The sequence below is a fragment of the Novosphingobium sp. fls2-241-R2A-195 genome (assembly GCF_030209485.1).
In the GTDB taxonomy this organism is placed as follows: Bacteria; Pseudomonadota; Alphaproteobacteria; order Sphingomonadales; family Sphingomonadaceae; genus Novosphingobium; species Novosphingobium resinovorum.
In genome coordinates, this window is sequence record NZ_JARVRY010000021.1 from 57672 (window position 1) to 165574 (window position 107903).

103 protein-coding genes, 3 tRNA genes and 1 riboswitch (1 of these 107 only partly in view) are annotated in these 107903 nt (G+C 66.3%); of the genes, 43 read left to right on the forward strand and 63 right to left on the reverse strand.

What is annotated here, in order from left to right; genetic code table 11:
* The 7 genes from QRN25_RS15455 to arsH form a co-directional block, all read left to right on the forward strand.
* A protein-coding gene (locus QRN25_RS15455) for an acyltransferase family protein (RefSeq protein ID WP_271181381.1) crosses the window boundary here: on the forward strand, positions 1-651 show its 3' portion. Its footprint begins 1401 nt before the window's first position; the window shows 651 of its 2052 coding nt (coding positions 1402-2052); its start codon lies off the left edge, out of view; it ends in the stop codon at positions 649-651.
* Positions 651-2261, forward strand: coding sequence for a GMC oxidoreductase (locus QRN25_RS15460; protein ID WP_271181382.1), 1611 nt, complete (start codon positions 651-653; stop codon positions 2259-2261). The genes QRN25_RS15455 and QRN25_RS15460 overlap by 1 nt, the downstream gene beginning before the upstream one ends.
* On the forward strand, positions 2258-3028 hold the full coding sequence (locus QRN25_RS15465; RefSeq protein ID WP_271181383.1) for an SDR family oxidoreductase: 771 nt from the start codon (positions 2258-2260) through the stop codon (positions 3026-3028). Before QRN25_RS15460 ends, QRN25_RS15465 begins: the two co-directional genes overlap by 4 nt.
* 263 nt (positions 3029-3291) lie before the next feature.
* The gene (locus QRN25_RS15470; RefSeq protein ID WP_271181384.1) at positions 3292-3621 is read left to right on the forward strand and encodes an ArsR/SmtB family transcription factor; all 330 of its coding nucleotides are present in this window, start codon (positions 3292-3294) and stop codon (positions 3619-3621) included.
* Positions 3622-3632: 11 nt separating this feature from the next.
* Positions 3633-4064, forward strand: a complete 432-nt coding sequence (arsC, locus tag QRN25_RS15475; protein ID WP_271181385.1) for an arsenate reductase (glutaredoxin) — start codon at positions 3633-3635, stop codon at positions 4062-4064.
* The gene (locus tag QRN25_RS15480; protein ID WP_271181386.1) at positions 4061-4663 is read left to right on the forward strand and encodes an aquaporin; all 603 of its coding nucleotides are present in this window, start codon (positions 4061-4063) and stop codon (positions 4661-4663) included. Before arsC ends, QRN25_RS15480 begins: the two co-directional genes overlap by 4 nt.
* A complete protein-coding gene (arsH, locus tag QRN25_RS15485) occupies positions 4660-5409 on the forward strand; it encodes an arsenical resistance protein ArsH (RefSeq protein WP_271181387.1) in 750 nt (249 codons plus the stop codon). Before QRN25_RS15480 ends, arsH begins: the two co-directional genes overlap by 4 nt.
* Before the next feature lie 14 nt (positions 5410-5423).
* Here the strand turns inward: arsH and QRN25_RS15490 are convergent, their stop codons facing one another.
* Positions 5424-5828, reverse strand: coding sequence for a MerR family transcriptional regulator (locus QRN25_RS15490; RefSeq protein ID WP_271181388.1), 405 nt, complete (start codon positions 5826-5828; stop codon positions 5424-5426).
* Between the two features lie 64 nt (positions 5829-5892).
* Here QRN25_RS15490 and QRN25_RS15495 point away from each other — a divergent pair, with 64 nt between their 5' ends.
* Complete coding sequence (locus QRN25_RS15495; RefSeq protein ID WP_271181389.1) at positions 5893-6549, forward strand: cation efflux transmembrane domain-containing protein; 657 nt, start codon at positions 5893-5895, stop codon at positions 6547-6549.
* Here the strand turns inward: QRN25_RS15495 and QRN25_RS15500 are convergent.
* Positions 6512-8482, reverse strand: a complete 1971-nt coding sequence (locus QRN25_RS15500; protein WP_271181390.1) for a TonB-dependent receptor plug domain-containing protein — start codon at positions 8480-8482, stop codon at positions 6512-6514. The two genes, QRN25_RS15495 and QRN25_RS15500, sit on opposite strands and share 38 nt — an antisense overlap.
* 335 nt (positions 8483-8817) lie before the next feature.
* Between QRN25_RS15500 and QRN25_RS15505 the strand changes: the two genes are divergently transcribed.
* From QRN25_RS15505 to QRN25_RS15525, 5 genes are all read left to right on the forward strand, one after another.
* Positions 8818-9354 carry an RNA polymerase sigma factor gene (locus QRN25_RS15505; protein ID WP_285020190.1) on the forward strand — a complete coding sequence of 179 codons (537 nt, stop codon included), beginning with the start codon at positions 8818-8820 and terminating at the stop codon, positions 9352-9354.
* Positions 9355-9365: 11 nt separating this feature from the next.
* Positions 9366-10340, forward strand: coding sequence for a FecR family protein (locus tag QRN25_RS15510; protein ID WP_271181392.1), 975 nt, complete (start codon positions 9366-9368; stop codon positions 10338-10340).
* A 133-nt stretch (positions 10341-10473) separates the two neighbouring features.
* Positions 10474-13680: a TonB-dependent receptor gene (locus QRN25_RS15515; protein ID WP_271181393.1), complete on the forward strand. Its 3207-nt coding sequence runs from the start codon at positions 10474-10476 to the stop codon at positions 13678-13680.
* A gap of 11 nt (positions 13681-13691) precedes the next feature.
* Positions 13692-14981, forward strand: coding sequence for a purple acid phosphatase family protein (locus tag QRN25_RS15520; RefSeq protein WP_271181394.1), 1290 nt, complete (start codon positions 13692-13694; stop codon positions 14979-14981).
* Positions 14982-15453: 472 nt separating this feature from the next.
* Positions 15454-15701, forward strand: a riboswitch (cobalamin riboswitch).
* A gap of 172 nt (positions 15702-15873) precedes the next feature.
* A complete protein-coding gene (locus QRN25_RS15525) occupies positions 15874-17928 on the forward strand; it encodes a TonB-dependent receptor (RefSeq protein WP_271181395.1) in 2055 nt (684 codons plus the stop codon).
* A 222-nt stretch (positions 17929-18150) separates the two neighbouring features.
* On the opposite strand, the gene QRN25_RS15530 is transcribed toward QRN25_RS15525, so the two are convergent.
* The 3 genes from QRN25_RS15530 to QRN25_RS15540 all read right to left on the reverse strand — a co-directional run bounded on the left by QRN25_RS15530 (position 18151) and on the right by QRN25_RS15540 (position 21458).
* Positions 18151-18471: a hypothetical protein gene (locus tag QRN25_RS15530; protein WP_271181396.1), complete on the reverse strand. Its 321-nt coding sequence runs from the start codon at positions 18469-18471 to the stop codon at positions 18151-18153.
* Between the two features lie 173 nt (positions 18472-18644).
* A complete protein-coding gene (locus tag QRN25_RS15535; protein ID WP_271181397.1) occupies positions 18645-19475 on the reverse strand; it encodes a 23S rRNA (adenine(2030)-N(6))-methyltransferase RlmJ in 831 nt (276 codons plus the stop codon).
* A 762-nt stretch (positions 19476-20237) separates the two neighbouring features.
* On the reverse strand, positions 20238-21458 hold the full coding sequence (locus tag QRN25_RS15540; protein ID WP_271181399.1) for a phospholipase A: 1221 nt from the start codon (positions 21456-21458) through the stop codon (positions 20238-20240).
* Between the two features lie 326 nt (positions 21459-21784).
* Here QRN25_RS15540 and proP point away from each other — a divergent pair, with 326 nt between their 5' ends.
* Together proP and QRN25_RS15550 are read left to right on the forward strand one after the other, a co-directional pair.
* Positions 21785-23311, forward strand: a complete 1527-nt coding sequence (proP, locus tag QRN25_RS15545) for a glycine betaine/L-proline transporter ProP (RefSeq protein ID WP_271181400.1) — start codon at positions 21785-21787, stop codon at positions 23309-23311.
* Positions 23312-23378: 67 nt separating this feature from the next.
* Positions 23379-23513, forward strand: a complete 135-nt coding sequence (locus QRN25_RS15550; RefSeq protein ID WP_285020191.1) for a hypothetical protein — start codon at positions 23379-23381, stop codon at positions 23511-23513.
* 119 nt (positions 23514-23632) lie between these two features.
* Here the strand turns inward: QRN25_RS15550 and QRN25_RS15555 are convergent, their stop codons facing one another.
* Together QRN25_RS15555 and QRN25_RS15565 are read right to left on the reverse strand one after the other, a co-directional pair.
* The gene (locus QRN25_RS15555; protein WP_271181402.1) at positions 23633-23848 is read right to left on the reverse strand and encodes a hypothetical protein; all 216 of its coding nucleotides are present in this window, start codon (positions 23846-23848) and stop codon (positions 23633-23635) included.
* A gap of 425 nt (positions 23849-24273) precedes the next feature.
* Positions 24274-24347 (reverse strand) — tRNA-Gly (locus QRN25_RS15565).
* Between the two features lie 285 nt (positions 24348-24632).
* Here QRN25_RS15565 and QRN25_RS15570 point away from each other — a divergent pair.
* On the forward strand, positions 24633-25979 hold the full coding sequence (locus QRN25_RS15570; RefSeq protein WP_271181403.1) for a malonyl-CoA decarboxylase domain-containing protein: 1347 nt from the start codon (positions 24633-24635) through the stop codon (positions 25977-25979).
* A gap of 148 nt (positions 25980-26127) precedes the next feature.
* On the opposite strand, the gene QRN25_RS15575 is transcribed toward QRN25_RS15570, so the two are convergent.
* The 6 genes from QRN25_RS15575 to pepN form a co-directional block, all read right to left on the reverse strand.
* Positions 26128-26664: an adenine phosphoribosyltransferase gene (locus tag QRN25_RS15575; protein ID WP_271181404.1), complete on the reverse strand. Its 537-nt coding sequence runs from the start codon at positions 26662-26664 to the stop codon at positions 26128-26130.
* Positions 26665-26860: 196 nt separating this feature from the next.
* A complete protein-coding gene (locus QRN25_RS15580) occupies positions 26861-27700 on the reverse strand; it encodes a cytochrome c1 (protein ID WP_271181405.1) in 840 nt (279 codons plus the stop codon).
* A gap of 26 nt (positions 27701-27726) precedes the next feature.
* Positions 27727-29028, reverse strand: a complete 1302-nt coding sequence (locus QRN25_RS15585) for a cytochrome b (protein ID WP_008830912.1) — start codon at positions 29026-29028, stop codon at positions 27727-27729.
* Positions 29029-29051: 23 nt separating this feature from the next.
* Positions 29052-29585 carry a ubiquinol-cytochrome c reductase iron-sulfur subunit gene (gene petA, locus QRN25_RS15590; RefSeq protein ID WP_008830913.1) on the reverse strand — a complete coding sequence of 178 codons (534 nt, stop codon included), beginning with the start codon at positions 29583-29585 and terminating at the stop codon, positions 29052-29054.
* Between the two features lie 1121 nt (positions 29586-30706).
* Positions 30707-31477, reverse strand: coding sequence for a peptidoglycan editing factor PgeF (gene pgeF / locus QRN25_RS15595; RefSeq protein ID WP_271181408.1), 771 nt, complete (start codon positions 31475-31477; stop codon positions 30707-30709).
* Complete coding sequence (gene pepN / locus QRN25_RS15600) at positions 31470-34124, reverse strand: aminopeptidase N (protein ID WP_271181409.1); 2655 nt, start codon at positions 34122-34124, stop codon at positions 31470-31472. The genes pgeF and pepN overlap by 8 nt, the downstream gene beginning before the upstream one ends.
* Before the next feature lie 171 nt (positions 34125-34295).
* Here pepN and QRN25_RS15605 point away from each other — a divergent pair, with 171 nt between their 5' ends.
* Entirely contained in the window at positions 34296-35099 is an 804-nt protein-coding gene (locus tag QRN25_RS15605; protein ID WP_271181410.1) for a Rossmann-fold NAD(P)-binding domain-containing protein, read from the forward strand.
* Here QRN25_RS15605 and QRN25_RS15610 read toward each other — a convergent pair.
* Together QRN25_RS15610 and QRN25_RS15615 are read right to left on the reverse strand one after the other, a co-directional pair.
* Positions 35064-35972, reverse strand: a complete 909-nt coding sequence (locus QRN25_RS15610) for a DMT family transporter (protein WP_271181411.1) — start codon at positions 35970-35972, stop codon at positions 35064-35066. The two genes, QRN25_RS15605 and QRN25_RS15610, sit on opposite strands and share 36 nt — an antisense overlap.
* The gene (locus QRN25_RS15615) at positions 35969-36964 is read right to left on the reverse strand and encodes a threonine aldolase family protein (RefSeq protein ID WP_271181412.1); all 996 of its coding nucleotides are present in this window, start codon (positions 36962-36964) and stop codon (positions 35969-35971) included. The genes QRN25_RS15610 and QRN25_RS15615 overlap by 4 nt, the downstream gene beginning before the upstream one ends.
* 61 nt (positions 36965-37025) lie before the next feature.
* Here QRN25_RS15615 and QRN25_RS15620 point away from each other — a divergent pair, with 61 nt between their 5' ends.
* Complete coding sequence (locus QRN25_RS15620; protein ID WP_008829718.1) at positions 37026-37316, forward strand: GNAT family N-acetyltransferase; 291 nt, start codon at positions 37026-37028, stop codon at positions 37314-37316.
* A 151-nt stretch (positions 37317-37467) separates the two neighbouring features.
* Here QRN25_RS15620 and QRN25_RS15625 read toward each other — a convergent pair whose 3' ends face one another.
* Both QRN25_RS15625 and QRN25_RS15630 read right to left on the reverse strand, forming a co-directional pair.
* The gene (locus QRN25_RS15625) at positions 37468-38688 is read right to left on the reverse strand and encodes a M20 metallopeptidase family protein (protein ID WP_271181413.1); all 1221 of its coding nucleotides are present in this window, start codon (positions 38686-38688) and stop codon (positions 37468-37470) included.
* Between the two features lie 33 nt (positions 38689-38721).
* Positions 38722-40089, reverse strand: coding sequence for a lipopolysaccharide biosynthesis protein (locus QRN25_RS15630; protein WP_211149465.1), 1368 nt, complete (start codon positions 40087-40089; stop codon positions 38722-38724).
* 149 nt (positions 40090-40238) lie between these two features.
* Here QRN25_RS15630 and QRN25_RS15635 point away from each other — a divergent pair, with 149 nt between their 5' ends.
* Complete coding sequence (locus tag QRN25_RS15635) at positions 40239-40994, forward strand: phosphocholine cytidylyltransferase family protein (RefSeq protein WP_271181414.1); 756 nt, start codon at positions 40239-40241, stop codon at positions 40992-40994.
* 130 nt (positions 40995-41124) lie between these two features.
* On the opposite strand, the gene QRN25_RS15640 is transcribed toward QRN25_RS15635, so the two are convergent.
* Entirely contained in the window at positions 41125-41556 is a 432-nt protein-coding gene (locus tag QRN25_RS15640; protein WP_271181434.1) for an HIT family protein, read from the reverse strand.
* 20 nt (positions 41557-41576) lie between these two features.
* Positions 41577-42713 carry a CDP-alcohol phosphatidyltransferase family protein gene (locus tag QRN25_RS15645; protein WP_271181415.1) on the reverse strand — a complete coding sequence of 379 codons (1137 nt, stop codon included), beginning with the start codon at positions 42711-42713 and terminating at the stop codon, positions 41577-41579.
* A gap of 162 nt (positions 42714-42875) precedes the next feature.
* On the opposite strand from QRN25_RS15645, the gene QRN25_RS15650 reads away from it, so the two are divergent.
* The 3 genes from QRN25_RS15650 (at position 42876) to QRN25_RS15660 (ending at position 45651) form a co-directional block, all read left to right on the forward strand.
* Positions 42876-43919, forward strand: coding sequence for a diacylglycerol kinase family protein (locus QRN25_RS15650; RefSeq protein ID WP_271181416.1), 1044 nt, complete (start codon positions 42876-42878; stop codon positions 43917-43919).
* Between the two features lie 65 nt (positions 43920-43984).
* Positions 43985-44890, forward strand: coding sequence for a hypothetical protein (locus tag QRN25_RS15655; protein WP_271181417.1), 906 nt, complete (start codon positions 43985-43987; stop codon positions 44888-44890).
* Positions 44887-45651, forward strand: a complete 765-nt coding sequence (locus tag QRN25_RS15660) for a nucleotidyltransferase family protein (RefSeq protein WP_271181418.1) — start codon at positions 44887-44889, stop codon at positions 45649-45651. Before QRN25_RS15655 ends, QRN25_RS15660 begins: the two co-directional genes overlap by 4 nt.
* Before the next feature lie 28 nt (positions 45652-45679).
* Here QRN25_RS15660 and QRN25_RS15665 read toward each other — a convergent pair whose 3' ends face one another.
* Complete coding sequence (locus QRN25_RS15665) at positions 45680-46201, reverse strand: DUF2141 domain-containing protein (RefSeq protein WP_271181419.1); 522 nt, start codon at positions 46199-46201, stop codon at positions 45680-45682.
* A 245-nt stretch (positions 46202-46446) separates the two neighbouring features.
* Between QRN25_RS15665 and rpe the strand changes: the two genes are divergently transcribed.
* The 6 genes from rpe to QRN25_RS15695 all read left to right on the forward strand — a co-directional run bounded on the left by rpe (position 46447) and on the right by QRN25_RS15695 (position 52108).
* Positions 46447-47109, forward strand: coding sequence for a ribulose-phosphate 3-epimerase (rpe, locus tag QRN25_RS15670; protein WP_036525820.1), 663 nt, complete (start codon positions 46447-46449; stop codon positions 47107-47109).
* 3 nt (positions 47110-47112) lie between these two features.
* Entirely contained in the window at positions 47113-48987 is a 1875-nt protein-coding gene (locus QRN25_RS15675; protein WP_271181420.1) for a heparinase II/III family protein, read from the forward strand.
* A 453-nt stretch (positions 48988-49440) separates the two neighbouring features.
* Positions 49441-51033, forward strand: a complete 1593-nt coding sequence (gene purH, locus QRN25_RS15680) for a bifunctional phosphoribosylaminoimidazolecarboxamide formyltransferase/IMP cyclohydrolase (protein WP_271181422.1) — start codon at positions 49441-49443, stop codon at positions 51031-51033.
* Positions 51034-51069: 36 nt separating this feature from the next.
* Complete coding sequence (locus QRN25_RS15685; RefSeq protein WP_271181423.1) at positions 51070-51267, forward strand: hypothetical protein; 198 nt, start codon at positions 51070-51072, stop codon at positions 51265-51267.
* 170 nt (positions 51268-51437) lie between these two features.
* Complete coding sequence (locus QRN25_RS15690) at positions 51438-51587, forward strand: hypothetical protein (RefSeq protein ID WP_271181424.1); 150 nt, start codon at positions 51438-51440, stop codon at positions 51585-51587.
* 50 nt (positions 51588-51637) lie between these two features.
* Positions 51638-52108 carry a Fur family transcriptional regulator gene (locus tag QRN25_RS15695; RefSeq protein WP_081799008.1) on the forward strand — a complete coding sequence of 157 codons (471 nt, stop codon included), beginning with the start codon at positions 51638-51640 and terminating at the stop codon, positions 52106-52108.
* Between the two features lie 103 nt (positions 52109-52211).
* Here the strand turns inward: QRN25_RS15695 and QRN25_RS15700 are convergent, their stop codons facing one another.
* Complete coding sequence (locus tag QRN25_RS15700; protein ID WP_271181425.1) at positions 52212-52598, reverse strand: VOC family protein; 387 nt, start codon at positions 52596-52598, stop codon at positions 52212-52214.
* A 94-nt stretch (positions 52599-52692) separates the two neighbouring features.
* On the opposite strand from QRN25_RS15700, the gene dxs reads away from it, so the two are divergent.
* The gene (gene dxs / locus QRN25_RS15705; RefSeq protein WP_271181426.1) at positions 52693-54615 is read left to right on the forward strand and encodes a 1-deoxy-D-xylulose-5-phosphate synthase; all 1923 of its coding nucleotides are present in this window, start codon (positions 52693-52695) and stop codon (positions 54613-54615) included.
* Positions 54616-54866: 251 nt separating this feature from the next.
* On the opposite strand, the gene QRN25_RS15710 is transcribed toward dxs, so the two are convergent.
* The 5 genes from QRN25_RS15710 to QRN25_RS15730 form a co-directional block, all read right to left on the reverse strand.
* Positions 54867-55022 carry a hypothetical protein gene (locus QRN25_RS15710; protein WP_172705113.1) on the reverse strand — a complete coding sequence of 52 codons (156 nt, stop codon included), beginning with the start codon at positions 55020-55022 and terminating at the stop codon, positions 54867-54869.
* Positions 55015-56073, reverse strand: a complete 1059-nt coding sequence (gene rsgA / locus QRN25_RS15715) for a ribosome small subunit-dependent GTPase A (RefSeq protein ID WP_285020193.1) — start codon at positions 56071-56073, stop codon at positions 55015-55017. Before rsgA ends, QRN25_RS15710 begins: the two co-directional genes overlap by 8 nt.
* A gap of 237 nt (positions 56074-56310) precedes the next feature.
* Positions 56311-57603: an amidohydrolase family protein gene (locus QRN25_RS15720; RefSeq protein WP_285020194.1), complete on the reverse strand. Its 1293-nt coding sequence runs from the start codon at positions 57601-57603 to the stop codon at positions 56311-56313.
* Complete coding sequence (locus QRN25_RS15725) at positions 57600-58982, reverse strand: amidohydrolase (RefSeq protein WP_285020195.1); 1383 nt, start codon at positions 58980-58982, stop codon at positions 57600-57602. The genes QRN25_RS15720 and QRN25_RS15725 overlap by 4 nt, the downstream gene beginning before the upstream one ends.
* 63 nt (positions 58983-59045) lie before the next feature.
* Positions 59046-60698 carry a peptide MFS transporter gene (locus QRN25_RS15730; RefSeq protein ID WP_271181429.1) on the reverse strand — a complete coding sequence of 551 codons (1653 nt, stop codon included), beginning with the start codon at positions 60696-60698 and terminating at the stop codon, positions 59046-59048.
* Between the two features lie 321 nt (positions 60699-61019).
* Here QRN25_RS15730 and QRN25_RS15735 point away from each other — a divergent pair, with 321 nt between their 5' ends.
* The 3 genes from QRN25_RS15735 (at position 61020) to QRN25_RS15745 (ending at position 62238) form a co-directional block, all read left to right on the forward strand.
* Positions 61020-61304: an integration host factor subunit beta gene (locus tag QRN25_RS15735; protein ID WP_036525893.1), complete on the forward strand. Its 285-nt coding sequence runs from the start codon at positions 61020-61022 to the stop codon at positions 61302-61304.
* A gap of 69 nt (positions 61305-61373) precedes the next feature.
* Positions 61374-61457, forward strand: a tRNA-Leu gene (locus QRN25_RS15740).
* A 166-nt stretch (positions 61458-61623) separates the two neighbouring features.
* Positions 61624-62238, forward strand: coding sequence for a PilZ domain-containing protein (locus QRN25_RS15745; RefSeq protein WP_271181430.1), 615 nt, complete (start codon positions 61624-61626; stop codon positions 62236-62238).
* On the opposite strand, the gene QRN25_RS15750 is transcribed toward QRN25_RS15745, so the two are convergent.
* Entirely contained in the window at positions 62235-63479 is a 1245-nt protein-coding gene (locus QRN25_RS15750; RefSeq protein ID WP_271181431.1) for an ABC transporter permease, read from the reverse strand. The two genes, QRN25_RS15745 and QRN25_RS15750, sit on opposite strands and share 4 nt — an antisense overlap.
* Positions 63476-64468, reverse strand: a complete 993-nt coding sequence (locus tag QRN25_RS15755; RefSeq protein WP_051586835.1) for an ABC transporter ATP-binding protein — start codon at positions 64466-64468, stop codon at positions 63476-63478. The genes QRN25_RS15750 and QRN25_RS15755 overlap by 4 nt, the downstream gene beginning before the upstream one ends.
* 79 nt (positions 64469-64547) lie before the next feature.
* On the opposite strand from QRN25_RS15755, the gene queG reads away from it, so the two are divergent.
* A complete protein-coding gene (gene queG / locus QRN25_RS15760) occupies positions 64548-65615 on the forward strand; it encodes a tRNA epoxyqueuosine(34) reductase QueG (protein WP_271181432.1) in 1068 nt (355 codons plus the stop codon).
* 89 nt (positions 65616-65704) lie between these two features.
* Here queG and QRN25_RS15765 read toward each other — a convergent pair whose 3' ends face one another.
* From QRN25_RS15765 to QRN25_RS15780, 4 genes are all read right to left on the reverse strand, one after another.
* Positions 65705-66931 (reverse strand): NAD(P)/FAD-dependent oxidoreductase, encoded by a 1227-nt coding sequence (locus tag QRN25_RS15765; protein WP_285020196.1) that lies wholly within the window; start codon positions 66929-66931, stop codon positions 65705-65707.
* 93 nt (positions 66932-67024) lie between these two features.
* The gene (locus tag QRN25_RS15770; RefSeq protein ID WP_036525801.1) at positions 67025-68017 is read right to left on the reverse strand and encodes an LLM class flavin-dependent oxidoreductase; all 993 of its coding nucleotides are present in this window, start codon (positions 68015-68017) and stop codon (positions 67025-67027) included.
* 10 nt (positions 68018-68027) lie between these two features.
* Positions 68028-68909, reverse strand: coding sequence for a tetratricopeptide repeat protein (locus QRN25_RS15775; RefSeq protein WP_211150663.1), 882 nt, complete (start codon positions 68907-68909; stop codon positions 68028-68030).
* 5 nt (positions 68910-68914) lie between these two features.
* A complete protein-coding gene (locus QRN25_RS15780; protein WP_271183617.1) occupies positions 68915-69691 on the reverse strand; it encodes an alpha/beta hydrolase in 777 nt (258 codons plus the stop codon).
* 250 nt (positions 69692-69941) lie between these two features.
* Here QRN25_RS15780 and QRN25_RS15785 point away from each other — a divergent pair, with 250 nt between their 5' ends.
* A complete protein-coding gene (locus tag QRN25_RS15785) occupies positions 69942-71279 on the forward strand; it encodes a glycosyltransferase family 39 protein (protein WP_271183618.1) in 1338 nt (445 codons plus the stop codon).
* Positions 71280-71430: 151 nt separating this feature from the next.
* Here QRN25_RS15785 and QRN25_RS15790 read toward each other — a convergent pair whose 3' ends face one another.
* The 3 genes from QRN25_RS15790 to QRN25_RS15800 are packed head-to-tail and all read right to left on the reverse strand — an operon-like array spanning position 71431 to position 72403.
* Positions 71431-71583: a hypothetical protein gene (locus QRN25_RS15790; protein ID WP_155986255.1), complete on the reverse strand. Its 153-nt coding sequence runs from the start codon at positions 71581-71583 to the stop codon at positions 71431-71433.
* Positions 71584-71627: 44 nt separating this feature from the next.
* Entirely contained in the window at positions 71628-71822 is a 195-nt protein-coding gene (locus QRN25_RS15795; protein ID WP_036525793.1) for a helix-turn-helix transcriptional regulator, read from the reverse strand.
* The gene (locus QRN25_RS15800) at positions 71819-72403 is read right to left on the reverse strand and encodes a hypothetical protein (RefSeq protein WP_069708527.1); all 585 of its coding nucleotides are present in this window, start codon (positions 72401-72403) and stop codon (positions 71819-71821) included. The genes QRN25_RS15795 and QRN25_RS15800 overlap by 4 nt, the downstream gene beginning before the upstream one ends.
* Before the next feature lie 404 nt (positions 72404-72807).
* On the opposite strand from QRN25_RS15800, the gene thrS reads away from it, so the two are divergent.
* Together thrS and QRN25_RS15810 are read left to right on the forward strand one after the other, a co-directional pair.
* Positions 72808-74802 (forward strand): threonine--tRNA ligase, encoded by a 1995-nt coding sequence (gene thrS, locus QRN25_RS15805; protein ID WP_271183619.1) that lies wholly within the window; start codon positions 72808-72810, stop codon positions 74800-74802.
* Complete coding sequence (locus QRN25_RS15810) at positions 74799-75476, forward strand: spermidine synthase (RefSeq protein WP_271183620.1); 678 nt, start codon at positions 74799-74801, stop codon at positions 75474-75476. The genes thrS and QRN25_RS15810 overlap by 4 nt, the downstream gene beginning before the upstream one ends.
* Positions 75477-75709: 233 nt before the next feature.
* Here the strand turns inward: QRN25_RS15810 and QRN25_RS15815 are convergent, their stop codons facing one another.
* The 6 genes from QRN25_RS15815 to QRN25_RS15840 form a co-directional block, all read right to left on the reverse strand.
* Positions 75710-75934 carry a hypothetical protein gene (locus QRN25_RS15815; RefSeq protein WP_271183621.1) on the reverse strand — a complete coding sequence of 75 codons (225 nt, stop codon included), beginning with the start codon at positions 75932-75934 and terminating at the stop codon, positions 75710-75712.
* A 10-nt stretch (positions 75935-75944) separates the two neighbouring features.
* Positions 75945-76832: a bestrophin family protein gene (locus QRN25_RS15820; RefSeq protein WP_036525784.1), complete on the reverse strand. Its 888-nt coding sequence runs from the start codon at positions 76830-76832 to the stop codon at positions 75945-75947.
* A 22-nt stretch (positions 76833-76854) separates the two neighbouring features.
* Positions 76855-77085 carry a hypothetical protein gene (locus QRN25_RS15825; protein WP_051586844.1) on the reverse strand — a complete coding sequence of 77 codons (231 nt, stop codon included), beginning with the start codon at positions 77083-77085 and terminating at the stop codon, positions 76855-76857.
* Between the two features lie 195 nt (positions 77086-77280).
* Positions 77281-77406, reverse strand: a complete 126-nt coding sequence (locus tag QRN25_RS15830) for a hypothetical protein (protein ID WP_256434585.1) — start codon at positions 77404-77406, stop codon at positions 77281-77283.
* 49 nt (positions 77407-77455) lie between these two features.
* Complete coding sequence (locus tag QRN25_RS15835; RefSeq protein ID WP_271183622.1) at positions 77456-78448, reverse strand: agmatine deiminase family protein; 993 nt, start codon at positions 78446-78448, stop codon at positions 77456-77458.
* Entirely contained in the window at positions 78433-80160 is a 1728-nt protein-coding gene (locus QRN25_RS15840) for a M28 family metallopeptidase (protein ID WP_271183623.1), read from the reverse strand. The genes QRN25_RS15835 and QRN25_RS15840 overlap by 16 nt, the downstream gene beginning before the upstream one ends.
* A gap of 218 nt (positions 80161-80378) precedes the next feature.
* On the opposite strand from QRN25_RS15840, the gene QRN25_RS15845 reads away from it, so the two are divergent.
* The 5 genes from QRN25_RS15845 (at position 80379) to QRN25_RS15865 (ending at position 85848) form a co-directional block, all read left to right on the forward strand.
* Positions 80379-83093, forward strand: coding sequence for a bifunctional [glutamine synthetase] adenylyltransferase/[glutamine synthetase]-adenylyl-L-tyrosine phosphorylase (locus tag QRN25_RS15845; RefSeq protein WP_271183624.1), 2715 nt, complete (start codon positions 80379-80381; stop codon positions 83091-83093).
* Positions 83090-83560, forward strand: a complete 471-nt coding sequence (locus QRN25_RS15850; RefSeq protein ID WP_211150671.1) for a peroxiredoxin — start codon at positions 83090-83092, stop codon at positions 83558-83560. Before QRN25_RS15845 ends, QRN25_RS15850 begins: the two co-directional genes overlap by 4 nt.
* A 104-nt stretch (positions 83561-83664) precedes the next feature.
* Positions 83665-84453 (forward strand): ferritin-like domain-containing protein, encoded by a 789-nt coding sequence (locus QRN25_RS15855; RefSeq protein ID WP_271183625.1) that lies wholly within the window; start codon positions 83665-83667, stop codon positions 84451-84453.
* A 229-nt stretch (positions 84454-84682) separates the two neighbouring features.
* The gene (locus tag QRN25_RS15860; protein ID WP_271183626.1) at positions 84683-85285 is read left to right on the forward strand and encodes a M23 family metallopeptidase; all 603 of its coding nucleotides are present in this window, start codon (positions 84683-84685) and stop codon (positions 85283-85285) included.
* Positions 85286-85575: 290 nt separating this feature from the next.
* A complete protein-coding gene (locus QRN25_RS15865) occupies positions 85576-85848 on the forward strand; it encodes a PilZ domain-containing protein (protein ID WP_211150673.1) in 273 nt (90 codons plus the stop codon).
* A 3-nt stretch (positions 85849-85851) separates the two neighbouring features.
* Here QRN25_RS15865 and hemN read toward each other — a convergent pair whose 3' ends face one another.
* From hemN to ccoN, 10 genes are all read right to left on the reverse strand, one after another.
* Positions 85852-87165, reverse strand: a complete 1314-nt coding sequence (gene hemN, locus QRN25_RS15870; protein ID WP_271183627.1) for an oxygen-independent coproporphyrinogen III oxidase — start codon at positions 87163-87165, stop codon at positions 85852-85854.
* 31 nt (positions 87166-87196) lie between these two features.
* A complete protein-coding gene (locus tag QRN25_RS15875; RefSeq protein WP_271183628.1) occupies positions 87197-87415 on the reverse strand; it encodes a hypothetical protein in 219 nt (72 codons plus the stop codon).
* Positions 87412-87558 carry a cbb3-type cytochrome oxidase assembly protein CcoS gene (gene ccoS / locus QRN25_RS15880; protein ID WP_008832429.1) on the reverse strand — a complete coding sequence of 49 codons (147 nt, stop codon included), beginning with the start codon at positions 87556-87558 and terminating at the stop codon, positions 87412-87414. The genes QRN25_RS15875 and ccoS overlap by 4 nt, the downstream gene beginning before the upstream one ends.
* Positions 87555-89711, reverse strand: coding sequence for a heavy metal translocating P-type ATPase (locus QRN25_RS15885; RefSeq protein WP_271183629.1), 2157 nt, complete (start codon positions 89709-89711; stop codon positions 87555-87557). The genes ccoS and QRN25_RS15885 overlap by 4 nt, the downstream gene beginning before the upstream one ends.
* Positions 89708-90256: a FixH family protein gene (locus tag QRN25_RS15890; protein WP_271183630.1), complete on the reverse strand. Its 549-nt coding sequence runs from the start codon at positions 90254-90256 to the stop codon at positions 89708-89710. Before QRN25_RS15890 ends, QRN25_RS15885 begins: the two co-directional genes overlap by 4 nt.
* Positions 90253-91716: a cytochrome c oxidase accessory protein CcoG gene (gene ccoG, locus QRN25_RS15895; protein ID WP_271183631.1), complete on the reverse strand. Its 1464-nt coding sequence runs from the start codon at positions 91714-91716 to the stop codon at positions 90253-90255. The genes QRN25_RS15890 and ccoG overlap by 4 nt, the downstream gene beginning before the upstream one ends.
* 125 nt (positions 91717-91841) lie before the next feature.
* Entirely contained in the window at positions 91842-92753 is a 912-nt protein-coding gene (gene ccoP, locus QRN25_RS15900; RefSeq protein ID WP_271183632.1) for a cytochrome-c oxidase, cbb3-type subunit III, read from the reverse strand.
* Positions 92746-92928, reverse strand: coding sequence for a cbb3-type cytochrome c oxidase subunit 3 (locus QRN25_RS15905; RefSeq protein ID WP_008828422.1), 183 nt, complete (start codon positions 92926-92928; stop codon positions 92746-92748). Before QRN25_RS15905 ends, ccoP begins: the two co-directional genes overlap by 8 nt.
* Positions 92925-93674 carry a cytochrome-c oxidase, cbb3-type subunit II gene (gene ccoO / locus QRN25_RS15910; protein ID WP_271183633.1) on the reverse strand — a complete coding sequence of 250 codons (750 nt, stop codon included), beginning with the start codon at positions 93672-93674 and terminating at the stop codon, positions 92925-92927. Before ccoO ends, QRN25_RS15905 begins: the two co-directional genes overlap by 4 nt.
* A gap of 21 nt (positions 93675-93695) precedes the next feature.
* A complete protein-coding gene (gene ccoN / locus QRN25_RS15915) occupies positions 93696-95339 on the reverse strand; it encodes a cytochrome-c oxidase, cbb3-type subunit I (protein ID WP_271183634.1) in 1644 nt (547 codons plus the stop codon).
* A gap of 423 nt (positions 95340-95762) precedes the next feature.
* Between ccoN and QRN25_RS15920 the strand changes: the two genes are divergently transcribed.
* The gene (locus tag QRN25_RS15920) at positions 95763-96461 is read left to right on the forward strand and encodes an OmpW/AlkL family protein (protein ID WP_271183635.1); all 699 of its coding nucleotides are present in this window, start codon (positions 95763-95765) and stop codon (positions 96459-96461) included.
* Between the two features lie 639 nt (positions 96462-97100).
* Here QRN25_RS15920 and QRN25_RS15925 read toward each other — a convergent pair.
* The 9 genes from QRN25_RS15925 to cyoA all read right to left on the reverse strand — a co-directional run bounded on the left by QRN25_RS15925 (position 97101) and on the right by cyoA (position 105454).
* On the reverse strand, positions 97101-97547 hold the full coding sequence (locus QRN25_RS15925) for a GtrA family protein (RefSeq protein WP_271183636.1): 447 nt from the start codon (positions 97545-97547) through the stop codon (positions 97101-97103).
* 61 nt (positions 97548-97608) lie between these two features.
* The gene (locus QRN25_RS15930) at positions 97609-98310 is read right to left on the reverse strand and encodes a Crp/Fnr family transcriptional regulator (RefSeq protein WP_008831369.1); all 702 of its coding nucleotides are present in this window, start codon (positions 98308-98310) and stop codon (positions 97609-97611) included.
* Positions 98311-98451: 141 nt separating this feature from the next.
* Entirely contained in the window at positions 98452-99006 is a 555-nt protein-coding gene (locus tag QRN25_RS15935) for a response regulator transcription factor (RefSeq protein WP_069708543.1), read from the reverse strand.
* Positions 99003-100364, reverse strand: a complete 1362-nt coding sequence (locus tag QRN25_RS15940; RefSeq protein WP_370425348.1) for an ATP-binding protein — start codon at positions 100362-100364, stop codon at positions 99003-99005. The genes QRN25_RS15935 and QRN25_RS15940 overlap by 4 nt, the downstream gene beginning before the upstream one ends.
* A complete protein-coding gene (locus QRN25_RS15945) occupies positions 100349-100990 on the reverse strand; it encodes an SURF1 family protein (RefSeq protein ID WP_285020202.1) in 642 nt (213 codons plus the stop codon). The genes QRN25_RS15940 and QRN25_RS15945 overlap by 16 nt, the downstream gene beginning before the upstream one ends.
* Before the next feature lie 77 nt (positions 100991-101067).
* Entirely contained in the window at positions 101068-101460 is a 393-nt protein-coding gene (gene cyoD / locus QRN25_RS15950; protein ID WP_008831373.1) for a cytochrome o ubiquinol oxidase subunit IV, read from the reverse strand.
* Positions 101460-102101: a cytochrome o ubiquinol oxidase subunit III gene (gene cyoC / locus QRN25_RS15955; RefSeq protein ID WP_271183639.1), complete on the reverse strand. Its 642-nt coding sequence runs from the start codon at positions 102099-102101 to the stop codon at positions 101460-101462. Before cyoC ends, cyoD begins: the two co-directional genes overlap by 1 nt.
* A 3-nt stretch (positions 102102-102104) precedes the next feature.
* Positions 102105-104117: a cytochrome o ubiquinol oxidase subunit I gene (gene cyoB / locus QRN25_RS15960; RefSeq protein WP_271183640.1), complete on the reverse strand. Its 2013-nt coding sequence runs from the start codon at positions 104115-104117 to the stop codon at positions 102105-102107.
* Between the two features lie 5 nt (positions 104118-104122).
* The gene (cyoA, locus tag QRN25_RS15965; RefSeq protein ID WP_271183641.1) at positions 104123-105454 is read right to left on the reverse strand and encodes a ubiquinol oxidase subunit II; all 1332 of its coding nucleotides are present in this window, start codon (positions 105452-105454) and stop codon (positions 104123-104125) included.
* Between the two features lie 188 nt (positions 105455-105642).
* On the opposite strand from cyoA, the gene QRN25_RS15970 reads away from it, so the two are divergent.
* Complete coding sequence (locus tag QRN25_RS15970; RefSeq protein ID WP_069708547.1) at positions 105643-106956, forward strand: MFS transporter; 1314 nt, start codon at positions 105643-105645, stop codon at positions 106954-106956.
* A 246-nt stretch (positions 106957-107202) separates the two neighbouring features.
* Here the strand turns inward: QRN25_RS15970 and QRN25_RS15975 are convergent, their stop codons facing one another.
* The 3 genes from QRN25_RS15975 to QRN25_RS15985 form a co-directional block, all read right to left on the reverse strand.
* On the reverse strand, positions 107203-107388 hold the full coding sequence (locus tag QRN25_RS15975; RefSeq protein ID WP_285020204.1) for a hypothetical protein: 186 nt from the start codon (positions 107386-107388) through the stop codon (positions 107203-107205).
* A 14-nt stretch (positions 107389-107402) separates the two neighbouring features.
* Positions 107403-107717, reverse strand: a complete 315-nt coding sequence (locus tag QRN25_RS15980) for a hypothetical protein (protein ID WP_285020205.1) — start codon at positions 107715-107717, stop codon at positions 107403-107405.
* A 104-nt stretch (positions 107718-107821) separates the two neighbouring features.
* Positions 107822-107898 (reverse strand) — tRNA-Met (locus QRN25_RS15985).
* Positions 107899-107903: the final 5 nt, after the last annotated feature.

Consider the following 107903-nt stretch of genomic DNA (forward strand, 5'->3'; position numbering starts at 1 on the left):
AAGCACGAAAGCGCCGCGACGCCCGACCAGGACCGTACCTGCGCCGACGACAACCGGCGTATCCGCGCGGCGATCCGGCAATATCCGAGCATTCGCCGCCTGCTGCTGGTCGGACGATGGGCCTACTACGCCGACGGCAAGGGGGTCGGCCGCGACGCCCACAACCTCATCACCCTCTCCCCCGAGACGGGCTCGGGCTTGCCGCGCGGCGTCTCGCAATCGGCTCTGTTCGGCGCCGCGCTGAAGCTCACGGTCGCGGAACTTAAGGGCGAAGGCCATGAGGTCTACCTGCTGCGCCAGGTGCCGGAAATGCCGCAGTTCGACAGCGTCCGCGTCGCCCGCGACCTCGCTTACGGGCGGCTGACCCCAGACCAGGCCCGGGTGCTCGCCAGCGTGCGGATGCCCGCCTTGCGCGACCGCAACCGGCTGGCGGAGGTGTCGATCGGCCAGCTCGTCGCCGATCGGCAGGTCCGTCTGATCGACCCGTGGCCAAGGCTCTGCCGCGACAGCTGCAGCGGCATGGTGCAAGGCGCCTCGCTCTACTTCGATAACAACCACATGACCTACGAGGGCTCGGTTCGCCTGCGCGACCTGTTCATCCCCTTCATGTCGGGCTCCGGCGCCACGAACATAGCCGCGGCACGGCCATGATGACCGGCGACCTTGCCTCCCGCCGCTGGGACGTCATCGTCATCGGCACCGGCATCGGCGGCGGCACCATCGGCCGCCGCCTAGCAGAACGCGGCCTCTCGGTCCTGTTCATCGAAAAGGGTCGCTCCGGCTACCGCACCGAGCAGAACCACATGGCGGGCGACGACGTCCACGACCCCGAAGCGCGGCTCATACGCGGATCATGGCCCGATACCGCGCGTGCGCGCATCGAAGGGCAGGAACGTCGCTTCCATCCCGCGATCGGCGCCGCCGTCGGCGGATCCTCGGTGTTCTACGCCGCGACGCTGGAACGGCCCGAGGCACACGACCTCGACGACAGCGCCGAGCGTCCGCACCCGACAGACGGATGGCCGGTCGGCTTCGACACGATGCTTCCCTGGTTCGACCAGGCACAGGCCCTGTTCGAGGTCCGGGGCCAGCCCGATCCGCTTGCCAACCACCCGACGCCCAACCTCTCCGCTGGCCCGGCGATGTGCGAGGGCGACGCCCGGCTCATGGAGGGCATGCGGCGCTCCGGCCTCCACCCCTACCAGTTGCACAGCGCCATGCGCGGGGTAGAGGGCTGCGGGTCGTGCCTGGGCCGCAAGTGCCCGCGCCCATGCAAGCTCGACGGACGATCGGCGGGTGTCGAGCCCGCCCTCGCGACCGGCCGCGCCGCGGTTGCCGAGCGCTGCGAAGTCACGGAGCTGCGGGGTGACGGCCCCCGTATCACCAATGTCGTCGTCCGCCGGGACGGAGAAACGCTCGAATTCACCGCCGACCATGTCGTGCTTGCGGCCGGCGCCCTTTCCTCGCCGCGTATCCTCCTGGCCTCGCGCTGCGCCGAGTGGCCCGAAGGGTGCGGCAACGCCCACGGGCAGGTCGGACGATACCTGATGTTCCACCTCAACGAGATGTTCGCACTCTGGCCCCGGCGCGGCGAAGGCTATGCCGAAGCGGCCAAGTCCATCGGCTTTCGCGACCTCTATCACGCCGAAGGGCACCGCTTCGGCATGGTGCAGGCGATGGGCCTCGACGCGGGCGAGGGCGAGATCCTCAATTACCTGCGGGGCAAGATCCAGCGCAGCCCACTGCGTCGCCTGCCCGGCGCCAGCCAGATGGCGCGCATACCGGCCAAGGTCGCCGCGCGGGCGCTGGGCCAGGCCAAGGTCTTCGTCGGCCTGCTGGAAGACATGCCCTACGCCGAGAACCGCGTCATGCCAGACCCGGAGCGTCCCGGCGGCATCCTGATCGACTACCGGTTCAGCCCCGAACTCCACCAGCGCCGCAAGCGGTTCCGCAAGCTGATCCGCACTTCGCTGGGATTGCGGCGCACGCTGTTCCTGACCTACCAGCCGGAACTGAACTTCGGCCATCCCTGTGGGAGCCTGCGCATGGGGACAGACCCCGCCAGATCCGTCGTCGATGCCGACTGCCGCGTCCACGGCATCCGCAACCTGTGGGTAGCCGATGCCTCGTTCATGCCCACCTCGATGGGCGTCAATCCCAGCCTGACGATCGCCGCCAACGCGCTGAGGGTCGGCGACGCAATCTTGGCGGCTCCGAAGGCATCGCGCCATGAGCCTCTAGCCGTGAGCGTCCTGTCATGAGCGGGGCCGCAAAGCTGGCGATGGTCACCGGCGCGGGCAAGGGTTTGGGCCGCGCGCTGGCGCTGGAACTCGTCGCGCGCGGCTGCACCGTCGCCGGTCTCGGCCGCGACGAGACCGACCTGTCGGCCACCTCGAAGCTGTGCCCGGTCGCCGGGGCATTCCACCCCATCGCCTGCGACGTGTCGGACTACGAAGCCCTGCGCGCGGCCTTCGCCACGATCCGCCGCCTCGGCCCGGTCGCGATCCTCATCAACAACGCCGCCGCCTACCCGCGCCGCGACTTCCTCGACGAGACGCCCGAAAGCTTCATGCAGACCATGGCGATAAACCTGGGCGGCATGGTCGCCTGCAGCCGCCTGGCGCTGGAGGACATGGTGAACCGGGGCAGCGGCCGCATCGTCAACGTCACCAGCTTCGCCGACCTCGCCCCGATCGCCGCAAGCAGCGCCTATTCCGTATCCAAAGGTGCGGCACGAATCTTCACCCGCGCGCTGGTCGCGGATCTGGAGGGCCGCTTCCCGGAGATCGTCATCAGCGACTGGATCCCCGGCGCCCTGCGGACCGCGATGGGCCTGCCCGACGGCATCCACCCCGCCGACGCCGCCCGCTGGGGCGCGCAACTCGCACTGTCGAGCGATCCTTCGCTGAACGGCACGCTATGGGAGCGCAACAACGAGGTTCTCGAACAGCAATCGCTCAAGCGCCGAGTTTTCAACCGCCTGATGATGCGCGCGGCGCCCACGCCGAGGGTACTCAGCGCCGCCTGACCTGAACTCGATCCCGTCGTGGATCGACGGTTTCTAAACAAACCGGGGGATATACGCGGCTTCACGGGAGAGGGAGCCAGAGCCAGTCATTCAACAGCCATTTCTTTGTGCGCGGAAACGCCCGGGTCGGCTATTCCACTTTAGATGTCCATGATTGACCAACAGCGGCTTAGCGACCTGCAAACGCAGATAGCTGCCATAAAATCATCGGATTTGTCCGATGGGTTGTTGACCGCCCGAATTGCATCGGATAAATCCGATAGATGCAAACGGACGCAGCCCTTTCGATCCTCACCGCCCTCGCGCACCCGACCCGCTTGTCGACCTTCAGGTTGCTAGTCCAGCATGAGCCCGACGGCCTTTCAACTGGGCAACTCGTCGAAGCAAGCGGTTTAAGCCAGAGCACATTCTCCACCCATTTGGCGGTCCTGGTGAAGGCCGGGTTGGTCGTTCCCGAAAAGCGCGGACGCCAGCAGATCCAGCGTGTCAGCATCGACGCGTTGCGCGGTCTTATACTGTTTCTCGCAAAGGACTGCTGCGGTGGTCGCGCCGATCTGTGCGAGCCGCTGCTAGCCGAACTCACGTGCTGCTGAAGGATCACCCCGTGACCGACATAATCATCTACCACAACCCCACTTGCGGGACGTCACGCAACACGCTCGCCCTCATCCGGAACTCCGGTGTCGAGCCTCACATCGTCGAGTATTTGAAGACGCCTCCGGTCCGCGCATTACTTGTCGATATGATCGACCGCGCCGGCATGACCCCCCGCGACCTGCTGCGCGAGAAGGGCACCCCCTTTGCCGACCTCGGACTCGCCGATCCGGCACTGTCCGACACGGCACTTATCGACGCGATGATGGAGCACCCTATCCTCATCAACCGGCCGCTGGTGGTGACGCCGCTGGGTGTGAAAATGTGTCGCCCGTCCGAAGCCGTGCTGGACATCCTGCCCGATGCGCAGCGCGGCGCCTTTGCCAAGGAGGGCGGCGAGCAGGTCGTAGACGCGGCCGGCAATCGCATCCACCCTCAGTGAACTACCGCGCCATCCTTGCCGAGGCGTTGGGCAGCCTACTATTGTTCGCGAACGTCGTCGGTTCGGGGATCATGGCGGAGCGTCTCGCTGACGGGAACGAGGCCATCGCGCTGTTGGGCAACACGCTGGCGACCGGCGCGATCCTGTTCGTGCTGATCACGATGCTCGGGCCGGTGTCGGGCGCCCACATGAACCCGGTCGTCACACTGGTCATGCGTCTTCGCGGTCAGATCCGTACCGATGCGGCGCTGGCCTATGGCGCGGCCCAGCTAGCGGGCGGCATCATGGGCGTGTGGCTGGCGCACCTTATGTTCGATGTGCCGGTGCTCCAGCTTTCCGATAAAGTGCGCTACGGTCTTGGCCAATGGGCAGGCGAGGCAGTAGCCACCTTCGGTTTAATCCTGACGATCGCAGGGACGGTACGGCTGCGCCCGGACAGCGTGCCCGTCAGCGTCGCCCGATCGCTGAGCGATAGCTTCGCAGGGATCGCCCCGTCCTGCGTGCCAGCCTTCATCGCCGCGCAGATCATCGGCGGGCTCGCTGCCCATATTGCCAGCGGGATCATCTTCCCGGCATCACTACAGAAGGAACCTGCATGAGCCGCGTCCGCGCCCTGCCTGACCCGGACAATCTTCCGGCTCTCGATCCCGCCTATGCCATCGCGCGTCCGGCGCTCGGTCTTGGTAACGACCGGCCCCCGCCACGTATCCTGCTGCTCTACGGCTCGCTGCGGGAACGATCCTTCTCGCGGTTAGCGGTCGAGGAGGCAGCGCGGCTGCTCCGGTTCTTCGGTGCAGAGACGCGCATCTTCGATCCATCCGACCTGCCGCTACCTGACCAGGTGGCGGGAGACGACCACCCTGCCGTCCATGAACTGCGCGAACTGTCGATGTGGTCAGAGGGACAGGTGTGGTGCAGCCCCGAGCGGCACGGCCAGATCAGCGGCATCATGAAGACGCAGATCGACCATCTGCCACTGGAGATGAAGGGCATGCGCCCCACGCAGGGGCGCACCCTCGCCGTGATGCAGGTGTCCGGTGGTTCGCAGTCGTTCAATGCCGTCAACACGCTGCGCCTTCTCGGGCGATGGATGCGCATGTTCACGATCCCCAACCAGTCGTCGGTCGCCATGGCCTACAAGGAGTTCGACGAGACGGGGCGCATGAAGCCATCCAGCTATTATGACAGGATCGTCGACGTGATGGAGGAACTGGTGCGGATCACCGTGCTGACGCGCCCGCACGCGATCCAGCTGGTCGACCGTTATTCGGAGCGGAAGTCTATGAGGACAAAGGTTGATCCTTCAGCCACCCGTGCCAATGCAGCGCTGGGCGACAGCGACTGAACGCTTCGGGCACCTCAGGCTGGAGGAACAGGACCAAGTGCTTCGATGATGCGGCAGTCAGCAACGATGCCGCCATCGCAGGAATCGATCACCGCCTTAAGCTCTTTGCGAAGGGCGGTAAGGTCGGCCAGTTTGCGATCCACTTCCAGCAGGTGCTCCCTGGCGATCCGATCGATACCGGCGCAATCGCCGCTGCGATCGCCCGAAATGCCCAGCAGCGCGCGAACCTGATCGAGCGAAAACCCAAGGTCGCGGGCACGGCGGATGAAGGAAAGGCGGCCAAGTTCGGCCTGCCCATAGTCCCGGTAGTTGCTCGTCGTCCGCGCTGGCTTGGGTAGCAGGCCGATCTTCTCATAATATCGGATCGTCTCGATCTTGGTGGCCGTCGCCTTGCCCATATCGCCAATCGTGAATGCCATGCCCTTGACCCTGTAGTCGCTACAGGGCCTATATAGCCCGTCATCACCGAAACAGGAGATGCATATGGCCGGCGGATGCTGCGGCGGATCACAGAACGATACGGAAAAGCTGAGAGACGCTGCGTGGCGGCGCGTGCTGTGGATTGCGCTTGCCGTCAACGCGCTCATGTTCGGCGTGGAGATCGTCGCCGGGGTCACTGCCGGGTCCGCATCGCTCAAGGCCGATGCGCTCGACTTCCTGGGTGACGCAGCCAATTATGCGATCAGCCTCGGCGTCGCGGGCATGGCGCTGGCGTGGCGAGCGCGGGCCGCGATGACCAAAGGTGTGTCGATCCTGCTGTTTGGCCTCTGGGTCCTTGGCAACAGCATCTGGATGGCGGCGCAGGGCGTCGTTCCTGCCGCAGAGACCATGGGTATCGTGGGCGTGATCGCGCTCGTCGCCAACCTTGCCTGTGCCACGATGCTATGGCGCCACCGGGAGGGTGACGCCAACAGGCGCTCCGTATGGATCTGCTCGCGCAACGACGCGATCGGCAATATCGCCGTGGTCGCTGCCGGCCTCGGCGTGTTCGGCACCGGCACGGGCTGGCCGGACATCGCGGTCGCGGCGATCATGGCCATACTGGCGCTGTCAGGCGGATGGCAGATCATCCGCCAGGCTCGGGATGAACTAAGGGGAGCACCTATTCTCCGCCGAAGCGAATCCGCACCCCTCCGTTAAGGACGAAACCATCGGTCGGTGCCCAGGCATCGACCGTCCACGCACCCGTGGCCGCCCGGCGCGGCAGAAGCAGCGGATCGTATTTCGTCTGCCGCACATCGAGCAGGTTTTCGGCATTGAGGAACAGGCTCATCTTGCCCAGTATCAGTTCGCCCATGGCGCCCAGTTGGACATAGGGCCTGCTGCGCGTCCGATACGGATTGTCGTCCAGCGACTGACGCCCGGTATAGTAGGCCTCGATCCCGAAGCGGCCGCGCCCTTCCTGCTCCCACATGCCGACGAAGCCCGCGCTGTCTCGCGGCGTCAATGGCAGCAAACGGCGGCCGGGTCCGTTGGGATCCGGTTCGCGCGCGGCGACATGGACGTAGCTGCCGGTCAGCGACAATGCCCGCCAGCGATAGCGCAGCAGCACTTCGGCGCCGCGCGTCCGCGTGACGCTATCGGCGTTGACCAGCGTGACATGCTCGGCATCCACCGCCTGCAATTGCTGGGCATGGTCGATGTTGGAAGCGAACAGGCTGAGGTTCGCTTCCAACGGCCCGTTGGCGTAGCCGAAATCGACCGAGCCACTGTCGGCGATCTCCGCCTTGAGCTTTCCATAGGGCTGCAGCCGCGCGAGGCCATTGGCCTCCGTTTCTTCGACAAACGGTGTCGGCGCATAGAAGCCGCGGCCCAATGAAGCGCGGATAGTCCAGGGACCGGGCCGATAGAGCGCGGACACACGCGGACTGATATGCGAACCATAGTCACTGTGCGCATCCCAGCGCAGGCTGCCTGCCAGCGTCAACCTGTCGGCCAATTCCTGCTCACCCTGCACGAAAAGTGCGGGCACGGTGTAGCTATAGTCGAAGGCTGAGAATGCTTTGGACCGGAAGTCGTCCAGCTGCACCGCAGCGCCTGCCAGCCATGTCGTCGTGCCCGCCTTGCTGCCGATCGACGCCTCCGCAAATGCCGTGTGGTGGCGATCATCTTCCACCGTGTCGCCGAAGACATGACGATGGGACTGGGTGACGCCGGAGGCCCGCAGATGCAGCGTACCGATGCCTTCCAGCGGCGTCTCGGCCGTGAGACCTAGATCATACCGTCGGCTGCGCAGCGTCTGAGCAAATGGCGATCCGTCCGGAGCCTTCGCGCTTGAAATGGTTCCGCCGTCGCGTTGCTCTGCCATCGCGCCGAAGGTGAGCAAGGCCTTGGTCCCATCGGCAGCGTCGATAAACAGCCGGGGCCGGAATGTGAAGCGCTCGTAACCGGGCATGTCGGCCCAGCCGTCGTCGTTCAAATCCTGACGACTTTGTCGATCGTAGCCTGCCGTGATCGAGGCGCTGAGCACGCTGCTGAGCGGTGCGGCGACATACCCCGTCACATCCTGCCCGTCCCGGCTGGTCGCGTTGAGCAGGAGTTCGCCCTGTGGTTCGCTGGTTGGACGGCGTGAAACCAGATTGATGACGCCGCCAAGCGCCGAGGGTCCGTAGAGCGCCGATGCCGCGCCTTTGATGATCTCGACCTGGCCAAGATCGGTCGGCGGAATTTGCAGCAGGCCGATGGAAGGCGTCTGCCCGCCGTAGAGCGGCAATCCGTCGGCCAGTATCTGCGTGTAGCGGCCCTTGAGGCCCTGGATGCGGACATTGGCTGCGCCCAGCGCAGGCGATGTGGTCTGGACGCGAACGCCTGGCGTCTCGCTAACGAGCATGGCGATGTTGCCGGGCCGCATGAGGAGTTTCTCCTCAATCTCCTCGCGATTGATCACATCGACGCGGATGGGCTCATCCTGAACACGGCGGCCCGTGCGCGTTGCCTGGACCACAATCTCGGTCTCGGCGTCTTCGGCATGATCGGCGTCGGCCTGCGCGTAGGCTGGGCTGGCAATCACGATCGCAATGACCAGCACGCTGCCAGTTGGATATGCCCCGCCGCCACGAAACATCAGACTCATATCGCCCCGTTCCTTTCCGGCATGAACCGCCGGTTACGGAAGGCTTCATAAGCCCTGTAGCAACTACAGGGTCAAGGGCGACTTTCTGGATCAAAATCGGATGTCGGAACGACAAAGATGGGCGCGTTGTTGCCGTCCCGCTGTCGACCCTTCTCGGTCGCTCAAAAGCAAGATTTTCATCTCTGGCGGGCGACCGTCCGCTAATCTCAAGGCTTTGCTCGCAACTGCCCCTGTTAGGCCTCATCGTGTTCGATGGTCCTGGATTTCGCGGACGACGTGCCTCTGAGTTGTCATATCGAGGCATTACGGGGCGGCCGATTTGGTTGGAGGTGCGCGTGCTTTCGTCGACCAGGGGCGCGCCTTACGATATCGCGCAGCAAGACTTTGACTGGTGTGCTGTCCAAGTGGCCGTGCAGCGCTACATCCGTGGACGAGGTGCGCGGCATGACATTGCAGACGACATTGCCCAAGAGGTTATAGCAAGGCTGGTTCAACTCACTCGTGAACAGCAGATCGCGAGTGTATTCGCGCTGGCGTTTCGCATCGCGGACAACCTGCTGATGGACATGCATCGCCGCGAAAGCCGCCTGTCGGCTGAGATCGATGACGATTGGCGAAGCGATGAGCCTTCGCTGGATCGCGTGCTAGATTCGCGCCGGGCTATCGACATCTTCGACCGTTGCCTCAAACGCATGCCGCAGTTGCGGCGCGAGGTACTTATGCGGCGGCGGCTCCATCAGGAAAGCTGCCGCGCCATCGGCGAGGATCTGGGCATCAGCGCCAAGGCGGTGGAGAAGCACATTACACGCGGCATGATCGACCTGCGCCGTGCGCTCGACCATGCCGGGATCGATCTGGTTGGGCAGGACTGATGGGGCACGATATGCATATCAGGAACCGGCAGGCGATCGACATGCAGGCGATCCAGTGGATCGAACGCCTGAGCCGCCCCGTGATCGACAGCGCCGCTGCGGCCGACTTCGACCGCTGGATCCTCAAGGACCCGCAGCACGTCGAAAGCTATGCCCGCATGAGCGCGCTGTGGCAATCGGACGGACTGGCAGCCGCACTTCACGATCCCGCCACGCGCCCTGCCGCCTCGAACGACGATGAGGACGCTTGTGATGCGCCGCGGAGCCGCCATCACCTGATGCGGCGACGCACGGTGCAGGCGGTCGCCTCGCTGTGCGTGCTATTGGTCGCCTGCATCGCCGTCCCTCGCCTGCTGGTGACCGACCGGATTTTTGCGACAGGTCACGGCGAGATGCGCACGGTATCGCTGCCCGACGGCTCAACCGTGCGGATGGACGGCGAGACGCGCATCGCCGTGCGCATCACGCCCTGGTCCCGCCATGTCGCGCTGGAACGCGGCGAGGCCTTCTTCGACGTAGCGCACGAGCGGATGCGCAATTTCACAGTCGACACCGGCCGCGCCGCCGTATCGGTGCTTGGCACCGCTTTCGACATCGAACGGGTCGATGCCGACACCCGCGTCATCCAGGTCTATCGCGGACTGGTAAGCGTAGAGGCCGGCACCGGACGCGAATGGCGCCTGCCCGCAGGCAGCGGGCTGGAGCTCTCGGGCGAGCGGGTGCGCAGCCTTAAGGACGTGGAAGGCGATCGACCCGATTGGACGAGCGGTTGGTACGAAGCCAACGACACACCCGTCGCACAACTGGTGCAGCGCCTCAACCGCACGGCACCCAAGGCTGTGGCGCTGGCCGATCCAGCCCTCGGCGAATTGCTGGTGACCGGCCGCTTCCAGACCGGCGACGCTCGCGGCGTGCTCGACGCGGTGGCGGCAATCCACGATCTGCACTGGCGGGAAACAAATGGGAGCTATCTGTTGGAGCGGTAGAAAGCCTAGCCCATGACTGTCATCGAATATTCACAGTAAAGCCATGAAATTGTAAGAAAATTATTTTGTCGGGTTTTGCCTGCCAGCCGCGTCTGAGCCCTGAACGCTAAGTTCAGCTGGGGGTATTTCTTCGATGTTTCTTCCGTACCGGCCCGCCGTATCGGCGCTGGCCATAGCCGTGGCGACCGTCTGCACGACACCCGTTGCCGCAGCCGAGCGGCGCTACGCTTTCGCGATCCCCGCGCAAGATCTCGCGCATGCGCTGCAGGAATTCTCGCGCATCACCGGCGTGCCCGTCGCCGCTTCGTCGGACGCGTTGCGCGGTCGCCGTAGCCAGGCCGTTTCGGGCACGATGTCGGCGCAGGGCGCGCTCCAACTGCTAATCGGCGGCGCCAATGTCGATACGCAGCGACGCGGCGGCACGATCATCGTCAAACCGCTGGCTGCGCGCGTCCAGCCTGCCGCCGCGCTGGCTAAACCTGCACCGCGCAGTGCTGCACCCGCCCCGGCCTATCGCCCGGCGGAAGCGCACATGGCCGAAGAAGAACCGGCCAACGGCGAGATCGTCGTCACCGGCTATGTCGAGGCGGTGCAGAAGGCGCTTGAGGTGAAGCGGAAGACCGACGTCGTCTCGGACACCATCATGGCCGACGACATGGGCAAGCTGCCCGCCAACAACGTGTCCGAAGCGCTGTCCCGCATGCCCGGCGTCAACGCGGTGCGCGATTCCGCCACCGGCGAAGGCGATCGCATCACCGTGCGCGGCATGTCCACCGAACTGAACAACTACTCGATGAACGGCGTGCGCGTGGGCGGCGCCGGATCGCGCGACGACAACTTCTTTCGCGGCGTGCGCCTGAGCGTGCTGCCGCCCGACGGGATCAAGCAGATCACCGTCTACAAGACGCTCACCCCCGACCGCGACGGCGATGCGCTAGGCGGCTCGGTGGACATCTCGACGCCGACCGCGTTCGATCAGGATCCCACCTACTTCCGCCTCTCGGCCGAAGGCGGCATGCTGGACAAGTTCGATCACAAGAAGTCCGCGCAGGTATCCGGGGCGTTCTCTCGCCAGTTCAGCGACAACTTCGGCGTCTTCGTCTCGGGCAGCTACAGCCGCCGCAAGTCGCAGTTCGAACAGAACGGTGTCGACGGCGACAACCAACCCGACACCTGGTATTCCGACAGCGAGACGCTGGGCTGGGACCCCAACCGCTTCGTGATGCGCGGCATGGACCTGGGCTTCGGCGAGACCGACGTGGAGCGCTTCGGCGGCAACACCAGCGTCGATTACCGCTCGGACAACCATGACCTCCACTTCCGAGGGCAGTACAACAAGTACCGCAAGAAGGAATTCCTCAACCGCCTGAACTTCCGCAACGACACCTCGAAGAACTCGACCCGGCTGTCGCAGGTGGACACCGACGACACCAGTCTGGCGCAGCCCGACGACAGCGTGGTCGGCTACGACGACGAGTTGGGCCGCATCTACAGCTACACCACCGACCAGATCGTCGACCGTGACGGCGACGGCATCATCACCGACGCGGACCGGTCGGCCAAGTCGTTCTACAGCCTCAACGGCGGCTCGGGCACCTGGGACCCGCAGGGCTTCCGCCTGCGCCGCTTCTGGGAAGCCACCAACGAGAGCGGCAGCCTGGCCTCGGCCAACCTCGGCGGCGTCTCGCGCCTAGGCACCGTGACGATCGACTACGACGTGTCTTACGCCAAGTCGGAAGATAACCTCGACGACGGCTACACGCTGGAATTCCGCAGCGACAAGTACGGCTGGCTGGGCAACGAAGGCGTGCTGTTCTCCAGCAGCGAGGATTCGCGCTTCCCCAAGTGGCTGCTCAACGATGCGGGTCTAGCAGCGGTGCAGGACCCGTCCGAATATGCCTTCAGCAGCCTCGAAGGCGAAGTCGGCGGCAGCAGTGAAAGGCTGTGGCAGGCGCAGACCAACGTGCTGTGGAAGCCGGACAGCGGATGGCTGGAATCGGTCAAGGTGGGCGGCAAGTTCTACGACTCGCGCCGCTATACCTACCAAGGCTCTTTCCTGAACCTCGAGACCGACGGCACCATGGCCGATTTCTCGCAGTTCTACGGCGCGGACGTGACCAGCCTGTTCGGAGGCGCCTACACCGGGGTCTACCGCCTCGGCCAGACGCTGAACAACGCCAAGATGCTGGCCGAACTGCAGCGCGCCGAAAAAGGCGAGAGCACCATGTTCGAAGGCGTGGCGACCGATCCGTCCCAGGCAGTCCTGTCGAACGAGGACAGCTTCCGGTTCAATGAACGCGTGATCTCCGGCTACGCCATGGCGACCGCGCGCATCGGCAAGGCGCAGATCATTGCCGGCGTCCGCGTGGAAGCCACCCGCAACACGATCGATGCCTACACCATGGACGAGGTGCAGGGCGCGCGCTTCACGACCGACACCAGCAGCTTCGCCAACGTGCTGCCCTCGATCCATGTAAACTACGACTTCGACCGCAAGACCCGCCTGCGCGGCGCGGTGTGGACCAGTTTCGCCCGGCCCGACATCGCCCGCATGAGCTCTGCCCGCGAATACAGCTACGATACCGACCCCGATGGCGACGGCGAGGAGAACTCCACCTCGGACTGGGTGCTGCTCGCGATCGAGCAGGGCAACCCCAACCTCAAGCCGATGCGCTCGCTCAACCTCGACATGTCGCTGGAGCATTACGCCGGGAACACCGGGTCGTATTCGGTGGCGCTGTACTACAAGCACATCACCAACTTCCTGTTCCGCTCCTCCTCCAGCAACATCCGCGACGGAACGCTGGGCGAGAACGTCGACCCTGCAGGCGTGGCGATCTCGATGCCCAACAACGGCAAGTGGGCCGAAGTCTACGGCGTGGAGTTCAGCGTGCAGCAGCAGCTGCCCTGGCTGCCCGGCATCCTCAGCTCGCTGGGCGTGGGCGGCAACCTGACGCTGCAGCGCTCGAAGGCGGTAACCGGCCTCTCGTGGCACCCCGAGGGCTACACCCTGCCGCTGATGGAAACGCCCGAAACGGTCGCCAACCTGCAGATCTTCTGGAAGCGCAAGGGCTGGGAAATCTACGGTGCCTGGAACTACCAGTCGGAGTTCATGGGCGGCATCAACGACTTCGGCAACAACCCCTACGAACAGGGCTACAGCTTCGTCGACCTGACCTTCCGCAAGACCTTCATGAAGAAGTCGTCGATCCAGTTCCAGGTCCGCAACCTCTTCGATTCCCACACATATTGGGAAACCGTCTCGTCCGGCACCGGCGCCAGCCGCGCCTATGTCAAGAACGGCCGCAGCATGACGCTCGGCTTCAACATGATCTTCTGAGGGGAACAAGGATGACTGCGACCCGAACCCTTGCCAGCGCGCTGTTGCTGAGCGCGTTTCCCCTCAGCGCGGCGGGGGCGGCTGATGCCGTTCCCGCCGCGCCCCCTGCGGTGATCCTCGCCCCGGCGACGGTGAACCCCGAGCGCATCGTGCTCAATCTCACCGCCGACCCGGCGAGCGAGATGGCGGTGACCTGGCGCTCGGCGCCGGGCTCTGCCGGGCAGGTGCAATATGCGGTGGCGACCAGCAGCCCGGACTTCGTGAAATCCCCGATGACCCTCGCCGCGACGACCGACGACGCCGTCCTGCCCGTGCGCGAGGACCCCGCCTTCCGTGCCGCCTATCACTCGGCGGTGCTGAAGGGCCTGCAGGCCGATACCGTCTACGCCTACCGCGTGGGCGACGGCACGCACTGGTCCGAATGGCTGCAGTTCCGCACCGCCTCGCGCGAGGCGAAGCCGTTCCGCTTCATCTACATGGGCGACATGCAGAACCAGATCCTGTCCGAAGCCTCGCGCACGCTGCGCATGGCCTTCCGGCAGGCGGGCGACGCGGCGTTCACGATCCATGCGGGCGATCTCATCAACCGCCACGACAGCGACGCCGAATGGGGCGAATGGTTCACGGCCGGCGGCTTCCTCTATGCCCAGACCCCGCAGATGCCGACGCCGGGCAATCACGAATACGTCAAGGACGAGACCGCCCGCGCCGGCTCCTCGATCAACGGCCAGTGGCGCCGCCAGTTCACCCTGCCCGAAGACGGCCCGGCCGACGTTCCCGCCAGCCGCGAAACCAGCTGGTACACCGACTATCAGGGCCTGCGCCTGATCTCGATCGATTCCATGCAGGTCGACCGCGATGAGAAGGCGAGGAAATCCATCATCAAGTGGCTCGATGGCCTTCTGGCGCACAACCCCAGCCATTGGACGGTGATGTTCCTGCACTTCCCGCTGTTCTCCAGCGAACCGGGCCGCGACAACCCGAAAGTGCGCGCGGCACTGAAACCGCTGATCGACAAGTACAAGGTCGATCTGGTGCTGCAGGGCCACGACCATGGCTATGCACGCGGCGCAATCGGCCCAGATGGCCCGACCACCGACGATGCCGGCTCAACGTATGCGGTGTCGGTGGCCGGTCCCAAAATGTACGATGTCGGCAGCTTGACCTGGGCGCGCAAGTCGGCGTCACGCACGCAGGCCTATCAAGTTATCGATGTGACTCCGGATCACCTGACCTACCGCGCCTACACTGCCACCGGCGAAGCGCTCGACGAAGTCTCGCTGCGTAAAAATACACGTTGACGGCCGGGATCTGGAAACCATCAGTTCGGAAGCAAGCTTTCCTCGCCGCGACGGACACCTTAGCCATCGCGACGAGGATTCTTAAACTGCCCGAGGATAGCAAAGGCGAGGTGTTAGAACTGATCGTGTCGATAGGCATGAAATCCTTTAAAAAATCGGGATATCGACAGAGTTTTGGCGCAGCCTTACGATCGACGAATGGTACAGCCCCCATATTGACAGTTACTTATAATTACCAATACCCGGCTGGGCAGTGCTCATAAGGTGCCTGTCAATCGCTACTGCCGTCGATCCTTAGCTGACACTCAGACTCGGATTGCCTACGTCTACTCCGGCTTGTCTGCTTTCTTTATATCCGCAATCTTTCCGCTGCGGCGCCGCGCGATATTTCCAAAAACATTCTGCGACCAATCAGACACTCTTGTGTCTTGGGAAGGGTTGGGATAGCGCGCTGTGCCTGCGCCCTCATCGGCGCGGACGAGATCGCGCCGGTGCTTCGAAAGAGGCTTAAAAGGGAACGCGGTGAGAGGGGTTTTTGCCCCTCGAATCCGAGGCTGTCCCTGCAACTGTAAGCGGTGAGCGCGATGCATATGCGCGGCGGGGCGAAGGGTCCTGCCGCCAGTCACTGGGCCGGACGCTGCAACATGCGAGGCCTGGGAAGGCCGTGCATCGCTGCGTTGACCCGTGAGCCAGGAGACCTGCCTGCGTCTGGTCGCTCATGCCGTGGTCCAGGGGGTGGCCAGGGCCCGGAATCATTCCGTTCGAGCGACGAACCAGCGGTGGAGGCCGCATCGGTTCGCGCAGACGGTCGCCCGCGGCGTCCGGCCGCAGGCGCGTGCCGACCGTCTTTATGGCGGCACGTCTCCCACCCAGTCGCAGGCGCCCGGGGGGAATGACGATGAATTTGATGACAACCGTTGCGCTGGTGCGCATCGCGACAGGGATCGCGACTGGCAGCGCAATGGTACTGGCGACGGTGCCAGCGCAAGCCAAAGAGGTCCCCGCCGACATCGCACCCGGCGGCTCCAGTGAGATCGTGGTGTTCGGACGCGGCGAGGCCAAGATCGGCACCGCTCATGCCGCCAGCGAAGGTAGCGTCGGCGGATCCGACCTGCTGGTCCGTCCGCTGCTGCGGGTCGCCGAACTGCTCGAGGCGGTGCCCGGCATGGTGGCGGCGCAGCATTCGGGCAGCGGCAAGGCTAACCAGTACTTCCTGCGCGGCTTCAACCTTGATCACGGCACCGACTTCACGACCTACATCGACGGCGTGCAGATGAACCTGCGTAGCCATGGTCACGGTCAGGGTTATCTCGATCTCAACGGTCTGATCCCCGAGGTCGTCGCCCGAGAGGATTTTCGCAAGGGACCGTACCGCGCCGATGGCGGCGACTTCGCACTGGCGGGCGCGGCCTCCATGACCACTATCGATGGGTTCGACCGCCCGTGGATCTCGGTCGAAGGGGGATCCTACATGTCGGGGCGCCTGGCCGCCGGTGGAACCGTCAAGGATGTGGCGGGTGGCAGCCTGACGCTGGTGGGGCAGGCGAAGCGCTATGACGGGCCCTGGCAGGAGGCAGAACACCTTCGGCATTACTCCGGCTTCGCGAAGTACACCGCGCCCACCGGCGGAGGCACCCTCGAAGCTTCGCTCCATGCCTACCACGCCACCTGGCGGCCGACCGAGCAGATCCCGGAGCGGATCATCGGCAGCGCGCTGTGTCCTGACGAGTTCTGCTCGCCCGATCCTTCGGCGCGCGGCCGCACCACACGCTGGGTTGGCAACATCGCGATGCGGCAGCCGAGCTGGAACGCGAATGTCTATGCCCAGTACTACAACTGGAACATGTATTCGAACCCGACGTACGCCGATCCCGATGGCACCAGTGCGCAGATCGACCAGTTCGACAAGCGCTGGATCGTGGGCCTCACCGCGCGCAAGCAGTGGGATGTGGACTCGACGCTGCAATTGAGCGTGGGAACCGAAAACCGCTACGATCACATCGGCAATGTCGGGGTAAATCGCGCAGACACCCGCGCCTTCCTGTCCTCACTGGGACGATACCACGTCGAGGAACTGTCCGGCGCGCTCTACGGTGAAGCGACCTGGAAGCCGGCGCGTGGCCTCAGGCTGACCGGCGGCATGCGGGCAGATTACTACCGCTACACGGTTCGCGCGCGAGATGCCGTGGCGGCCGATCTGGGAACCGGCAGTGGGCATGATTCCATCATATCACCCAAGGTATCTGCAGCCTACGAGATCGTCCCTCAGTTCGAGGTCTACGCCAACTGGGGACGCGGTTTCCACTCCAACGACGTGCGCGGCGCGATAAACGTGGAATCCCCCGTGCCCGTGCTCGTGCGCGGCACCGGCAAGGAATTGGGCGGGCGCCTGCAACTGGGCACCGTCTCGCTGACGGCCACGTACTGGTGGCTCGACGTGGGCAGCGAACTGCGCTTCGTCGGCGATTCCAACGCGGTGGAGCCGACTGGCGCCAGCAAGCGTCATGGCTACGAGGTAGTCGGGTTCTGGCGGCCGCTGCCGTGGCTGGCACTCGACGGCAGCTATGTCGCCAGTCACTCGCGCTACGACAATGGCGATCGCATTCCCAACGCGGTCGAGAACGCGGTCTCTGCCGGCGCGGCGATCGTGCTCGACTCATGGGAGGCGAGCGTGCGCGTCCGACATCTGGGGCCCTACCCGCTGATCGAGGACAATTCGGTGCGCGACAAGGGCAGCACGATCGTCAACGCCCGCGCCGCATGGAAGGGCCGCAAGATCGAGATCTACGGTGAGGTGCTGAATATCTTCGACAGCCACGACAAGGACATCGCGTACTACTACGAATCCTACATCCCGGCGTTCGACACCCATGGCCCGGTGGAGGGGCGTCTCAGCCGCGTGATCGAGCCGCGCACGTTCAAGATCGGCGCACGCTTCACATTCTGATCAAACGCCCTGCCCTGCCCCGCCGTTCGGCAGGGCAGGGCGTGGTCGTGCTGCGATTCTACTCAATGCGAAGATCCGTTCCGACCCTGGTTGGTCGCTCAATCGCCGATTTCCATTCCCCAGGTGCAGCCCGTCTGCTTTGTCGGTCACGAAGTAGGAATGGCACTATCTTGTCCGACTAAGTTTACATCTGCGGTGTGCGCGTCCACGATTTGCGTCCGCTTAGTCGCCGTTGGCATCGACCATAAATACAATAGGTTTGCCTCGCGACGTCGGATCCCATCCTGCCGACAATGCTGCTCGCACGCCGCGTGAAGCAATCGTGTCGTTGATATGCAATCGCCCTTTCGGCAATCCTTTCAACAGGCGCTTTGGCGCCGGAAATTCCAGCACTGCTTCACGTGGCATGTCGTGCTGACGCAGGGACACCGTCATGCCCTTCCAGCCATCGGAAGAAGATAATTGAGGGTCGGTGAGGAGTTCCCAGTCATATTTGAACCCATCGATTTCGACGGTGCCGCCACGGCCATGTTTGTGAAGCATGACATGCCTCTAGCATACCGGCAGCTACACTCCACCCTTCCCTCATGATCGTCGCCTGATACGCGCCCATTTCCTTTAGGCATACGGCGAACGCAGGCTGATTGCCTGTGCAGGCGGCGTCCTTCAGCGCCCGGCCCTTCCCCCCTCCGAAAGAAGGGAAGGATAGGGGCATTTCAGCCGCCCAACCAATCGCATATAATCTCGCCCTTGTGTCCTTCGGGGGCTAACGCCGCGCGCAAAGCTTCCAGCAGTGGAGCCAGTGTTTGCGTGAACGCGTAGGGCGGATTGACGATGAAGAGGCCCGCGCCGTTATAGATGCCGGGCTGCTCGCTATCGTAGAGCCAATGCTCCACCACCAGCAATTTCGGGATGCCGAGCTTGCGCAACTGCGCCTTCCATCGCTGGTGCGTGGCGCCGTCTTTCAGCGGATACCAGATCACCGTCACGCCATGCGCCCATTTGCGGTGAGCGGCGGAGAGGGTGGTGGCGATGCGTGCGCGTTCGTCCGTCTGCTCATAGGGCGGGTCGACCACCACCACCCCGCGCGCGGTGCGGGGCGGCACCATAGCCAGCCACAGTTCGTAAGCGTCGCGTTGATGCACGGCCGCACCGGTGCCCCGCATCACGCCGCGCAGGGTGTCAGCGTCTTCCGGGTGTTTTTCGTTGAGGATCAGTAAATCCTGCTCGCGCAAAAGCTGCGTCAGAAACTGAGGCGAGCCGGGGTAAAGCTGGGGTTCTCCCCCCACATTTACCGCCTGCACGGCGGCACGATAGTCGTCCAGCAAGGGGTTCGGGTCCGCAAAGGCCTGCAGAACGCCGTGCGCGGCCTCGCCGGTGCGTTGAGCTTCGTCACCGCCAAGATCGTACAGCCCGCAACCGGCATGGGTATCGATCAGAGTCAGCGCGCCCGGCTTCTGCTGCAAGGCCCGCACCAAGGCGATGAGGAGGCTGTGTTTGACGACATCGGCGCTATTGCCGGCATGGAAGGAATGGCGATAATTCATTGCGGCTCAAAAATTCTGACGATCAGCCTTTAAACGAACTGCTGAACCTTCTGCAAAGCGAAGTTATGATCGTGTCTTTCTTGTTAGGCGCGGAAGCGGAGCGCGATGCGATTAAAGTAACCAATCCGGTACTCAATATAGAATCCTACATCGCGTTTCGGCGTAAGGCTCCAAGGCTGCGTTAGCGATCGTCATCGGAGGTAGAGACCGACCCGTCCATGCCGTCGTCAGGCCCCTCAGGGAAGGCGTCGAACCGAACCCCAAGTTCAGCACCGATCAGATCGCGGCAAAGATCCTCGAACTGAGACTGGGATAAGTTGGCGAAATCATGATCCATCAGAGCTGTTTGTGGGATGTGTCGCGCGCGGGTCAAGAACGCTTTGGGCGATTTTCAGGCCCATTGGGCGGTAGCCACCCGTTACAACCGCCATTATCCGAAATCACGTAAGAACGACCGCTTGGAGGAGAGCGAGTTTATTCGTGAACAACCGAAACAAGGGCGGCTGACGCCAAAGGATGGTTAGCAATCGGAACACTGAGAGTGCCTGGTCTCTTGATTCGTGAGCTCAGAAGCAACAGTCGCGAAAGTCCCAAATCGAGCCGCTAGAGATTGGAGAAAATCAATCGCGACATATTTCGGACGTTCTACCGCCCAAGTTCTATCCTTTCGAACGGATTATAATTCCGGATCGTAAACCTGGCTTTGCACGCTCGTGAATACTGGGGTGGATAATGCCGCGGGAACGACACCGTCCCGGCGGGTCACCGCACCAACGCCACGCCGAGGCGCAGGCGGCTGACGCGCTTGTTGTAGTCGAGCAGGTTCTCGCCATAGCCGGTGAAGCTCTGCGCGAAGAGGTAGAAGTCCGGACCGCCGCCCAACAATCGTCGCAGCGGATACGACATGTCCGCCGAAATCGCGCCCTTGCCGCTGCCGAAGTTGAACCGGCTGGAGGACGAGAGGCGCATGCCGTTCTCTTGCCCGATCTCGAAGAACAGGCCGGTGTTGCCGCGATAGCGGCGCACGTCCGGGTTGTCCGACAGGTCGCCCGCGTAGAACCACGCGCGCGGTGCCACCGTCAGGCGCAGGTCGCCGCCGAGTGAGAAGGCGGCCATCGGCGCGATGTAGACGGTGTTGAGGCTGCGCGAGAAATCGCCGTCGCGCCCGTTCGATTCGTGGCGCATGCCGATTTGCGCGCTGACCGTGGCGGCGTCCGACAGCGCCTTGGGCGGGGTGACGTAAAACACCTCTGGCTGGAAATCTATGTTGCGGAACGGCGAGGATTTTGCGCCCAGATCCCAGAACATGCGCTGGGTATAGGCGAAATAGAGCCCGTCGCCGAGCGACTTGCCGCCTTCGCGCGCACGGCTGCCGAACAGCTGGTAGCGGAAGCTGAGCTGGATGCGCGCCTCGTCGTCGGTGCCGGGGCCGTAGACGGCGTAGATCGGCTCGTTGGCGCTCAGGTTGGCGAGGAAGGCGTTGCCTACGGTGCGGTCGCTCGGCGGCGGGGTGGCCGGGACCGGCGGCGTTGGCGCACCCGTCGTGGCGGCAACCTGCGGAGCGCTATCGGGTGCCGCGACGTTCGGCGCCGCCGCCAGCGTCACCGACTGGCCGCCCCACGCGGGCACTGACAGCAGCGCACCGTTCTCGAACCCATCGGCGGCAAGGCTGTAGCGCACGCTCGCGAAGCTGCCCGGGGCGATCGCGCGCACGGCAGGGTCATCCGGGTCGCGGTGCAGGATGACAGTACGGCCGGTCCCGAAGGCGCCCGCGTGAGCCAGACGCGCCTCGACGGTTTCAGGCAGGGTGGCGGTTGCGGCGGCGATGCCGGTATTGAGCAGGCGCACGTCCACTTGCGCGCCACCCTGCGCATCAGGGGCAACCTGCCCGATCAGCGCCTCGATCCCCTCCTGCGCGAAGGCGGGGGTGGAAAGAGCGGCGACAAGCGCGAGTCCGGCAACGAATGTCAGGGATGTCTTCATAAGCGCAGCTTGTGGCCCGGCAGCCCCGGGGTTTCCATCGTAATTCGGCAGACGGCAGCGAAACACGTGAACGGCACCGCCGCCGCACGGGGGAACCATCGCGGCGTTCTGCCGTTGAAACGGCTCAAAACCCTCGCTTCACCCCGGTGGGCGCACAGCTCGTCCATCCGTTTCCCCCTCCCGCGATTCCCTCTCTAGGGACCGCCGGACCCGCTTGATGCCGTTTTCGGCGTCGCTTCAGATCCATGGCCGTTCGTCGGCCGCATCCGTCATGTGCACCCGCGCGCCTTATCCGCGCTCGCTTTCGGCGGAAACCGGAGAAAAACATGTCCGCTAGCCAGGCGCTCAGCGCCCAATACGGCTGGTTCAAGCGCAGCAGCGAACTGACCGTGGACGACGTCACCGTCGTCGACCGATCCACCCTCAACCGCGCTGTCGGCGCCGCCGCGCTCGGCAATGCGATGGAGTGGTTCGACTTCGGCGTCTACGGCTACATCGCCATCACGCTGGGCCACGTCTTCTTCCCCACCGGCAGCGCCAGCGTGCAGTTGATCGCCACGTTCGCGACTTTCACGGCGGCGTTTCTGGTGCGGCCGCTCGGCGGGCTGGTGTTCGGTCCGCTGGGGGACCGCTATGGGCGTCACAAGATCCTGGCGCTGACGATGATCCTGATGGCGGCGGGCACCTTCGCGATAGGGCTGATCCCCTCCTATGCGCAGATCGGCATCGCGGCGCCGCTGCTGCTCTTGGCGGCGCGGCTGCTGCAGGGCTTCTCCACTGGCGGCGAATATGGCGGCGCGGCGACCTTCATCGCCGAATATTCCACCGACCGGCGGCGCGGGCAGATGGGCAGCTGGCTCGAATTCGGCACGCTGGGCGGCTATATCGCGGGCGCGGGCACCGTCACCGCACTGCAGATGACGCTGACCCCCGCCGACATGCTGGCGTGGGGCTGGCGAATTCCGTTTCTCGTCGCCGGGCCGCTGGGCCTGCTGGGCCTCTACATGCGCCTGAAGCTGGAGGAGACACCCGCCTTCCAGGCCTATGCCGAGGACGTCGACAAGCGCGAGGTCGACCGCCCGAAGCTGGGCGACCTGTTCCGCCGCCACCGCGCGCAGCTGCTGAAATGCGTGGGGCTGGTGCTGGTGTTCAACGTCACCGACTACATGCTGCTGACGTACATGCCCAATTATCTCAGCGTGACGATGGGCTATGCGACAAGCAAGGGTCTGCTGCTCATCATTCTCGTGATGGTGGTGATGATGCCGCTCAACGTGCTCGGCGGCCGGTTCAGCGACCGTCTGGGGCGCCGCCCTATGATCATCGGCGCCTGCGCCGCGCTGATCGTGCTGTCGATCCCGTGCATGCTGCTGATCGGCACCGGCAATGACTGGCTGATCTTCCTCGGCCTGATGCTGCTGGGGGTGACGCTGGTGTGCTTCACCAGTTCGATGCCCTCGACGCTGCCCGCGCTGTTCTACACGCCGGTGCGCTACAGTGCGCTGTCGATCGCGTTCAACGTCTCGGTCTCGCTGTTCGGCGGCACCACGCCACTGCTGACCGCGTGGCTGGTGGAGAAGACCGGCGATCCGCTGGTGCCCGCCTATTACCTGATGGGCGCGGCGACGATCGGGCTGCTGACGATGCTGACGGTGAAGGAGACGGCGGGCATGCCGTTGCGAGGATCGCCCCCGTCGGTGGCGACGCAGGCGGAAGCTGTCGCGCTGGCGAAGAGCGACGAGCCGGTCACGGTCGATACCGCTCTGCCCGGATTGGCGGCGCCGGAAGGGGACGAACGGCAGAGCACCCGGGGGAGCATGGGCGCAATGTTACCCGCGCGCGGACTCACCTAACTATCAACCGGTTGCGGCGATCGCCCTCGATACTCCTTCTCCTCTCCGGACGTTGACCTTCTGGGAGATGGGGCTTCCCCAGATCGACCAGCAGGGTGTCTACGAGGCGGACGAGGTGCCCGGCAGACGTCCTGATCCGGCCCGCGCCCGGCCGCTCGACGCATATCCGGAGAAAGGGAACGACTGGCTCGATCGCGGATGAGATGGCGTGCGGGTACTCATGGAGCCCGGTCGAAAAATACCCAGTGCTGTGACAGCAATTCTGCCGTCCGCTCTTCGGCGAGGAGCGCCGTCGGATCCGTGCCTTTAATGCCGCATGCCTCAAACGTCCGCCGGTATGGGCCGATCAAGGTAGCTGGTCTCACCACGCTTGCGCGCTTCCCAAGCGTTCGTGCGCTCGCGAGCGTAGGCCTTCTGCACCCGGACTTTGCTGATGCCATACCGTCCGGCAAGCTGGCCGAAGGTCGCCCCATCGATCACAGCGACATAGATCGCAGCGTTCCGTTCGTGCTCAGGGCTCAAATTCTCGGCAGCCATCAACATTCTCCAGTCGCTGGCGCGACTCTGCCGCCAGCACGGTGCAGTTACCTAATTACGACCGCCACCGTCATCCCTTCCATCGGAGCTTGCGCCAGCGCGGGCCAAACGGTGCAAAAGATGCCCCCGGTCGGCTGGACGAGAAGGAACAGGCCCAGAGCATCTCCCATCTTGTATGGCTTGGCCCGTGGCTTGGCGTTTCGGATAGCGACATCGGTAAGTGCCATGATTCGTTGCCTTTTCCGCGGCGTGGCCCCCGCTTGGGGGGCCACGCTAATCGCCCGGAAAATGCCATGCCCCCGTTTGGCCCCTATATGGGGCGGATGGGGGTGGATTTAGGTGGTCATACCCGGACGAACCAAGACACAAAAGTCTTGGTTTTCTGCGGGTTTCATAGCATTTTCAGGCTATTTTGGAAGGGTGGCTGGAGCGGGTAGCGGGAATCGAACCCGCATAGCCAGCTTGGAAGGCTGGAGCTTTACCACTAAGCTATACCCGCTCATCGCGCCGTACCGCGAGCCCCGTGGTATCCCGGGCCGCGTCGTGGGAGGCGCTTGCCACGGTCGGGGCATCGACGTCAACGCCTCTCTTGCATTCTTGCAACATGACAGGCGCACATCCGAGGATCGCCCCGGCGGCTTCTGTGGCCAGAGGCACGGAAAACTGCCGATCCGGACCATTCTTCCTGCCCCGAACGTCGCGCATCCCGGCTTCGACGTATTCTCTCGCAGGTGCAGCGATGATAGCCTGACGTCCCAAAGCAGCTGACGAGAACGAGGTCCTGATGAACACGCCCCGGACGCGCACTCCCGCCGAAACCGCTTCCGCGCGGCGGCGCAACCCGCTCGATCTGCTGATGAATTCCGGGCTGGGCAAGCTGCTGCGCGGCATCGGCGTCGCCCCCCGGCCCGCGAGCGGGGAGAGCCTGCTCGACCTTGCCGACGCCCTGCTTTCGCTGCGCGGGCGGGCTTCGGGACCGGCGCTCGCCTCGGCGTTCTTCGATCTCTACGAAGCGAGCGACCTTGCCGCGCGGCAGGAGTTTCTCGGCAAGGTGCACGACCTCCACCCGGCCGACGCCAAGGCCATCGACCAGGCCATCGCCAGATGGAACGACAAGCGGGACGAGGCTTCCGCCCTCGCTCTCAACGTCGCCAGCAAGTCGCCCAGCCGGCGGCTGATCAACCAGCTCAACCTGGCGCCGCAGGGCACCCAGCGCCTGATCGACTTGCGCGAAGATTTGCTGGCGGTGCCGCGCTCGGCCTCCACCTCAGGCCTGGCCGCGCTCGACCGTGATCTGGAGAACGCCTTCACGGCCTGGTTCAATGCCGGCTTCCTCGAACTGCGGCGGATCGGCTGGGACAGCTCCGCGCAGCTGCTGGAGCGCATCATCCGCTACGAGGCGGTCCACCAGATCCAGGGCTGGGACGACCTTCGCCGCCGGGTCGAGCCGGTCGACCGGCGCTGCTACGGCTTCTTCCACCCGCAGATGCAGGACGATCCGCTGATCTTCGTCGAAGTCGCGCTGACGCAGCAGATTCCCGGCTCCATCCACGAGATCATCTCCGAGGAGCGTGAGACGATCGTCCCGCGCGAGGCCAACTGCGCGATCTTCTATTCGATCAGCAACTGCCAGGTCGGGCTGAAGGGTATCCCCTTCGGCAACCACCTGATCAAGCGCGTGGTCGGGCTGCTCAAGGAAGAACTGCCGCACCTCAAGACGTTCGCCACGCTTTCACCGGTGCCGGGCTTTGCCAAGTGGTTGGCGAAGGAGCAGGACGCCGATGCTCCGGTCCCCGGCGCGCAGGAATTGCGCAGGCTGGCAGCGCGCTACCTGGTCGAGGCGAAGAAGGGCGGGCAGCCGCTCGATCCGGTGGCGCGATTCCACCTCGGCAACGGCGCGCGGCTTGAGGCGGTGCATGCCAATGCGGACCTCTCCGCCAATGGGCAGAAGCAGGCGCACGGGGTCATGGTGAACTACCTCTACGATCTGGCCGACATCGAGGCGAACTTCTTCGCGCTGACCGAACTGGGCACGGTCGTCACCTCGAAGGCGGTGCAAACACTGCTGGAGGAGCCGGAAGGCGGGGCGAAGAAGGGTGGGAAGAAGGCCAAGGAGACGGTGGCGGCGTGAGCGGCAGGTCCACCCTCCCACCCCGCTGCGACTAAGTCCTGCGGACTAAGTCTCGCTGCCCCTCCCGCTTGCGGGAAGGGGAAACCCGACCTCTCATTCCCCTCCCGCTTGCGGGAGGGGGCAGGGGTGGGCTTTTTCCCTTAGCGCCTCAATGCCCCTCGAAGGCCATCAGCGCCTCGGCCGGAACGCCTGCATCGCGCAGCCGCTGCGCGCCGCCGAGGTCAGGCAGGTCGATGGCGAAGAGCGAATGCACCACCTCACCCCCTGCCCGGCGTAGCAGTTCCACCGCCGCCAGCGCCGTGCCGCCGGTGGCGATGAGATCATCGATCACCACCACGCGGGCGCCGTCCGGCACCGCGCCCGGATCGACCTCCAGCGTGTCTGTGCCGTATTCCAGCGCATAGTCGATCGCGAGGACCGGGACCGGCAGCTTGCCCGGCTTGCGCACCGGCACGAAGGGCAGGCCCATGCGCGCCGCCATCGCCGCGCCGAACACGAAGCCGCGCGCCTCGATCCCGGCGATCACCTCGGCGCCCGCCGCTTCGGCACGGTCCGCCATGTGCCCCACCGCCGCTGCGAAGCCGGGGCCGTGGCCGATCAGGGTGGTGACGTCGCGGAACAGGATTCCGGGCTTGGGGAAGTCGGGGATCGTGCGCACCAGCTGGCGGAGGTCTTCGACGGTCACTTTTGCATCTCCGGCAGCTCATAAGCAAAGCGCCCCGCCATCACCGTGGATGGCGGGGCGCCGGAGCCCTTAGCAGCAAGTAGGGCATCGCCAAAACCCTTCGTCATTGCAAGCGAAGCGAAGCAATCCAGAGCCGTTTGCCCTGCGCTGGATTGCCGCGGGGCTTACACCCCTCGCAATGACGAAATGGGTGGGCTCAGTGCTTCTTGCCCGCCCAGATGTTGCGGTAGGACATATAACCCAGCACCGTCGCGAAGATCAGGAAGAGCACCACGGCAAGGCCGGTCTGGTTGCGCTTCTCCAGCTTCGGTTCGGCGGTCCAGACGAGGAAGGCCGAGACGTCCTTCGCCATCTGGTCGACCGTCGGCTTCGGGTTGCCCGGGCTGGATTCCACCTGACCGTCGGCAGTCAGCGGCGGCGCCATCGCGAGGTTGAGGTTCGCGAAGTACGGGTTGTAGTGCAGGCCGTCAGGCGTCTTGGCGTCCGGGAACTCCTTCAGCAGCGCGGCGGGCTGGGCCTGGAAGCCGGTCAGCAGCGAGTAGACGTAGGGGCCGCCTTCGTGGCGCGCCTTGGTCATCAGCGAAAGGTCCGGCGGGATCGCGTTGTTGTTCGCTGCGCGCGCGGCCGTGTCGTTGGCGAAGGGCTTGGGGAAGTAGTCGGTCGGCAGGCCCGGACGGGTGTTCGCCTCGCCGGTGGTGGGGTCCACGCCGGGGACCTGGAAGCCCGCCGCGATGGCCTTCACCTGGCCTTCGGAATAGCCCAGCGCCGCCAGGTCGCGGAAGGCGACGTGGCTGAGCGAGTGGCAGGCCGAGCAGACTTCCTTGTAGATCTGGAAGCCGCGCTGCAGCTGCTGCTTGTCGAACTTGCCAAAGGGGCCGTCGCTGGCGAGGTGGAGTTCCTTGGGGTGCAGGTGGAACTCGTGCTCGGCAGTCGCTGCGGGCGGTTCGGTGATCTGCGTGTAGGCGCCCTTGCCGAACGACCACGCCAGCGCGACCGTGAAGAACAGCCCGACGAGGATCGAGAGAATGCGTGCCATGTCTTTCGTCTTTCGTTCTGGCTGGATCAGACGGCCGAAGCCGGGGCGGCGGAAACGTCGAGTACGGCCTCGTCATCCTTGCCGAGCACCGATTCGGTGATCGAGAACGGCAGCGGCAGCGGCTTTTCGATCGCCGAGACCACCGGGATGATGATGAGGAAGTGCGCGAAGTAGTAGAGCGCCGCCAGCTGCGAGATCATCACGTAGGGCTCCGCCGCCGCGGCGCCGCCGCAGTAGAACAGCACCAGCATCGCCGGGATCAAGCCGAAGAAGAAGAACTTGCGGTACAGCGGACGGTAGCCGCCCGAACGCACCGGCGACTTGTCGAGCCAGGGCAGGAAGAACCACACCAGGATCGCGCCGAACATGGCGAGCACGCCCATCAGCTTGGCTGGGATGAAGAAGAAGTCCTGCGTGAAGGCGCGGAGGATCGCGTAGAACGGCCAGAAGTACCATTCGGGCACGATGTGCGCGGGCGTGCTCATCGGGTTCGCCGGGATATAGTTGTCCGGGTGACCGAGCGCGTTGGGGAAGTAGAACACCGCGATCGCGAAGAGGATCGCGAAGACGCCGATCGCCCAGCCGTCCTTGGCGACGTAGAAGGGGTAGAACGGCACCGTGTCCGAGCTGGACTTCACTTCCACGCCGGTCGGGTTCGACGAGCCGGGGATGTGCAGTGCCCAGATGTGCAGGATCACCACGCCCAGGATCACGAAGGGCAGCAGATAGTGCAGCGAGAAGAAGCGGTTGAGCGCAGCGTTGTCAGGCGCGAAACCGCCCAGCAGCCACTGCTGCAACGGCTCGCCCACGAAGGGGATCGCGCCGAACAGGCCGGTGATGACCTTGGCGCCCCAGAAGCTCATCTGGCCCCAGGGAAGCACGTAGCCCATGAAGGCGGTGGCCATCATCAGCAGGAAGATCACCACGCCCAGCAGCCACACCATTTCGCGCGGCGCTTTGTACGAGCCGTAGTAGAAGCCGCGGAAGATGTGGATGTAGATGACGACGAAGAAGGCCGAGGCGCCATTGGCGTGCGCATAGCGCATCAGCCAGCCCCAGTTCACGTCGCGCACGGTCATCTCGATGGTGTCGAACGCCACGGCGGTATTGGCCGCGTAGTGCATGGCCATGACGATGCCGGTGACGATCTGCAGCACGAGGCAGAGCCCCGCAAGGAAACCGAAGTTCCAGAAATAGTTGAGGTTGCGCGGAACCTCGTAGCCACCACCCACGGCATTGTAGACGAGGCGCGGGATCGGCAGCCTGTCGTCCATCCACTTCATGAAGGGATGCGCGGGGGTGTAGTGCTTTGCCCAGGGAAAGCTCATGTTCTTGATCCTCTCTCTTGGGCTCAGCCGATTTTGACGACGGTGTCGGACGAGAACTCGTACTTCGGCACCTCGAGGTTCTTGGGCGCGGGGCCTTTGCGGATGCGCGCCGCGGTATCGTAGGCGGAACCGTGGCAGGGGCAGAAGTAGCCGCCGAACTCGCCCTTCACTTCACCTTCGCCGGCGCCCAGCGGCACGCAGCCGAGGTGGGTGCACACGCCCATGGTGATGAGCCAGTTCTCCTTGCCCTCCTTGGTGCGCTCCTCCAGCGTCTGGGGATCGCGCAGCGAGGCGACATCGACCTTGTTGGCGGCCTCGATCTCATGCGGGGTCAGGTTGCGCACGAAGACGGGCTGCTTGCGGAACACCGCCTTGATCGCCTGTCCGGGCTGGATCGCCGAGATATCGATTTCGGTGGAAGATGCCGCGAGAACGTCGGCCGATGCCGACATCTGGCTCACGAGCGGGACGACGATCCCGATTCCTGCAACGCCTGCAGCGCTGACTGCGGCGATGTTGATGAAATCGCGCCGCCTTACGCCCTCTGTTTCTGCCATGTTTGCCCTTGCCTTGCTTTCGACAACCCTCTCTGCCGGAGGTGCGGCAGAAGGTCTATCAGACCGAATGGTATCCTGGTATCCCCCGTGTCGGCTCACGAACCATGGGCAAAACCCATGAATCTCCCGACTTTGGGGCTTCTGTTATACATGAACGTCGCCTGTGCCAACCTTGATTTTGGTCAAGGCAAGCTACTGTAACGGACGGAAGTTAGGCCGATCGGCTTGGCGATACCGGTGATTTCGGGGTGGGACGGTGGCGATGGCGCGTTCGGGCTGCCGAAGCATGGCAGGCCGCAGCGCTCGGCCTCGGGGGGCTTCGACAAGCTCAGCCTGAGCGGGTTGGGGGCCTATCAGTGAGACGCCGATGTTGCGCCCCTGCCCTTCGTCATCCTGAACTTGTTTCAGGATCCATCGCGCAGTTGGTGCCATCGCTGGAAGGTCAAAACCGCCCCGTCGATTTAGTCGCTCATGAACTGGGCGATCGGCCTGTTGGACCCTGAAACAAGTTCAGGGTGACGGCGAATTTGGGTGGATTGCTGCCATTCACATGATAGCATTCCGCCGCATGACATTCGTTACTTTCATCATGGCCGTCGCTCATCTGACAAGCAATTCGAGCGCGGATAGTGGTGAAAGATCGCTAACGCAAAATGGGGGTCGGCCTAACTGCCACCCATCACCATCAGGTTGGCAACGGCAGGGGTGCGAATTTGGCGAGCTGGCCACCGTGAATCTCTTGGAGATTCGTGACAATCAGCTCTTTTGGAATGGTAAGTTAACCAGCGACGAAACTGTGTTCGATTACCTTGAAGACAATGCGCAACTTGATCCTCGGCCGGGAATTGCCTTCGTGGTTGACCTTGCATCTGATCGAGATCGTGTTGCCGTTATTCGTCGCGCGGTTGGCGAGCGATATAGGTGTAGCACCTTGATACCGTGCGTTGAGTACACCGCAGCGGAATGGGAAAAGGCCGGTCCACCACCTTCACGCGAAGTCCGCTAAGGGGCGTAAGTTGCCGACCACCAAGTTCGTCATTGCGAGCGTAGCGAAGCAACCCAGGGCAGTATGACGCCGCCCTGGATTGCTTCGCTGCGCTCGCAATGACGGAGGTACGCCCTCAGCCCAACCCGATCAGCGAAATCTGCCGCCCGTAGCTCAGTTCCCCGCGATGGGTGGCGCGGCGGAAGGAGTAGAACCGCTCGGGCTCGGCATAGGTATCCAGCCGCAGCCCCTCGGGATGCGCGATCCCGGCGAGGCGTAACCGGCACAGCACGTAGCCTTCGAGGTCGAACTGGAAATGATCCGGCCGCTCTTCCTGGAAGAACCGCGCATTGGGCAGGTCGTCGGCGAGGAAGCGCTCGCGGAACGCCGCGTCCACCTCGTAGGAATCCTGCGCGATGCATGGACCTACCGCCGCGACGATGCTTTCCCGCCGGGCGCCGAGGGCCTCCATCGCGGCGATGGTGGAATCGGTGACGCCGCCCAGCGCCCCGCGCCAGCCGGCATGGGCCGCGCCGATCACGCCTGCCTCGCGGTCGGCGAAGAGCACCGGCGCGCAGTCGGCGGTGAGGATGCCCAGCACCGCGCCGGGCCGGTCGGTGACGATGGCGTCGGCCTTGGGGCGGTCTTCCTCGGACCATGGTTCCCCGCCCAGCACCGCGCAGTCGGCCGAGTGGACCTGATAGACCGTGACCAGCCGCGCGCCGGGCAGCACCGCTTCGGCCGCCAGCGCACGGTTGCGCTCGACGAGGTCAAGGTCGTCGCCCGAACCGCGCCCGACGTTGAGGCCCGCCACCTCGCCCTCGCTCACCCCGCCCCGGCGGCCGAGGAAGCCGTGGGAGATACCTTCGAGCAGGGCGGCGCGGTTGACTTCGACCGGCTCAGCCAAGGGACTTCGACACCTGCTCGCGCACGTCGCGCGAAAGGTCGGGCAGTGCCGCGATGCGCTCCAGTTCGGCGCGCATCATCGCCGCGCGGACCGGCTCGATCCGGCGCCAGCGGCCGAGCGAGGGCACGAAGCGCGCCGCCGTCTGCGCGTTGATCGGGTCGAGGCGGCGGATCAGGTCGCCGATCATGCGGTAGCCCTCGCCGCTGGCGTCGTGGAACGCCTTGGGGTTCGCTGCCGCCGCCATGTAGAGCGCCCGCACGCGGTTGGGGTTGGTCATGGTAAAGTCTGCGTGCTGCGCCAGCGCCGCGATGTGCTCCAGCACTTTCGGGTTCAGCGCGCCCGCCTGGAGCGAGAACCACTTGTCGATGACGAGGGCATTGCCTTCGTAGCGATCGTGGAAGTCGGTCAGCGCCGTCTCGCGCTCGGGCGCGTCGAGGCTGGCGAGGACCATGAGCGCGCCCTGACGGTCGGTCATGTTGTCGGCCGCCTGGTACTGCGCGAAGGCACGGCTAGCGCCCTCGGCCGGGTCGCCGCAGGCGATCAGCACCAGCGCCTGCGTCTTGATCTTGCGGGCACCGCGCGCGGCCGCCTCGCGCGAATAGGGCACGGCGACGGCGCGGTCGTGGAGCGCCTTAAGCGGACCGGTGAGTTCGCGGCCCAGCCATGCCTTCAGCGCCTCGCGCTCGGCATGGATCGCGCCGGGGTCGGAGACGGGGAGCTGCTCGGCAAGGTAGGTCTCGGCGGGCAGGATCATCAGCTCGCCGCGCATCAGGTCGTCGAGCGCGGGGTCGGCGATCACCGAACCGTAAGCCTCGCCGATCGCCGCCCGGCCCTCGGCCCGCGCCGCATCGTCGAGCTTGCCCGAGACCGCGGCGACGAGATGCTGGACTACGAGGCCCTGCATCGCCTCGTAGCGGGCGAAGGGATCATCGTCATGCGCGGCGAGGAACACGAGGTCCGCGCTGTCGCGTTCGAACTCGATCGCCACCGGCGCGGAGAAGCCGCGATTGATCGACAGCACCGGCGGCTGCGTGAAACCGTCGAAGGTGAAGGTCTGGCTGTCCTTGTCGAGGACGATCAACTGCTCGCCCGAATGCGCGCCGGTGTCGCGGTCGAACAGGGCGACGCGCAAGGGGATCGGCATGGCCTGCTTTTCGGGCTGTCCGGGGGTGGCGGGGACGGTCTGGGTGAGCTTGAGTACCGTTTGGGTGCCGTTGTGTGCCATCTCAGCAGCAACCTGCGGCGTGCCGGCCTGCGAGTACCACAGGCGGAACTGCGTGAGATCGAGCCTGGCGCCATCCTCGATCGCCTTGACGAAATCCTCGCAGGTCGCGGCCTCGCCATCGTGGCGCTCGAAGTAGAGGTCGGTGCCCTGGCGGAACCGTTCGAGGCCCGCCATGGTGCGCATCATGCGGATCACCTCGGCGCCCTTGTTGTAGATCGTCGCGGTGTAGAAGTTGCTGATTTCCTGGAAGGAATCGGGCCGGATCGGGTGCGCCAGCGGGCCGGAATCCTCGGGGAACTGGGCGATGCGCAGGACGCGCACGTCCTCGATCCGCTTGACCGCCTCACTGCCCATGTCGGCGCTGAACAGCTGGTCGCGCAGCACGGTGAAGCCTTCCTTGAGGCTCAGCTGGAACCAGTCGCGGCAGGTCACGCGGTTGCCCGACCAGTTGTGGAAGTATTCGTGCCCGATCACGCCTTCGACGGCATCGTAATCGCCGTCCGTCGCGGTCTCGGGGTCGGCCAGAACATAGCGCGTGTTGAAGACGTTGAGGCCCTTGTTCTCCATCGCGCCCATGTTGAAATCGGACACGGCGACGATGTTGAACAAGTCCAGATCGTACTCACGCCCGAACGCTTCCTCGTCCCACTTCATGGAATTGACGAGGGAATCCATTGCATGCTGGGTGCGGTCCTCGTCACCCGGGCGGACCCAGATATTGAGGTCGACTTTGCGGCCGCCCATGGTGGTGAATTCCGCGTGATTGGCGACGAGGTCTCCTGCTACCAGTGCGAAGAGGTAGCTCGGCTTGGGCCAGGGATCGTGCCATTCGGCCCAATGCGTGCCGTCCTCGCCCTCGCCGCTGGCGGTGCAGTTGCCGTTGGCGAGGAGGATGGGGAACTGCGCCTTCTCGCCGCTCATCCGCACCGAGTAGGTGGAGAGCACGTCGGGCCGGTCGGGGAAGAAGGTGATGCGGCGGAAGCCCTCCGCCTCGCACTGGGTGCAGAGCATCCCGTTCGAGGCATAGAGGCCCATGAGCTGGCTGTTCGCGGCGGGATTGAGCGCGGTTTCGACCTCGACCTCATGCGCCTCGCCGTTCAGTTCGACGAGGAGGTCGGAGCCGTCGAGGCGCCAGTCGTTGACGTCGAGCCCGTCCACCCGGACCGCCAGCGGGGCGATCTGGTCGCCATTGAGGCGCAACGTCGAAGCGCCGTTTCCTGCGGGATTGCGCGCGACCGAGAGCTTGGCGACGACCTTAGTGGCGTCGAGGCCGAGGCGGAAATCCAGCGCGACCTTAGGCACCAGCCATGCGGGCGGCAGGTAATCCTCGCGCCGGATCACCGGAGGCGCGGCGAGCGGCGGCGCGGCATCCGCCACTTGAGTGTTCTCGGCGGGCTCGGAGGGTCTGCTGGCGATGTCCATGCCTGTTACTTAGAGGCTCGGCGGCCGATTGCCAGCGGGGGATTCGTCATTGGCGATCCGCCCACCCCCAACCCCTCCCGCAAGCGGGAGGGGAGCGAGACTTGCGAAGCTGCAGGCTGAGTTAGTCGCAGCGGGGTGGGCATCGCGCTCCACCTTCGCTAGCTATGGACCATGCGCCGCCTGTTCATCTTCGGTCTCGGCTATACGGCCGGTTTCATCGCCTCGCTGTTCGAAGTGCAGGGCTGGGAAGTGGTCTCGACCGGCAGCGAGGGCACCCTTGCCTTCGACGACGAGGGCAGTGTGCGCCTTGCTCTGGCGGATGCTGATCACGTGCTCTCCTCGGTCCCGCCGGGACGTGAGGGGCGGGGCGAGCCGCTGGACTTCGTGCTCGAGCGCTATGGCGATGCGCTAAGGGGAAAGGCGCTGTCGTACTTGTCCTCCACCGGCGTCTACGGCGACACCGGCGGCGCGTGGGTGGACGAGAGCGCGCCTGTCGGCACCGGCCGCCGCACGGCGCGGGCCGAAGCCGATGCGGCATGGCTGGCGCTGGGCGCGCGGGTCTATCGCCTTCCGGGGATCTACGGCCCCGGCCGCTCGATACTGGAACGGCTGGCGCTGGGCCGCGCGCATCGGATCGACATGCCCGATCAGGTGTTCAGCCGCGTCCATGTCAAGGACATCGCGAGCGGGGTGCTGGCCGGGATCGGCGCTCAACCGGGCGCCTACAACCTCGCCGACGACCTGCCCTGCGCGCAGAACCTGCTGGTGGAGGAAGCCTGCCGCCTTACCGGGACGCCGCTGCCGCCGCTGCAATCGCTGGAGGAGGCTGAGCTGTCGCCCATGGCGCGGGCGTTCTACGCGGAGAACCGGCGCGTCGCGAACGGTAGGGCAAAGCGCGTGCTCGGCTGGCGGCCGCGCTACCCCACTTATGTCGAGGGCCTAGCCGCGCTTGCGCGCCGCCAGCGCGATCACTAGCCCCGCCAGCGCCAGCACCGCGCCGCCGACCGCAAGGCCGGTCCAGCGATAGCCTTCGAACAGGGTCGAGAGTCCCATCGCCACCACCGGCACCGCAACGCCGTTGTAGGCCGCGCGCCCGGGGCCGAGTTCGCGGATCAGCATGAAGTAGAGCGGGAAAGTCACCACCGATCCGGCGATCGCCAGGTAGGCGATCCCGGCGAGGTATTCCCAGCGCGTCTCCATCACCGGCGCGCCGACGGTGGCGAGGCTCCAGCAGGCGTCGATCGCGGCGCCCAGCAGCATCGCCCATGCCAGCATCGGCACCATCGGCTGCGCGCGGCCGACGCTCGTGCCCTGCAGGATGTTGGCGGTGGAGGCGCTGAGGATGCCCGCGCAAGTCATCAGCACGCCGAGCGCGACGCGGCCCTCGGGCGGGGCGCTGCGGTATTCGTGGACCATCAGAAGCGCGATGCCCGCGATCGCCACCAGCGAGCCCGCGACGAAGCCCGGCGTCACCTTCTGGCCGAGGAATATCCGCGCCAGCACCGCATTGGGCAGCATCAGCAGCGCATAGCAGACGGCGACCAGCCCCGAGGTCAGGTGGATCTCAGCTTGGTAGACGAACTGGAAGTTGCACACGAACTGGCTCAGCCCGACCAGCAGCGCCAGCCCCATCCCCTGCCGCGAAAGGCGCAGACTGTCGCGCCGCAGCAGCGCGAGCGCCAGCATTCCCGCGCCCGCCAGCGCGAAGCGGTACGTGATCGACCATGTCGGCGGCACCGATCCGACCTGATCCTTGATCACCAGCCAGGTCGAGCCCCAGATCGCCGTGACGACGAGGAAGGCGAAGATCACCTTGCCTCGGGAAGCGGGCTCCTGCGCCTCGGTCACAGCCCGGCCAATGCCCTGGCGAGGGCGGAGACATGCGCGTCCTTCGCATCCCACGACGTCACCAGCCGCGCGGCATCGGCGCCCCAGTCGTAGAAGGCGAAGCCTTGCGCACGCAGCGCCTCGCGCTCGGCGGCGGTGCAGGTGAGGAAGATCTCGTTGGCCTCTACCGGATGGAGCAGGCGGCCCGGCGCGGCAGCGGCGATTTCGGCGGCGGCGGCATTGGCGGCGCGCGCGTTGCCCAGCCACAAGTCGCCCTCCAGCATCGCGAGGATCTGCGCGGCCATGAAGCGGCCCTTGGACTGCAGGTGCCCGGCGCGCTTGCGGCGGTAGCGGATCGTGCGCGCGGCCTCGACGTCGAAGAAGACGATGGCCTCCGCGCCCATGCCGCCGTTCTTGACGAAGCCGAAGCTCAGCGCATCGACCGCGCCTGCGGCCTCGGCGGGAGAGCAGCCCAGATACGCCGTCGCATTGGCGAAACGCGCGCCGTCCATGTGCAGGCCAAGGCCGCGCGCCTGCGCGAAAGCGGCGATCGCGGCGACTTCCTCGGGACGGTAGACGCAGCCGTACTCGCTCGCCTGCGTGATCGAGATCGCATGGGGCTGGACCTGATGGACGTCGTCGCGGATCGGATCGATCACGGCGGCGAGGGTTTCAGGCGTGACCTTGGCGCTGGCCCCGTCCGCCAGCAGCAGCTTGGCGCCGTGAAGGAAGAAGCCCGGCGCGCCCGCCTCGTCCATCTCGATATGCGCCTCGCGGTGGCAGACGACGGCGCCGTGCGGCGACGTCATGGCGGCGAGGGCAAGGCAGTTGGCGGCGGTCCCGCTCGCCACCCACAGCACCGCGCACTCGCGCCCGAACAGCGCCGAGAACGTGGCGTCGAGGCGCTGGCTCAGCGCGTCGTTGTCATAGGGCGCGTCGGGCGCATCGGCGGCCATCATCGCCTTCCAGACGGCGGGATGGACGGCGGCGGCATTGTCGGACGTGAACTGCATGGCCATATGCCCTGTGAGCGCGCGCACGCCCCGTCAAGCGCGCAACGAGGAGAACCGCCCCATGGTCGGCGTCACCATTACCAAGCACGAGTTCGGCTCGGCCGGAGAGTACCACGCCCACGTCGCGGACAGCGAGCATATCGGCCGCCTGACATGGACCGAACGCGGCCTGGTGCGCTCTGCCGACCACACACTGGTCCCCGAGGCGATCGGCGGGCGCGGCGTCGCGATGCGGCTGGTCGAGGCGATGGTCGCCGATGCACGCGAGAACCACTTCAAGATCGAGCCGGCATGCAGCTACGTCGCGGTGGCGTTCAAGCGGCATCCGGAATGGGCGGACGTGAAGGCGTGAGGGCGCTGGGGTCGGCCCTGGCCCACTCCCCTCGTCATTAGTCCCACTCCCCTCGTTCGTCATTGCGAGCGTAGCGAAGCAATCCAGGGCAATTCAGCGCCGCCTTGGATTGCTTCGCTACGCTCGCAATGACGAACGAGGGGGAGGTTGCTTACCCTCCCCACCCATCCGCCAGGAACCGCGTCGCCAGCTCGGCGAGGAAGGCCGCGCCGCGCGGCATCACGCTTTCGTCGACCATCATGCGCGTCGAATGGATGCCGCAGCACTGGCGCCAATCCGCGCCCTCGTGGCTGACGCCGAGGAAGAACATCGCGCCGGGCACTTTCTCCAGCACGTAGGCGAAGTCCTCCGCTCCCATGATCGGGTCGGCGAGGCGCAGGAACGCCGCCTCGCCCAGCAGGTCGCGGGCGACGGCCTCGCCGAAATCGACGGCGCCATGGTCGCACAGGGTCACCGGGAAGCCCTCGATCACCTCGACCTCGGCCTTGAGCCCGTGCGCGCCCGCGATCCCGGCGGCGAGCAGCGGCAGTTCGTCCTTCAGCCGCGCGCGGTTGGCGGCGGAAAGCGTGCGCATGGTGCCGGTCATGGTCGCGGTGTCGGGGATGACGTTGTGCGCGGTGCCCGCTTCGATCTTCGAGATCGTGACGACGACGGGATCGAACACGCTAAACCGGCGCGCCACCATGGTCTGGATGGCGCCGACGATCTCGCAGGCGATCGGCACCGGGTCCATCGTATCGTGCGGCATCGAGGCATGGCCGCCGCGCCCGGTCACGGTGATCCTGAGCTGGTCCGCCGCCGCCAGCAGAGCGCCCGCGCGCCCGCCGATCAGGCCGTGGGGCGCATTGGGCATGACGTGGAGCGCAAAGGCCGCGTCAGGCAGCGGCCGGTCGAAGCCCTCACCGCCGAGCAGGCCGTCCTCCAGCATGAAGCGCGCGCCGTGGTAACCTTCCTCGCCGGGCTGGAACATGAAGCGGACCTCGCCCGCCAGCCGGTCGGCCTGCGCGCAGAGCAACTGCGCGGCCCCGGCAAGCATGGCGACGTGGGTGTCGTGGCCGCAGGCGTGCATGACGCCGGGTATGATGGAGGCGAAGTCCAGCCCGGTTTCCTCGGGCATCGGCAGCGCGTCCATGTCGCCGCGCAGCAGCACCGAGCGGCCCTTTCCCGCGCCGCCCCTGAGCGTCGCGACGAGGCCGGTGGTGGACGGCCCTTCCGCCCATTCGAGGGGCAGGTGCGCCAGCGCCTCGCGGATCTTGTCGCGCGTCTTCGGGGTGTGGAGGCCGATTTCGGGCTCGGCGTGGATCGCACGGCGCAAGGCGACGATGCTGTCGGAAAGGGCGGCGGCTTCGGCAACGAGAGTCATACCGCGCATGATACGCGCGGACGCTTCGCTGTCGAGCCGGGGTTACTCCTCCGGCCCGACCTCGACGTCATCGGGCAGGCCCACCATGATCTTGCCCGCATCGACCTGACGCAGCGTATGCCACGCCATCACGCCCATGGCGACGTAGGAGGTCGCCCCCGCCAGCGCCACGGCCCAGGCCGCGCCGCTCGGGCCGATGGGGATGAACTGCCACAGGCCCACGCCCAGCGCCGCCAGCGCGATCAGGCGCGCGACGAGCGACTGGCGCGCCTTGCCGGTCGAGTGCAGCACCGGCTCGAACGCCACGCTGGCAAGGTCGAAGCTGGCGGCCACGGCCAGCGGGATGAGGATCGAGGCGCCGCTTTCGAAGGCATCGCCGCCGATCATCGCCAGCAGCTGTTCGCCGAGGAAATACGCGACCGCCACCACGGCAAGGCCCGCACCGCCCGCGATCAGGCTGGTCTGGAGCGCCAGCTTGCGGAATTCCTCGGCCTTGGAGGCGACGCGGACGCGGGCCACTTCGGCATAGACCGAGCGGGTCAGCAGCGTGGAGAGCTTGCTCAGCGCCTGCGACAGCTGCGAGGCGAGGCGATAGAGGCCCGCCGCCTTGGTGCCGACCCAGCCGCCGACGACCAGCAGCGGGCCGTTCTTCATGGCCGCATCGATGGCCGAGCCCATGTAGGTAACGAAGAAGAACTGGGTGACGCCCGGGTTCTCCCGGATCGCGCGGCGCAGCTGGAAGAGGTAGGAAATCCGCACCGCCTGCGGGCTGAGGCGGCGGGCCATGGTCCAGTAGAGGATGGCCTCGAGAATATCGATTGCGGCCCAGGCCGCCAGGAACCGGCCAACGGTCGGCCCGGTGAACCAGATGATCAGCGCGGCGACGAGGCGCCCGCTCGGCACGATCGCCTCCACATAGACGGCCATGTCGAACCGGTTGAGCGCGCGCACGATCCCGGTCGGGGCCGAAACCAGCGCCCAGAGCGAGCCCACGCAATACCAGAACGCGATATGGATGAAGCTGGGGTTGAGTTCGAGCAGATGCGCAAAGCCGAAGATCAGGATCGCCGCCAGCCCGCAGCCGAGAATCGCACCGACCGCATCGATCACCCCGCACAGCATGCCGAGGCGGCCGAACTTCTCCCAGTCCTTCGCGTGGACGTGCTCCGACCCGTAGCGCACGACGACTCGCCAGGTCTGGAAGCCTGCGAGCGAGGTCAGCGCCTGCGCGGTGCCGAAGATCAGCGAGAAGTGGCCGAAATCCTTGAGGCCGAGGGTGCGCGTCTGGATGGCGAGGTACGCCAGCCCGCAAATCGCGCCGAAGCCCTTGCCGCCGAGCAGCCAGGCGGTGTTCTGGAGTATCCGCCCTAGCGGAGATGCACTCTCCTGGCGGTAGCGTTTGGCGGACATTGGCTCGCATTTGGACGAGGGGGCTGTCAGTTGCAAGGGTGGGCTCGCTCTTCTTGTACGTATGGCCGGCTCGGGTCGCCCCGCCAGAGCTTTCCCTTTCGCAGTGCAGTCGCTAGATGGCCCCTTCCCCCAAGCAGACTGAATGACACATGATCGAACACGCAATCCTCCTCAGCGCCGGCCAGGGCTCGCGCCTGCTCCCTCTCACGGCCGAGCGTCCCAAGTGCCTGATCGACTTCTCCGGCCGCTCGCTGATCGAGTGGCAGATCGAGATGCTGGCGCGCGGCGGGGTCAAGCGGATCGATGTGGTCACCGGCTTCATGACCGACATGCTGGAGGATCACCTCAATTCCATCCGCGACCCGCGCGTGGAAATCACGGTGCGATTCAATCCCTTCTTCAAGGTGGCCGATAACCTCGGTTCATGCTGGATCGCGCGCGAGGCGATGCGCGGTGACTTTATGATCCTCAACGGCGACACGCTGGTGTCGGAAGAGATCGTGCGCACGGTCCAGCAGGGCGCGGCCGGTCCCGACGGCAAGCCCTGGCCGATCACCGTGACGGTGGACGTCAAGGCGGACGGCTACGACAGCGACGACATGAAGGTGGAACGCAGCCCCGAAGGCCGCCTGATCCACATCGGCAAGACGCTGACGGCGGCGCAGTCCAATTCCGAATCGATCGGCTTCCTCGCATTCCGGGGCGAAGGCGCGGACTTGTTCCGCGAGACCGTGCGCCAGGCGATGCGCACGCCCGAGGGCGTCCAGCACTGGTATCTCAAGGTCATCGATTCGATCGCGCCCACCGGCAAGGTCGGCACGGTTTCGATCGAGGGGCTGGACTGGGCCGAGGTGGACTTCCTCAACGACATCGAGATCGCGACGAAGCTGACCGATACGTGGTGAGGTAAGGGGGAAGCCCACCCCTGCCCCCTCCCGCACGCGGGAGGGGATGAGAGCCCATCGTTTCGCCCTCCCGCGTGCGGGAGGGCCGGAAGGCTTGAGAGCGAAGCGATCTAGCCGGACGGGGTGGGCATCAGCCCTCGAAAAACCCCTTCAACCACGTCACCAGCGCATCGAGGTCCGCGCCTTCCAGCGCCACCGCATGGCCGAGGTCCGGCACCTTGGGCCAGCCGCAGTCGACGAACTCACGCCCCTGCCACTCGCGCGCGCCTTCGTAGCGGGGGATGACGTGGAAGTGGACATGCGGGTCCACCATCATCAGCATCAGGTAGTTGAGCTTGGCATAGCCGACCGCCTTACCCAGCCCCGCCTCGACGGCGCCGGTCGCGCGCTTCAGTTCGGCATGCGCCTCGGCCGGAAGGTCGCCGAAGGCGGTGACATCGCTCTTCGCCGCCAGCACCAGCGAGCCGAGGGTCGGCTGCGCCGGGCGGGCCAGCACGACCCAGTGGTCGAACTCCGCCACCAGCGTCGCGGGCCAGCCGAACTTCTCGATTGTAGCGTTCACAGGCGTCGCGTTCATGATCTTCAGCCTTCCGCCAGCCAGGAGGTGATCGTGCCACCGCGCGCCCGCACGATCCATGCCTGAACCAGCCGCACGGCGTGGATCAGGCACGACAGGGCCGTCCACCAGGCCACCGCGATCAGGCCGAGGTCGGGCCGCGAGAACACCATCGCCACGAAGAGGATCACCATGTTCGGATTGCGGCGCGCCGTGATCAGGCGGAACTTGCTGTCGAACGGCCGCCACACGTGGATGTGCATCAGCCCGTTCTGGCGCATGAAGGCGCCCTCGATCAGCCGCTGCACCAAGTAGCCGCCCTGGATCGCGCCCTGCACCCACCAGAAAGTCGTGGGATCATAGGCAAGGCCCCAGGCGCCGAGACCGGTTGCCCAGAACCACCACCAGAACGGCGGATGGACGAGGTCCATGCCGTGGTCGAACACATTGCCCCACGCCGAGGAGGTGATCGTGCAGCGCGCCAGCTTGCCGTCCACGGTGTCGAGCACCATGAACACGAGGCCCAGCGCCATGCCCAGCCAGTAATGCCCGTAAGCGAAGAGCACCGTCGCGACCACGCAGAACACCGCGCCCACCGTGGTGACCATGTTCGGCGTCACGCCCAGCTTCGCGCAGATGCGGGTGAGCACCAGCGCCCACTCCGGCCACAGGTACTTGGTCAGCACGTCGGTCACGCCCTTGTAGGCGCCGAAATAACTGGCCCGCTCGATCTGGCGCAACGTCGCGGACGTCAGGGCCATGAGGAACGGCGTCTCGCGCTTGCGAAGCTGCTTGTTCTCAATGGTCGGGCCGTCTTCGTAGGCGACGACGTCGAACCCGGTCGAATCAGCCAACGAAACGCCTGCCGCCATCGCCTCGGCGACTCGCGCCGTCTGATGTGCATTTGCAGCATGGGCAAGCGCCGGAACACCGCCCAGAGTCAGCACCATGCCCGGCCGCCCGGTGATGTTTCCGAACCACGCCGGATCCCACGCGAAAGCCGCGTTGGAGAGGACAGCCGCACCTTCGGGCACCGCATCGACCGGTTCGAGACCGGCGGCGCGGGCGATCCGGCCGACCCGCACGGACGGGCTCAGACCCCATAGCTTGACGGGATTTTCGCCGATCGTGACCACCGGCAGCACTTGCGTATTCTGGACCATGGACCGCCACGTAGTGCCTTGCGCACCGGGTGACAATCGCGGCTGCCCCGGTTCGGCCACAAGCGTGTCGATACGGTAACAAGCGCCATTAAACTGTAACTCAAATGTGTCAGAGCATATTTCTGGGTGATTTTCCGGGCCGGTGACACTACATGGTGCGCCGTGCACGGAAGCATTCACACCTTCGAGACGCTGCCGATCTTCGGCGAGCTTGGTCGCCGCGATGGCGCGCGCACGGTGCGCCCCGTCCGCCGTGGCCGTGCGGTTCCGCTGGTCGGCATCGTCCGCAATCCCCGTAGCCATCGCAACAAGGGCATCAAGCCCGAGATGGCCGATTGCTCCAATATCCTGACGCAGACCCCCTCCACGCGCGAGGAACTGCACTATACGCTGGCGGAGTTCGCACGGCGCGGGATCGATTACCTCGTGGTCGACGGCGGCGACGGCACCGTGCGTGACGTGCTCTCGGCCGGCGCGGACATCTTCGGAAACGACTGGCCCACCTTCATCGTGCTGCCCAAAGGCAAGACCAACGCGCTGGCGGTCGATCTTGGCCTGCCGGGCAAGTGGTCGCTGGCCGAAGCACTGGCTTCCGCCCATCGTGGCCGCACGATCTCGCGCAGCCCGCTGCGGATTTCGCCCGCTGACGGCTCCGCGCGCTGCGTGCAGGGTTTCATCCTGGGCACCGGCGCTTTTTCGCTCGCGACCGAGGCCGGGCAGGAAGCGCACCGCCGCGGCCTGTTCAACAGCTTCGCGGTCGGCCTCACCATTCTGTGGGGCGTGCTGCAGACCCTGTTCGGCGGCGCCCGCAACGCCTGGCGCGCCTGCACTCCGACCCGCATCGTCGATCGCCGCACCGGCGAGCACCTGCCTTACATGGGCAAGGGCAGTGCCGACGAGCGCTACCTGACGATCGCCACCACCTTCGAGCGCTTCCCGCTCGGCGCAAAGCCTTTCGGGCGCAATCCGGCGCCGGGACTCAAGCTGGCAGTGATGGACTGGCCGATCCGTTGGCTGGTGGCGCTGCTGCCCGCGATGATGTTCGGCCTGAACCTCAAGCTGTTCGCCCGCAAGGGCGCGCACCGCGTGAGCGCCAGCGAAGTCGACATGGACATTGGCGGCACCTTCATCCTCGACGGTGAGGCTTTCCCGGCCGGTCGCTACGTGCTCGAGGAAGGGCCGCAGATCAACTTCGTCGTCCCCTGACGCCTGACGGCCGGGTTCCAACTGGCACCTTGTAATTGCGGCTGGCCTGTCCGATTGACGCGGCAATGATCGCGCATTCCCCTCTCGATGACCGCATCGCCTCTGCCCTGACGCGCGAGGTCGTGCCCGAAGTGCGCGCTTTTGCCGGGAAACTGGCCCAGGCGGCGGATGCGCTGGGCGTGCTGTTCTACGGATCGAACCTGCGCACCGGATCGCTGGAGGGCGTGCTGGACTTCTACGTCCTGCTGCCGGGCGCTCAGGTCGAGCGGATCTGGCCGCGCGTGAGCTATCACGAATGGACGCACGACGGTGTTCCGTTACGCGCCAAGGTCGCGACGATGGCGCTGGAGACCTTCCGCGCTGCCGCCGCCGGAGAGCGCGTCGATACCACCATCTGGGCACGCTTCGTGCAGCCGAGCGCTCTCGCCTGGCAGCGCGACGCGGCCGCCGGAGCCGCGATCGCGCAGGCCGTCGCAGGCGCCGCCCGCACGGCGGCGCGCCTCGCCGTAGCGCTGGGGCCTGACGCGGGAGCGCCCGAGGACTACTGGCGCGCCCTGTTCCGCGCGACTTACGCCGCAGAATTCCGTGTCGAGAAGGCGGGCCGCGAGGATTCGATCCTCGCCGCCAACCGCGCGCATTTCGACGGACTGCTGCCGCTCGCGCTGGACGGTGCCGGGATCGCCTTCACGCAGGACGGCGACCGCCTGCACCCCACCCTCCCCGCGAACGAACGGACGCGCATCCTCTCTTGGTGGGCACGGCGGCGGCGGCTGGGCAAGCCCTACAATGTCCTGCGCCTGCTCAAGGCATCGACGACGTTCGAAGGCGCGGCCCGCTACGCCGCCTGGAAGATCGAGCGCCACACCGGCGTCCCCGTGAAGATCACCCCCTGGCGCGAGCGTCACCCGATCCTCGCCGCCCCCGGCGTTCTCTGGCAGGTCTGGCGCGGCAAACGGGAGAAGACCGCATGAACGCCCTGATCCTCGCCGGATCGCGCCCCGGCGCGCCCGACCCCGTCGCCGAGGCCGAAGGCGTCGCGCACAAGTCGCTGGTCGAGATAGCGGGCAAGCCGATGCTCGCCCACGTCGTCGTCGCACTGCGCGAGGCCGGGATCGCACGGATCGCCGTTTCCGCCAGCGATCCGCACGTGCGCGATCTCGCCGCGGAACTCGGCTGCGAGGTGCTCGCCACAGGCACGGGTCCCAGCGCGAGCGTCGCTATCGGGCTGGATACGCTCGGCGCACCATTGCTGGTCACCACCAGCGACCATGCGCTGCTGAAGCCCGAGTGGGTCCGAGATTTCCTCGCCGACACGCCGGCGGGCAGCGACGTCGCCATCCTCCTGGCCCGGCGCGAGACGATCGAGGCCGCCATGCCCGGCAGCCGCCGGACATATCTGCGCTTCGCCGACGGCCACTGGTCGGGCTGCAACCTGTTTCTGCTGGCGAGCCCTCGCGCGGGTCTGGCGATCGATACCTGGAAGATGGTCGAGGCCGACCGCAAGCGCCCCTGGCGCATCGCGGCCCGGTTGGGCGTGGGGATGCTGCTCGGCTACGCGCTCGGCCGCCTGACGCTCGCCGACGCGATTGGTCGGCTGGGCCGCAAGATCGGCGTCACCGCCAGCCTCGTCGCCGCGAGGGACGGGCTTGCAGCGGTGGACGTGGACAAGCCCTCGGACCTTGTCGATGCGCGGGCGATAATGGGTGGGCGCGCCGGGGCTTGGACAACCTGAGCCCGTCGAAGCCCCGGGGGCGGCGCCCTCACATATACTTCATCTGTATCCGGATCGACTTCACGCCCTCGCCCACCGGCACGCCGACTTTGGTGTAGCTGGGCTTGCCGAGGTTGAAGATGGTGATCGCCGGGTTGTTCGACATCGCCCCGCCATCCGTGCGGATATCCGTCTCACCATTGCCGTTGACGTCATGCCGCACCGCAACGCCGTAAGTGCCGGAAGCGGGCAGCGGCACGCAAAACGTCATGGAGCCGGCCCGCGCCGGAACCTCGATACGCGAGAGCCACTTGCCCTTGACCAGCCATTCGGCCGAAGTCGCCCGGTAGGACTGGACGCGCAGGTTGCCCGAGGAGGACTTGATGCCGTCCACGGTGACCATCATCGCCGGCCCCTTGTCGGACTGGCAGCGGCGCATCTCGTTGGGAATTTCATTGCGGTATTGGGCCAGCGCCGGAACCGGCGCGGCGAGACCGGCCACCGCGGCAAGTGCGATGACAGGCGCGGCGGCGGTGCTGGTACGGCGAAGCAAGGCGTTGATCCTGATCATCTCTTTCCCGTCTACTGGGTTTGCGGCAAACTGGCAGCCTGAAACCCTCCAATGCCGCCCAAGTGCCCGAAAAGCGGTGAACCCGCACTGAACTTTCTGTTTCACCGCCCGCAAGGCCCGGCCGGGCGCAAACGCCGTGTCGCCTGCCTTGCTACAAGATGGCGTGTGGAAAACGCACCCCCATACGCTTGTCGCCCCAAGATGTAGTGGCGTATCGCTGGGAAAAGGAGCGTTCGTTTCCCGCCATGACAATTCCGCTGATTTCCCCTTCGATCCTGTCCGCCGACTTCGCCCGGCTCGGAGAGGAAGTGCGCGCCATCGACGAGGCAGGCTGCGACTGGATCCACGTCGACGTCATGGACGGCCACTTCGTCCCCAACATCACCATCGGCCCGGCCGTGGTGAAGGCCCTGCGCCCGCATAGCGCCAAGCCCTTCGACGTCCATCTGATGATCTCTCCGGTCGACGCCTATCTCGAAGCCTTCGCGGACGCGGGCGCGGACTACATCACCGTCCACCCTGAGGCCGGGCCGCACGTCCACCGCACGGTGCAGACGATCCACAACCTCGGCAAGAAGGCGGGCATCTCGCTGAACCCGGCGACCCCGGCCAAGATGCTGGACTACCTGATCGACGACATCGACCTCGTCCTGATCATGAGCGTCAACCCCGGCTTCGGCGGCCAGAGCTTCATCTCCAGCCAGCTTCGCAAGATCGAGGCCGTACGCAAGATGATCGATAAGTCCGGCCGCGACATCCGTCTCGAAGTCGACGGCGGCGTCGATGCCAAGACGGCGCCGCTGTGCGTCTCGGCCGGTGCCGACGTGCTGGTGGCGGGCTCCGCGACCTTCAAGGGCGGGCCGTCGCAGTACGCGGCGAACATCAAGACCCTCAAGGGCCTCGAATAAGGCATGGGCGCCGACACCCGCTTCAGCCCGGCGGCATGGAACCCGGACAACGCCCGGGCGCTTCCCCTGTCGCGTGAGACTGAGGAGGGTGTCGTGACCGGAATTGCTGACAACCGCGCGCCCGCTCCGGCCGAAACGCCCCACATCGAACCCGGCCGCGCACTGGCGCTGGTCGATTTCTCGCCGCCGTCCGTGGGCGTTGGCGAGCGGCTGATCCGCATGGCCTATCGCATGGGCGTGCCCGGCGCGATGCTGTCCGGGCCGATGGGCAAGAAGGCGCGCACCCGCCTGCTGGCGACCGTCAACAACACCCTGCCCGGCAGCCGCGCGGCAGGCACCGCGATCCGGGCCGGGCACTTCCTCGTCCACGGCGCCAAGACGCCGATCGCGCAAGTCGACTTCGCCGGTGCCGCGCGGGTCACTCCGCCGCTGGAGAAGGTCGTTCACTCCTTCTCGTGGCTCACCGACCTCGAAGCCTGCGCCGCGCGCGAACAGGCTGCGCCGGTGGCAGAGCGCGTGCTCATGGCCTGGCTTCAGGCCAACCCCAAGCCCCCCACAAAGCCGGGCAAAGGCCCGGCGTGGAGCGTGGGCAACACCGGCGCGCGCCTTGCCAACTGGCTGGCCCATGCCCCGCTGATCCTCTCGGGCGAGAAGGCGCTGCGCATCCGCACGCTGGCACACATCGCCGCGACCGCGCGCTGGCTCGATCGCCACGTCACCAATGCCGAGGACGGTCTTGCCGAAGTGGCGGGCTGGGTTGGCATCGTTGCCGCGGGACTGCTGCTGCCCGACGGCCGCCCCCGCCGCCTTTATGGCGAGGCCGGGCTGATCAAAGCGCTCGGCGAACTGATGGGCGACGACGGCGGCGTCCTGTCGCGCAGCCCGCTCGCGCAGATGGAGGCGATCGCACTGCTGGTGCGGCTGCGCGGCTGCTATCACGCCACCCGCCGCGACGCCCCGCCCGCCGTTGAGCGCGTGGTCGAACTGCTGGTGCCGCCGCTGCTGGCGCTGACGCACGGCGACGGCGGCCTCGGTTCCTGGCAGGGCGGCTGGGCCGTCGACGGCGCGGACGTCGAGGCGCTGATCCAGGCCAGCGGCGTGCGCACCCGCCCCCTACGCGACGTGCGCCAATGGGGCTACCAGCGTGTCTCCGCGCACAAGTCGATCCTGCAGTTCGACACCGCGCCGCCGCCGATGCCCGCGCAGGCCCGCTTTGGCTGCGCCTCGACGCTCGCCTTCGAGTTCTCGCACGGGATGCACCGCATCGTCGTCAACTGCGGCGGCGCGGCGAGTGGTGGCGGGCTGGTTCCGGTGCGGCTTGAGCAAGGCCTGCGCGCGACGGCGGCGCATTCGACGCTGACCCTCGATGATGCGAATTCCACGGCCGTGTTGATCAACGGCATGATCGGATCAGGCGTCACCGAAGTGGCGGTTGATCGCAAGACCCTGCCGCAGGAAACCGGCTCCAACGCCACCCGGCTGGAGGCCAGCCACAACGGCTACGCCACCCGCTATGGCCTGACCCACCAGCGCATCCTGCTGCTGCGCGACGACGGCAGCGAACTGCGCGGCGAAGACCTGCTGCTTCCGGCGGGCAAGAAGGGCAAGCGCGGCAAGGTCGGCTTCGCGGTGCGCTTCCACCTCGGCCCGGAGGTGGACGTCAACCTCACCGCCGACGGCAAGGGCGCCGGGCTCTCGCTGCCCGACGGCAGCTACTGGCAGTTCCGCTCCGCAACCGACGAGGGCGAGATGACGGTCGAGGATTCGCTGTGGGTCGATGGTCAGGGCCGCCCGCAGGCGACGCAGCAGATCGTCGTGCAGGGCATGGTCTCGCGCGGCGGCGGGACTTTCGGGTGGATCATCAAGAAGATGAATTGATGGTAACCGCGCCTTGAAGCCCCCGATGGGCCGTGTATATTGGCATTGTTGTTTCTGGTTTGATGAAAATCACCTTCGAACAAAGAAAGGCGCGCCATGCCAGTGGCGCGCCTTTCGCCGTTTGGGGGACAGGTGCCAGCCCATCCCCCGCCCGTCATCACTTGTTGCGGCTCATCTCCACGATCTTGAGAACAAGCGTCGTGAAGGCCAGGCACGCCATGATGATCAGGATTGTTGTTTCTACTTTGATTTCAATCACCCCCCTCTGCAGCCAGAATTCGGGTTTCCACGCGCTGCTCCAGCGGCTTAGCCGAAAACGGCGGGCGGCAGCGGTTAACGCTCCTTCACCGCCCCGCCCAACCCGCGCCCCGGAAAGCGGCCTCGCCCTTGCCCCCGTGGCCCTGCCGTCCTAAGGGCGCGCGCAAAGAGCCACTCGCCAGGGAAGCCCGCCTCATGACCGATTCCGTCCAGATCCGCCGCGCCTTGTTGTCCGTGTCCGACAAGACCGGCCTTGCCGAACTGGGCAAGGTGCTCAGCGACCGGGGCGTTGAACTGGTCTCGACCGGCGGCACTGCCAAGGCGCTGCGCGATGCGGGCCTGACGGTGAAGGACATCTCCGACATCACCGGCTTCCCCGAGATGATGGACGGCCGCGTCAAGACGCTGCACCCGATGGTCCACGGTGGGCTCCTCGCCGTACGTGACAACCCCGAGCACGCCGCCGCCATGGCCGAACACGCCATCGGCGCGATCGACCTCGTCGTCGTCAACCTCTACCCCTTCGAGGCGACCGTGGCCAAGGGTGCGAGCCGCGACGAGATCATCGAGAACATCGACATCGGCGGCCCCTCGATGGTGCGCTCGGCGGCCAAGAATCACGCCTTCGTCACCATCGTCACCGACCCCAAGGACTACGAAGGCCTGATGGTCGAGCTGGAAGCGACCGATGGCTGCACCACGCTGGGCTTCCGCAAGCTGATGGCCGCGCGCGCCTACGCGCAGACCGCTGCCTACGATTCGATGATCAGCCAGTGGTTCGCCTTCGCCGACCAGGGCCTTGAATTCCCCGAGATGCTGAGCGTCAACGGCCGCCTCTCGACCACCCTGCGCTACGGCGAGAACCCGCACCAGAAGGCCGCGCTCTACACGCCGGTCGGCCCCTTCACCAAGGGTCTGGCGCAGGCCGAGCAGGTGCAGGGCAAGGAACTGTCCTACAACAACTACAACGACGCCGACGCCGCGCTCGAACTCGCCGCAGAGTTCCGGGGCCAGAAGCCCGCCGTCGTCATCGTCAAGCACGCCAACCCCTGCGGCGTGGCCCAGGGCGATACGCTGCTGGGTGCCTGGGAAGGCGCGCTGGCCTGTGACGACGTCTCGGCCTTCGGCGGCATCGTCGCCGTCAACCAGACGCTCGACGGCGCGACCGCCGAGGCGATCTGCCAGATCTTCACCGAAGTCGTCGTCGCCCCCGACGCCGACGAGGAAGCCCGCGCCTTCTTCGCAAAGAAGAAGAACCTGCGCCTGCTGCTGACCGGCGACCTGCCCGATCCGCGCCGCGCTGGCCTGACCGTGCGCCAGATCACCGGCGGCCTGCTGGTACAGGGCCGCGACAACGGCGCGATCGGCTTCGACGATCTCAAGGTCGTCACCAAGCGCGCGCCGACCGACCGGGAACTGGCCGACTGCCTGTTCGCGTGGACCGTGGCCCGCCACGTCAAGTCGAACGCGATCGTCTACGCCAAGGACGGCGTCACCGCCGGGATCGGCGCGGGCCAGATGAACCGCCGCGATTCCTCGCGCATCGCCGCTATGAAGGCCGCCGAAGCCGCCGAGAAGTTCGGCTGGGCGCAGGCACGCACCGTCGGTTCAGCAGTTGCATCCGACGCCTTCTTCCCCTTCGCTGACGGCCTGCTCGCTGCTGCCGAGGCGGGTGCGACGGCGGTGATCCAGCCGGGCGGCTCGATCCGCGACGACGAGGTCATAGCCGCTGCCGACGAGGCCGGTCTCGCAATGGTCTTTACGAACATGCGCCATTTCAAGCACTAAGGGTAACCCAGTAACCCGGCAGGAGACGCAGCGACGATGACGGTAACCGGACTCGGCCCCCTCGTCGTCGTCGGCTTCCTCGCCGGACTTACTCTTGCAGCGGTGCTGCTGCGGCTTGGTCGCCTGAATTCTCCGCTGAGTGCGCTGGGAGCCGCCGCCCTGCCCTTCGGTTGCGCCGCATTGCCGGTGCTGGTGCTGGTGGCGATCTCCGTGGCCGCAGCTTACTCACGCTGAGGGCAAACGTTCCGGGCGTTCATCGCGTGCGATCAACCGTTCGTCGACAAATGCACTTGTAAACGGTTCCGTTCACTGGACGGCAACCCATTTGCGGCCAAAGGGGCACCACATATTTCCCGGATCGGCATCACGCTGTTCCTCTAAGAGACAATTCGAAAGCAGACGTCATGGGTATCTTCAAGGCCGACTTCTACCGCTACTTCGCCTTCGGCTTCGCCGGTGGCGCGCTGCTGGTGCTCGGCGCGATGGGTATCGGCCACGTCTCGCCGCTCTCGAACGATCTCGTGCCGCCTGCGCAGGCCGCCCAGGCCCAGTAAGCTTACACCGTAAGCCCGCACTGATTGCACAAGTCCGCGACAGGCCCCATATGGGCGCCATGTCCGGCAACCATCATCACCACGAACATTCCGGCGACAGCCTTGTATCGGCCGCCCGCAACGCCCTCGTCGAAGCGGGCGAGCAGTGGACCGAGATGCGCGCCGACGTCTTCGGCGCCCTCGCCGAGCGGGAACGCCCCGCCTCCGCCTACGATCTTGCCGAGAGCGTATCCGCCCTGCGCGGCAAGCGCGTGGCGCCCAACAGCGTCTACCGCATCCTCGACCTGTTCGTGCGCACCAACCTCGCCCGCCGGGTCGAGAGCGCCAATGCCTATGTCGCCAACAGCCACCCGGGTTGCCAGCACGACTGCATCTTCCTGATCTGCGACAGCTGCGGCCAGGCCGTCCACATCGACGACGACAAGCTGACCGGCGCCCTCATCGCCGCCGCCAAGGGCGCGGGCTTCGCCGACGTTCGCCCGGTCGTGGAACTGCGCGGCATCTGCGCGCAGTGTAGCTGAACCCAATCCTCGTCATTGCGAGCGTAGCGAAGCAATCCAGGGCGGTTTCATGCTGCCCTGGATTGCTTCGCTATGCTCGCAATGACGGAGGGGAGAAAATCGCTCAGCCCGTCTGCGTCAGGCTGAGCAGGTTGCCGTCGGGATCGCGGAACCACGCGGCTTTCATCCCGCCGTCCACCGACGTCCAGAGCCCACCGACGTCCTGATTCTCCTCATCGAACACGAGGAACTCAACCCCCTTCGCACGCAATTGCGCCATCGTCGTGTCGATATCGGGGATCGACCAGCCGAGCACGGTATACTCGTGCGATTCCCATTCCCGATTCGAGGTCAGCCGCAGGATCGCCCCGCCGCCCATGTCGTAGATCGTCGCGTACTCGTCCAGCGACAGTTCCGGCAGTTCCAGCACATCGCCATAGAACGCTTCGGCCCGCGCGCGGTCGGTCGTAGAGATGAACGTAATCGCGCGTGCCTCAGGAACGATCGCCATTGTATCCCCTTTCATTCCAATCGCCTGCTCTTGACGCAGATTAACAGTCACGGTCAATCGACACGCAAGTCTCAAAGGTGTAAGGGGCCGACAAATGAACGCCAATCCGGCCACTCCTTTGCTCGACACGGTTTCGACTCCCGATGACCTGCGCAGGCTGAAGCCTGCGCAACTGCGCCAGCTTGCCGACGAACTGCGGACCGAGATGATCTCGGCCGTGGGTCAGACCGGCGGCCACCTCGGCTCCGGCCTCGGCGTGGTCGAACTGACGGTAGCGATCCACTACGTCTTCGACACGCCCGTCGATCGCCTGATCTGGGACGTCGGCCACCAGGCCTACCCGCACAAGATCCTGACCGGCCGCCGCGACCGTATCCGCACCCTGCGCCAGGGCGGCGGCCTTTCGGGCTTCACCAAGCGGTCCGAAAGCGAATACGACCCCTTCGGCACCGCCCACAGCTCCACCTCGATCTCGGCCGCACTCGGCTTTGCCATGGGCAGCAAGATCAAGGGCCAGCCCGGCCGCGGCATCGCCGTGATCGGCGACGGCGCGATGAGCGCAGGGATGGCCTACGAGGCGATGAACAATGCGCGCGAGGCCGGAAACCGCCTCGTCGTCATCCTCAACGACAACGACATGTCGATCGCCCCGCCGGTCGGCGGCCTCTCGGCCTATCTCGCGCGTCTCGTATCCTCGGGCCAGTTCCTGGGCCTGCGCGAACTCGCCCGCAAGTTCGCCCGCAAGCTGCCGCGCCCGCTGCACCTCGCCGCCAAGAAGACCGACGAATTCGCGCGCGGCATGGCCATGGGCGGCACTCTGTTCGAGGAACTGGGCTTCTATTACGTCGGCCCGATCGACGGCCACGACCTCGACGCCCTCGTCCCGGTACTGGAAAACGTGCGCGACGCCGGCGAAGGTCCGATCCTCGTCCACGTCGTCACGCAGAAGGGCAAGGGCTACGGCCCGGCCGAAAGCGCGGCGGACAAGTACCACGGCGTCCAGAAGTTCGACGTCATCACCGGCGAGCAGGCCAAGGCCCCCGCCGGTCCGCCCAGCTACACCGGCACGTTCGCCAAGGCCCTCGTCGCCGAAGCGGAAAAGGACGCCACGATCTGCGCGATCACTGCCGCGATGCCGTCGGGCACGGGCCTAGACAAGTTCGCGCAGATGTTCCCCGAACGCAGCTTCGACGTCGGTATCGCCGAACAGCACGCCGTCACGTTCGCGGCGGGCCTCGCCGCGCAGGGGATGCGCCCGTTCTGCGCGATCTACTCCACTTTCCTGCAGCGCGCCTTCGATCAGGTCGTGCACGACGTGGCGATCCAGAACCTGCCCGTGCGCTTCGCCATCGACCGCGCCGGGCTCGTCGGTGCGGACGGCGCCACCCACGCCGGCTCGTTCGACGTCACCTACCTCGCCACCCTGCCCAACATGGTGGTCATGGCCGCGGCCGACGAAGCCGAACTTGTCCACATGGTCCACACCGCCGCGCAATACGACGCAGGCCCCATCGCCTTCCGCTACCCGCGCGGCAACGGCACCGGCGCCGCCCTGCCCGAGACTCCCGAACTGCTGGAGATCGGCAAGGGCCGCGTGGTGCGTGAAGGTACCAAGGTCGCCCTCCTGTCGCTCGGCACCCGCCTCGGCGAAGCCCTCAAAGCCGCCGACCAGCTGGAGGCCAAGGGCCTGTCCACCACCGTGGCCGACCTTCGCTTTGCCAAGCCGCTCGACACCGACCTCATCCGCCGCCTGATGCTGTCCCACGAAGTCGTGGTGACCGTGGAGGAAGGCTCGATCGGCGGCCTCGGCGCCCACGTGCTGACGATGGCCAGCGACGAAGGCCTGACCGACGCCGGGCTGAAAATCCGCACCATGCGCCTGCCCGACACCTTCCAGGACCACGACAAGCCCGAGACGCAGTACGACGAAGCAGGGCTGAACGCACCGCAGATCGTCGATACGGTGCTGAAGGCGCTGCGGCACAACAGCGCAGGCATGAACGAGGCGCGGGCTTAACTCTCCTTCCGAAGGCAGGGCGATTTCGTTCTAGAAAAGAATATCCTGGGGCCATCGCCCCAGACTCCGGTGCTGTCGTCGTCGCGCGTGCAGATATGTCGCGCTTTACCGCCAGGCCACCGTCACACCAACCCTTCGTCATTGCGAGCGCAGCGAAGCAATCCAGGGCAGTTGAATGCCGCCCTGGATTGCTTCGCTGCGCTCGCAATGACGATTCAAGGTCAAGGCATCACTCTCGGCAGCATCGACGCTCAGCCGGCCTTCTTCGCTTTGTGTTCGGCCAGCAGCTTGTCGAGTTCGGCGATCCGCAGCCGTTCGGGCGTTCCCTTGGCAAGGCCCTTCAACCGGCATTCGGCCCACAGGCTCCTGCGCTCGGATTCCAGGGCCTTGAGATAGAGGTCAGCCATTCGTCTTCTTCCTTTTGCGGGCGTGCGTCGGGCCGGGGCGGCCCGTGGCGGCATTCTGTGAGCTTTCAGCGTCTTCGAGGACCAGCTTGCGCCACCGCTCCAGCCTTTCCGGCTCCAGCGTACCGTCCTTCAGCATCGCCTGCACCATGCAGCCGGGCTCCGCACCGTGGGTGCAGTTGGTGAAGCGGCATTCCAGCGTCAGCGCCGTGATGTCATCGAACACTTCGGCGATCCCGGTGGCGGCTTCGGGCAGGTGAAGCTCGCGCATGCCCGGCGTATCGACCAGCCAGCCGCCTCCAAGCGCCTCCGCGAAGGGGCCATCGAGACGGTGCAGCTGCCGGGAGGTCGTCGTATGCCGCCCCTTGCCGTCGATTTCGCGAACGGGCTGGGTGACGATGTCGGCCGATCCGCGCAGACCGTTGATCATCGTGGACTTGCCGACGCCGGAAGACCCGAGCAGCGCCACCGTATCGCCTTTGCCGCAATACCGGGCCAGCCGCGCGACGCTGTCGGGATCGCGGCCGTTGACCATCTCCACCTGCAGACCGGGCCGGAGCGCACGGGCCATCTCCAGATAGCGTTCCGGCGCATCGGCAAGATCGATCTTGGTAAGCACCACTACCGGCGTCACACCGACCTCCCCCGCCATGACGAGGTAACGTTCGAGCCGCGCCACATTGAAGTCCTGGTTGCACGAGGTCACGACGAACAGCGTATCGACGTTCGCCGCGATCAGCTGCACGCGGCGCTGGTCGGCCGGGGCCTGCCGCTGGAACAGGTTGATCCGGTCGAGGACGCGCACCGGCTCCATCTTCACGCGGTCGACGATCAGCCAGTCACCGGCAGTGGCGCGGTCCACCGGTCCGTCCGACGATGGCAGCGCGGAGGGGATCATGCCGCCCAGCCCGCTGCCGGCGATCTCGATCCAGCCGCGATGGACCGCCATGACCCGCACCGGGCACAGATCGCCGCCCCGTTCGTCAGCTGTCAGCTGGCTGCTGAAAGCCTCTCTCCAACCGAGATCTTCAAGGGTGAGATCGGACGATTCCATTGTTCGGTCGTGGACTTTCTTCGTGCGGCATAAGGGGGGAACCGTGCGCAGGCATACGGAACCGTGGAAGGAGGCCATGCAATGCCGCAGGGCGTCCCATCGATCGACCTCTAGAGCACAATGACATGTGTTTAAACCACCCCTTCGTCGCAATGCGAGCACAGTCGCCGCTGCGCGCACGACGTCGCCGGTAACGGGGGTGCAGGGGGCGATGGCCCCCTGCCTTAACCTGCTCAATTACCAGTCGTAAGCCTTGGGCAGATAAGTCTCATCCAGATCCTTGTACCGTTCGCGCAGCCGCGCCTGATGGCTCTCTGTCGGTTGCTTCACCCCGTCGATCCACACCGAGACCGGCGCGGAGGACAGTTCGAGCGGGTCGCCGTCCCACAGCACCACGTCGCCGACTGCGCCGGGGGCCAGCACCCCGGCTTTTCCGCCAAAGCCGCTGATCTCGGCCGGGATCGAGGTGATCGCCGCCAGTGCCTCGCCCCAGGTAAGGCCCGAGGCGCCGGGGATCTTCGTCAGGGCCACGAGGTTGCCGGCCTGCTCGGTGGCGTTGCGGGGCTGGTTGCCGCCTTCGAACAGGCCGATGGCGACCTTGACGCCCGCCTTCTTCATCCGCCCGACGTTGGACATGGTCGCCGCCAGCGCCTCGAAGGCAGAGGGCAGGTCGCGCATCGGCATCGTGATGACGGGCACCCGCGCCGCCGCGATCTCCGGCGCAACGAGCCAGCCTTCGGTGGCGCCGACGAGGACGAGGTCGAGTTTCGGGAACTCGGTCTTGAGCGCCATGACACCCCGGATATCGGAGGCGCGTTCGACGCCGACGTAGAGCGTCTGCGTGCCGTCGATGACTTTCGCCAGCGCGGCGGCGTCGGCGCGGGTGAGGAGGACGTCGCCCTGTCGCTGCGCACCGAGGGGAAGCGCGGCGACCTCGCGGGCTTCGCGCAGGGCATTGCGCAGCGCGGTGTGGGCGGCGACGCGGCTGCCGCCTGCGAGCTTCGCCCCGCTTTCACCCAGTTCGACATACTGGAACGCGCGTGGCTTCATGACGATCGCGGCGTCCTTGCCGAGGTCGATCACCGCGCCCTGCCCGGCAAAGATCGAGCCGCCGTTGAAAGGGGTCACGCTGGCTCGGGTGACGCCCCCTTCGCGGCTGACGGCGATGTGTTCGCTCGCGGGGTTGAGCGCGGTCGCGACGTCGAGCGCGGCGTTGAAGGGGGACTTGTCGGCCGAGGTGTCATTGCTGTCGTCGACCGCCTCGACGTCCCACAGGCCGAGGTCGGTGACGGCGGAGAACAGGCCCGGTGTGACCCACTTGCCCGTTCCGTCCACCACTTGGGTGCCGTTGAGTACCGTTGTGTCCCGTCCTACCGAAACGATCCTTCCAGCCCGGACGACGACGGTTGCGTGTTCGATCGGGGCGCTGCCGTCGCCGGTGGCGATGGTCGCGTTGGTGATGGTAACGTTCTGTGCGGAAACGGAAATCGGCGCTGCACCGAGCAGCGCGGCGAGGATCAGGCGCTTCATTTCACGTCTCCTTCGCCGGGCTGACCAAGCTCGAAATCGCTGACTGGCTTCCGCTTGGGATCATGGGCATCGTAGAGCAGCGCGCCGTCCGACCAGACCTTCTCCGGGCGCGAATAGACCGACAGCGGGTTGCCGTTCCAGAGCACCACGTCGGCCATCTTCCCGGCCTCCAGACTGCCGGTTTTCTCGCCGATTCCCATGGCTTTTGCGGCATTGTAGGTGAACCAGCCGACGACCTGCCCGTCGGGCACGTCCACCCCGATCCGCCTGCCTGCCGCCTGCGCGCGCGCCGCCGCCTGATTGAGCCGCTGGATGCCGTTCTCGTCGTCGGAATGGATCACCACGCAGGCCCCCTGCTTGGCCAAAAGTGCAGCGTTTTCAGGGATTCCGTCGTAGGCTTCCATCTTGAAGCCGTACCAGTCCGCCCAGATCGCGGCGCAAACGTCGTTGGCCTTGAGCAGGTCGCCGATCTTGTACGCCTCGACCGCGTGGTGGAAGGCGGTGACCTTGTAGCCCATCTCCTTGGCCATATCGAGGACCTGCGCCATCTCGTCGGCGCGATAGCAATGATTCTGAACGAGAATTTCGCCCTTCAGCACGCCTTCGAGAGTGTCCTTGCCAAGATCGCGCTCGGCATGGTCGCCGTCCATGTACTGCTTCGCATCGATCCACGCCTGCCGGTCGACCGAGAAATTCCCCATTCGAGTCATGGGCTTCTGGTTCCTGGCGCCATAGACCCGCTTGGGATTCTCGCCGCAGGCCATCTTCAGCGAATAGGGCGCCCCGGGGTACTTCATGCCCTGCACGGTGCGGCTGGGCACGTTCTTGAGCGTCACCGCCCGCCCGCCGATGAGGTTGCCGGAACCAGGGAGAATCTGCAGCGTGGTGACGCCGCCGTTGATCAGCGCCCGCGTGAAACCGGGGTCCTGCGGCCAGACCGAATGCTCGGCCCAGACGTCGGGAGTGGTCGGACTAGTCATCTCGTTGCCATCCGACAGCGCATCGACCGAAGGGCTGGGATAGACGCCGAGGTGCGAGTGGATGTCGATCACGCCGGGCGTCACGAACTTGCCGGAGCCGTCCACGCGATCGTAACCGGCCGGAATCGCTAGGTCCGCCGCCCCGACGGCGACGACTTTGCCGTTCTCGAACAGGACGGTGCCGTTGTCGATCCGCCCACCGCGCCCGTCATAGACCGTCGCGCCGACCAGCGCCGTCGGCCGGCCCGGATAGGGCTTGTAAGTCGAAGCATAGGGTGCTGGTCCGGACCTGGCGTCCTTGTCCTTCTTCTTCGCATCGGCGGCCTGCGTGGTCATCACGAGAGTGGCGCTCATGGCCAGGCCACACAGCAGACGCCGCTTCCAAGGCGTTTCCCTCATTGGCAATTTCCCCTGTTGCAATACGAAACCGGCCCGGGGAGCACCCCGGGCCGGTCAGTCATCTCAGTGCCTGATGGTCGGGTGGAGGCCCGCTTCCTGCGCCTCCAGCCCGATCCCGGCCTGCCCCTCAAGGTCGGCGTCCATGCCCCGGTCCGCCAGCGTGTCGAGGTGCATCCAGCGTCTGACCAGCGGCGAGACCGCCAGCACCACGACCGCCACGCCCAGCGTGATCCAGCCGATCTTCGAATAGATCGAGAGGGTCAGCGCCTTGTCCATGGTGCCGCTTTCGCCGCCGGTGGCCTCGCCGATCTTGCCCGCCACGAAGTTGCCCACGGCGGTCATGTAGAACCACGCGCCCATGATGAAGCTGCCCAGATGCAGCGGCGCCAGGCGCGTCATCGCCGAGAGCCCCACGGGCGACAGGCACAGCTCGCCGGTCGTGTGCAGCATGTAGATCAGGAACACGAAGACCACCGAGGTCATCACTGCCGGATCGCCGGTTCCCGCACCCCATACGAAGACGAGGAAGCCGAGGCCCACTTGCGCCAGCGCCAGTGCGAACTTGGCAGGTGCGCTGGGCTCAAGGCCTTTCTTGCCGAGCCAGGCCCACAGGCCCGCGAAAATGGGGCCGAACAGCACGATGTAGATCGGGTTGATCGACTGGAAGAGGCTGGTCGGCACTCCGCCGCGATCGACGAACTTGTCGGTATAGAGGCTGAGGCTGCCGCCCGCCTGCTCGAACAGGCCCCAGAAGATCGGGTTGAGCGCGATCAGGAACAGGATCGCGAAGATACGCTCGCGCGGTTCCTTGGGCAGCTTGAACGCTTCGTAGAGCGTATAGGCCAGCATCGCGACGCCCGAGACCATCAGCAGGGTCTGGATCACGGAGACGTACTGGATCAGGAACCAGATCACCGCGACCGAAGCGATGGCCACGCCGTATAGCGTGAACTCGCGGTTCTTCGTCAGCGGCTTGGGCGGCTCGCCCCGGCCCTTGAGCGCAGGGCGACCGAGCACGAAGATGACGAGGCCCAGCAGCATGCCGATGCCCGCAAGGCCAAAGCCCCACGACCAGCCGATCGTCTCGCCCAGATAACCGACGAGGATCGTGCCCAGCGTAGCGCCGGTGTTCACGCCCATGTAGAAGATCGTGTAGGCCGAGTCGCGCCGGGTGTCGGTCATCTTGTAGAGCTGGCCGACGATCACCGAGATGTTCGCCTTGAGGAAGCCCGAGCCGACGATGATGAGCGCCAGCGCCAGCCAGAACACGTTGATTGCCGGGTCGGCCTGCTTCGTCGCCGGGTCGGTGACGCCCTGCAGGCCCTCGTAGGCCATGAACAGGTGGCCCACCGCGAGCACGATGCCGCCGAACAGCACGGCCTTCCTCTGCCCCAGCCAGCGGTCGGCGATGTAGCCACCCAGTACCGGGGTGATGTAGACGAGGCTGGTATAGGCGCCGTAGATGAGGTTCGACTGGCCGTCGGAAAACAGCCAGAACTTGACGAGGTAGAGGATCAGCAGCGCCCGCATGCCGTAGTAGGAGAAGCGCTCCCACATCTCGGCATAGAACAGCACGAAGAGGCCGCGTGGGTGGCCGGCGAATTCCTCGCTCTTGCGGGTGGCGATGATGCCGCCCACGGCAAGCACGGCGAAGAGGAAGACCGCGCCCGCGGCGCCGATCCAGTCCCCTTCCGTCCAGAGTGACATGTCTTTCATGGTGCTGATGCCTTCGCGCCCTGAATGTTTGTGTTTGCTTTGGTTCTTGATCCCACGCCCCGACAGGCCGCGCGTGAAGGAACAGGAAGTTAGCGCCCTATTTTACGCTGTAAATGGGTCCGCCTTGCCACGGATGGTGCTCACGCCGCGCTCAAATGATCACTTTTGCGCATCTCACGCGAGGCATTGCGCGAAGCGCACGCTGGTGGCATTTTCACGACAGGCCATGGGGAGGCCAAACGTAATTTTCTGTTTCGGGGCTCGGGTGAACAATTTTTAACACCCGGTCGCCATGGGCACGCTTTTTGGGGGAAAGTCGCGATGATCAGGTCCGAACTGCTTCAGGTACTGGGCAAGGACAACCCGGAACTGCGTGCCGAAGACGTAGAACGCGCCGTCGATACCTTCTTCGAGGAAATCAGCCAGCGCCTTGCTGACGGCGGGCGCGTGGAATTGCGCGGTTTCGGCGCCTTCTCCACCCGCCACCGCGACGGACGCAAGGGCCGCAACCCACGCACCGGCGAAAGCGTCGAAGTGCCGGAAAAGCGCGTCCCCTACTTCAAGCCCGGCAAGGAAATGCGCGTCCGCCTCAACGTCGGGGAATAGAAGACCACGTTCAGAAGATTGCGCCGCCGCTCACAGGCGGCTAGACGCTGCCACGCCCAGCCGGGCCGTGCGGGCGTGGCGGAATGGTAGACGCTGCGGACTTAAAATCCGCTTGGGATTCCAGTGCGGGTTCGAGTCCCGCCGCCCGCACCAGATTTTCGATACCGACGAATACTGCGCATTTATTCGGCGAGCGATTTTGTTCAATCGTTTGCGTTTACAAATGCGTAACTTGAGAACTGGTATCAATTACTAAGTACCCACCTTCCATGGTATCGTCCGGACGCCACGGCTTGGGTACTTAGGGGTGATCTTTCGCATGTCCTTCCCGGAAAGCCTGTCCGCCGGCAGCAAGCCGAGCTACGAGGACCAGCGCGCCAGTCCGCGCTTCGCCTTGCTGCTGCGCGCCGCGAAGCTGATCGGGGCGCATGGCGAATACCTCTGCATCGTGCGCGACGTGTCCGAGACCGGCGTGAAGCTGCGCCTGTTCCATTCCCTCGCCGCCGAACGCCGCCTTGCGCTGGAAAGCGCGGCCGGGGATCGGCTTGCGGTCGAGAAGGTCTGGGAGAACGGCGGGGAGGCGGGCTTCCGCTTCGACGTCCCGATCGAGGTCCAGCGCTTCATCGCCGAGGCTGGTCCCTATCCCAAGCGCCCGATCCGCGTTTGCGTCGGCCATCCGGTGCAGGTGACGATCGCGGGGGAAACTTCGGCCGCCAAGGTGCGCGATCTCTCGCGCCAGGGCGCCGGGATCGAGACCGAACACCATCTCGCGATCGGGCAGCACTTGCGCATCGGCTCCGCCCTCATGCCCGAATTCGAGGCCACTGTATGCTGGCGCCGGCATCCGTCCTACGGCATCGTCTTCCGGCAGTTGATGAGCCTCGAGGAACTGGCGGTCCGCGCCTTCCACATGCAGGAAGCGGGCGCCCGCTAGCCTTCGGAAACGACGCGCCGCCACCACTTGCGACCTGCCCCCTGTGGCCCCGACTTCATCGCCCGCCTGCGGAACAGCATCGAGCCGCCGCGAACCAGCAGCACCACCCACATCACCTGCCACCCAAGCGCCGCGACGTGCGGCCAGATCGCCGGCTCCTGCGCGGCGCGGGCCAGCATCGCGAAGGGCGAGCTGAACGGCAGGACCACCGCCAGCATCTCGACCGCGCTGCCCGGTTGGGTCATCGCGTAAGTCGCGAAGAAGAACAGCATGAGCTGCATCATCGTCACCGGCATCGACAGTGTCTGCACCTCGCGCACCGTGTTCGCCAGCGAGCCGATCGCGAGGAACACCGAGCCCAGCAGCAGGTAGGCCATCGCGAAGTAGATCACCCCCAGCCCGACCAGCATCGGCCAGCCGACCGCCGGTTCGGGCAGTGCCACGAGCGATCCCGCCGACAGGTAGATCGCTCCGCCGACGCTACCCCACACCGCGATGCCGACCAGCGACACGCCGAGCATGGCGAAGAGCTTGCCGAAGAACACCGATTCCATCGGGATAGCCGCTGCCAGCACCTCGATGATCTTGTTGCCCTTTTCCTCGACAAGGTTGGACAGGACCATGCCGGCCAGCATCATCGTCAGCAGGAACAGCAAGGTCTGCGCGCCCTGCGCCGTACGTAGGCGGCTGCGCGAATCGCCGGGCGCCGCCACCGAGGTCTTGGCCAGCTTCACCTGTGGCCAGAAGGCCAGAGATCCGTCACGAACCTCGGCCGCGATCAGTTCGACATCCCCCCGCCAGTCCTTGATGAGCGGTCCCGGCCCGGTCAGCACCGGCGCGGCGGGAGAGCCCGACAGCACGCCCGCGAAAGCACCCTTGCGTGACGCCAGCACCTCACCCGGATCGGCCTGCTCGGCCGGGGTCAGGTCCTTGACCACATGCATGTCCGGCAGGCCGCCTCCGAGCCGGTCGGCCAGTGCATCGCGGGCACGGACCATCGCCTTCGCGTCGGCCTCGGCCATGACCACGCCGATCGCGGGCGCCTCGCCGCTCTGGTCGACACGCTGGCCGACGCTGCCTGCCAGCAGCCCGACGATCACCGGGAACAGCGGACCGAGCAGGAAGAAAAAGAACGTGCGCGAGAACAGGATCGCGGTGAAGTCGCGCCGGGCCACCACCCAGGCGGCGGCCAGCATCGACAGGCGGCCGCGATGACCGGGCGCGGAAAGATCGAAGTTCATCGGCGCGGCTCCTCGGGCTTTTCCGCTTCGAGGGCGCGGGCGGCAGCCTCCCCGGCGATGGCGACGAAGGCATCGTGCAGCCCGGCGCGCTCGATGGACAGCGACAGGATGCCCGCCTCCCCCGCGATCAGCGCGCGCAGCAGCGGCTCGATCCCGCCCTCGGGCAGCGCGAAGTGCCAGTACCGCCCCTCGCGCCGCGAATCGGTCGGCAAGGCAGCGCGCCACAGCCCCTCGTCGGCCTGCGTTTCGAGCCGGACCTGCGCGGGGATGCGATCGCGCGCGACGTCGACCGGCCCCGCGAACGGCACCCGCCCTCCCGCGATGATCGCGACCTCGTCACACAGGCGCTCGGCATGCGCGATGACGTGGGTGGAGAAGATCACGGTCGTGCCGTCCTCCGCCAGACCGCGCATCATCGCCTCCAGCTTGCCCTGGTTGAGCGCATCGAGGCCGGAGAACGGCTCGTCGAAGATGACCAGGCGCGGGCGATGGACCAGCGTGCCAAGGATCTGCACCTGCTGCGCCATGCCTTTGGAAAGCTGGCGAATCTGACGGTCCGCGGCATAGCCGAGGCCGTGTCGTTCGAGCAGTTCGTGCGCGCGGCGGCGGCCTTCCTTCAGCGGCAGGCCCCGCAGCGCGCCGAGAAAGGCGATCGCCTCCGTCGCCTTCATGGACGGGTAGAGGCCGCGCTCCTCAGGCAGGTAGCCGATGGCGTGGGCGACATCGTGCGGCCGCTCGGCGCCGAGAATGCGACGGTAACCCGAATCGGGCTCGATGATACCCAGCAGCATGCGCAGCGTCGTCGTCTTGCCCGCACCGTTGGGGCCGAGGATGCCATAGACCGAGCCCTGCGGCACCGAGAGGTCGACACCGCCCACGGCAGTGGTCCCCTCGAACCGCTTGACGAGCCCCCGTGCCTCGATCGCCAGAGGGCAATCGAAACCTGACACATTGCCGGTCAACCGAGGATCTCCTACTTGCGCATCCATGAAGCCCCCTGGGTCTAGCACGTGCGCCCCTGATGGCGCAGTCCCGGTTAAGACCGCCCTAAGCAATTTTGCCGAGGCGGTGGAGGGAGAGGCGCGCGCTCTCGGCTTCTGCGCCTTCGGCGTGGCTTCGGCCGCGACGGACGAGGACCGTGCGGCGCGGCTTGACGCCTGGCTGGCGGCGGGGATGCACGGCTCGATGGGCTGGATGGAGGAGCGCGCGCACCATCGCCGCAGTCCGCAGGGGCTCTGGCCCGAAGCCCGCAGCGTCATCGCGCTGGGCATGAGCTATGCCCCCGCCGCCGACCCGCTGCGGCTGGCGGACGAAAGCGGGATCGGCCGGATATCGACGTATGCGCAAGGCGCCGATTATCACGACACGGTGAAGAAGGCGCTCAAGAACCTCGCCCGCTGGATGGTGAGCGAGGGGGACAAACGCGGGCTGGGGCCGGTCGGCGTGAAGGTCTTCACCGACACCGCGCCGGTGATGGAAAAGCCGCTCGCCGCTGCCGCAGGGCTCGGCTGGCAGGGCAAGCATACCAATGTTGTCAGCCGCGAACATGGTTCATGGCTTTTCCTCGGCGAGATCTACACGACACTGGACCTGCCGCTCTCGGCCCCGGCGCGCGATCGCTGCGGATCGTGCCGGGCCTGCCAGGACGCTTGCCCGACGGACGCCTTCCCGGCGCCCTACCACCTCGATGCGCGGCGCTGCGTCAGCTACCTCACCATCGAGCACAAGGGGCCGGTGCCCGAGGACATGCGCGAGGGGCTGGGAAACCGCATCTACGGCTGTGATGACTGCCTCGCGGTCTGCCCGTGGAACAAGTTCGCCGAGACGGCGCATACGATGAAGGCGTTCCTGCCGCGCGCGGAACTGACGGCGCCGGAGCTGGCGGATCTGCTCACGCTGGACGATGCAGGGTTTCGCAAGCTGTTCTCGGGAAGTCCGATCAAGCGGATCGGGCGGGACCGGTTCGTGCGCAACTGCCTCTATGCGGCGGGCAACAGCGGCCGGGAAGCGCTGCTGGCGCAAGTGGAGCCGCTGCTGGCGGATGCAGACGATGCCGTCGCCGATGCGGCGAGGTGGGCTAGGGCGAAACTCCAATCCTCCCTGTCGCGCAGCGATGGGGAGGTGGCAGCGACGTAGTCGCTGACGGAGTGGGCCTTCCAACCCCTCCACCACCCGCTGCGCGGGCGGTCCCCCTCCCCATTCCTGCGGAACGGGGAGGATTCAGTTCAGACCAGTTCTTTCAGCGGCACACCTGCGTCGGCAAGGCGCCCTACATCGGGCGTCGCGCCCGCCTCGACGAGCTTGCGGCCCTGCACGTAGTCCTTGACCATGTTCACACAGTCCAGCGCCACGACCTTGCCCTGCTTGAGATAAACCACCGAGAAGCTGCGCCCCTCGACGTCGCCGCGCGTCACCGTCTGGTCGAAGCCCATGTTGATCCCGGCCGTCTGCAGCTTGAGATCATACTGGTTCGACCAGAACCACGGGAACGCCTTGTACGGCTTTTCGTCCCCGCAGATCGCCTTGGCCACGCACGTCGCCATGTCGTTGGCGTTCTGCACCGATTCCACGCGCATCACCGTGCCGCCCGCGTAGTCGCAGGCGAAAGCGGCACAGTCGCCAATCGCGTAGACGTCCGGCAGCGAAGTGCGGCAGAATTCGTCCACGTCCACGCCGTTCGCGCCCGAGGCACCCGCCAGGATCAGCGGCCCGACGGCAGGCACGATGCCGATGCCGACGATCACCGCCTCGGCCGGGATGACCTCGCCATCGACCAGCTTCACGCCCGTTACCCGGTGACCGTCGCCCTCAAGGCATTCGACCGCGACGCCGGTGCGCAGATCGACGCCGTGATCGCGGTGTTCCTTCTGGTAGAACTCGGACAGTTCCTCGCCCGCGACGCGCGCCAGCACGCGCGGCAGGGCTTCGAGCAGGACCACGTTCAGCCCCATCTTCGACAGCACCGCCGCTGCCTCGAGCCCGATATAGCCGCCGCCGATGACGACGATGTTCTTCGTGCCCGCATCGACCTCGGCCATCAGCATGTCGCAGTCCTCGCGGGTGCGCACCGCGTGGACGCCCGCCAGCTCGGCGCCGCCGCACGACAGGCGCCGCGGATCGCCGCCGGTCGCCCAGACCAGCTTGCCGTAACCGAAGGTCGTGCCGTTCGAGAGCGTCAGTTCCTTCACATCGGCGTCCACCCTGGTGACTTCGGTGGAGAGCCTGAAAGTCACCTCCTTCTCAGCCCAGAACGTCGGCGGGCGGATGTAGAGACGATCGAAGGTCTTCTCGCGCGCGAAGTATTCCTTGGAGAGCGGCGGGCGCTCGTAAGGATGCTCCGGCTCGCGGCCGATGACGGTGATGGTTCCGGTGAACCCGTTCTGGCGCAGGGCGAGCGCGCACTGCGCTCCCCCATGTCCCGCTCCCACGATGACGACGTCTGATTTTTCCATGGCGCGTTGAGTTCCGCAATTTAACCGCGCGGTCAATGCCCCAGGCGAAATCTAGTTACCTTGATAGGGGGCATCGCATTGCTGGACAAACGTTCAGCCTACAGGCTGCTTCATCGCGTCCATCGTCAGTTCCAGCGAGCGAATCTGCGCCTCGGGATCATACGTGGCGATGCTGACGATCAGTTCGTCCGCCTGCGTGCGGGCGACGAAGTCCTCTATCCCCTGCCGCACCGTCGCCGGGCTGCCGACCGCGCTGACCGAGCGGACCTGCTCCAGCATCGCCCGCGCCGCGCCGGGAAGACCGGCGCGGTAATCGCGTACCGGCGGCTTCAGGCGGCCCGGATTGCCCGAGCGCAGCGCCACGAAGCTCTGGTCGGTGGAGGAGGACAGGTAGACCGCCTCCTCGTCCGTATCGGCGGCGACCACGTTGATCGCGGCCATGAAGTGCGGCTTCGCCAGGGTTTCGGAGGGCTCGAACCGCTCGCGGTAGACGCGCGCGGCATCATCCAGTGCGGCGGGAGCGAAGTGCGAGGCGAAGGCGTAAGGCAGGCCCAGCATCGCCGCCAGCTGCGCGCCGAACAGGCTGGAGCCGAGAATCCACATCTCGACATCCGCCCCCGCGGCCTGAGGCGAAGGAACGCCGCCCGCCGCCTGCCCCTGGAACCGGGCACGCAGTTCCACCACGTCGTTGGGGAAGCGCTCGGACGCGGCGTGGATGTCCTTGCGCAGCGCATGGGCCAACCGCCCGTCGGCGCCCGGCGCGCGGCCGAGACCGAGATCGACGCGGCCGGGGAACAGCGCCGCCAGCGTGCCGAACTGCTCGGAGATCACGTAAGGCGTGTGGTTGGGCAGCATGATCCCGCCCGCGCCAATGCGGATCGTGCTGGTCGCATTGCCGAGATGCGCGAGCACCACCGAGGTCGCGCCGCCCGCGATGCCGTCCATGCCGTGATGCTCGGCCACCCAGTAGCGCCGGTATCCCGCGCGCTCGGCCGCCTGCGCGGTCCTTACGGAGATATCGAGCGCCTCCGCGACAGTGCCGTCTTCGCGGACGGTGACGAGATCGAGGACGGACATCGGGATCATGGGAGAAACCTTATTTTGCCGGATCAGGAGAGCCGAGCTGGGATAGGTACTGCTTCGCCGTCACCGCAGCGTCACTGGAAGGCGCGGCCGCGACGACCGATTCCCAGCTGCGCCGCGCGGCGGCATCGTTGTGCGAGAGCATGGCGATGACGCCCGCCTCCAGCCCGATCTCGGGGTCTTGCGGAGCGAGGCTCGCAGCTTTCTCGATCTGGGTCTGCGCCTGTGCCAGCTTGTCCTGACGGCGCGAAAGCGTGGCCGAAAGCAGCCACGCCTGCGCATTGTCCGGCTGCGCGGCGCGCGCTTCGGCAAGGGCGTTGGCGGCCTCGTCGGGCTGCTTCACGGCGACCAGCCCGCGCGCACGGTCGAGCGCTATCGAGGCGGTGAGGTCCGCATCGCCGACGATCTTGGCGTCCGTCGCTGCAGGGGCGAGCAGCGAGAGCGCCTGCCCCGCCTGCCCGGCGGCGAGCGCGGCATTGCCCGCCATCGCCCCCAGACGCGCGCGGCTTGCATGGTCGGCAGGATCCGCGGCATCGCGGGCATTGGTGAAGGCGGTGCGCGCCTCGTCCCAGCGGTCGAGGTCGCTGAGCGCCACGCCGAGGCACAGGCCCGCACGCACCCGCTCGCGCCCGATGGCGTCGGCCAGCGCGCTGCGGGCGAGTTCGGCGGATTTCTCCGGGTTCGCCTCGACCGCGCTCATGCAACCGGCGCTGCTGCGGGCGGCAGGCATGGCGACGTTCTGCGCCTCGCGGGCGCGGCGGTCGCGGTCTTCCTTGTCCTTCTTCTCGATGATCTCCAGCGGCAGCTGCGAAGCATAGGGCCGTGCCGAACTCGGCAGGCTGGAAGCAGGGCCGACCTGGGCCATCAGCGGAAGGAGGAGAAGCAGCGAGGACATGGGGATCAGGACTCCGGGGTGCCCTCTGCGCGGGGCCCTGCCAACGGAAGCACCAGTTCCGCGACGGTGCGCAGGAGCAGGCGAATGTCGGCATCACGCGAGAGGCGATGATCGCCGTCCTTGATCAGCGTGACCTGCACGTCGGCTGAACGCAGTTTCTCCGCCAGCTTCAGGGAGATTTCAAAAGGCACGTCGGGATCGCGCTGGCCGTGGAGCAGGCGCACCGGGGCGTCGATGGCGATCTCGCCCTCCAGCAGCAGGTTGGCCTGTCCGTCTGCCCAGAAACCGGGGTGCGTGGGGGTCGGCTCGGGGCCGTAGGGATTGTCCTCGAAGAGGATTTCCCCGTCCGCGAGCAGCGCCTTGTCCATCTGGGGGATGCCCCATTCGGTGAAGTCCGGCGCCGGTGCGATGCCGACGAGGCCCGCCAGCCGGTCCCCCAGCGCGAGGCCCGCCATCAGCATCAGCCAGCCGCCCATCGAGGAACCGACCAGCACGATCTTCTCCTCGGTTTCCAGCGCGGCGACGAGCGCGAGCACTTCCTGTTTCCAGCGCGTGAGCGTGCCGTCGGCAAAGTCGCCCGGCGATGCGCCGCAGCCGGAATAGTCGAACAGCAGGCAGGGGAGCCCGCTGGCGCGCGCCATCTCGAACAGGGCGGCGGCCTTGGAACCGGCCATGTCGGACATGTAGCCGGGGAGGAAGACGATGACCGGGCCAGTGCCGGGAGTGAAACGGTAGGCGATCGAACGCCCGTCGGAGAGATCGAGATAACTGGTCGAGGTCATGGTGCCCTTAGTGGGAAGTGGTTGGCTGCAGGGCAAGGCGACGGTGCGAATTAAGAAAAGGCCCACCCCCGGCCCCTCCCGCAAGCGGGAGGGGAGAAGAAGGCGGCATCGCCCTCCCGCTTGCGGGAGGGCCGGGAGGCTTGGCCCGCAGGGCCTAGCCGGACGGGGTGGGCCAGATTGGTATCGAAACCTCTGGACGCCCTTACCGTAATGCGATCTTAAGTCCCGACCGCTAACCGTTCGGGCCGATATGAGCGCCAAGGTCATCCACTTCCCCACCCGCCCGTCCCGGCTTGCGCTGCGGCTCGAATGGTTCGCCACCGATCGCTCGGTGCTGCTCGGTATCTGGGCGCTGTATTTCGCGCTGCGGGTGGCGGTGCTGCTGATCGACGTGGCGCCAACGTCCGATGCGGAGTGGTATTTCACGCGCGCCGTCAGTCTCGCGGCGGGCCAAGGCTATCTCGACAACCAAGGGGCGCCCACCGCGTTCTGGCCCGCAGGCTGGCCGATCGCGCTGGGGCTGGTGTTCGCCAAGTTCGGCGCCGGCCAGGTTTCGCTCGGCCTGTTCAACCTCGTGAGCGCAATGCTGATCGGCGCCATGGCGCTGGCGCTGGGGCGCCGCCTGTTCGGCTCGGAGGGCGCAGCGCGCGCCGGGCTGTTGCTGCTGGCGGTCTACCCCAACGCGATCGGCTACGTCCCGCTGGCGCTGACCGAGGTGTTCTACACCGCGCTGCTGATGGCGGGATGCTGGGTGATCGTGACGCGCACCAGCCGCTGGCACCTCGTCAGCGCCGGGTTCCTGTTCGGCGTTGCCACCATGGTCAAGGCGCAGACGCTGGTGGTAGTGCCGCTGCTGTTCGCGATCGAGTGGCTAAGGATGGGGCAGGTGTGGAAGCGCTTCCCGCGCCTTTTCGGTGAGGGATTGCTGGTGCTCGCGCTCGCCGCGCTGACGGTGCTGCCCTGGACGATCCGCAACGAGATCCAGCTGGGCCACTGGGTCGCGGTCTCGACCAACGGCGGCTATACGCTCCTCACCGGCAACCACGACACCGCGACCGGCGACTACACCCCCGACGCGCCGGTGGTGAAGGAGCTGATGGCCCGCCCCGGCCTCGACGAAGTGGCGCGCGACGCCGAGGCGCGGCGACTGGGAATGGCGTGGATCACCGCGCATCCCGACCGCTTCGCCAAGCTGCTGCCGAAGAAGTTCCTGCGCCTCTGGCTGCCCGATGGCGAGGCCGAGTGGGCCTATCAGGGCGGCGCGCCGGGCTATGCGCGGTTCGAGATGGTCTATCGCGCGGTGCGGGTGCTCAATCAGGGGTACTACGTGCTGCTGATGGCGGCTTTTGGCGCCGCGTTCTTCGTGATGATCGCAAGACGTCGGCGCGACGGGCAGCGGTGGATCGGCTGGTGGCTGCTGCCTTACGGGATCGCGCTCTATCCGACGCTGATCTGCCTCGTGTTCTCGGGCCAGTCGCGGTTTCACTATCCGGTGATGCCGTGGGTCTGCATGACGGCCGGGTGGCTGGCGATGACGGCGCTGGGCAAGCTGAGCGAACGCGGAACGCACGTGCATACTCTGCACTGAAGGGCTCGAGCCCTGGACGGGTGGTTGTGAACCGGCAACGTGGCAGCGTGAGGCGCAGGGGCTTCGACAAGCTCAGCCTGAGCGGATTTCAGAAATACCCCTATTCCCGCTCAGGCTGAGCTTGTCGAAGCCCCTGCGCAGAAAGCACCGCTCAGTACAGGATCGGCGCCACGACCCGCAGGATCACCTTGCCATCGGCACGGATCGTGCCGAAACCGGTCTCCTCACGCGGCCGGGCAGGTTCGGCGGCGGACTGGAACAGTCCCAGCGACACCGCGACAGCCGCCGCGATCGCTACCGCCACGCCGACCCGTGCCCCACGCCTTCGCTTCAACGGCCCGCCAGCCATCACTCGCCCCTCTGGAATATCTCTTCGATCGTCATACCAAAGAGGTCGGCGATGCGAAAGGCCAGCGGCAGCGAGGGATCGTAGCGCCCCGTCTCGATCGCGTTGACGCTCTGGCGCGAGACTTCCAGCCGCTCGGCCAGATCCTGCTGGCTCCAGCCGCGCTCGGCGCGCAGGACCTTGAGGCGGTTCTTCACGCCTCCCTCCAGCGATTGACGATAGAGCTGGCGCCCAGTCCCACCGCCCACACCGGCACGGCGGCCCAGCCGGGAACGTGCGGGACCAGTTCGAACGTCTCGAGGAAGCCCCAGACGGTCGCCACCGCCAGCAGCAGCCCGGTGGCCCAGAGAGCCGCGTTGATGACACGCAGGCGAAGATACTCGTCGGTCTCCTCCACCAGATAGCGCGCCATCGTCCACAGCATGAAGAAGATCGGCAGCGCCGGCAGCAGCGCCAGCAGCCAGAGCAGAGGCCCGGATGCGCCGGACTTGGCCCCGAAGACGGCCACGAACAGGAAGATCACATAACCGAACGCCCAGATCAGGCCCCGGCGATTGTAGCGCCGCGTTGCGGGAGACAGCGCTCCGCACGCTGCCTGTGCCTTCTCGGAAGCGCGGACCAGCGGGATCAGCAGCAGCATCGGTGGGATCATCACCAGCGCCGAGGGAATCGACCCCAGATCCAGCGCACGCGCGGCGAACCCTGTGCCGAACATGCCTACGAAAAACGCGCCACCCCAGAACCAAGCGGGTCCGCGCGACAGGGTTTGGTCCGTCATGACAAGCCTCCTTGCTTATGTGTAAAGGACGTTTGTCACTCTAGTCATCATAAGTCAAGCAACATTGACATTATGGAAAGTAACCTCGTCGTCATCGGGTGATCCCGGGACCACGCTTGGCTTTCCGCGCCCGAATCGCTACATCGCGCTCATGCTGTTGCGCACCGCCAAGACTACGACCCAGACTACTCGGCTCGTCCGGGCACGGTTGGTCGCAGGCTGATCACGCGAACCGCCGTCGCCCGGATTTCGGGCGAGATTGGCGTCTCTCGTTTCCGAAATAGAGCCATTTCAGCCGACGCCGCACCTTCACCCGGAGGCGCGCCTGTGCCATGGCGCCCCCAAAGGTTTTCCGCCCACATGCTCTGGTATGGCATGGGGCAAACGAGAGAATGAGTTCGTCCATGTCCGAAATGTTCAAGATCAGCCTGCCCGACGGTTCCGTGCGCGAGATGCCGCAAGGCTCGACCCCGGCCGACGTCGCTGCCGCCATCGGCCCCGGCCTCGCCAAGGCCGCCCTCGCCGCGAAGATCGACGGTGAGCTGGTCGACCTGTCGCGCCCCTTCACCGGCGACGCCAGCCTCGCGCTCGTCACCAGCCGCGACGAGGCCGAAGCGCTGGACCTCGCCCGCCACGACTTCGCGCACGTCCTTGCCGAAGCGGTGCAGGCGCTGTTCCCCGGCACGCAGATCACCTTCGGTCCTTCGACGAACGACGGCTTCTACTACGACTTCGCCCCGGCAGAGCGCCCGTTCACCGACGAGGACCTGCCCGCGATCGAGGCGGAGATGCGCAAGATCATCGCCGCCAACAAGCCGCTGCGCCGCGAAGTGTGGGACCGCGAACAGCTCATTAGCCGCTGGAAGCAGCAGGGTGAGAGCTTCAAGGCCGAATGGGCCGCCGAACTCCCCGGCGACGAGCCGCTGACGGTCTACTGGTCGGGCGACGACTGGCTCGACATGTGCCGCGGTCCGCACCTGCCCTCGACCGGCAAGCTGGACCCCGCCGCCTTCAAGCTGACGCGCGTATCGGGCGCCTACTGGCGCGGCGACCAGAACAACGCGATGCTTTCGCGCATCTACGGCACCGGCTGGCTCAACAAGAAGCAGTTGGCCGAGCACCTGACGCGCCTCGAAGAAGCCGCCAAGCGCGACCACCGCAAGCTCGGTAATGAGATGGACCTGTTCCACCTCCAGCACGAAGCGCACGGCTCGGTGTTCTGGCACCCCAAGGGCTACGTGATCTATCGCGCGCTCGAAGACTACATGCGCCGCGCCGTCAACGACGCGGGCTGCAAGGAAGTGAAGACGCCGCAGGTCATGGACGCGCGCCAGTGGGAGCAGTCCGGCCACTGGGGCAAGTACCGCGAGAACATGTTCGTCATCCCCGACGAAGTGCCCAACACCGAGGACGACGGCCCGATCATCTCGGACGACGCGCAGTGGATGGCGCTCAAGCCGATGAACTGCCCGGCGCACGTCCTGATCTTCAAGCAGGGCATCAAGTCCTATCGCGACCTGCCGCTGCGCATCGTCGAGAACGGCTGCTGCCACCGCAACGAGCCGCACGGCGCGCTCCACGGCCTGATGCGCGTGCGCCAGTTCACGCAGGACGACGGCCACATCTTCTGCCGCGAAGACCAGATCGTCGGCGAAGTGCAGGCGTTCTGCGAGATGGCGGACCGGGTCTACCGCGACTTCGGCTTCACTTACGCGATCAAGCTGGCACTGCGCCCGGACAACCGCATCGGCACCGACGAGCAGTGGGACAAGGCCGAGGCCGAACTGCGCGACGCCGTGGTGCGTGCCGGTCTCGCCACCGAGGAATACGGCTGGGAGGAACTGCCCGGCGAAGGCGCGTTCTATGCGCCCAAGCTGGAATGGCACCTGACCGACGCGATCGGCCGCACCTGGCAGGTCGGCACGATCCAGTCCGACCGCATGCTGCCCGAGCGCCTCGACGCGCACTACATCGGCGAAGACGGCGAGAAACACCGCCCGGTCATGCTGCACCGCGCGATCTTCGGTTCGTACGAGCGCTTCATCGGCATCCTGATCGAGCACTTCGCGGGCAAGCTGCCGGTGTGGCTGGCCCCGGTTCAGGCCGTGGTGACGACGATCGTTTCGGACGCCGACGGCTATGCCGCCGAAGTCGCCGCCAAGCTGAAGGCGGCGGGCGTGCGCGTCGAAACCGACGTGCGCAACGAGAAGATCAACTACAAGGTGCGCGAACACTCGCTCAAGAAGGTCCCGCACCTCGTCGTCGTCGGCAAGCGCGAGGCGGAGGAAGGCACCGTCGCCCTGCGCACGCTCGGCGCCGAGCACCAGAAGGTCATGACCCTCGATGAAGCCATCGCCCTGCTGACGGCAGAGGCGACCGCGCCGGATCTGAAGGCATGATCCAGCGCGAACTCCTCGACAGTGCATGGATTCCGGACGGCGAGAAGCTTGAGCTGTTCCGCCACGACAAGGATTTCATGATCGTCATCGGCCACAACGAGCTGATGAGCACGCGCAAGTGGGGCTCGGAAGAGGCCCTTGCGACGATGGCCTACGACCGGATCAAGGGCTCTTCCAAGCGCCCGCACTTCCTGATCGGCGGCTACGGCATGGGCTTCACCCTGCGCGCCGCGCTTCGGGTTCTGCCCGCCGATGCGAAGATCACCGTCGTCGAACTGGTGCCCGAAATCATCCAGTGGGCACGCGGCCCGATGGCCCACCTGACCGGGGACTGCCTCGAAGACCCGCGCGTCAACCTCGTGATGGGCGATGTCGCGCAGGCCATCGTCGACGGCCACGGCGACTACGATGCGATCCTGCTCGACGTCGACAACGGCCCCGACGGGCTGGTGCGCGAAGACAACAACGTCATCTATTCCAAGGTCGGCCTGCGCGAAGCCTACGGGGCGCTGACCCCGGACGGCGTGCTGGCGATCTGGTCGGCCGGCGCCGATCCCGCCTTCACCCGCCGCATCGAACGGGCGAGATTCGCGGTGGACGAAGTGAAGGTCCACGCGCGCAGCAACGGCAAGGGGCCGAAGCACGTCATCTGGTTTGCGTCGAAGAGCGAGTAAAGGAAAATCCTGGGGCCATCGCCCCAGACCCCTTTACTGTCGTCGTAGCGCGCGCTGCAGCGTTCCGTATGGATTGCAGGCCAAAATAGCCTGCGGCGCTTTACCTCACTCTCGTCATTGCGAGCGCAGCGAAGCAATCCAGGGCAGTGCAGCACTGCCCTGGATTGCTTCGCTGCGCTCGCAATGACGAAATTTTGGGCCTCACATTTTGTGCGCAATGCCGCTGCACGCAATCAGCTCGACGGTAACAGGGGTGCAGGGGAGCCATGCTCCCCTGCTTTCTTCTTCGAGCCCTTCGAAACCGCCACGATCACCGCACTGCCGAGCAATATCCCGGTAACCATGGTCCCAACCGCCAGAAGCCCGACCGGACTGAAATCCGCCCGGGCTTCCGCGCTGAAGACCTTGCCGAAGCGCAGCGCAGCGCTGGTGACCTGACGATCCTTGTAGAGCTTCATACCCCCAAGATTACCACAGCACCCCGTGCTTGTCAGGCTGGACGGGTGCGGGCGCTGGCTCGCCGATCGCCTGCAGGAGGTCGATCTCGATCGTGCGGCACATGGAATTGAGCGGCAGGTCGTGGACGTCGTTGGCGAAGGGGTCGACGAGATCGTCACCGATCGCCAGCACCGCGAGGAACATCAGCCCTGCGATCGTCGAGCCCAGCGGCGTCGCGAACTGCAACGTCTCGACCAGCCCGATCGGCAGGAGGACGCAGAACAGGTGGGTGAACACTTCGGGGATGAAGCGGTACTGGAACGGCAACGGCGTGTTCTTGAGCCGCTCCATGCCGCCTTGCGAGTTGGCAATATCGACGAGGACCGCCTCCATCTGCGTCTGCTGGATGGTGTCGATCCAGCCCTTGCGGCGAGCCTGATCGATGCGGCGGCCGGTGCCGTCGAGAATGCCGTTGGCGACGTTGACGCGGCTGAATGCGGGGTCCTTCTCGTCACCGGGAAATACGCGAAGGACTTCCTCGTCCTGCGGCAGACGGCGGAGCTGGCAGCGCAGCGCGTTGACGTAGGCGATCTGGCGATAGACGATCTCCCGCTTCAGCTCCGACGCCTCGGGGTCGGGCATGAAGTTGCGGGCCGCACGCGCGATGTTGCGGCTGGCGTTGATCATCAGGCCCCACAGCCCGCGCCCTTCCCACCAGCGCTGGTAGGCCGAGTTGCTGCGAAAGCCGAGGAACAGCGCCAGCGCCGAGCCGAACAGCGTGATCGGCAGCTCCGGCGCCTTGAACGGGAGTATGTAATAAGTGATCGTGACGATCACGTCCCACACGAAGAGCAGCGTCAGCGGCTTCCAGATCTCCTGGATGACGCGGGTGGAACTCGGTATCTTGGCGACGATCATTGGGTCCTGGCAGGCTCCGTTGTCACGGTTTCGGGCTCACGGGCTCGGCAGCGGCGGGGCCGACCTTGGGAGCACCCTCGGTCGAACGGGCCATCGCGATCGAAGTTCCGGTGGCGGGCCGGATCGAGAACCAGTCTACACGGTCCACGGCGACCAGAAAGGCCAGAACGCCGCAACCGAACAGGAAAAGCAGGCCGTTGCCGATGAACGATTCGCGCACGCGGGCGCGGTCGGCGTCAGTCATGTTGCGCATTGTCATCTCCATCAAAGGGTCGCCTTAAAGATTGGGGACGCCCGATTTCGATTGCATCATTCCAATGCGACAAAACTTTGCTGCAACGCAATATCTAGGTGTGCAGTGCAACAAGCGAGACAAGACGCAGCCACGCTCTGTCACGAAACGTTGAATTTGTTTGAAAAGATTGCCGGCCGATGAACGGCATGGCGCTCAGAAGGGCAGTGCGTCGCGCGCGAGGATGAGCGCCAATGCGCAGCCACCGACGATCAGCGGGCGCAACCATTCGCTCCCGATGACGGGACGATGAACCTGCGCGAGAGCGACGATGCGAGCCATGCGCGCGACTATGCACGCGCAGTGGTTTCCAAAGCGTTAAGGCAACGTGTCAGACCGACGGCATCTGCTGGCTGGAACAGTGGAAGGAACCGCCGCCCGCCAGCACCGCATCAGCCATGACGCCCAGAGTGTCGCGGTCCGGGAACAGCGCGGCGATGGCGGCGACGCCCTCCTCGTCATGCTCGGTTCCGTAGATCGGCACGACCACCAGCTTCGAGGTGATCGCGAAGTTCATGTAGCTGGCAGGCTCTACCCGGCCATCGGTCTCGACCCGGCCCGGCGAAGGGACTTCGGCAACCTTGACGCCCATCGCCTCGGCCCGCGCCTTCGCGTCGGCGTAGATCGCGGCGTTGGGATCGTCCCTGCCGGTCGCGCGCGGCACCGCCAGCAGGTTCGGCGCCACGAACCGGGCGAGGTTGTCGACGTGACCGTCGGTGTGGTCGTTGATCAGGCCATCGCCCAGCCACAACACGCGTTCGTAACCGAGATCGCGCTGCAGCCGCATGTCGAGGTCGGCGCGGGTAAGGTGCGGGTTGCGGTTGGGGTTGAGGAAGACCTGCTCGGTCACCGCCACCAACCCGGTGCCGTCGCCATCGATCGCGCCGCCTTCGAGAATCCAGTCTGCCATCTCGACGTCGAGACCCGCATCGCGCGCCAGTTCCTCGCCGATCTCCTGATCGCCGTCCATCAGGTACTTGCCGCCCCAGCCGTTGAAGCCGAAGCGCATGCCCTTGCGGTTACCATGCGAGTCCACGGTAACAAGCGGCCCGGTATCCCGCAGCCAGACGTCGCCATAGCGGCGGGTTTCGAGCTTCACCTTGTCCGACACCAGTTCCAATGCGCGGGCGCGATTCGCCTCGTCGCGCACGATCAGCCGCACTTCCTGTCCGCTCTCGGCGACGGCGCTGGCGAAATCCGCCATCTGCTCCTGCGCGCGTTCGAGGAAGCCGGGCCACTCGACCGGATCATGCGGAAAACCAATCCACAACCAGTCCTGCGCGGCCCATTCGGGGGGGAGAGTGAAAGTCACTTGGTGTTGCATCCCTTGGTTGCAGCGGCGCAGTCCCGGTCGTGGATGGCCTTGTCGCGGATCGCGCGGAATTCGTCGCCTGCGCGCCAGTTCGGCCACATCGTGCCGTCCGCCAGCGTGCGGCCGAGGTCGTAGAACAGTTCGACGTCCTGGGTGATGCCGCTCCAGTCCCAGTTTTCCGAGTATTCATCGGCCGGGGCGTGGTAGCGGTTGTCGGTGTAGTCCTGCGCGGCCTTCTCGCCCGCCGCCGTACCGCCGTTCATGAGGTCGCCGCTGCGCTCGACGTTGAACATCGGCACGCCGCGCTTGGCGAGGCTGAAGTGGTCGGAGCGGTAGTAGCCGCCGCGCTCCGGGTGATCCTCAGGCACGTCGGTCAGCCCACGCGCCTTCAGCGCAGCGAGGTAGAGGTCGCCCAGCTCGGACTTGTCGCCGCCGGTCTGGGTGTAGGACTTCGCGCGGCCCGCAGGCAGCAGCGCATCCATGTTCACTCCGCCGACGGTGTGATCGAGCGGATAGATCGGGTTGGCGCCGTAGAACTCGGAGCCAAGCAGCCCCGATTCCTCTAGCGTCAGCGCCACGAAGACCTGGCTGCGCTCGGCAGGCCCGGTCTCGGCATTCATCTTCGCGATGGCGGTGAGCGCCGCGACGCCGTCGGCATTGTCGACCGCGCCGTTGCAGATGTCGTCGTTCGGCTTGCCTCTCTGCGGCGTGCAGTGGCCGAGGTGGTCCCAGTGCGCCGAATAGAGCACGACCTCGTCCGGCCGCGACTTGCCCGGCAGCACGCCGACGACGTTGTTGGACGTCGAGCGGCGGATGGCATTGTCGAACCCGAAGCTGACCTTGAGACCGAGCGGGACCGGCCTGAAGCCCTTGGTCTGCGCCGCTTTCGTCAGCGCTGCGAGGTCCTTGCCCGAGGCTTTGAGAATCGCCTCAGCCACGGGCTTCTGGATCCAGCCGTTGGCGACGGTCTGGTCCATCGCGTCGTTCGGGGTCTGCACCGAATACTGCGCGCCGGTCCAGCTGGAGTTGACGACGTTCCAGCCGTAGGCCGCCGGGAACGTGTCATGCACGATCAGCGCGGCGGTCGCGCCCTGCCGGGCGGCTTCCTCGAACTTGTAGGTCCAGCGGCCGTAGTAGGTCATGCGGCGGCCCTTGAAGAGGCCCTGCTCGCCCTCCATCGCATAGTCCGGGTCGTTGACGAGGATCACCGCCGTCTTGCCCTTCATGTCCAGCCCGGCATAGTCGTTCCAGCCGAGTTCGGGCGCGTTGATGCCGTAGCCGACGAAGACCAGTTCGCTGTCCTGCACCTGCGACTTCGGCGTTACCCGGTAGCTCGACGCGACATAGTCGTCGCCCGGCTTGAACGAGAGCGACGACGCCGCGCCGGAAACCCTGAGCGGCGTATAGTCGCTCGCGGTGATCTCCACGGTCGGCACCGGCTGGAGCCACTGGCCCTTGTTGCCCGGCTGCAGGCCCGCCGCCTTGAACTGGGCGACGATGTAGTCGAGCACCTTCGGCTCGATCGCGGTGCTCGGCGCGCGGCCCTCGAAGTCGTCGGCGGAGAGGCGCTTGGTGACGGCCTTCATCAGGTCCACCGGAACGTCCGGCTGCGCGCCTGCATCGGCGGGCGGCTTCAGCGCGGTGCCCTTGGGCAAGGGTTGGGCCGAAGCGGCGAGCGAAACGCCAAGCGCGGCCAGCGCGACGAGCGGCAGGTAAGGCTTCATGGGGGGACCTCCAGACGAACGGGCGCACAGGTGCCAGACGGCGCGGATGGGGGCAAGGGCCACCCACCCCGCTGCGAGTAGGCAGCAAGCTGCCAACTCTCGCTACCCCTCCCGCAAGCGGGAGGGGCACCCCTTCTTCTCCCCTCCCGCTTGCGGGAGGGGGCGGGGGTGGGTCAGCGCGCTTGCCCAAACCGCAAGCCACGGGCAGAACGCCCGCCATGAGTGCCGACTGGACCAGCGCGATCGACCGCGCCCGCGCCCATGCGCCGTTCCTTGCGAACGCGCTCGATCGCCTTCCCGCCGTGACGGAACTGCTGCAGGCCGGCAATGGTCAGGCCGCCCTCGCGCTGGCCCGCAAGGCAGGGGAGGGCGTCGCCGACACCGCCTCCGCCCTGCGCCGGGAGAAGCAGGCGCTCGGCCTCGCTCTCGCCATCGGCGACCTTGCGGGGGCCTTCCCGCTGCTGGAGGTGACCGGCGCCCTCTCCGCCTTCGCCGACCGGGCACTCGACACTGCGATCGTCGCCGGAATCCGCCGCCGCGTGCCGGACTACGACCCTGCCGAGCCAAAAGGCTTCTTCGCCCTCGCACTGGGCAAGCACGGCGCCGGGGAGCTGAACTACAGCTCCGACATCGACCCGATCCTGCTGTTCGACCCGAAACTCCTGCCCCGCCGCGAGCGCGACGAGCCCGGCGAGGCCGCCCAGCGCGTCGCCCGCGCGGTCGTCGAGATCCTCTCGCACGTCGGACACGAAGGCTACGTCTTCCGCGTCGACCTGCGCCTGCGTCCGGCCTCCGAAGTCAGCCCGCTGGCGATCCCGGTCGAAGGCGCGCTGAGCCATTACGAATCCTCCGCCCTGACCTGGGAACGCGCCGCCTTCATCCGTGCCCGGTCCTGCGCCGGGGACGTCGCGGCGGGCGAGGCGTTCCTCGCCGCGATCCGCCCCTTCGTCTGGCGCCGCAGCCTCGACTTCGGCGCCATCGCCGAGATCGGCCGCCTGACCGCGCAGATTCGCGCCAGCACGCGCGGCTCCCCGCAAGTCGGCCCCGGTTTCGACCTCAAGAAAGGCCGCGGCGGCATCCGCGAGATCGAGTTCTACGCCCAGACCCACCAGCTGATCCACGGCGGCCGCCACCCGGCGCTGCGCCTGCGCGGCACCCGCGCGACGCTCGACGCGCTGGCCGAGGCGGGGCTGGTTCCGGCCGAGGAAGCGCGCCTGCTCGGCGAGCACTACGACCGTCTGCGCACGATCGAGCATCGTCTGCAGATGCAGCACGACCAGCAGACCCACAGCCTGCCGAAAACCGCCGAGGGCATCGAGGCGGTTGCCCGGCTCGACGGCATGGCGAGCGGTCAGGCCCTGCTCGACGAACTCACCGCCATCACCGAGGCGGTGGGCGAGCGCTACGACACGCTGATCATGGCGAATACGCCCACCGGCGCGGTCGCGGTGCCCGACCAGTCGACCATGCCCGAGGACCTCGAAGCACTGGGCTTCGCCGATCCCGCCGCCGTCGCCCAGCGCATCGAGGGCTGGCTCGGCGGCAAGGTCCGCGCCCTGCGTTCCGATGCCGCGCGGGCGGCGTTCGTCGCGATCGCCCCGGACCTCCTCGCCGCGCTTGCCGCCGCGCCCGAACCCGATCGCGCGCTCGCCCGGTGGGAGCAGTTGCTCGGCAACCTGCCGAGCGCCATCAACCTGTTCAACCTGCTGCAGGCCCGCCCGGCGCTGATCGAGATGCTGGCGCGCATTCTCGGCCTTGCCCCGCCGCTGGCCGATGCCCTCGCCCGCCGCGCCGACCTGCTCGACCCGCTGATCGACGCCAGCGCCTTCGACCTGCCCGGCAGCGTTGCGGAACTGGTCGCCGAACTGACGCGGTTCGAGGCGGGCGACGACTACGAACGCAAGCTCGACGCGGTGCGGCGCAAGGTGGGCGAACTGCGCTTCAAGCTGGGCGTCCAGCTGATCGAGGGCGCGAACGATCCCATCGCCATCGGCCACGCCCTCGCCCGCATCGCCGAGGCCGCGCTGGTCGTCCTTACCGATGCCACCGCCGAGGAATTCGAGGGCACCCATGGGCATATCGCGCAGAGCGAGATGCTGATCCTCGGCCTCGGCCGCATGGGCGGCGGAGTGCTGACCCACGCCTCGGACCTCGACCTTGTATACTTGTTCAGCGGTGACTTCCGCCGCGAGTCGGACGGCCGCCGCCCGCTGGGCGCCACGCATTATTACAACCGCCTGTCGCAGCGGGCGATCTCGGCGCTGTCGGTCGCGACCGCGCAAGGCGCATTGTTCGAGGTCGATACCCGCCTGCGCCCCTCCGGCGAGCAGGGGCCACCCGCAGCCAGCCTCGAAAGCTTCGAAACCTACCAGCGCGAGCAGGCGTGGACGTGGGAGCACATGGCGCTGTGCCGCGCCCGCCCGCTCTACGGCTCGCCCGAAGGCCGCGCGGCGCTGGCCGCAGTCGTGCACGCCGTCCTCACCGCCCCGCGCGATGCGGAAAAGCTGCGCGCCGACGTGCTGAACATGCGCGAGAAGATGGCCCGCCACAAGCCGCCGGGCGGCCCGCTCGACGTCAAACTGATGCGCGGCGGGCTGGTCGATCTGGAGTTCATCGTCCACTTCATCCAGCTGCGTGAACGCGGACCCGGCCTCGATCCCGATCTCGGCGAGGCGGTGCGCGGACTGGCCGCAGCGGGACTCGTCGATGCCGCGCTGGTCGAGGCGCACGACGCGCTTACCCGCCTGCTCGTCGCCGGACGGCTGCTGGCGCCCGATGCGCAAGTGCCTGGCCCTGCAGCGCGCTTGGCACTCGTGCGCGCATGCGGCTATGGGGACTGGGAAGCGCTCGAAACGGGCCTCGCAACGGCGCGCCGCCACATCGCGGACGCCTGGCGCGCGGCCTTCGACGAAACCCTGGAGATAGACGCATGACCCGCCCGCACATCGGCGACCCGTTCCCCGACATTGCCCTTGAAACGCCGGACGGCGGCAGCGTGAAAGCCTCCGACTTCGCCGGTCGCAAGCTGGTGGTGTTCTTCTACCCCAAGGACGCGACCCCCGGCTGCACCACCGAAAACATCGAGTTTTCCGCGCTGCAGGGCGAGTTCGAAGCGGCAAACACCGCCCTTCTCGGCGTCAGCAAGGACTCGGCGAAGAAGCACCAGAACTTCATCGCCAAGCACGACCTCAAGGCCCCGCTCGCGACCGATGCGGAGGAGAACGGTCTCTCCGACGCGCTCGGCATCTGGACCGAGAAGCAGAACTATGGCCGCACCTACATGGGCATGGTCCGCACCACGTATCTGATCGGAGCGGACGGCAAGATCGCGCAAGTCTGGGACAAGGTGAAGGTCAAGGACCACGCCGCCAAGGTGCTGGAAGCCGCAAAGGCGCTGTAACTCACTCCTCGTCATTGCGAGCGCAGCGAAGCAGTCCAGAGCAGTCTCAAGCCGCCCTGGATTGCTTCGCTGCGCTCGCAATGACGAAACTTGGGAGAACTGCAATGCAGACCACCATCGCCGCCGCCATCCGTGCCGCCCTGCTCGAATGCGACCCGCACGCCAAGGTGATGGCGACGCGCAAGGTCGCGCGCGACTGGCGGCTCGGGAGGCTCGCCTTCGCGTTCGACGCCGCCATGCCCGAGACCCCCGGCCGTCCGGACTCGCCCGAACTGCTGCCGCCCGGCAAGATGCCCCGGCGCAAGGGAGGGGGCGAACGGGGCCGCATCGCCCTGTGGCACGCGCTCGCGCATATCGAGTTCGTGGCGATCGATCTCGCGCTCGATATGGCCGGGCGGTTCGGGCAATCGATGGGGCGGCAGTTCGTGTCCGACTTTCTCAAGGTCGCAGCGGACGAGGCCATGCATTTTTCCCTGATCGACAGGCATTTGCGCACGCAAGGCAGCCACTACGGCGCCCTGCCCGCCCATGACGGACTGTGGAGCGCCGCGCACGAGACGCGGGGCGATGTCGGCGGTCGCCTCGCCGTCGTGCCGATGGTGCTGGAAGCCCGCGCGCTGGACGTCACGCCCACGGCGATCGAGCGGGTCCGCACGATGGGCGACGAACGCGGCGCATGCATCCTCGAACGCATCCTTGACGACGAAATCGCCCACGTTCGATTCGGCGCAAATCATTTCGCCAACCACGCTGAACGGTTGGGCGAGGACCCGGGAGAGCTGTGGAAATCCTTGGTTTTTCGTTACTTTCACGGGTCGGTTAAACCGCCGTTCAACGACTCGGCGCGGCTCGCTGCCGGTTTGTCGCGCGATCTGTATACCGCGCTTGCCTGAGCCAAAACTAACGGCATAAGTCACACTCACGAGACGGCGGGGGGTTCCGACGATCTCCATACTCCTTGGCGCGACCGGTTTCGGCGTGCTCAAAATAGCGTCGCTTTCCTCGGAATGACGGCGGATAAGCAAGGTATTGCGAGTGGTCGTAACGAAATTTTTCGCCAAGTTCCGCGCAGTGACCGGCGTTTTCGTCGCAGCGGGACTGTCCATTGCAGCGCAACCTGCAATGGCCAACAGCAGCGCTGCCGCTGCCGACATTTCCTCCACCCTGCGCACCAGCCAGGCCGCGAACCAGTCGGTCACCGGCGGTGAGGACGAGCAGTTCAGCCAGCTGTTCAGCTCCTGGCAGAACTATGAGGAAACCGGCCTTGCCGCCGCCAAGCCCAAGGCAGCCGTCGGCGGCATCGCCACCGTCGCCATCCCCTCGCGCAACCCCCTCGCTCAAGAGCGCATGACCAGCACCTTCGGCATGCGCGAACACCCCATTCTCGGCGGTCGCCGCGCCCACAAGGGCGTCGATCTCGCCGCTCCCACCGGCACCCCGGTCTACGCCACCGCAGACGGCACCGTCAGCCGCGCCTCGTGGTTCAGCGGCTACGGCCTGTTCATCTCGCTCGAGCACGGCGGCGAGATGCAGACCCGCTACGGCCACATGTCGCGCCTGAACGTTGCGGAAGGCCAGCGCGTCCACAAGGGCGACATCATCGGTTACGTCGGTTCCACCGGCAACTCGACCGGCCCGCACCTCCACTACGAAGTGCGCGTCGACGGCGAGGCCGTGAACCCGGTCCCCTACATGCAGCAGCCGAGCCTTGCTTCGGCCAACTGACCAGCGTTTTCCTGTTGAGAGGAGGAAGAGGCGGCTCACAAGGCCGCCTTTTCTTTTGCCTGTGTTCCGCGATGCGCCAAAAAAAAGGGGGCAGCCCGTCACGAGGGTGGGCCGCCCCTTGAAGTTGGGGAGAAGCGGTTACCGCACCGGGGCTCCGCCGGAGCGGAAGGGGTTGGTGCGGTGGACCGGCAAGACGGTCTTCGCACTGGCGGCCGCGTCTCGCATTGATCGCGGTCAAATACGCCAGAACCCGCTGAAGTTCTTCTGCGCGCCGCCGTTCTTGGCCTGAAATGGACACGTCCCGCTTCCGGCCCACCCCGATCCTGCGCGAGCGCCGCCGCAGGCGCTGCACGCGCTTTGCGCTGACCGATTCGCGCGGAGGGGAAATTGCCGTGATCGTACGCGACATATCCTCGCGCGGGCTCAGTGCCGCTGCGGCGGGGGAGCCGCCCCGCCTCAACGAAGTGGTGCGCGCCACGCTGGAGGACGGCCGCGAGGTCTGGGGCCTCGTGCGCTGGCGCGAGGGCAACCTTTTCGGGGTGGAGTTCGATACGCGGGGGTGACGCTCACACCGCCGAACTGAAGCGCCGCAGCGAATCCTTGCGATACGGGTCGAACCGCGCCGCGATCGAGCGCGCGTAAGGCAGTCCGCCCGGCAGCACGACGAGGTCGCCGCCATCGGTCTCGCACAATCCGGCATCGAGGTAGGGGCGCAGCAGCGGCCCGGCCTCCTGCCACAAGTCCGCCGCCACAGGCGCGCGGCCCTGGCACAGCAGCGCCTCTATCACCGCGCCGCGCCGCTGGTCCTCGGCGCTCCGGACGATCCCGCGCGTCGCGGTCAGGCGGTCCTGCGAGAGCATCATGCGATAGCGCCCGGTGTTCTTCTCGTTCTGGACGAGCAGGTCCGGGAAGCCGCCGATCGCAGAGGCGCCCAGCCCCAGCAGGACCGGCGCCTGATCGTCGGTGAAGCCCTGAAAGTTGCGCCGAAGGTGTCCGGTCAGCGTCGCCTGCGCCAGCGGATCGCCGGGCAGCGCGAAATGGTCGAAGCCCACCGCGACATAGCCCCGGTCCAGCAGGAAGGCGTGCCCGTAAGCCGCCATGGCGAAGCGCGCCTCGGCACCGGGCAGTTCGCTCGCATCGATCTTGCGCTGGCGGGGGATCAGGTGCGGAACGTGGGCATAGCCGAACAGCGCGATGCGATCGGCGCCGAGCGCGACGGCGCGCTCCAGCGAATCCTTCAGGTGCGCCATGGTCTGGCCGGGCAGCCCGTACATCAGATCGAAGTTCAGCGAACCCACGCCCGCGCCGCGCAGCATGGCGACGGCCTGCTCGATCATCGCCGTCGGCTGAACCCGGCCGATCGCCCGCTGCAACGGCTCCGCAAAGGTCTGCACGCCGAGGCTGGCGCGCGCGATCCCGACCGAGGCGATCACCCCCGCCCACCCGGGGCCAAGGGTGCGCGGGTCCAGTTCGATCGAAGTGACCGGGTGCGAGGTCTCGAACTGCAGCGTCAGCGCATCGACCAGCCGCACGAAGTCGATCGGCGAAATGCCGTTGGGACTGCCGCCGCCGAAAGCGATACGCGTGACCCGCGCGCCTGTGGGAAGGCGTTCGGCGACGAGATCAATCTCGCGGTGAAGCGCGTCGAGGTAGCTGGCTACCCTGTCCCGCCGGTTGGCGACGCTGGTGTTGCAGCCGCAATACCAGCAGATCTTCTCGCAGAACGGGATGTGGACATAGAGCGATACCTCGCCCTGCGTGCGCTCCAGCGCCTCCTCGTATTGGCCCGCGCCTATCCCGCCAGCGAACTCGGCGGCGGTGGGGAAGCTGGTGTAGCGCGGCACGGGAATCGCCAGCAGTTCGGGGTGATAGGTCCACATGGCCGCAACTTTGCCTTATCCCTCAGCGCCGTCATTGCGATCGATCAAGCCGCTTGCGTTTGGAATCGGAATGGCAGCCCTTGGCGCAACATGGCCCCTGCGGCGGTCCCGGAGGTGCGGGGACCGGCACGCTCACCGCACCGCCATTGCAGGTCATGGCGACAAACTCACGCGCCTCGACCTGCAGCGGGCCGACCATCGCCGGGACCAGCGCCAGCGTGCCGAACAGGGCGATCAGGCGCCGCGTCATGGCGCATCCTCGTCGATCAGGATGCGGTTGGCGGCGCCGTCCATATCCTCGTACTGGCCCGAGCGCATCGTCCAGAAGAACGTGCCCAGCGCGCAGAGCCCCATCGCCAGCGACAGCGGGATCATGAAGCCGAGAATCGTCATTGCGCTTCCTTCCCTGCCGCGCGCGCCAGCCGCAGCGAATTGCCGACCACCAGCAGCGAACTGCCCGACATCGCCAGCGCCGCCACCAGCGGGGTGACGTGGCCGAGGATCGCCAGCGGCACCGCCAGCACGTTGTAGCCCACCGCCATCGCGAAGTTCTGGCGCACCACCCGCATCGTGGCCCGCGCGACCTTCACCGCCGTCGCCACCGGCATCAGCCGCTCGCCGACGAAGACGCCGTCGGCCGCCTGCTGCGACACGTCGCTCGCCCCGCCGGGCGCGAGGCTGACGTGGGCGCCCGCCAGCGCCGGGCCGTCATTGAGCCCGTCGCCCACCATCAGCACCTTGTGGCCAAGCGCCGCGCGGCGTTCGAGCAGCGCCAGCTTGTCCGCCGGGCGCATCGCCGCGGTGGCGAACAGGCCCAGTTTCCGCGCGACACCGCCGACCGCTTCCACCCTGTCGCCCGAGGCGATCGCGGCGATGAGGCCCTGCGCCTTCAGCGCCGCCAATGTCTCGGTCACGTCGGGGCGCAGGCTGTCGGCGAAGGTAATGCGGGTGCGGGTGCCATCGACGAGCAGGTCGACGGCGAGAGTGTCGGTCTCCACCTCCGGCCGCAGCAGCGCGACTTCGGCACCGTCGCAGCGCCCGATCATGCCGGAGCCGGTGGCCTCGCGCACCAGTTCGACGGCTGCGGGCTCCACACCTTCGCCGCGCAGCGCATGGGCGAGGCCACGGCTCAGCGGATGGCGGCTCGCCTGCGCCAGACCCAGCGCGATGGCGCGGCTGCGCGGGCCGAGCATGGCCAGCGTGACCGGGCGCGGTTCGCCCAGCGTCAGGGTGCCGGTCTTGTCGAGCAACACTTCGTCCGCCTCGGCCAGCCGCTCCAGCGCCGAGCCGTCCTTGATGAGCAGGCCCCGCCGCATCAGCGCCCCCGCCGCGACGACTTGCGCCGCCGGAACCGCAAGGCCGAGCGCGCAGGGGCAGGTGATGATGAGGACGGCGGTGGCGATCGTCAGCGCCTTGTAGACGCTCGCCCCTGCGATCAGCCAACTGCAGAAGCTGAGGAACGCGAGGGTGTGGACGGCGGGCGCATAGAGCCGCGCCGCGCGGTCCGCCACGCGCACGTAGCGCGAGCGGGACTGGCCCGCCTCGTCCATCAGCCGCGCGATGTCGGCGATGGCGGTGTCCTGCGCAGCGGCGGTGACGCGCACCCGCACCGGGTTGCCGAGGTTGATCGTGCCCGCGTGGACGAGGTCGCCAGTCACGGCGGGGCGCGGGGCGCTCTCGCCGGTGAGCATCGCGGTGTCGATGGTGGTGCGGCCTTCGACGACCTCGCCGTCGGCGGCGAGCGCTTCGCCTGCCGCCACCAGCATCGTCATGCCGGGGCGCAGCTTGTCGGCCTCGACGTAGCGGGCGGTGCCGTCCTCGCCGATCACTTGCGCGCCCCGCCCCATGCGGCCGAGCAGGGCGGCGATGCCGGAGCGGGCGCGGCCGCGCATCATCGCGTCGAGCGTGCGGCCCGCGAGCAGGAAGAACAGCAGCATCACCGCGCCGTCGAAGTAGGCGTGCTCGCCTCCGGCCAGCGTTTCGTAGAGGCTCATGCCCGTCGCCAGGATCACGCCGATGGAGATCGGCACGTCCATGTTGGTGCGCCGGTACTTCAGCGCCATCCACGCCGAGGCGAAGAACGGGCGGCCCGAATAGACCACCACCGGGATGCCGATCAGGGCGCTGATCCAGTGGAACATGCCGCGCGTCACCGCGTCGGTGCCCGACCAGACCGAGACCGAGAACAGCATGATGTTCATCATGCCGAAGCCCGCCACCGCCAGCGCGCGGATCAGGCGCTTCGTCTCCACATCGTCGCGGGCGAGCGGGTTGTCGGCGGCGCGTTCGGCCTCGAAGCCGAGTTTGCGCAGCTCCTCGATCAGCGTTTCGGCATCGAGCGTCTCGGCATGGCTGACGGCGACGCGCTTGGCGGAGAGGTTCACACGCGCCGAAGCCACGCCGGGGACGAGCCCGAGGCCGCGTTCGATCTTGCCGATGCAGCCGGCGCAGCGGATGCCGGGGACGGTGAAGCGGCTGTCGATGCTGGGCGCGGTATCGAGTGCGGTTTCGGCGGGGACCGACGGCGGGGGTGTGATCGCGTTCATGCGCCGATCTCCTGTTCGGTGCGCCATTGGCGGCCCTCGGTTTCGACATCGAAGCGCAGGGTCCAGCGGCCTGCGGGCAGCGGCCGGGTGCTGATCCAGTGCCCGCCCTCGCGGTGGAAGGTGAGTGCGGTGTCGGGGAGGCGGCCGAGGGGGTGGCGGGCCACGGCGGTGAGCTTGGTGTGGGCGGCGGGGGCTTCGACAAGCTCAGCCTGAGCGGGATTTATAGCAGCGCTATTACCTCCCACCCGCTCATCCTGAGCTTGTCGAAGGATGGATGGCGCGACCTTCAAATCCACTACCACCCTGCCCTCGGCCCCGCGCCGCGCTTCCAGCCGCCACCCGAGCGCCTTCTCCTTCGCCGCTTCATCCAGCCAGCGGTTGAAGTCCTGGCTGGCGACGTAGGAGTTCTCCACCACGATCCCGCCGAAGGTGGTGCTGGCGAGCGTCGCCATCGTCACGTTGACTGCCAGCACCACGCCGAACCCGGCGACGAGGATCGCAGTCATATGCTTTCCATTGAAAGGCTTGCGGGTTTGCACGGTCATGGGATCGCCTCCTGCGGCGTGTCGAAGGTCACTTCGGATAGGGCGGTCTCGCGCGCCTCGCCCTCGGCGGTGACGCGGAAGGCGAAGTCCTGCGCGGCGGTTGTCGCCAGACCTGGGGCAGGCGCGACGACGTAGACGCGCAGGGGCAGCGTGGCGTCGGCGGGGATCGTGCGGGTGAGGGTACGGGCGGCGTCGGCGCGGGCGCTGTCGTCGGTCCACATCACCGCGCCGGGGAGACCGACGATGGCGATCTCCATCCTGCGCGGGCGGCCCTCCATGTTGCGCAGGCGCAAGGTGTAGGCGCCCCGCACCGAGCCGTCGCTCAGGAGGATGTACGGCGGGTTGCGATCCTTGGCGACGGTCAGTCCGGTGTGGACGCGGGTGCCCAGCGCGAACAGCAGGGCAAGGCCGATGCCCGCCCAGACCGCGAGGTACGCCAGCGTGCGCGGGCGCCAGATCAGCTTCAGGTGGCGCGTCGGCGGCTGTCCCGCCTTCTCGCGCTCGGCATCGTCCAGCGTGGCGTAGTCGATCAACCCGCGCGGGCGGCCGATGTCTTGCATCACCCGGTCGCAGGCGTCGATGCACAGGGCGCAGGTGATGCAGCCGACTTGCGGGCCCTGGCGGATGTCGATGCCGGTGGGGCAGACGGCGACGCACTGGTTGCAGTCGATGCAGTCGCCGAACACGTCGGGCGCTTTCTGCGACTTCTTGAGGCTGGCGCGCGGTTCGCCGCGGAAGTCCTTGTAGGTGACGGTCAGCGATTTCTCATCGGTCATCGCGGTCTGGATGCGCGGCCAGGGGCACATGTAGATGCACACCTGTTCGCGCATGAAGCCGCCGAGCACGAAGGTGGTCGCGGTCAGCGTCGCCACGGTGGCGTAGGCGACGGGGTCGGCGGTGCCGCTCCAGAACGCGGTCCAGAGCGTAGGCGCGTCGGCGAAGTAGTAAATCCACGCGCCGCCAGTGGCGAGGCTGATGGCGAGGTAGATCGCCCACTTCACCAGCCGCCGGGCGATCTTGGCCGGTCCCCACGGGGCCTTGTAGAGCCGCATTCGCGCATTGCGGTCGCCGTCGATCAGGCGGTCGACGTGCTGGAACAGGTCGGTCCAGACGGTCTGCGGACAGGCATAGCCGCACCACGCCCGCCCCACCGCGCTGGTGACGAGGAACAGGCCGATGCCCGCCATGATGAGCAGGCCCGCCACGAAGTAGAACTCGTGCGGCCAGATCTCGATGCCGAACATGTAGAAGCGGCGGTGGGCGAGGTCGATCAGCACCGCCTGGGTTGGCGCATAAGGGCCGCGATCCCAGCGCAGCCACGGCGTGACCCAGTAGACCGCGAGGCACAGCGCCATGATCGCCCACTTGATGCGGCGGAACTTGCCGTCGATGCGGCGATTGAAGACGGGCTCTCGCTTTGCGTAGAGCGAGAGCTGGGTCATGTCGGGGGGCTTGTTCATGGTACTTGTCCCGCCTGGGAGTGCTTCCTTTTTCTCCGTCATCCCCGCGAAGGCGGGGACCCATCTCCTGAACTGGCATGTTGCACGGTCATCAGATGGGTTCCCGCCTTCGCGGGAATGACGGGTCAGGGGGTGGCGGCAGCTTCGGGCTCGGGCGCAGGCGTCTGTTCACCCCCGCCGAGCGAGTGGACGTAGGCCGCCAGCATCTTGATCGTCACCGGATCGAGACGGCCGGTCCATGCGGGCATCACCCCCATGTGCGGCTTGCTGACCTGCGCGACGACATCGTCCTTCGTGCCGCCGTCGAGCCAGATCGCATCGGTCAGGTTGGGCGCGCCGAACTGGCGGCTGCCCTTGCCTGCCGGGCCGTGGCAGACGGCGCAGTTGTCGGCGAAGAGCTTCGCGCCCTCGGCGTTGCCGCGCGCCTTGCCCGAAAGCGAGAGGACATGGCTTGCCACCGCGTCGATCTGCGCCGCCGTCAGCAGGCCATCGCTGCCGAAGTTCGGCATGATCGACTGCCGCGTGACGTCATCGCCGGGCTGGCGGATGCCGTGGAGCAACGTCGTCTCGATGGTTTTCAGATCGCCGCCCCAGAGCCAGTCGTCGTCGTTGAGGTTGGGGAAGCCCTTCGACCCCGCCGCGCCGGCGCCGTGGCACTGGACGCAGTTGATCCTGAACGCCGCCGCGCCGCCCGCCACCGCCGCGCGCATCAGTTCGGGGTGCTTCGGCAGCTCCTCGATTCTCATGTCCGCCAGCGCCGCCACGGTCTTCGCGCGGGTGGCGGCGGCGGCCTTCATGTCCTTGTCCAGCTCGCCCCGGCTGGTCCAGCCGAGCGTGCCTTGCGTCGCGCTCGAAAGCATCGGCCACGCCGGGTAGACCACGCTGTAGCCCAGCGCGAAGACGATGCAGGCGTAGAAGGTCCAGAGCCACCAGCGCGGCAGCGGGGTGTTGAGTTCCTCGATCCCGTCCCACTCGTGGCCGACGGTTTCCGTGTTCGTGGCTTCGTCGAGGCGTCCTTTTGGATGATGCTCAGCCATCGTTCTCGTCCTTGAAGATCATCGTCGCGGCGGCGTCGTTCTTCGCGCGGTGGCCGGGCCGGAAGGGCCAGGCGATCAGCACGACGAACACCACCAGCATCGCCAGCAGGCCCCAGCTGTCGGCCAGATGCCGCAGCATGTCGTACGTGGAATGGGTGCTGAGGGAGAAGGTCATCGCCCCTTCTCCTTGGCCAACTGCTCCTGCGCGGCGGCGGCGTTGACATCGACCATGGTGCCCAGCACCTGCAGATAGGCGACGAGCGCATCCATCTCGGTCACGCGGCTGGGGTCGCCGTCGAAGTCGCGGATCTGCGCCTTGGGGTAGCGCTTGAGCAGGTCGCCGGGATCGGCTTCCGGGGCGGCCTGCGCGTTGAGGTCGGCCAGCGCGCTGGTGATGTCGCGGTCGGTGTAGGGCACGCCCACGCGGCGCAGCGCCGTCAGGTTCGCGGCGGGGTCGGCGACTTGCAGGTCACGCTCGGCGAGGAAGCCGTACTTCGGCATCACCGATTCGGGCACGACGCCTTCGGGGTTCGTCAGGTGCTGGACGTGCCAGCTGTCCGAATACTTGCCGCCCACGCGCGCAAGGTCAGGCCCGGTGCGCTTGGAGCCCCACTGGAACGGATGGTCGTACATCGATTCCGCCGCGAGGCTGTAGTGGCCGTAGCGCTCCACCTCGTCGCGGAAGGGGCGGATCATCTGGCTGTGGCAGACGTAGCAGCCCTCGCGCACGTAGATGTCGCGGCCCGCCTGCTCCAGCGGGGTATAGGGGCGCACGCCCTGAACTTTCTCGATGGTGTTGTCGATCCAGAACAGCGGCGCGATCTCGACGATGCCGCCGATGGCGACGACGACCAGCGCGCAGATGCCCAGCAAGGTGATATTCTTTTCAAGCGTCTTGTGGCGTTCGACGATGGTGGTCATGGTTCTTGTCCCTGTTCGTCGTCAGTTCGCGAGGATCGGGCGGTCGGCGGCGGGATCGTAGGCGGCATCGCGCAGGGGCTTTTCCTCGCGCAGCTTGCCGAGGATCGTGGCCCAGACGTTGACCGTCATGATGACCCCGCCCGCGAGGTAGAGCGCGCCGCCGAAGGCGCGCAGCGCATACATCGGATGGAGCGCCGCCACGGAGTCTGCGAAGGAGTTCACGAGGTAGCCGTCGGCGCCATATTCGCGCCACATCAGGCCCTGGGTGATGCCCGCCACCCACATGCTGGCGGCGTAGAAAACGATCCCCAGCGTCGCGAGCCAGAAGTGCCAGTTCACCATGCGCAGCGAGTACAGGCGCTCACGGCCCCACAGGCGCGGCACGAGGTAGTAGATCGCGCCGAAGGTGATCATCCCGTTCCAGCCCAGCGCGCCGGAGTGGACGTGGCCGATGGTCCAGTCGGTGTAGTGCGAGAGCGAGTTGACGCTCTTGATGCTCATCACCGGGCCTTCGAAGGTGCTCATGCCGTAGAAGGCCAGCGCCATCACCATCATGCGGATGATCGGATCGGTGCGGACCTTGTCCCAGGCGCCGTTGAGCGTCATCAGCCCGTTGATCATGCCGCCCCAGCTCGGCATCCACAGCATGATCGAGAACACCATGCCCAGCGTCTGCGCCCAGTCGGGCAGCGCGGTGTAGTGCAGGTGATGCGGCCCCGCCCAGATGTAGAGGAAGATCAGCGACCAGAAGTGGATGATGGACAGGCGGTAGGAATAGACCGGCCGCTCGGCCTGCTTGGGCACGAAGTAGTACATCATCGCCAGGAAGCCGGCGGTCAGGAAGAAGCCCACCGCATTGTGGCCGTACCACCACTGCACCAGCGCGCCCTGCACGCCCGCGAACAGCGGGTAGCTCTTGGAACCCAGCAGGCTGACCGGCAGGTCAAGGTTGTTGACCACATGCAGCATCGCCACGGTGACGATGAAGGCGAGGTAGAACCAGTTGGCGACGTAGATGTGCGGTTCCGAGCGCCTCACGATCGTGCCGACGAAGACCGCGAGGTAGCAGACCCATACCACCGTCAGCCACCAGTCGACGTACCATTCGGGCTCTGCGTATTCCTTGCCCTCGCTGATGCCGAGGAGGTAGCCGGTGGCGGCCAGCACGATGAACAGCTGGTAGCCCCAGAACACGAAACGGGCGAGACCGGGGAAGGCCAGCCGCGCGCGGCAGGTGCGCTGGACGACGTAGAAGCTCGTCGCGATCAGGGCATTGCCGCCGAACGCGAAGATCACCGCCGACGTGTGCAGCGGGCGGACCCGGCCGAAGTTGAGGTAGGGCTCCAGATTGAGCCAGGGCCAGGTCAGCTGCGCGGCGATGAACACGCCCGCCAGGAACCCCGCCATGCCCCAGAACACCGTGGCGATCATGCCCCAGCGGATCGGGTCGTCGTCATAGCGCCCCTGATCGGGGAAGCGCAGCACGCCGCGCGCGATGCCGTCATAGTCGGCGCCGCGCAGGGTGAACCACAAGGCGGTCATCGCCGCGATGGCGACGATCCCCATGTGGATGGCGAAGCCCTGATCCACCGCCAGCGCGGAGGCCATCACGGCAAGGAAGAGCACGGCAAGCCACACGCCTGCCCGCGCCAGCACCGAAACCATAAGCTGTCTCTTTTCGAGATGAGTTGCTGATCAGGGTCCGCCTTGGGCGCAGGAGCCGGGAGTCGCATTGACGGGGATCAAAAACCCTCGTCGTCCCGGACCTGATCCGGGACCGCTGGCCGTGAACGGCCCGCCTCGCGGTGCGCGCAGCAGGGGCTTCGACAAGCTCAGCCTGAGCGGTGTTGAGAGGAGAGGTTATCAGTCCCGCTCAGGCTGAGCTTGTCGAAGCCCCCGCCGGGCAGCACGCGCCTAAAGACAGCCACCGGTCCCGGATCAGGTCCGGGACGACGGGGCGACAGCAAAATTCTCCCCGACTTGCGCCCGATCAATTCATCCCGGTTGCATGAAGCGCAAACCGCAAGGGCCGCTCAAGAGGGGGGACATGCATGGTGCAGCCCCGGCGGTCATTCGAAAGACAGCGATATGCGCAAGATCACCCTGCTCGCCGCCGCGCTTGCGGCCACTGCCTTCACCACGCCCGCGATGGCCGGAAGCCCGGACGGCAGGTTTCAGGTCAAGGTGCTCGCGACCGGGGTTCTGCCCGACGGCGGCATCGACAAGGTCAAGTCGATCGATTCGGGCCTTGCCGCCACGCTGACCGGCATGGGCGTCACCGACGTCGACGCCCGGGCGAACGACAACGTCGTGCCCACCCTCGCGGTCGAATACTTCTTCACCAAGGCCGTCTCGGTCGAGACGATCTGCTGCTTCACCCAGCATCACGTGGGCGGTGCGGCGGACCTTGCGGGCACGCGGCTGGTCGATCACGTGCTGATCCTGCCCGCGACCGTGACCGCCAAGTACCACCTCGACACCGGCACCCCGATCAAGCCTTATGTCGGCGCCGGCCCCGCGCTGTTCTTCGTGTTCGACGAAAAGCCCGGCGCCACCGCGCAGGCGCTCGGCGTGGACAAGGTGAAGATGTCCAATTCCTTCGGCGTCGCGCTGCAGGCGGGCGTGGACATCGCGCTCGGCCAGAGCGGCTACGGCGTGACGCTCGATGCCAAGAAGTACTTCATCAAGCCGACCGCCAGCTTCTATGCCGATGGGGCGAAGGTGCTGGAAACGAAGCACGACCTCGACCCGTGGGTGCTGAGCGCGGGCCTGTCGTACCGGTTCTAAGCGCGCTTGCCCTTGACAAATATAACCACATGGGTTATATGGCCCAGCATCCGGAGCGGCGAATGATCACGTCGCTCCGGTGTATCGGGTCGGCGTCGTGGGCCGGGATGCGGTTTCAACCGTGGCCATGCAACCCACGCGTCCGTTCGAAGACCCGGACTGTCCCTGCGCTACCGGAAACGCCGTCCATACGTTCCTGCGACACGTCGTTGGGCATGGGACGGCCATCCCGGATAGCCTTCGGCCGATAACGCTGCGAACCCTAACGATGGCCACATGGGACAAGTCCGATGGAATACAGGTCGAGCCGGGCTGCACCGTGAGTTACCCGGCCGCTCGCCAGAGCTTCACGGAAAACAAAACCCCGCGTCCCGGTGAGGACGCTCCCGACGCCGACCCGATGTTACCTTCGGATGCGTTGATTTCCCCGGCGTAATGGCCCGCACTCGCCAGCGGGTATTTTTGCGTGACCCCGCTGCACGAACGACATCGTCATCCCAGCGAAAGCTGGGACCGCTGGCCTGTTACGGCCAACTATCGTTCAAACGCCCTGCCGAGGGTTGGGCTTTGCGCGGCCAGCGGTCCCAGCCTTCGCCAGGATGACGGTGTTGGGTGACGATGTTCCCGCATCCTACCCATTCACACTTCGTGGAAGTTCAATGTCGCGTTCAGGATGAACACCAGCGTGCCCGAACACAGCGAGACGATCACCCGCGCGAGCAGATAATGCGCGTCGAACACCGTGGTCAGCAGCGCGAAACCGCCGAGGATCACCGCCAGCCCCACCAGCGCGTTGGTGAGGTAATAGACATAGCCGGTGAAGATCCCGCGATCGCTCTCCCGAAACACCCAGACCCGTGCAAGGCCGTAATTCAGCGAGTTGGCGAAGAGGAACCCCGCCGTCACCGCCACGAACTTGTCGATGCCAAGCTGCGAGACCATCAGCCAGATCAGCGCCATGTCGATCGCGAAGCACAGGCACGAGGCCACGGCATTGCGCACGAACAGCACGGCGGTGTGCCGACTGAACAGGCCGTAGTGCGGGTGAGCGCCAAGGGAGCCCGGCACGATGGGCGAATGAAACATGCCAGTGGCAACGCCGCCGCCTCGCCATGGTTTCCCGCGAGCCGGTAACAGGGACGAACCGTTACCCTGCCTCGGCGACCAGCGTGTCGAAATCAAGGATCGTCACTTCGCGGCGCGAGGGCAGGTCGATCACGCCCTCGTTCTTGAGCCGGGTGAACTGGCGGCTGACGGTCTCGATGGTCAGGCCCAGCACGTCGGCGATCTGCTGGCGCGAGAACGGCAGGGTCAGGATGCGCCGCCCCGGATGCTCGAAATCGATCCGGCAGCCGGCGCCGCCGAGCCGTTCGGTCATCTCGACGAGGAAGCTCGCCATCTTCTCCGCCGCCGACTTGCGGCCGAGCAGCAGCATCCAGCGGCGCGTGCGGTCCAGTTCGCCCAGCGTGCGTTCGAGCAGCTTGTGCTCCAGCGCCGGATGCTCGCGCGCGAAGGCGTCGAAGTCGCGGCGGGAGAACACGCAGACGCTGGCGTCGGTCAGCGCCGTGACACCGTGCCCGGTGGTGCCGCCGAAGGGGCGGCCGATGAAGTCGGAAGGATAGACCACGCCGACGATCTGCTCGCGCCCGTCCTCGGTGTTGGTGGAGAGCTTGAGCACGCCGTCGATGACATTGGCGACGAGGACCGAATCCTCGCCCTCCCAGATGATCGATTCCCCGGCGGTCAGCTTGCGCGTGCGCCCGATCGCATTGAGCGCATTGAGTTCGCCGGCGTCGAGCGCGGCACAGATCGCCCGGTTGCGGACGACGCAAAGATCACAGCTGGACATGGTTTCCGATCACCGGGGGCTTCTCGTGGGTTGTATAGCGTATTGGCGGCTCGCGGGAAACTGCAGGGGCTTCGACAGGCTCAGCCTGAGCGGGGTTGGAGGTTTACGCTACCTCCGCTCACCCTGAGCTTGTCGAAGGTGTCAAACCTGCCGCTTCTCGAGCTTGCGCGCCAGCGTGCGGCGGTGGAGGCCGAGGCGGCGCGCGGTTTCGGAGATGTTGAATTCGCACTCCACCAGCGTCTGGTGGATGTACTCCCACTCCAGCGTCTTGATCGAGGTCTTGCGGCCCTCCACCGGCACGCTGGCATCGCCGCGCAGCGACGCGAAGGCCGCCTCGATGTCGTCGGTGTTGGAGGGTTTGGCGAGATAGTGCGAGGCGCCCAGTTTGATCGCCTCGACGGCGGTGGCGATGCTGGCGTAGCCGGTCAGCACGACGATGCGCGTCTGCGGCGCATGGGCATGAAGCGCCTCGACCACGGTGAGGCCGGAACCCGCGCCGAGTTTCAGGTCCACCACCGCGAACTCGAAGCTGTCCGCCAGGAACAGCGCCTCGGCCTCTTCGGGGCTTGCAGCGGAGGCGACGCGGTAGCCGCGTCGTTCGAAAGAGCGGCGCAGGGTTCGCGCGAAAGTGGGGTCGTCCTCGACGATGAGCAGGCTGGCGCCCGTCGCGCCGATGGCGGAGGGAGTGTCGGTCATTGCTTCTCCTGCCGTTGTTCTTGTTCTTCGAGCGCCAGTGTAGCGAGGGGGATCGCCAGTTGCACGCTCGCACCGCCGGTTTCACGGTTCTCCACCGAGACCGCGCCGCCCAGCTTGCGGATCACGTTGACGACGAGGAACAGGCCGAGCCCGCCCCCGTCGCGCCCCTTGGTCGAGATATAGGGCTGGCCGATGCGGCGCAGCACTTCGGGCGCGAAGCCGGGGCCGCGGTCGCTTACGGTCAGCATGACCTGCCGTCCCGGACTCTGGGCAGCGCCCTCCCCTTCCAGCCAGACCTCGATCAGGACGAGGTCGGGCGAGACCTCGATGGCGTTGTCGATGACGTTGCCAACGATCTGGCGCAGGCCCGGATCGGCGATGATCTCGACGTCACCCGCCATGCGGTCGATCACGCGCAGTTCGCCGGGGATGCGGGTGCGCCATTCCTCGGCGAGATCGTCGATGAAGCCGCGCACGGTGGTCACCGCCGGATCGACGCCGCGCACTTCACCCGCCGACATCAGGATGCCCGACACGATCGTCTTGCAGCGCTCCAGCTCGCGGCGCACGTCAGCAAGATCGGCGGCCATGTCGGGGTCGTCCCTGATCGTCGGCTCGTGGCTCCAGTCGCCCAGGATCACCGAGATCGACGAGAGCGGGGTGCCCAGTTCATGCGCCGCGCCCGAGGCGAGCAGGCCCATGCGGATGATGTGGTCCTCCTCCGCAGCCTGCTGGTAGTAGTCGGCGAGGCGCGCATCGCTTTCGCGCCGGTTGCGGTCGAGCCGCACGACGAAGACGATCAGCAGCACGGCGGCGAGCACGAAGCAGAACAGGCTGCCGTAGATGTAGAGGTGGAAGTGATCGCCCGCCAAGCGATCGGGCAGCTGCAGCGGCTCGTAGAAGAAGGTCAACAGCGCCATGCACAGGCAGGCGTTGAGCGCGACCAGCCAACTCCAGCGCGCCTCCAGGATGATCGCGCCGATGACGATCTGGAGGAGGAACAGGAAGGTGAACGGGTTTGTCGCCCCGCCCGAGTAATAAAGCTGCCAGCACAGCGCGACGACGTCGATCATCAGCGCCGAGAACATCTCGCGCTGGGTGAACGATTCGCGCTGCAGCACGACGCGCGCGACGGTCAGGTTGATGACGATCAACAGCAGCGGCGCCAGCAGCAGCGGCGCCAGCGGCAGGCGGACCTTGAGCACGGCAGAGACCACGACGATGGTGGCCAGCTGCCCGAACACCGCCGTCCAGCGCAGCTGGGTGAGCAGGACGACGCTGGAGCGGCTCGGCGTACTGCCCGGCACCTCCGGCGGCGCGAAGAGCGCCGCCAGGCGCTCGATCACGCCCGGCGCCATGTATAGGCGAGCGCGACCAGCGACAGCGCCGCCATCGCGAACCAGGTCAAGGCATAGCTGAGATGGCTGTCGGGGAACGTGATCTGGGTGAGGCCGGGTACGGGCTTGAGGGCGGGCGCGGTAGTCGCCTGCTCCGTCTGGACATCGACGAAGGCAGGGGAGACGGCGCCCAGCTTGCGCGCTTGCGCCAGCGCGGCGGTATCGCGCGAGTACCAGCGATCGTCCTGCGGGGCGTTGGATTGCAGGATACTGCCCTTGGGCTCGGGCAGGCGCAGCAGGCCGACGATCGACACCTTACCCGCAGGCGCCGAGGCTCCGGCGTCGGCGCGGGTGGTCCCGGCGGGCACGAAGCCGCGGTTGATCCACAGGAGCCTGCCGTCTTCGAGGCGCAGCGGCGTCATCGTCCAGTAGCCCGTTCCGCGTTCCGTGGCGGCCCGCACCAGCGCGGTCGCAGGCCCGTCATAGACGCCCGAGACGCGGACGCGAAGATATTCGAGATCGGGGCCGAGGCTGCCGTCCTGCGGCAGCGCCTGTGGAGCGGCATGGACGCGCGCATCGACGCGGGCGATCAGCGCGTGCTTCCAGTGCATCCGCTGGATCTGCCAGATGCCCAGGCCCACGAACATCGCGAAGGCCACTAGCAGAAGCGCGGCAAGCCCGATGGGCCGCCGCGCTCCTTTTGCCGCCGTTGTGCGGTCCTCGGTCAGGGCAGCTGGCCCATGTCGTGGACGCTCATCGGCATCATGTTGGTGTTGAGGTGGAACATGACCCACAGCGAACCGGACAGCGTGATGATGACCAGAACGATCGTGAAGATCAGCGCCATGACCGTCCAGCCGTTCTCCGACTTGGTGTTCATGTGCAGGAAGTAGATCATGTGGACCACGATCTGCACCACGGCGAAGGCCATGATGACCAGCGCGGTGGTCTGCTTGTCGGGGATCGCGCCCGTCATCACCAGCCAGAACGGGATCGCGGTGAGCACGACCGACAGCAGGAAGCCGACGACGTACTCGCGCATCGAGCCATGGCTCGCGCCGTGCTCGTCGTGGTGATCGTGCGCGGCGGGGTTGGGGTGGGCGTGTTCGTTCGCCATCACAGCATTCCCATCAGGTAGACGAAGGTGAAGACGCCGATCCAGATGACGTCGAGGAAGTGCCAGAACAGCGACAGGCACATGAGGCGGCGCTTGTTGGCCGGGATCAGGCCCTTCTTGCCGACCTGCACCACCAGCGTGAACAGCCAGATCAGGCCGAAGGTGACGTGCAGACCGTGGGTGCCCACCAGCGAGAAGAACGCGGTGAGGAAGCCCGAGCGCATCGGCGTCGCACCCTCGTGGATGAGGTTGCTGAACTCGTAGAGTTCGATGCCGAGGAAGCATGCGCCGAACACGGCGGTGACCAGCAGCCAGGCTTGCGTCGCGCCCTTGTTGTTCTTCTCCATGGCCAGCATGGCGAAGCCGTAAGTGATCGACGAGAACAGCAGCATGGCGGTGTTGAGCGCCACCAGCGGCAGCTCGAACAGGTCCTTCGGCCCCGGCCCGGCGGCCAGGCTGCCGCCCAGCACGCCGTATGCCGCGAAGAGCATGGCGAAGATGAGACAGTCGCTCATCAGGTAGACCCAGAAGCCCAGCATGGTGCTGCCGCCTTCGGGGTGGTCATGCTCGTTCAGGTCGTAGAACGCGGCCTGAAGCTGCGCCTGATCGAGGGTGTGCGTTGGAGCGGTGTTGGCGGTCATGTCTCAGGCTCCCGCGGCGGCGAGCTGGCGGGTGCGTTCCGCCTCGGTCGCTTCGACCGTCTCGACGGGGATGTGGTAGTCCCGCTTGTAGTTGAACGTATGGAAGATCGCGTAGCCGATGATCCCGGCGAACGAGACCGCCGCGAGCCACCAGATGTACCAGATCATCGCGAAGCCGAGCGACGTCGACAGACCCGCCAGGATCAGGCCGGTCCCCGTGCCGCTGGGCATGTGGATCGGACGGAAGCCGGAAGTCGGACGCTGGACGCCGCAGCGCTTCATGTCGTCCCAGGCGTCGAGGTCGTGGACCAGCGGGGTGAAGGCGAAGTTGTACTCCGGCGGCGGCGACGAGGTCGACCACTCCAGCGTACGACCGTTCCACGGATCGCCCGTCTCGTCCTTCAGTTCCTCGCGCTTCCAGATGGAGACGGCGAACTGGACCAGCATGGCGCCGATGCCACCGGCGATCATCACGGCGCCGAAGGCGGCGATGACGAACCAGATCTGGATCGACGGATCGTCGAACACGCGCATGCGGCGGGTCACGCCCATCAGGCCGAGGATATAGAGCGGCATGAAGGCGAACCAGAAGCCCGGAACCCACAGCCAGAAGCTGACCTTGCCCCAGAACTGGTTGAGCTTGAAGCCGAAGGCCTTGGGCCACCAGAAGTTGATCGCCGCGAAGATGCCGAACAGCACGCCGCCGATGATCACGTTATGGAAGTGCGCGATCAGGAACAGCGAGTTGTGCAGCACGAAGTCCGCAGGCGGCACCGCGAGCAGCACGCCGGTCATGCCGCCGACCGTGAAGGTCAGCATGAACGCGACGGTCCACATCATCGGCAGCTCGTAGCGGATGCGGCCGCGATACATCGTGAACAGCCAGTTGAACAGCTTCGCGCCGGTCGGGATCGAGATCACCATGGTGGTGATGCCGAAGAACGAGTTGACGCTCGCGCCCGAACCCATCGTGAAGAAGTGGTGCAGCCACACGAGGTACGACAGGATGGTGATGACCAGCGTGGCGTAGACCATCGACGAGTAGCCGAACAGGCGCTTGCCCGAGAAGGTCGAGACGACTTCCGAGAACACGCCGAACAGCGGCAGGATGAGGATGTAGACCTCGGGGTGGCCCCAGATCCAGATCAGGTTCACGTACATCATCGGCGAGCCGCCGAAGTCGTTCGAGAAGAAGTTGAAGCCGAGGTAGCGGTCGACGGTCAGCATCGTCATCACCGCCGTCAGCACCGGGAAGGCGGCGACGATCAGGATGTTGGTGCACAGCGAGGTCCAGGTGAACACCGGCATGCGCATCATGGTCATGCCGGGCGCGCGCATCTTGACGATGGTGCACACCAGGTTGACGCCCGAAAGCAGCGTACCGACACCCGCGATCTGCAGGGACCAGATGTAGTAGTCGACGCCGACCCACGGGCTGTACGCCAGGTTCGACAGCGGCGGATAGGCCAGCCAGCCGGTCTGCGCGAACTCGCCCACGAACAGCGACATCATGGTGAGCACCGCACCGGCGGTGGTCATCCAGAAGCTGAAGTTGTTCAGGAACGGGAAGCTGACGTCGCGCGCACCGATCTGCAGCGGCACGATGTAGTTCATGAGGCCCGTGACGAAAGGCATCGCCACGAAGAAGATCATGATGACACCGTGCGCGGTGAAGACCTGGTCGTAGTGGTGGGCGTTGAGGTAACCGTCGTTGCCGTTGAACGCCATCGCCTGCTGGGCGCGCATCATGATCGCGTCGGCGAAGCCGCGCAGGAACATGACCAGACCCAGGATCATGTACATGATGCCGATCTTCTTGTGATCGACGCTGGTGAACCACTCCTTCCAGAGATAGCCCCAGAGCTTGAAGTAGGTCAGGCCCGCGACGAGCGCGGCGCCGCCGAGCATCACGACCACGAAGGTCGCGAGCACGATCGGCTCCTGCGGGATGGCATCCAGCCACAGGCGCCCGAGTAGCGGACTCCAGTGGTTATGGGCTTCGGCTTCGATGGCCATGAGTGTCAGTTCCGCGAATTCAGGGAAATGTGAGCGGGCTTGGCGGGCAATGCAGGCGCATCCTCACCGCCGAAGCCGATCGACTGCGGCGCGGGGATCCCGGCGCCGTTCAGCGAGCGAAGGTCGGAAGGCGCCTTGACGGAACCGTCGCGCACCTGGCCGGGCATCTGCTCGCACAGCGCACGGACCCAGGCCAGCTCGCGCTTGACCGCGTCGCTGGGGTTCGCGCTCTCGGCAACCGCGCTGTCGCGGCCGTCCTTGTCGTACGACAGCATCTGCACGTTGCGGATGCCCGCCTTGCCCATACCGCCGCGCGCATCGAGAGCCATCATCTCGCTCATGCACATCTTGCCCGGCTGGACGCACATGTTGACGACGGCGTCATAGAGCTTGGGATCGACGTTGGCGAAGCGGATCGCCGGAACCTTCTGCGTCGGCTTCTCGAGTTCGAGGTAGGCCGCACGGTCGAGGGTGCCGCCCATCTGCTTGGCGGGAACGCCGGTGAACGCTTCGGCGGCGATCACGTCGCCCGCAGGCTGCGGCTTGGTGCCCGTGGTCTTCACATCACCGACCCACTTGGCGAAGTCCGCGTCCGAAACCGAACGCATCTTGAAGCGCATGTGGGTGAAGCCCGCGCCCGAGTAGTTGGCCGAGAAGCCGACCGACTCGACGTTCGAGTTCATCACCGCGTGCAGGCGCGTTTCCATGCCCGGCATCGCGTAGATCTGGCCCGCCATCGCCGGAACGTAGAACGAGTTCATGACGTTCGCGGAGGTGATCTTGAAGTTCAGCGGGCGGCCGCTCGGCACGACCAGTTCGTTGACCGTGGCAACGCCCTGCTCGGGGTAGATGAACAGCCACTTCCAGTCGAGCGCGACGACTTCCACCTCGAGAGGCTTCGCATCCTGCGAAACCTGGGTCTGGGCGTCGATGCGGCCGATGGTGCGGTAGGGATCGAGAAGGTGGGTGCTGGTCCAGGTCACGGCGCCAAGGCAGATGATGATGAGCAGCGGCGCGGCCCAGATCATCAGTTCGAGCTGGGTCGAGTGATCCCAGTCCGGCTCGTACTTCGCGTCCTTGTTATTGGCGCGGTAGCGCCACGCGAAGATCACCACCGCCAGCATCACCGGCACGACGATGAGCAGCATCAGCAGCGTCGCGACGACCACGAGGTCGCCCTGCTGCTGTGCAACATCGCCCGACGGCTTGAGCACGAGGGTGTTGCACGCCGACAGCGCAGCGGTCAGCCCGAGGGCGCCCACGACGCGCATCGCGCGGTTACGGAACGGGCCGAAACGACGGCCGGGCGGGTTCAGACGTGACTCGGGCGGTTGCATGGCGCGTCGCCTAGGCCCGTGCTGCGGATGCGAACATAGGACATTTTGTCCAATCCCCTTACGGCGTTTCAGATACAATAGGGCGGCCAATTGTGAAGCCGCGCGTCCGTCGCGCCGGTGCGATTCGCGGACGGGCGGGACTCTCGCTTATTCCCGTGTTATACCAGACGAAGGCCGAGATACGCCAGATGAGCACAACCACGACCCCGACCCGCGAGGAACTCGGCCTGCCGACGTTCAAGCCGCACCACGCGATTTCGCCCGGCGAGATCGCGATCGGCGTGATCATCGGCCGTACCTCGGAATTCTTCGACTTCTTCGTCTACGCCATCGCCTCGGTGCTGGTGTTCCCGAAGCTGTTCTTTCCCTTCGTCGATCCGCTGACCGGCACGCTCTACAGCTTCGCGATCTTCGCGCTGGCCTTCATCGCGCGCCCGTTCGGTTCGCTGTTCTTCATGGCGCTCGACCGTGCCTACGGCCGCGGCGTCAAGCTGACGATCGCGCTGTTCGGTCTCGGCGGCTCCACTGCCGCGATCGCCTTCCTGCCGACCTATGAGACCATGGGCGCCACCGCAATCTGGCTGCTGGCGATCTTCCGCATCGCGCAGGGCTTCGCGCTCGGCGGCACGTGGGACGGCCTGGCTTCGCTGCTCGCGCTCAACGCCCCGGAAAACCGCCGTGGCTGGTGGGCGATGGTGCCGCAGCTCGGTGCGCCGTTCGGCCTCATCGTCGCCAGCGCGCTGTTCGCCTACATGATCGCCGTGCTGCCCGCCGCCGACTTCCTGGAGTGGGGCTGGCGCTATCCGTTCTTCGTGGCGCTCGCGATCAACGTCGTGGCGCTCTTCGCGCGCCTGCGCATCGTCGTCACCGAGGAATTCCAGACCCTGTTCGAAAGCCGCGACTTGCAGCCCGTCAGCGTCATGGGCACCGTCAGCAAGGAAGGCCGCACCGTCCTGATCGGCGCCTTCGCCCCACTCGCCAGCTTCGCGATGTTCCACATGGTCACCGTGTTCCCGCTCTCGTGGGTGTTCCTCTTCACCAAGGAAGCGCCGACCCGCTTCCTGCTGATCGAAGTGCTGGCCGCCGTCTTCGGCCTCGTCGCCGTGCTGTTCTCGGGCCGCCTCGCCGACCGTTACGGCCGCCGCACCCTGCTCGGCACTTGCGCTGTCGGCATCGCGGTGTTCAGCGGCTTCGCGCCGCAGCTGCTCGACGGAGGCACGGCCGGCGAGCTGGTGTTCATGATCGGCGGCTTCATCCTGCTGGGCCTGTCATTCGGCCAGTCCTCGGGCGTCGTCGCCTCGGCTTTCCCGACCGACCACCGCTACACCGGCTCGGCGCTCACCAGCGACCTTGCCTGGCTGTTCGGCGCCGGCTTCGCCCCGCTGGCGGCGCTGCTGCTCTCCACCCACTTCGGCCTAATCGCCTCGGGCGGCTACCTGCTCTCGGGCGCACTGGCGACCCTGCTGGCCCTGTGGCTGAACAAGGAACTCGCAAGCCGCTGAGGCCGGCGATACCTCAACCCTCAGACAAAAGGGGCCGCAACCATGAAGGTTGCGGCCCCTTTTTCATGTCAGGTCGGGATGGCAGTCAGTCCCTCGGGTGAAATCCCTGCATATCAAGGATCACGCGGTTCAGGGCCTCTCCGATGTCAGCCCGGAATAGTTGCGCCGTCTGCCCTGCATAGGCATCCATGGTTCCCTCCGCCCGTGCGGACTACCACCCGGCGTGGAATGCGACGAAAAGGATCTTCACTCTTCTGCCAGGGCCGCCCATGTCCCGGGATCGGCGTTCTGGCCACCCTGTCCCAGCAGCCTTCCGATCTGAGAGCGCGCGGCCTGCACCTGGCTGGCCGAAGGGTCGCGGGCACGGTTGGCCACCAGGTCGCCTAGCACGAGACAGGCGGTCATGACGTCGCCAGCATCGTCTGACCGCAACCGGAAGCCTCGCGTCAGTCCTGCATAGATGGCGGGATATCGTTCTGCAGCAGTTGTGGCTCGGCCAGCGCCGCAGCCTTCGGGTCCCAGGCTTTCAGACGCCCCAGAAAGTTTGCCTGCGCCTGCCGCGTCTCCTGCGCTGTCATCGCGTAAGCGAAGCGGATAGGCCCGCGCTCGGCCGGACTGCCCCCCGCTCCGGTACCGACCGTTTCCGGCTCAGCCTTTGTTGGCGACGCGGCGCGTCCACGCGCCTTGCACGGGCTGCGACCATCACCAAGAACGCCTTGGTAGAACTCCTTGGCGAAGATCCGTGTCTTGGCATGACGCATGTTTCAGCGAGTCGCGATGAAGGCTCAATTTTCGGCTGCAAGCTGCAGAAAATAAATACAAAAAAGCCGCCCTCGGATTTCCCGGGACGGCGTGGTGTATTGTTTGGTTGCGGGGGCAGGATTTGAACCTGCGACCTTCAGGTTATGAGCCTGACGAGCTACCGGGCTGCTCCACCCCGCGTCACC

What these genes read in the sequence shown, in the direction of transcription:
- QRN25_RS15460 (WP_271181382.1), top strand. Translation starts at nt 651, where the DNA reads ATGACCGGCGACCTTGCCTCCCGCCGCTGGGACGTCATCGTCATCGGC.
- QRN25_RS15465 (WP_271181383.1), top strand. Translation starts at nt 2,258, where the DNA reads ATGAGCGGGGCCGCAAAGCTGGCGATGGTCACCGGCGCGGGCAAGGGT.
- QRN25_RS15470 (WP_271181384.1), top strand. Translation starts at nt 3,292, where the DNA reads ATGCAAACGGACGCAGCCCTTTCGATCCTCACCGCCCTCGCGCACCCG.
- arsH (WP_271181387.1), top strand. Translation starts at nt 4,660, where the DNA reads ATGAGCCGCGTCCGCGCCCTGCCTGACCCGGACAATCTTCCGGCTCTC.
- QRN25_RS15490 (WP_271181388.1), bottom strand. Translation starts at nt 5,828, where the DNA reads ATGGCATTCACGATTGGCGATATGGGCAAGGCGACGGCCACCAAGATC.
- QRN25_RS15495 (WP_271181389.1), top strand. Translation starts at nt 5,893, where the DNA reads ATGGCCGGCGGATGCTGCGGCGGATCACAGAACGATACGGAAAAGCTG.
- QRN25_RS15500 (WP_271181390.1), bottom strand. Translation starts at nt 8,482, where the DNA reads ATGAGTCTGATGTTTCGTGGCGGCGGGGCATATCCAACTGGCAGCGTG.
- QRN25_RS15510 (WP_271181392.1), top strand. Translation starts at nt 9,366, where the DNA reads ATGCATATCAGGAACCGGCAGGCGATCGACATGCAGGCGATCCAGTGG.
- QRN25_RS15515 (WP_271181393.1), top strand. Translation starts at nt 10,474, where the DNA reads ATGTTTCTTCCGTACCGGCCCGCCGTATCGGCGCTGGCCATAGCCGTG.
- QRN25_RS15520 (WP_271181394.1), top strand. Translation starts at nt 13,692, where the DNA reads ATGACTGCGACCCGAACCCTTGCCAGCGCGCTGTTGCTGAGCGCGTTT.
- QRN25_RS15525 (WP_271181395.1), top strand. Translation starts at nt 15,874, where the DNA reads ATGACGATGAATTTGATGACAACCGTTGCGCTGGTGCGCATCGCGACA.
- QRN25_RS15530 (WP_271181396.1), bottom strand. Translation starts at nt 18,471, where the DNA reads ATGCTTCACAAACATGGCCGTGGCGGCACCGTCGAAATCGATGGGTTC.
- QRN25_RS15535 (WP_271181397.1), bottom strand. Translation starts at nt 19,475, where the DNA reads ATGAATTATCGCCATTCCTTCCATGCCGGCAATAGCGCCGATGTCGTC.
- QRN25_RS15540 (WP_271181399.1), bottom strand. Translation starts at nt 21,458, where the DNA reads ATGAAGACATCCCTGACATTCGTTGCCGGACTCGCGCTTGTCGCCGCT.
- proP (WP_271181400.1), top strand. Translation starts at nt 21,785, where the DNA reads ATGTCCGCTAGCCAGGCGCTCAGCGCCCAATACGGCTGGTTCAAGCGC.
- QRN25_RS15550 (WP_285020191.1), top strand. Translation starts at nt 23,379, where the DNA reads ATGGGGCTTCCCCAGATCGACCAGCAGGGTGTCTACGAGGCGGACGAG.
- QRN25_RS15555 (WP_271181402.1), bottom strand. Translation starts at nt 23,848, where the DNA reads ATGGCTGCCGAGAATTTGAGCCCTGAGCACGAACGGAACGCTGCGATC.
- QRN25_RS15570 (WP_271181403.1), top strand. Translation starts at nt 24,633, where the DNA reads ATGAACACGCCCCGGACGCGCACTCCCGCCGAAACCGCTTCCGCGCGG.
- QRN25_RS15580 (WP_271181405.1), bottom strand. Translation starts at nt 27,700, where the DNA reads ATGGCACGCATTCTCTCGATCCTCGTCGGGCTGTTCTTCACGGTCGCG.
- QRN25_RS15585 (WP_008830912.1), bottom strand. Translation starts at nt 29,028, where the DNA reads ATGAGCTTTCCCTGGGCAAAGCACTACACCCCCGCGCATCCCTTCATG.
- petA (WP_008830913.1), bottom strand. Translation starts at nt 29,585, where the DNA reads ATGGCAGAAACAGAGGGCGTAAGGCGGCGCGATTTCATCAACATCGCC.
- pepN (WP_271181409.1), bottom strand. Translation starts at nt 34,124, where the DNA reads ATGGACATCGCCAGCAGACCCTCCGAGCCCGCCGAGAACACTCAAGTG.
- QRN25_RS15605 (WP_271181410.1), top strand. Translation starts at nt 34,296, where the DNA reads ATGCGCCGCCTGTTCATCTTCGGTCTCGGCTATACGGCCGGTTTCATC.
- QRN25_RS15615 (WP_271181412.1), bottom strand. Translation starts at nt 36,964, where the DNA reads ATGCAGTTCACGTCCGACAATGCCGCCGCCGTCCATCCCGCCGTCTGG.
- QRN25_RS15620 (WP_008829718.1), top strand. Translation starts at nt 37,026, where the DNA reads ATGGTCGGCGTCACCATTACCAAGCACGAGTTCGGCTCGGCCGGAGAG.
- QRN25_RS15625 (WP_271181413.1), bottom strand. Translation starts at nt 38,688, where the DNA reads ATGCGCGGTATGACTCTCGTTGCCGAAGCCGCCGCCCTTTCCGACAGC.
- QRN25_RS15630 (WP_211149465.1), bottom strand. Translation starts at nt 40,089, where the DNA reads ATGTCCGCCAAACGCTACCGCCAGGAGAGTGCATCTCCGCTAGGGCGG.
- QRN25_RS15635 (WP_271181414.1), top strand. Translation starts at nt 40,239, where the DNA reads ATGATCGAACACGCAATCCTCCTCAGCGCCGGCCAGGGCTCGCGCCTG.
- QRN25_RS15645 (WP_271181415.1), bottom strand. Translation starts at nt 42,713, where the DNA reads ATGGTCCAGAATACGCAAGTGCTGCCGGTGGTCACGATCGGCGAAAAT.
- QRN25_RS15655 (WP_271181417.1), top strand. Translation starts at nt 43,985, where the DNA reads ATGATCGCGCATTCCCCTCTCGATGACCGCATCGCCTCTGCCCTGACG.
- QRN25_RS15660 (WP_271181418.1), top strand. Translation starts at nt 44,887, where the DNA reads ATGAACGCCCTGATCCTCGCCGGATCGCGCCCCGGCGCGCCCGACCCC.
- QRN25_RS15665 (WP_271181419.1), bottom strand. Translation starts at nt 46,201, where the DNA reads ATGATCAGGATCAACGCCTTGCTTCGCCGTACCAGCACCGCCGCCGCG.
- rpe (WP_036525820.1), top strand. Translation starts at nt 46,447, where the DNA reads ATGACAATTCCGCTGATTTCCCCTTCGATCCTGTCCGCCGACTTCGCC.
- QRN25_RS15675 (WP_271181420.1), top strand. Translation starts at nt 47,113, where the DNA reads ATGGGCGCCGACACCCGCTTCAGCCCGGCGGCATGGAACCCGGACAAC.
- purH (WP_271181422.1), top strand. Translation starts at nt 49,441, where the DNA reads ATGACCGATTCCGTCCAGATCCGCCGCGCCTTGTTGTCCGTGTCCGAC.
- QRN25_RS15685 (WP_271181423.1), top strand. Translation starts at nt 51,070, where the DNA reads ATGACGGTAACCGGACTCGGCCCCCTCGTCGTCGTCGGCTTCCTCGCC.
- QRN25_RS15690 (WP_271181424.1), top strand. Translation starts at nt 51,438, where the DNA reads ATGGGTATCTTCAAGGCCGACTTCTACCGCTACTTCGCCTTCGGCTTC.
- QRN25_RS15695 (WP_081799008.1), top strand. Translation starts at nt 51,638, where the DNA reads ATGGGCGCCATGTCCGGCAACCATCATCACCACGAACATTCCGGCGAC.
- QRN25_RS15700 (WP_271181425.1), bottom strand. Translation starts at nt 52,598, where the DNA reads ATGGCGATCGTTCCTGAGGCACGCGCGATTACGTTCATCTCTACGACC.
- dxs (WP_271181426.1), top strand. Translation starts at nt 52,693, where the DNA reads ATGAACGCCAATCCGGCCACTCCTTTGCTCGACACGGTTTCGACTCCC.
- QRN25_RS15710 (WP_172705113.1), bottom strand. Translation starts at nt 55,022, where the DNA reads ATGGCTGACCTCTATCTCAAGGCCCTGGAATCCGAGCGCAGGAGCCTG.
- rsgA (WP_285020193.1), bottom strand. Translation starts at nt 56,073, where the DNA reads ATGGAATCGTCCGATCTCACCCTTGAAGATCTCGGTTGGAGAGAGGCT.
- QRN25_RS15720 (WP_285020194.1), bottom strand. Translation starts at nt 57,603, where the DNA reads ATGAAGCGCCTGATCCTCGCCGCGCTGCTCGGTGCAGCGCCGATTTCC.
- QRN25_RS15725 (WP_285020195.1), bottom strand. Translation starts at nt 58,982, where the DNA reads ATGAGGGAAACGCCTTGGAAGCGGCGTCTGCTGTGTGGCCTGGCCATG.
- QRN25_RS15730 (WP_271181429.1), bottom strand. Translation starts at nt 60,698, where the DNA reads ATGAAAGACATGTCACTCTGGACGGAAGGGGACTGGATCGGCGCCGCG.
- QRN25_RS15735 (WP_036525893.1), top strand. Translation starts at nt 61,020, where the DNA reads ATGATCAGGTCCGAACTGCTTCAGGTACTGGGCAAGGACAACCCGGAA.
- QRN25_RS15745 (WP_271181430.1), top strand. Translation starts at nt 61,624, where the DNA reads ATGTCCTTCCCGGAAAGCCTGTCCGCCGGCAGCAAGCCGAGCTACGAG.
- QRN25_RS15750 (WP_271181431.1), bottom strand. Translation starts at nt 63,479, where the DNA reads ATGAACTTCGATCTTTCCGCGCCCGGTCATCGCGGCCGCCTGTCGATG.
- QRN25_RS15755 (WP_051586835.1), bottom strand. Translation starts at nt 64,468, where the DNA reads ATGGATGCGCAAGTAGGAGATCCTCGGTTGACCGGCAATGTGTCAGGT.
- QRN25_RS15765 (WP_285020196.1), bottom strand. Translation starts at nt 66,931, where the DNA reads ATGGAAAAATCAGACGTCGTCATCGTGGGAGCGGGACATGGGGGAGCG.
- QRN25_RS15770 (WP_036525801.1), bottom strand. Translation starts at nt 68,017, where the DNA reads ATGATCCCGATGTCCGTCCTCGATCTCGTCACCGTCCGCGAAGACGGC.
- QRN25_RS15775 (WP_211150663.1), bottom strand. Translation starts at nt 68,909, where the DNA reads ATGTCCTCGCTGCTTCTCCTCCTTCCGCTGATGGCCCAGGTCGGCCCT.
- QRN25_RS15780 (WP_271183617.1), bottom strand. Translation starts at nt 69,691, where the DNA reads ATGACCTCGACCAGTTATCTCGATCTCTCCGACGGGCGTTCGATCGCC.
- QRN25_RS15785 (WP_271183618.1), top strand. Translation starts at nt 69,942, where the DNA reads ATGAGCGCCAAGGTCATCCACTTCCCCACCCGCCCGTCCCGGCTTGCG.
- QRN25_RS15800 (WP_069708527.1), bottom strand. Translation starts at nt 72,403, where the DNA reads ATGACGGACCAAACCCTGTCGCGCGGACCCGCTTGGTTCTGGGGTGGC.
- thrS (WP_271183619.1), top strand. Translation starts at nt 72,808, where the DNA reads ATGTCCGAAATGTTCAAGATCAGCCTGCCCGACGGTTCCGTGCGCGAG.
- QRN25_RS15810 (WP_271183620.1), top strand. Translation starts at nt 74,799, where the DNA reads ATGATCCAGCGCGAACTCCTCGACAGTGCATGGATTCCGGACGGCGAG.
- QRN25_RS15815 (WP_271183621.1), bottom strand. Translation starts at nt 75,934, where the DNA reads ATGAAGCTCTACAAGGATCGTCAGGTCACCAGCGCTGCGCTGCGCTTC.
- QRN25_RS15820 (WP_036525784.1), bottom strand. Translation starts at nt 76,832, where the DNA reads ATGATCGTCGCCAAGATACCGAGTTCCACCCGCGTCATCCAGGAGATC.
- QRN25_RS15825 (WP_051586844.1), bottom strand. Translation starts at nt 77,085, where the DNA reads ATGCGCAACATGACTGACGCCGACCGCGCCCGCGTGCGCGAATCGTTC.
- QRN25_RS15830 (WP_256434585.1), bottom strand. Translation starts at nt 77,406, where the DNA reads ATGGCTCGCATCGTCGCTCTCGCGCAGGTTCATCGTCCCGTCATCGGG.
- QRN25_RS15835 (WP_271183622.1), bottom strand. Translation starts at nt 78,448, where the DNA reads ATGCAACACCAAGTGACTTTCACTCTCCCCCCCGAATGGGCCGCGCAG.
- QRN25_RS15840 (WP_271183623.1), bottom strand. Translation starts at nt 80,160, where the DNA reads ATGAAGCCTTACCTGCCGCTCGTCGCGCTGGCCGCGCTTGGCGTTTCG.
- QRN25_RS15845 (WP_271183624.1), top strand. Translation starts at nt 80,379, where the DNA reads ATGAGTGCCGACTGGACCAGCGCGATCGACCGCGCCCGCGCCCATGCG.
- QRN25_RS15850 (WP_211150671.1), top strand. Translation starts at nt 83,090, where the DNA reads ATGACCCGCCCGCACATCGGCGACCCGTTCCCCGACATTGCCCTTGAA.
- QRN25_RS15855 (WP_271183625.1), top strand. Translation starts at nt 83,665, where the DNA reads ATGCAGACCACCATCGCCGCCGCCATCCGTGCCGCCCTGCTCGAATGC.
- QRN25_RS15860 (WP_271183626.1), top strand. Translation starts at nt 84,683, where the DNA reads ATGGCCAACAGCAGCGCTGCCGCTGCCGACATTTCCTCCACCCTGCGC.
- QRN25_RS15865 (WP_211150673.1), top strand. Translation starts at nt 85,576, where the DNA reads ATGGACACGTCCCGCTTCCGGCCCACCCCGATCCTGCGCGAGCGCCGC.
- hemN (WP_271183627.1), bottom strand. Translation starts at nt 87,165, where the DNA reads ATGTGGACCTATCACCCCGAACTGCTGGCGATTCCCGTGCCGCGCTAC.
- QRN25_RS15875 (WP_271183628.1), bottom strand. Translation starts at nt 87,415, where the DNA reads ATGACGCGGCGCCTGATCGCCCTGTTCGGCACGCTGGCGCTGGTCCCG.
- ccoS (WP_008832429.1), bottom strand. Translation starts at nt 87,558, where the DNA reads ATGACGATTCTCGGCTTCATGATCCCGCTGTCGCTGGCGATGGGGCTC.
- QRN25_RS15885 (WP_271183629.1), bottom strand. Translation starts at nt 89,711, where the DNA reads ATGAACGCGATCACACCCCCGCCGTCGGTCCCCGCCGAAACCGCACTC.
- QRN25_RS15890 (WP_271183630.1), bottom strand. Translation starts at nt 90,256, where the DNA reads ATGACCGTGCAAACCCGCAAGCCTTTCAATGGAAAGCATATGACTGCG.
- ccoG (WP_271183631.1), bottom strand. Translation starts at nt 91,716, where the DNA reads ATGAACAAGCCCCCCGACATGACCCAGCTCTCGCTCTACGCAAAGCGA.
- ccoP (WP_271183632.1), bottom strand. Translation starts at nt 92,753, where the DNA reads ATGGCTGAGCATCATCCAAAAGGACGCCTCGACGAAGCCACGAACACG.
- QRN25_RS15905 (WP_008828422.1), bottom strand. Translation starts at nt 92,928, where the DNA reads ATGACCTTCTCCCTCAGCACCCATTCCACGTACGACATGCTGCGGCAT.
- ccoO (WP_271183633.1), bottom strand. Translation starts at nt 93,674, where the DNA reads ATGACCACCATCGTCGAACGCCACAAGACGCTTGAAAAGAATATCACC.
- ccoN (WP_271183634.1), bottom strand. Translation starts at nt 95,339, where the DNA reads ATGGTTTCGGTGCTGGCGCGGGCAGGCGTGTGGCTTGCCGTGCTCTTC.
- QRN25_RS15920 (WP_271183635.1), top strand. Translation starts at nt 95,763, where the DNA reads ATGCGCAAGATCACCCTGCTCGCCGCCGCGCTTGCGGCCACTGCCTTC.
- QRN25_RS15925 (WP_271183636.1), bottom strand. Translation starts at nt 97,547, where the DNA reads ATGTTTCATTCGCCCATCGTGCCGGGCTCCCTTGGCGCTCACCCGCAC.
- QRN25_RS15930 (WP_008831369.1), bottom strand. Translation starts at nt 98,310, where the DNA reads ATGTCCAGCTGTGATCTTTGCGTCGTCCGCAACCGGGCGATCTGTGCC.
- QRN25_RS15935 (WP_069708543.1), bottom strand. Translation starts at nt 99,006, where the DNA reads ATGACCGACACTCCCTCCGCCATCGGCGCGACGGGCGCCAGCCTGCTC.
- QRN25_RS15940 (WP_370425348.1), bottom strand. Translation starts at nt 100,364, where the DNA reads ATGGCGCCGGGCGTGATCGAGCGCCTGGCGGCGCTCTTCGCGCCGCCG.
- QRN25_RS15945 (WP_285020202.1), bottom strand. Translation starts at nt 100,990, where the DNA reads ATGTTCGTGGGCCTGGGCATCTGGCAGATCCAGCGGATGCACTGGAAG.
- cyoD (WP_008831373.1), bottom strand. Translation starts at nt 101,460, where the DNA reads ATGGCGAACGAACACGCCCACCCCAACCCCGCCGCGCACGATCACCAC.
- cyoC (WP_271183639.1), bottom strand. Translation starts at nt 102,101, where the DNA reads ATGACCGCCAACACCGCTCCAACGCACACCCTCGATCAGGCGCAGCTT.
- cyoB (WP_271183640.1), bottom strand. Translation starts at nt 104,117, where the DNA reads ATGGCCATCGAAGCCGAAGCCCATAACCACTGGAGTCCGCTACTCGGG.
- cyoA (WP_271183641.1), bottom strand. Translation starts at nt 105,454, where the DNA reads ATGCAACCGCCCGAGTCACGTCTGAACCCGCCCGGCCGTCGTTTCGGC.
- QRN25_RS15970 (WP_069708547.1), top strand. Translation starts at nt 105,643, where the DNA reads ATGAGCACAACCACGACCCCGACCCGCGAGGAACTCGGCCTGCCGACG.
- QRN25_RS15980 (WP_285020205.1), bottom strand. Translation starts at nt 107,717, where the DNA reads ATGCGTCATGCCAAGACACGGATCTTCGCCAAGGAGTTCTACCAAGGC.